At 71.1% G+C, this 115,343-nt stretch carries 98 protein-coding genes (1 of these 98 running past the window's edge); 68 read left to right on the top strand and 30 right to left on the bottom strand.

What is annotated here, in order from left to right; genetic code table 11:
* The 3 genes from ACFVH5_RS08485 to ACFVH5_RS08475 form a co-directional block, all read right to left on the bottom strand.
* Positions 1-54, bottom strand: partial view of a helix-turn-helix transcriptional regulator gene (locus ACFVH5_RS08485; protein ID WP_385832784.1) — the 5' portion only. Its footprint begins 2,766 nt before the window's first position; only the first 54 of its 2,820 coding nucleotides appear in the window; its start codon is at positions 52-54; the stop codon falls past the left edge of the window.
* Positions 55-872: 818 nt separating this feature from the next.
* Positions 873-2,270, bottom strand: a complete 1,398-nt coding sequence (locus tag ACFVH5_RS08480) for a methylmalonyl-CoA mutase family protein (protein ID WP_385832779.1) — start codon at positions 2,268-2,270, stop codon at positions 873-875.
* A gap of 398 nt (positions 2,271-2,668) precedes the next feature.
* Complete coding sequence (locus tag ACFVH5_RS08475; RefSeq protein WP_385832778.1) at positions 2,669-3,388, bottom strand: response regulator transcription factor; 720 nt, start codon at positions 3,386-3,388, stop codon at positions 2,669-2,671.
* A 191-nt stretch (positions 3,389-3,579) separates the two neighbouring features.
* Between ACFVH5_RS08475 and ACFVH5_RS08470 the strand changes: the two genes are divergently transcribed.
* The 9 genes from ACFVH5_RS08470 to ACFVH5_RS08430 all read left to right on the top strand — a co-directional run bounded on the left by ACFVH5_RS08470 (position 3,580) and on the right by ACFVH5_RS08430 (position 12,743).
* Complete coding sequence (locus ACFVH5_RS08470; RefSeq protein WP_385832777.1) at positions 3,580-4,920, top strand: ferric reductase-like transmembrane domain-containing protein; 1,341 nt, start codon at positions 3,580-3,582, stop codon at positions 4,918-4,920.
* Between the two features lie 37 nt (positions 4,921-4,957).
* Positions 4,958-5,665, top strand: coding sequence for an FMN-binding protein (locus ACFVH5_RS08465; RefSeq protein WP_385832776.1), 708 nt, complete (start codon positions 4,958-4,960; stop codon positions 5,663-5,665).
* Positions 5,665-6,435, top strand: a complete 771-nt coding sequence (locus ACFVH5_RS08460) for an FAD:protein FMN transferase (RefSeq protein ID WP_385832775.1) — start codon at positions 5,665-5,667, stop codon at positions 6,433-6,435. The genes ACFVH5_RS08465 and ACFVH5_RS08460 overlap by 1 nt, the downstream gene beginning before the upstream one ends.
* Positions 6,436-6,849: 414 nt before the next feature.
* Entirely contained in the window at positions 6,850-7,500 is a 651-nt protein-coding gene (locus ACFVH5_RS08455; protein WP_385832774.1) for a GntR family transcriptional regulator, read from the top strand.
* 63 nt (positions 7,501-7,563) lie between these two features.
* Complete coding sequence (locus ACFVH5_RS08450; protein WP_385832773.1) at positions 7,564-8,313, top strand: PIG-L deacetylase family protein; 750 nt, start codon at positions 7,564-7,566, stop codon at positions 8,311-8,313.
* Complete coding sequence (locus ACFVH5_RS08445) at positions 8,310-9,062, top strand: 4-carboxy-4-hydroxy-2-oxoadipate aldolase/oxaloacetate decarboxylase (protein ID WP_385832772.1); 753 nt, start codon at positions 8,310-8,312, stop codon at positions 9,060-9,062. Before ACFVH5_RS08450 ends, ACFVH5_RS08445 begins: the two co-directional genes overlap by 4 nt.
* A 62-nt stretch (positions 9,063-9,124) precedes the next feature.
* Complete coding sequence (locus tag ACFVH5_RS08440; RefSeq protein WP_385832783.1) at positions 9,125-10,180, top strand: 4-oxalomesaconate tautomerase; 1,056 nt, start codon at positions 9,125-9,127, stop codon at positions 10,178-10,180.
* Positions 10,181-10,241: 61 nt separating this feature from the next.
* Complete coding sequence (locus ACFVH5_RS08435; protein ID WP_385832771.1) at positions 10,242-11,204, top strand: catechol 2,3-dioxygenase; 963 nt, start codon at positions 10,242-10,244, stop codon at positions 11,202-11,204.
* A gap of 204 nt (positions 11,205-11,408) precedes the next feature.
* Positions 11,409-12,743 carry an MFS transporter gene (locus ACFVH5_RS08430; protein ID WP_385832770.1) on the top strand — a complete coding sequence of 445 codons (1,335 nt, stop codon included), beginning with the start codon at positions 11,409-11,411 and terminating at the stop codon, positions 12,741-12,743.
* 30 nt (positions 12,744-12,773) lie between these two features.
* Here ACFVH5_RS08430 and ACFVH5_RS08425 read toward each other — a convergent pair whose 3' ends face one another.
* The 3 genes from ACFVH5_RS08425 to ACFVH5_RS08415 form a co-directional block, all read right to left on the bottom strand.
* Complete coding sequence (locus ACFVH5_RS08425) at positions 12,774-14,378, bottom strand: FGGY-family carbohydrate kinase (protein WP_385832769.1); 1,605 nt, start codon at positions 14,376-14,378, stop codon at positions 12,774-12,776.
* Positions 14,379-14,426: 48 nt separating this feature from the next.
* Entirely contained in the window at positions 14,427-15,500 is a 1,074-nt protein-coding gene (locus ACFVH5_RS08420; protein ID WP_384811923.1) for a mechanosensitive ion channel family protein, read from the bottom strand.
* A gap of 661 nt (positions 15,501-16,161) precedes the next feature.
* Positions 16,162-17,124: a YbhN family protein gene (locus ACFVH5_RS08415; protein WP_385832768.1), complete on the bottom strand. Its 963-nt coding sequence runs from the start codon at positions 17,122-17,124 to the stop codon at positions 16,162-16,164.
* Between the two features lie 189 nt (positions 17,125-17,313).
* Between ACFVH5_RS08415 and ACFVH5_RS08410 the strand changes: the two genes are divergently transcribed.
* The 22 genes from ACFVH5_RS08410 (at position 17,314) to ACFVH5_RS08305 (ending at position 47,917) form a co-directional block, all read left to right on the top strand.
* On the top strand, positions 17,314-19,263 hold the full coding sequence (locus ACFVH5_RS08410; protein ID WP_385832767.1) for an ABC transporter ATP-binding protein: 1,950 nt from the start codon (positions 17,314-17,316) through the stop codon (positions 19,261-19,263).
* Between the two features lie 895 nt (positions 19,264-20,158).
* Positions 20,159-21,637, top strand: a complete 1,479-nt coding sequence (locus ACFVH5_RS08405) for a sugar transferase (RefSeq protein WP_385832766.1) — start codon at positions 20,159-20,161, stop codon at positions 21,635-21,637.
* An 82-nt stretch (positions 21,638-21,719) separates the two neighbouring features.
* Positions 21,720-23,036, top strand: a complete 1,317-nt coding sequence (locus ACFVH5_RS08400; RefSeq protein WP_384811914.1) for a nucleotide sugar dehydrogenase — start codon at positions 21,720-21,722, stop codon at positions 23,034-23,036.
* Positions 23,026-24,306 carry a glycosyltransferase family 4 protein gene (locus ACFVH5_RS08395; protein WP_385832765.1) on the top strand — a complete coding sequence of 427 codons (1,281 nt, stop codon included), beginning with the start codon at positions 23,026-23,028 and terminating at the stop codon, positions 24,304-24,306. Before ACFVH5_RS08400 ends, ACFVH5_RS08395 begins: the two co-directional genes overlap by 11 nt.
* A complete protein-coding gene (locus ACFVH5_RS08390) occupies positions 24,303-25,670 on the top strand; it encodes a Wzz/FepE/Etk N-terminal domain-containing protein (RefSeq protein WP_385832764.1) in 1,368 nt (455 codons plus the stop codon). Before ACFVH5_RS08395 ends, ACFVH5_RS08390 begins: the two co-directional genes overlap by 4 nt.
* Positions 25,667-27,196, top strand: coding sequence for a Wzz/FepE/Etk N-terminal domain-containing protein (locus tag ACFVH5_RS08385; RefSeq protein WP_385832763.1), 1,530 nt, complete (start codon positions 25,667-25,669; stop codon positions 27,194-27,196). Before ACFVH5_RS08390 ends, ACFVH5_RS08385 begins: the two co-directional genes overlap by 4 nt.
* 3 nt (positions 27,197-27,199) lie before the next feature.
* Complete coding sequence (gene asnB, locus ACFVH5_RS08380; protein WP_385832762.1) at positions 27,200-29,128, top strand: asparagine synthase (glutamine-hydrolyzing); 1,929 nt, start codon at positions 27,200-27,202, stop codon at positions 29,126-29,128.
* A gap of 34 nt (positions 29,129-29,162) precedes the next feature.
* Positions 29,163-31,373: a bi-domain-containing oxidoreductase gene (locus ACFVH5_RS08375; protein WP_385832761.1), complete on the top strand. Its 2,211-nt coding sequence runs from the start codon at positions 29,163-29,165 to the stop codon at positions 31,371-31,373.
* Positions 31,370-33,370, top strand: coding sequence for an alginate lyase family protein (locus ACFVH5_RS08370; RefSeq protein ID WP_385832760.1), 2,001 nt, complete (start codon positions 31,370-31,372; stop codon positions 33,368-33,370). The genes ACFVH5_RS08375 and ACFVH5_RS08370 overlap by 4 nt, the downstream gene beginning before the upstream one ends.
* Positions 33,371-33,384: 14 nt before the next feature.
* The gene (locus ACFVH5_RS08365) at positions 33,385-34,908 is read left to right on the top strand and encodes a right-handed parallel beta-helix repeat-containing protein (protein WP_385832759.1); all 1,524 of its coding nucleotides are present in this window, start codon (positions 33,385-33,387) and stop codon (positions 34,906-34,908) included.
* A 1-nt stretch (position 34,909) separates the two neighbouring features.
* Positions 34,910-36,145 (top strand): O-antigen ligase domain-containing protein, encoded by a 1,236-nt coding sequence (locus tag ACFVH5_RS08360; RefSeq protein ID WP_385832758.1) that lies wholly within the window; start codon positions 34,910-34,912, stop codon positions 36,143-36,145.
* Between the two features lie 8 nt (positions 36,146-36,153).
* Positions 36,154-37,428, top strand: a complete 1,275-nt coding sequence (locus ACFVH5_RS08355) for a glycosyltransferase (protein WP_385832782.1) — start codon at positions 36,154-36,156, stop codon at positions 37,426-37,428.
* Positions 37,425-38,660, top strand: a complete 1,236-nt coding sequence (locus ACFVH5_RS08350; RefSeq protein ID WP_385832757.1) for a class I SAM-dependent methyltransferase — start codon at positions 37,425-37,427, stop codon at positions 38,658-38,660. The genes ACFVH5_RS08355 and ACFVH5_RS08350 overlap by 4 nt, the downstream gene beginning before the upstream one ends.
* A gap of 13 nt (positions 38,661-38,673) precedes the next feature.
* Positions 38,674-39,492 carry a glucose-1-phosphate cytidylyltransferase gene (locus tag ACFVH5_RS08345; RefSeq protein ID WP_385832756.1) on the top strand — a complete coding sequence of 273 codons (819 nt, stop codon included), beginning with the start codon at positions 38,674-38,676 and terminating at the stop codon, positions 39,490-39,492.
* Positions 39,489-40,166, top strand: a complete 678-nt coding sequence (locus tag ACFVH5_RS08340) for a PIG-L deacetylase family protein (RefSeq protein ID WP_385832755.1) — start codon at positions 39,489-39,491, stop codon at positions 40,164-40,166. Before ACFVH5_RS08345 ends, ACFVH5_RS08340 begins: the two co-directional genes overlap by 4 nt.
* Positions 40,167-40,169: 3 nt before the next feature.
* Positions 40,170-41,195 carry an NAD-dependent epimerase/dehydratase family protein gene (locus tag ACFVH5_RS08335; protein ID WP_384811882.1) on the top strand — a complete coding sequence of 342 codons (1,026 nt, stop codon included), beginning with the start codon at positions 40,170-40,172 and terminating at the stop codon, positions 41,193-41,195.
* A complete protein-coding gene (locus ACFVH5_RS08330; RefSeq protein WP_385832754.1) occupies positions 41,192-42,466 on the top strand; it encodes a DUF4910 domain-containing protein in 1,275 nt (424 codons plus the stop codon). The genes ACFVH5_RS08335 and ACFVH5_RS08330 overlap by 4 nt, the downstream gene beginning before the upstream one ends.
* A gap of 5 nt (positions 42,467-42,471) precedes the next feature.
* Positions 42,472-43,800: a hypothetical protein gene (locus tag ACFVH5_RS08325; protein WP_385832781.1), complete on the top strand. Its 1,329-nt coding sequence runs from the start codon at positions 42,472-42,474 to the stop codon at positions 43,798-43,800.
* Positions 43,797-44,744, top strand: coding sequence for a glycosyltransferase family 2 protein (locus tag ACFVH5_RS08320; protein ID WP_385832753.1), 948 nt, complete (start codon positions 43,797-43,799; stop codon positions 44,742-44,744). Before ACFVH5_RS08325 ends, ACFVH5_RS08320 begins: the two co-directional genes overlap by 4 nt.
* A gap of 62 nt (positions 44,745-44,806) precedes the next feature.
* Complete coding sequence (locus tag ACFVH5_RS08315; RefSeq protein WP_385832752.1) at positions 44,807-46,027, top strand: polysaccharide pyruvyl transferase family protein; 1,221 nt, start codon at positions 44,807-44,809, stop codon at positions 46,025-46,027.
* A 5-nt stretch (positions 46,028-46,032) separates the two neighbouring features.
* Positions 46,033-46,584, top strand: a complete 552-nt coding sequence (gene rfbC, locus ACFVH5_RS08310) for a dTDP-4-dehydrorhamnose 3,5-epimerase (RefSeq protein WP_385832751.1) — start codon at positions 46,033-46,035, stop codon at positions 46,582-46,584.
* A gap of 7 nt (positions 46,585-46,591) precedes the next feature.
* On the top strand, positions 46,592-47,917 hold the full coding sequence (locus ACFVH5_RS08305; RefSeq protein WP_385832749.1) for a glutamate-1-semialdehyde 2,1-aminomutase: 1,326 nt from the start codon (positions 46,592-46,594) through the stop codon (positions 47,915-47,917).
* A gap of 12 nt (positions 47,918-47,929) precedes the next feature.
* On the opposite strand, the gene ACFVH5_RS08300 is transcribed toward ACFVH5_RS08305, so the two are convergent.
* Genes ACFVH5_RS08300 through ACFVH5_RS08290 form a run of 3 tightly spaced genes read right to left on the bottom strand, consistent with a single transcriptional unit; the run spans position 47,930 to position 49,696 of the window.
* The gene (locus ACFVH5_RS08300; protein WP_385832748.1) at positions 47,930-48,616 is read right to left on the bottom strand and encodes a phosphatase PAP2 family protein; all 687 of its coding nucleotides are present in this window, start codon (positions 48,614-48,616) and stop codon (positions 47,930-47,932) included.
* A gap of 10 nt (positions 48,617-48,626) precedes the next feature.
* A complete protein-coding gene (locus ACFVH5_RS08295) occupies positions 48,627-48,827 on the bottom strand; it encodes a DUF397 domain-containing protein (RefSeq protein WP_384277955.1) in 201 nt (66 codons plus the stop codon).
* Positions 48,824-49,696, bottom strand: coding sequence for a helix-turn-helix domain-containing protein (locus ACFVH5_RS08290; protein WP_385832747.1), 873 nt, complete (start codon positions 49,694-49,696; stop codon positions 48,824-48,826). The genes ACFVH5_RS08295 and ACFVH5_RS08290 overlap by 4 nt, the downstream gene beginning before the upstream one ends.
* Positions 49,697-49,888: 192 nt before the next feature.
* Between ACFVH5_RS08290 and ACFVH5_RS08285 the strand changes: the two genes are divergently transcribed.
* The 3 genes from ACFVH5_RS08285 (at position 49,889) to ACFVH5_RS08275 (ending at position 52,088) form a co-directional block, all read left to right on the top strand.
* On the top strand, positions 49,889-50,362 hold the full coding sequence (locus ACFVH5_RS08285; protein ID WP_385832745.1) for an ATP-binding protein: 474 nt from the start codon (positions 49,889-49,891) through the stop codon (positions 50,360-50,362).
* 73 nt (positions 50,363-50,435) lie between these two features.
* Positions 50,436-50,783: a deoxyxylulose-5-phosphate synthase gene (locus tag ACFVH5_RS08280; RefSeq protein ID WP_385832744.1), complete on the top strand. Its 348-nt coding sequence runs from the start codon at positions 50,436-50,438 to the stop codon at positions 50,781-50,783.
* A 366-nt stretch (positions 50,784-51,149) separates the two neighbouring features.
* Positions 51,150-52,088, top strand: a complete 939-nt coding sequence (locus ACFVH5_RS08275) for an alpha/beta hydrolase (protein ID WP_385832743.1) — start codon at positions 51,150-51,152, stop codon at positions 52,086-52,088.
* Positions 52,089-52,153: 65 nt separating this feature from the next.
* Here ACFVH5_RS08275 and ACFVH5_RS08270 read toward each other — a convergent pair whose 3' ends face one another.
* The 5 genes from ACFVH5_RS08270 to ACFVH5_RS08250 form a co-directional block, all read right to left on the bottom strand.
* On the bottom strand, positions 52,154-53,269 hold the full coding sequence (locus ACFVH5_RS08270; protein ID WP_385832742.1) for a MerR family transcriptional regulator: 1,116 nt from the start codon (positions 53,267-53,269) through the stop codon (positions 52,154-52,156).
* A gap of 76 nt (positions 53,270-53,345) precedes the next feature.
* Complete coding sequence (locus ACFVH5_RS08265) at positions 53,346-53,738, bottom strand: N-acetyltransferase (protein WP_385832741.1); 393 nt, start codon at positions 53,736-53,738, stop codon at positions 53,346-53,348.
* Positions 53,739-53,770: 32 nt separating this feature from the next.
* Positions 53,771-54,457, bottom strand: a complete 687-nt coding sequence (locus ACFVH5_RS08260; RefSeq protein ID WP_385832740.1) for an NADPH-dependent F420 reductase — start codon at positions 54,455-54,457, stop codon at positions 53,771-53,773.
* The gene (locus ACFVH5_RS08255) at positions 54,454-55,578 is read right to left on the bottom strand and encodes an LLM class flavin-dependent oxidoreductase (RefSeq protein ID WP_385832739.1); all 1,125 of its coding nucleotides are present in this window, start codon (positions 55,576-55,578) and stop codon (positions 54,454-54,456) included. Before ACFVH5_RS08255 ends, ACFVH5_RS08260 begins: the two co-directional genes overlap by 4 nt.
* 153 nt (positions 55,579-55,731) lie before the next feature.
* Positions 55,732-56,199, bottom strand: a complete 468-nt coding sequence (locus ACFVH5_RS08250; protein ID WP_385832738.1) for a MarR family winged helix-turn-helix transcriptional regulator — start codon at positions 56,197-56,199, stop codon at positions 55,732-55,734.
* Positions 56,200-56,376: 177 nt separating this feature from the next.
* Here ACFVH5_RS08250 and ACFVH5_RS08245 point away from each other — a divergent pair, with 177 nt between their 5' ends.
* Both ACFVH5_RS08245 and ACFVH5_RS08240 read left to right on the top strand, forming a co-directional pair.
* A complete protein-coding gene (locus tag ACFVH5_RS08245) occupies positions 56,377-56,685 on the top strand; it encodes a GNAT family N-acetyltransferase (RefSeq protein ID WP_107019354.1) in 309 nt (102 codons plus the stop codon).
* Between the two features lie 31 nt (positions 56,686-56,716).
* Entirely contained in the window at positions 56,717-57,127 is a 411-nt protein-coding gene (locus tag ACFVH5_RS08240; protein ID WP_385832737.1) for a (4Fe-4S)-binding protein, read from the top strand.
* A 130-nt stretch (positions 57,128-57,257) separates the two neighbouring features.
* Here the strand turns inward: ACFVH5_RS08240 and ACFVH5_RS08235 are convergent, their stop codons facing one another.
* A complete protein-coding gene (locus ACFVH5_RS08235) occupies positions 57,258-57,770 on the bottom strand; it encodes a carboxymuconolactone decarboxylase family protein (RefSeq protein WP_385832736.1) in 513 nt (170 codons plus the stop codon).
* A 119-nt stretch (positions 57,771-57,889) separates the two neighbouring features.
* On the opposite strand from ACFVH5_RS08235, the gene ACFVH5_RS08230 reads away from it, so the two are divergent.
* The 3 genes from ACFVH5_RS08230 to ACFVH5_RS08220 all read left to right on the top strand — a co-directional run bounded on the left by ACFVH5_RS08230 (position 57,890) and on the right by ACFVH5_RS08220 (position 59,817).
* The gene (locus ACFVH5_RS08230) at positions 57,890-58,879 is read left to right on the top strand and encodes a pirin family protein (protein ID WP_385832734.1); all 990 of its coding nucleotides are present in this window, start codon (positions 57,890-57,892) and stop codon (positions 58,877-58,879) included.
* Between the two features lie 94 nt (positions 58,880-58,973).
* A complete protein-coding gene (panD, locus tag ACFVH5_RS08225) occupies positions 58,974-59,396 on the top strand; it encodes an aspartate 1-decarboxylase (RefSeq protein ID WP_385832733.1) in 423 nt (140 codons plus the stop codon).
* Positions 59,397-59,472: 76 nt separating this feature from the next.
* Positions 59,473-59,817 carry a GNAT family N-acetyltransferase gene (locus ACFVH5_RS08220; RefSeq protein WP_384811823.1) on the top strand — a complete coding sequence of 115 codons (345 nt, stop codon included), beginning with the start codon at positions 59,473-59,475 and terminating at the stop codon, positions 59,815-59,817.
* A gap of 559 nt (positions 59,818-60,376) precedes the next feature.
* On the opposite strand, the gene gndA is transcribed toward ACFVH5_RS08220, so the two are convergent.
* Complete coding sequence (gndA, locus tag ACFVH5_RS08215; RefSeq protein WP_107019361.1) at positions 60,377-61,816, bottom strand: NADP-dependent phosphogluconate dehydrogenase; 1,440 nt, start codon at positions 61,814-61,816, stop codon at positions 60,377-60,379.
* A gap of 317 nt (positions 61,817-62,133) precedes the next feature.
* Here gndA and ACFVH5_RS08210 point away from each other — a divergent pair, with 317 nt between their 5' ends.
* Complete coding sequence (locus ACFVH5_RS08210; protein ID WP_385832732.1) at positions 62,134-63,324, top strand: transglycosylase family protein; 1,191 nt, start codon at positions 62,134-62,136, stop codon at positions 63,322-63,324.
* Here ACFVH5_RS08210 and ACFVH5_RS08205 read toward each other — a convergent pair.
* Positions 63,314-64,753 carry a DMT family transporter gene (locus ACFVH5_RS08205; protein ID WP_385832731.1) on the bottom strand — a complete coding sequence of 480 codons (1,440 nt, stop codon included), beginning with the start codon at positions 64,751-64,753 and terminating at the stop codon, positions 63,314-63,316. The two genes, ACFVH5_RS08210 and ACFVH5_RS08205, sit on opposite strands and share 11 nt — an antisense overlap.
* A 240-nt stretch (positions 64,754-64,993) precedes the next feature.
* Here ACFVH5_RS08205 and ACFVH5_RS08200 point away from each other — a divergent pair, with 240 nt between their 5' ends.
* The 6 genes from ACFVH5_RS08200 to ACFVH5_RS08175 all read left to right on the top strand — a co-directional run bounded on the left by ACFVH5_RS08200 (position 64,994) and on the right by ACFVH5_RS08175 (position 74,277).
* Positions 64,994-65,803 carry a (2Fe-2S)-binding protein gene (locus ACFVH5_RS08200; protein ID WP_385832730.1) on the top strand — a complete coding sequence of 270 codons (810 nt, stop codon included), beginning with the start codon at positions 64,994-64,996 and terminating at the stop codon, positions 65,801-65,803.
* Between the two features lie 37 nt (positions 65,804-65,840).
* Positions 65,841-66,992, top strand: coding sequence for a glycogen synthase (gene glgA / locus ACFVH5_RS08195; RefSeq protein ID WP_385832729.1), 1,152 nt, complete (start codon positions 65,841-65,843; stop codon positions 66,990-66,992).
* A 51-nt stretch (positions 66,993-67,043) separates the two neighbouring features.
* On the top strand, positions 67,044-68,264 hold the full coding sequence (glgC, locus tag ACFVH5_RS08190; protein ID WP_384805576.1) for a glucose-1-phosphate adenylyltransferase: 1,221 nt from the start codon (positions 67,044-67,046) through the stop codon (positions 68,262-68,264).
* Between the two features lie 164 nt (positions 68,265-68,428).
* Positions 68,429-70,945: a GH92 family glycosyl hydrolase gene (locus ACFVH5_RS08185; RefSeq protein ID WP_385832728.1), complete on the top strand. Its 2,517-nt coding sequence runs from the start codon at positions 68,429-68,431 to the stop codon at positions 70,943-70,945.
* 257 nt (positions 70,946-71,202) lie between these two features.
* Positions 71,203-72,510, top strand: coding sequence for a wax ester/triacylglycerol synthase family O-acyltransferase (locus tag ACFVH5_RS08180; RefSeq protein ID WP_385832727.1), 1,308 nt, complete (start codon positions 71,203-71,205; stop codon positions 72,508-72,510).
* A 270-nt stretch (positions 72,511-72,780) separates the two neighbouring features.
* A complete protein-coding gene (locus ACFVH5_RS08175) occupies positions 72,781-74,277 on the top strand; it encodes an SDR family NAD(P)-dependent oxidoreductase (protein WP_385832726.1) in 1,497 nt (498 codons plus the stop codon).
* Positions 74,278-74,461: 184 nt separating this feature from the next.
* Here ACFVH5_RS08175 and ACFVH5_RS08170 read toward each other — a convergent pair whose 3' ends face one another.
* The 4 genes from ACFVH5_RS08170 to ACFVH5_RS08155 form a co-directional block, all read right to left on the bottom strand.
* Positions 74,462-75,217, bottom strand: a complete 756-nt coding sequence (locus tag ACFVH5_RS08170) for an SDR family oxidoreductase (RefSeq protein ID WP_385832725.1) — start codon at positions 75,215-75,217, stop codon at positions 74,462-74,464.
* 25 nt (positions 75,218-75,242) lie between these two features.
* A complete protein-coding gene (locus ACFVH5_RS08165; protein ID WP_385832724.1) occupies positions 75,243-75,695 on the bottom strand; it encodes a hypothetical protein in 453 nt (150 codons plus the stop codon).
* A gap of 111 nt (positions 75,696-75,806) precedes the next feature.
* The gene (locus tag ACFVH5_RS08160) at positions 75,807-76,439 is read right to left on the bottom strand and encodes an MBL fold metallo-hydrolase (protein ID WP_385832723.1); all 633 of its coding nucleotides are present in this window, start codon (positions 76,437-76,439) and stop codon (positions 75,807-75,809) included.
* The gene (locus ACFVH5_RS08155) at positions 76,436-77,524 is read right to left on the bottom strand and encodes an S-(hydroxymethyl)mycothiol dehydrogenase (RefSeq protein ID WP_385832722.1); all 1,089 of its coding nucleotides are present in this window, start codon (positions 77,522-77,524) and stop codon (positions 76,436-76,438) included. The genes ACFVH5_RS08160 and ACFVH5_RS08155 overlap by 4 nt, the downstream gene beginning before the upstream one ends.
* 357 nt (positions 77,525-77,881) lie before the next feature.
* Between ACFVH5_RS08155 and ACFVH5_RS08150 the strand changes: the two genes are divergently transcribed.
* Together ACFVH5_RS08150 and ACFVH5_RS08145 are read left to right on the top strand one after the other, a co-directional pair.
* Positions 77,882-78,052, top strand: coding sequence for a hypothetical protein (locus ACFVH5_RS08150; protein ID WP_189779098.1), 171 nt, complete (start codon positions 77,882-77,884; stop codon positions 78,050-78,052).
* Positions 78,053-78,317: 265 nt separating this feature from the next.
* Positions 78,318-78,803 (top strand): GNAT family N-acetyltransferase, encoded by a 486-nt coding sequence (locus ACFVH5_RS08145; protein WP_385832720.1) that lies wholly within the window; start codon positions 78,318-78,320, stop codon positions 78,801-78,803.
* Positions 78,804-79,113: 310 nt separating this feature from the next.
* Here ACFVH5_RS08145 and ACFVH5_RS08140 read toward each other — a convergent pair whose 3' ends face one another.
* Positions 79,114-80,484 carry an amidase gene (locus tag ACFVH5_RS08140; protein ID WP_385832719.1) on the bottom strand — a complete coding sequence of 457 codons (1,371 nt, stop codon included), beginning with the start codon at positions 80,482-80,484 and terminating at the stop codon, positions 79,114-79,116.
* A gap of 373 nt (positions 80,485-80,857) precedes the next feature.
* Here ACFVH5_RS08140 and ACFVH5_RS08135 point away from each other — a divergent pair, with 373 nt between their 5' ends.
* Positions 80,858-82,702: a family 20 glycosylhydrolase gene (locus tag ACFVH5_RS08135; protein ID WP_385832718.1), complete on the top strand. Its 1,845-nt coding sequence runs from the start codon at positions 80,858-80,860 to the stop codon at positions 82,700-82,702.
* Positions 82,703-82,756: 54 nt separating this feature from the next.
* Entirely contained in the window at positions 82,757-84,313 is a 1,557-nt protein-coding gene (locus tag ACFVH5_RS08130) for an alpha-L-fucosidase (protein ID WP_385832717.1), read from the top strand.
* A 240-nt stretch (positions 84,314-84,553) separates the two neighbouring features.
* Here the strand turns inward: ACFVH5_RS08130 and ACFVH5_RS08125 are convergent, their stop codons facing one another.
* Positions 84,554-85,612: a LacI family DNA-binding transcriptional regulator gene (locus ACFVH5_RS08125; protein WP_385832716.1), complete on the bottom strand. Its 1,059-nt coding sequence runs from the start codon at positions 85,610-85,612 to the stop codon at positions 84,554-84,556.
* Positions 85,613-85,901: 289 nt separating this feature from the next.
* Between ACFVH5_RS08125 and ACFVH5_RS08120 the strand changes: the two genes are divergently transcribed.
* The 6 genes from ACFVH5_RS08120 to ACFVH5_RS08095 all read left to right on the top strand — a co-directional run bounded on the left by ACFVH5_RS08120 (position 85,902) and on the right by ACFVH5_RS08095 (position 95,896).
* The gene (locus ACFVH5_RS08120; RefSeq protein WP_385832715.1) at positions 85,902-87,185 is read left to right on the top strand and encodes an ABC transporter substrate-binding protein; all 1,284 of its coding nucleotides are present in this window, start codon (positions 85,902-85,904) and stop codon (positions 87,183-87,185) included.
* 5 nt (positions 87,186-87,190) lie between these two features.
* On the top strand, positions 87,191-88,192 hold the full coding sequence (locus tag ACFVH5_RS08115; RefSeq protein ID WP_385832714.1) for a carbohydrate ABC transporter permease: 1,002 nt from the start codon (positions 87,191-87,193) through the stop codon (positions 88,190-88,192).
* Positions 88,189-89,112: a carbohydrate ABC transporter permease gene (locus tag ACFVH5_RS08110; RefSeq protein ID WP_385832713.1), complete on the top strand. Its 924-nt coding sequence runs from the start codon at positions 88,189-88,191 to the stop codon at positions 89,110-89,112. The genes ACFVH5_RS08115 and ACFVH5_RS08110 overlap by 4 nt, the downstream gene beginning before the upstream one ends.
* Positions 89,113-89,466: 354 nt before the next feature.
* Positions 89,467-90,705 carry a glycosyl hydrolase gene (locus tag ACFVH5_RS08105; RefSeq protein WP_385832712.1) on the top strand — a complete coding sequence of 413 codons (1,239 nt, stop codon included), beginning with the start codon at positions 89,467-89,469 and terminating at the stop codon, positions 90,703-90,705.
* A 59-nt stretch (positions 90,706-90,764) separates the two neighbouring features.
* Positions 90,765-92,813, top strand: a complete 2,049-nt coding sequence (locus ACFVH5_RS08100; protein ID WP_385832711.1) for an endo-beta-N-acetylglucosaminidase — start codon at positions 90,765-90,767, stop codon at positions 92,811-92,813.
* A 65-nt stretch (positions 92,814-92,878) separates the two neighbouring features.
* Positions 92,879-95,896, top strand: coding sequence for an alpha-mannosidase (locus ACFVH5_RS08095; protein ID WP_385832710.1), 3,018 nt, complete (start codon positions 92,879-92,881; stop codon positions 95,894-95,896).
* Positions 95,897-96,392: 496 nt separating this feature from the next.
* Here ACFVH5_RS08095 and ACFVH5_RS08090 read toward each other — a convergent pair whose 3' ends face one another.
* Entirely contained in the window at positions 96,393-97,139 is a 747-nt protein-coding gene (locus ACFVH5_RS08090) for a FadR/GntR family transcriptional regulator (protein ID WP_385832709.1), read from the bottom strand.
* Between the two features lie 175 nt (positions 97,140-97,314).
* Between ACFVH5_RS08090 and ACFVH5_RS08085 the strand changes: the two genes are divergently transcribed.
* From ACFVH5_RS08085 to ACFVH5_RS08050, 8 genes are all read left to right on the top strand, one after another.
* Positions 97,315-98,397, top strand: coding sequence for a sugar ABC transporter substrate-binding protein (locus tag ACFVH5_RS08085; protein WP_385832707.1), 1,083 nt, complete (start codon positions 97,315-97,317; stop codon positions 98,395-98,397).
* On the top strand, positions 98,394-99,899 hold the full coding sequence (locus tag ACFVH5_RS08080; protein WP_385832706.1) for a sugar ABC transporter ATP-binding protein: 1,506 nt from the start codon (positions 98,394-98,396) through the stop codon (positions 99,897-99,899). The genes ACFVH5_RS08085 and ACFVH5_RS08080 overlap by 4 nt, the downstream gene beginning before the upstream one ends.
* Complete coding sequence (locus ACFVH5_RS08075; RefSeq protein ID WP_385832705.1) at positions 99,892-100,929, top strand: ABC transporter permease; 1,038 nt, start codon at positions 99,892-99,894, stop codon at positions 100,927-100,929. Before ACFVH5_RS08080 ends, ACFVH5_RS08075 begins: the two co-directional genes overlap by 8 nt.
* 123 nt (positions 100,930-101,052) lie before the next feature.
* The gene (locus ACFVH5_RS08070; protein ID WP_385832704.1) at positions 101,053-102,453 is read left to right on the top strand and encodes an L-fuconate dehydratase; all 1,401 of its coding nucleotides are present in this window, start codon (positions 101,053-101,055) and stop codon (positions 102,451-102,453) included.
* Positions 102,450-103,205 (top strand): SDR family NAD(P)-dependent oxidoreductase, encoded by a 756-nt coding sequence (locus tag ACFVH5_RS08065; protein WP_385832703.1) that lies wholly within the window; start codon positions 102,450-102,452, stop codon positions 103,203-103,205. The genes ACFVH5_RS08070 and ACFVH5_RS08065 overlap by 4 nt, the downstream gene beginning before the upstream one ends.
* A 5-nt stretch (positions 103,206-103,210) precedes the next feature.
* Positions 103,211-104,215, top strand: a complete 1,005-nt coding sequence (locus tag ACFVH5_RS08060; RefSeq protein WP_385832702.1) for an aldo/keto reductase — start codon at positions 103,211-103,213, stop codon at positions 104,213-104,215.
* Positions 104,212-104,526 (top strand): L-rhamnose mutarotase, encoded by a 315-nt coding sequence (locus ACFVH5_RS08055; protein WP_385832701.1) that lies wholly within the window; start codon positions 104,212-104,214, stop codon positions 104,524-104,526. The genes ACFVH5_RS08060 and ACFVH5_RS08055 overlap by 4 nt, the downstream gene beginning before the upstream one ends.
* Positions 104,523-105,377, top strand: coding sequence for an amidohydrolase family protein (locus tag ACFVH5_RS08050; protein WP_385832700.1), 855 nt, complete (start codon positions 104,523-104,525; stop codon positions 105,375-105,377). The genes ACFVH5_RS08055 and ACFVH5_RS08050 overlap by 4 nt, the downstream gene beginning before the upstream one ends.
* Positions 105,378-105,387: 10 nt before the next feature.
* Here ACFVH5_RS08050 and ACFVH5_RS08045 read toward each other — a convergent pair whose 3' ends face one another.
* Positions 105,388-106,794 carry a lipase maturation factor family protein gene (locus ACFVH5_RS08045; RefSeq protein ID WP_385832699.1) on the bottom strand — a complete coding sequence of 469 codons (1,407 nt, stop codon included), beginning with the start codon at positions 106,792-106,794 and terminating at the stop codon, positions 105,388-105,390.
* 107 nt (positions 106,795-106,901) lie between these two features.
* Between ACFVH5_RS08045 and ACFVH5_RS08040 the strand changes: the two genes are divergently transcribed.
* Together ACFVH5_RS08040 and ACFVH5_RS08035 are read left to right on the top strand one after the other, a co-directional pair.
* Positions 106,902-108,980 (top strand): SpoIIE family protein phosphatase, encoded by a 2,079-nt coding sequence (locus ACFVH5_RS08040; RefSeq protein ID WP_385832697.1) that lies wholly within the window; start codon positions 106,902-106,904, stop codon positions 108,978-108,980.
* Positions 108,981-109,077: 97 nt separating this feature from the next.
* Positions 109,078-109,941 (top strand): Fpg/Nei family DNA glycosylase, encoded by an 864-nt coding sequence (locus ACFVH5_RS08035; RefSeq protein WP_385832696.1) that lies wholly within the window; start codon positions 109,078-109,080, stop codon positions 109,939-109,941.
* A 19-nt stretch (positions 109,942-109,960) separates the two neighbouring features.
* On the opposite strand, the gene ACFVH5_RS08030 is transcribed toward ACFVH5_RS08035, so the two are convergent.
* From ACFVH5_RS08030 to ACFVH5_RS08015, 4 genes are all read right to left on the bottom strand, one after another.
* Positions 109,961-110,617, bottom strand: coding sequence for an anti-sigma factor family protein (locus tag ACFVH5_RS08030; protein WP_385832695.1), 657 nt, complete (start codon positions 110,615-110,617; stop codon positions 109,961-109,963).
* 222 nt (positions 110,618-110,839) lie between these two features.
* A complete protein-coding gene (locus ACFVH5_RS08025; protein ID WP_384805632.1) occupies positions 110,840-111,355 on the bottom strand; it encodes a hypothetical protein in 516 nt (171 codons plus the stop codon).
* Positions 111,356-111,490: 135 nt separating this feature from the next.
* Complete coding sequence (locus ACFVH5_RS08020; RefSeq protein ID WP_210887081.1) at positions 111,491-112,036, bottom strand: sigma-70 family RNA polymerase sigma factor; 546 nt, start codon at positions 112,034-112,036, stop codon at positions 111,491-111,493.
* Positions 112,037-112,222: 186 nt separating this feature from the next.
* Positions 112,223-112,684, bottom strand: a complete 462-nt coding sequence (locus ACFVH5_RS08015; RefSeq protein ID WP_385832693.1) for a universal stress protein — start codon at positions 112,682-112,684, stop codon at positions 112,223-112,225.
* A gap of 155 nt (positions 112,685-112,839) precedes the next feature.
* Between ACFVH5_RS08015 and ACFVH5_RS08010 the strand changes: the two genes are divergently transcribed.
* The gene (locus tag ACFVH5_RS08010; protein WP_385832692.1) at positions 112,840-113,688 is read left to right on the top strand and encodes a polysaccharide deacetylase family protein; all 849 of its coding nucleotides are present in this window, start codon (positions 112,840-112,842) and stop codon (positions 113,686-113,688) included.
* A gap of 57 nt (positions 113,689-113,745) precedes the next feature.
* On the opposite strand, the gene ACFVH5_RS08005 is transcribed toward ACFVH5_RS08010, so the two are convergent.
* A complete protein-coding gene (locus ACFVH5_RS08005) occupies positions 113,746-114,408 on the bottom strand; it encodes a class F sortase (protein WP_385832691.1) in 663 nt (220 codons plus the stop codon).
* 333 nt (positions 114,409-114,741) lie between these two features.
* Here ACFVH5_RS08005 and ACFVH5_RS08000 point away from each other — a divergent pair, with 333 nt between their 5' ends.
* Complete coding sequence (locus tag ACFVH5_RS08000; RefSeq protein WP_385832690.1) at positions 114,742-115,230, top strand: hypothetical protein; 489 nt, start codon at positions 114,742-114,744, stop codon at positions 115,228-115,230.
* The last annotated feature ends 113 nt before the right edge of the window (positions 115,231-115,343 follow it).

Raw genomic sequence — 115,343 nt, 5'->3', positions numbered from 1 at the left:
CTGGATCAGCACGTCGTCGAGTTGTTCGAGTAATTTGCTGCGTTCCCGTAACACTGCTTGGAACACCCCTGTCAATCTTTGAGCATGGAGCCGGCCCGCCTCCGACGTGGTATGAGACGGAAGCCCTGCAAGTTTGTGACATTCATTCGGGCAATGTCCAGCAGCCAAATATTTGGCGTGCCGCGACTGGTCGAGTGCTCTCGGGCATGCCCTCATTGCTGCTCTGAACTGTGTTTTTACCGATGGCGAGGCAAAATTACCCGTGAGTCATGCCCGATCGGGTGGCTGGATCACTCCGAGAAGGTGCCCATAGGAGGTGTTGTGTTGTCTTTTTTTTAACCCTGTGAAAGGGAATATTACTGTCCGGTTCTGGTGTGCCGGCGGCTCCACCGGCCGACCGTCGAAGTGATCGTGTTAGCGGTCGCCGCTTCCCGAGGCCGGAGCAAAGTGCGGTTCCCCGGACGAGGTGATACGCGCGTCCGCCATAGGTTTTTTTCCGTACGGAGGCCGCACGGGCCGCATGGCGCGAAAGTGTTGGCGTGATCTACTTTGCATCCGCGTTCTGCGCTCCGGCCCGATGAGGTCAGGTTTCGATCTTGCCGGGGCGCGCGGCGGGAGGTTCCGGAAAAGCAGAGCGTCGCTCAACAAATGCCTGTCGGGCGTGTGCAAGTTCACTTCGCCGCGACGACGAGTGCCTTCGTCCGCTTTGAAGATTGCCCGTTCTTTTGCCCGTCCGGGCAGGGCCCGTGTCATCGGATGCGGCGTTCACGTCGTCCTTACCCGGAGGTAATACAATTGAAGTCCGATGTGACACCGATCGGCGGGTGCGTGCCGTATCGCCGGGCTCGTGGACAATCGGCCGCGGACCGCTGTCAGAAGCCGCGTGGGGTGCAGGTGCCCCACACTTCACTCAAGGCGTCGCAGACTTCGCCGACCGTGGCACCGGCGGCGAGGGCGTCCTTCATCGCATACAGCACGTTGCCGGTGCCCGCGGCGGTCCGCCGCATCCCGGTCAGTGCCGCGCCCACCCGCTCATGGCTGCGCCAGGCCCGTAACTTCGCCATGCGTTCGGCCTGCCGGGCCTCGACGGCCGGGTCGACGAGAAGGAACGCGCAAGGCTCCTCCCCGTCGGGCCGTGCACCGTCGGCGCCGGCCGTGACGCGTTCGCGGGCGTCGGCCCGCCGGGTGGCGTCGCGCGCCGAACGCTCGATCTCGCTCTGCCGGCAACCGTGTTCGACGGCGCTGACCGCGCCGCCCAACTCCTCCATCCTGGCCAGCAGTTCGACGACCGCCACCTCGATGTCGGCGGTCATCCGGTTCCCCTCGGGCGGGTGCGCGGCAGACAGCACTCCGCGTCTCCGCGTACCGGGACGAGGCGTCGACGACGCCGGGTGTTCCGCCCCGAACTCCCCACGCGTCACACGCGCCCAGATCCGTCGTGCCGCCCGGAACCCGGCGACCTCTCCCGACGCGGGGACGCGCGCCGCGAAGGAGAAGGACAGCCACGGAGCGATGTCGCCCACGTCCGTCCCCGCCGCCACCGCGGTCCGCACGTACGCGATGCCGTCGGCCGGCGCGAAGGCGACCTCCTGCGCCGCCGTGGCCCCCGCCGCGGCCATGTGGCAGCCCGAGAAGGACACGGTGTTCCACCGGGGGAGCTGGGTCCGGCAGTACCCGATGGTGTCGGCGACCAGCCGGAGCGACGGCTCGGGCGGGAAGATGCGGCTGCCCCGGGCCATGTACTCCGTGAGCACGTCGTACACGACGGTCCCGGTCAGCCTGTCGGCCGGTACGCCCTGTTCCTCGCCCACCAGTTGGTACATCAGCAGCAACAGCGCGGCCGGGGCCCTGACCGTCATCGACGTGGACACCCTGTCGAGCGGTATGCCGCCGAACAGCACCCGCATGTCGTCGAGGGAGTCGACGGCCACTCCCGACCCGCCGGCCTTGCCCAGGGCGAGCGGCGCGTCGGAGTCGTACCCCATCTGTGTGGGCAGGTCGAGGACGACCGACAGCGCCGTCGTGCCTCTGGAGACGAGCTGCTGATAGCGGGCGTTGGCCGCGGTCGCCGTACCGAAGCCGGTGTACTGAGGCGTCGGGCACGGCCTTTCGGCCTCCAGGGGCCGCCCGGCCTCCAGCGGTCGGTACGCGTCCCGGGCGCAGGGGCACGCGGCCGGCTCCGCCACCCGCCCCGCCGAATCCCGGCCCGTGCGGCGCTCGACCCCGTGGAGCGCCCCGACGGGCAGATCGGACTGTGGTCCACGTGCCACGCGGGGCTCTCCTTCGGTCACGGCCGGACCGCGCGGTCCGGGACCGAACGTGGGATCGGATCCGGTTCCAGGTCTGGGCCCGGGACCGTGCAACAGCGGCGCACGCTTCGTGTTCATCGCCGCGCGTGGGCACAGCGGTGCCGTGCGGTGGGGCGAGGGGGGTGTTCGCGCCGGTGGCCGCCGGGGCGTGATCAGGATGGGGAGGTGGCCGCACCGGTGTCAATGCCTCGCGAGCGACCGTGCGCACGTTCGGGAAGATCTAGGCAACCGGGTCAAATCGGTAGGGGTGAGGAGGGGTTGCCCTTGACGCTCACCACTCCGCCGGTCCCGTCACCGTCGTACCGGGGGCGAGGAGCGGAACAGCCGGTTCCTGACGCGGAGTCGGCCAGGTCGGCCGATCACTCGGTGACCTGCCGGACGACGTAGCCGACGCCCCGTACGGTGTGGATCAGCTGCGGCTCGTCGTCCTTGGCGTCGGCGGTCGTGTCGGGGTCGCCGTCGAGTTTGCGGCGCAGACGGCTGATGACCAGCTCCACCACGTTCGAGCGGCCGCCGAAGCCGTACTCCCAGACGTGGTCGAGGATCTGGGCCTTGGTCAGCACGGTGGGCGACTTGCGCATCAGGTAGCGCAGGACCTCGTACTCGGTCGGGGTGAGCGTCAGCAGTCGCTGACCCCGGCGCACCTCGCGGGTGTCCTCGTCCATCGTGAGGTCCGCGACCGTCAGCACCGACCGCTGGAAGGCGGGTCCCGCGCTGCGGCGCAGCACGGTCCGCAGCCGGGCCATGAGCTCCTCCACCGCGAACGGTTTGACGAGATAGTCGTCACCGCCCCTGGTGAGGCCCGCGACCCGGTCCGCCACGCCGTCCCGGGCGGTCAGGAAGACGACCGGGACCATCGTTCCGGACAGGCGCAGGCGGTCCAGGACGGCGAAACCGTCGAGCCCCGGCAGCATCAGGTCGAGCACCACGATGTCCGGGTGGAACTCGGCGGCGCGGTGCAGCGCCTCCTCGCCGGAGTTCGCGGTGACCGCCTCCCAGCCCTCGTAGCGGGCGACCGTCGCGACCAGGTCGGCGATGGGCGGGTCGTCGTCCACGACGAGAAGTCGTACTTTTTCCACGTGCCCATAGTGCTTCACGTGGCCGGATGCGTCATGGCCGAGGGCCCCCCGGGACCAGATCGATAAACACTTGAAAGTTCATCGACAGGAAAACGACAGGGTTGGCGAGGCAGGCTCGGAGTCCCAGGACCCGAATGAGGATCCAGGGCCCGATTCGAGGGTCCGAGGACCCGATCAAGGAGTTGCCGTCCGTGACGACTGTCCAGACGACCGTTCCGCCGCCGACCGCGGCGGTGCGCCCCAAGACGGTGGCCCGCGCCGGCCTGTACGGCGTGCTGGCCCTGAACGTGGTCGTCGTGACCGTGTTCTTCATCCAGGCAGGGTTCGCCTCGAACGCCCTCATCGTGCTGGGCAGACTCGTCGGCCTGTACGGCGCGCTCCTCATGGCCTTCCAGCTGCTGCTGGTCGCTCGGCTCCCGTGGTTCGACCGCCGTATCGGCATGGACCGGCTGACCTCCTGGCACCGCTGGGTGGGCTTCGGCCTGCTCTTCACCCTGCTCGGGCACGCCGTGTTCATCACCTTCGGCTACGCCCAGTCGTCCTCGATGGACCCGGTGAACCAGCTGATCGACCTCGGTCAGACCGTCGAGGGTGTGTTCCGCGCGATCGTCGCGCTCGGCCTGATCCTTGTGATCGGCGGGGTCTCGGCCCGCTTCGCCCGCCGCAGGCTCGCCTACGAGACCTGGCACTTCATCCACCTGTACACGTACGTCGCGGTGGTGCTGGCGTTCACGCACCAGGTCGCGGCCGGTACGACGTTCACCGCGTCGTCCGCCGCCACGACGTACTGGTACGTGCTGTGGGGCGTCGCCCTCGGCGCGGTGCTCCTGGGCCGGGTCGTGCTGCCGCTGTGGCGGAACATGCGCCACCAGCTGCGGGTCTCCGCCGTGGTGCCCGAGTCCGACACCGTCGTGTCCGTCCACATCACGGGACGCGACCTCGACCGGCTGCCGGCCCGCGCCGGGCAGTTCTTCCTGTGGCGGTTCCTCACCAGGGACCGCTGGTGGCAGGCCAACCCGTTCTCCCTGTCGGCGGCCCCCGACGGCCGCTCGCTGCGGCTCACCGCCAAGACCGCCGGTGACGGCACCGCCGCCCTGCGGCACCTCAAGGTGGGCACGCGGGTCTTCGCCGAAGGCCCGTACGGCGCCTTCACCGCGATGCACCGCACCCGCTCCGAGGCCGTACTCATCGCGGGCGGCGTCGGAGTCACCCCGATCCGGGCCCTGCTGGAGGAACTGCACGGGCACGCCGTGGTCATCTACCGGGTGGGCTCCGACCGGGACGCGGTCCTGTACGAGGAACTGCGCGAACTCGCCCACGCCAAGGGTGCCGAGCTGCACCTGGTGTCCGGCCCCGTCAGCCCCGACAAGCTGGCACCGCACGAGCTCGCGCGGCTCGTGCCGGACATCAACGACCGGGACGTCTTCCTGTGCGGGCCGCCGCCGATGATGAACGCGGTCCTCGGCAGCCTGCGCGAGCTGGGCGTACCCAAGCCGCAGATCCATTTCGAGCGCTTCAGCCTGGCGGGCTGAGAGACACCGTGAGCGGGATGAGGATGAGAGAGACATCGTGAAGCGAGCAATACCTGTCCTGGTCCTGAGCGTCGCGGGCCTGATCCCGGTGTGGCGCTACGCCCCCTCGGACGGCACGACGACGACCACCGAGGCCTCGGCGCCCGCCTCGACGCCCTCCGCGTCCTCCTCCGGGGACGGCTCGTCCCAGGTGGTCAAGGGCACGACGGTGAACACCGAGAAGGGTCCCGTCCAGGTCGAGGTGACCTTCGACGGCGACAAGATCACGGCGGTGAAGCTGCTCCAGCAGCCGAACCATCCGCAGACCGAGGCGGCCGTGCCGAAGCTCATCGCGTCGACGCTCCAGGTACAGAGCGCCGACGTCGACACCGTGTCCGGGGCGACGATCACCAGTGACGGTTACCGGGAGTCGCTGCAGGCCGCCATCGACGCACAGGCCGAGTCCGCCGCGGCGGCCTCCTCCTCACCGTCCGCGTCGGCCGCCGCGTCCCAGGTCGTGGCGGGGTCCGCGGTGAACACCGAGAAGGGCACCGTCCAGGTCGAGGTCACCTTCGACGGCGACACCATCGGTTCGGTACGGATGCTCCAGCAGCCGAACCATCCGCAGACCGAGGCGGCCGTGCCGAAGCTCATCGCGTCGACGCTTGAGGCGCAGAGCGCCGACATCGACGCGGTGTCCGGGGCGACGATCACGAGCGAGGGATACGTCGAGTCGCTGCAGGCGGCGCTCGACGCGAGGGGCTGATGACAGTGGCCGTACCCGGTGTCGAAGCGTCCGTGACCGGCCCGGTCCATCGGGTAGAGCAGATCATGGGGCTGCCGATCTCCCTGCGGATCGAGGACGGCGTCCCGGCCCGGGACACCGTCGACGCCGCGGACCGGGTGTTCGCCTGGCTGCGTGAGGTCGACGCGCGGTTCAGCCCCTTCCTGCCCGACAGCGAGGTGTCCCGGCTGGACCGGGGCGAACTGGCGGACGACGAGCTGAGCCCGGATCTCGTCGAGGTCCTCGACCTGTGCGAGCGGTACCGGGTCGAGAGCGGCGGCGCGTTCCAGGTACGGCTGCCCGGCCGGGGGCTCGATCCCTGCGCCATGGTCAAGGGCTGGGCCGTCCAGCGTGGGGCCGAGCTGCTGCGGGCGTCGGGGGTGACCACGTTCTGCCTCAACGCGGGCGGTGACGTGGTCGCGGCGGGCCGGCCCTGGCGGATCGGGATACGGCATCCCGAGCGGGCCGATCGCGTCTGCGCGGTCGTGGAGGTCACGGAGGGGGCGGTGGCCACGTCAGGGCGGTACGAGCGCGGGGACCACATCTTCGACGGCCGTACGGGTCTGCCGGCGACCGGGCTGCTCAGCCTGACCGTGGTGGCGCCCACCCTGACGGAGGCGGACGCGGTGGCGACGGCGGGGTTCGCGATGGGGGCGGAGGGGGTTGAGTGGGCTGCGGCGCGTGGGGGGTGCGAGGTGTTCGCGGTGGACGCGGGGCGGGGGGTTCTGCGCAGCGCGGGGTTCCCTGTGTGACGACTGGCCGTCGTCGTCTGCGGGCACGCTACGGCTGGCCGCGCCGTTCCCCGCGCCCCTGGGGGCGCCGCGTGGGGACTGGCTGTCGCCGGGTGCGGGTGCGGGTGCGTTGTGGCTGGTCGCGCAGTTCCCCGCGCCCCTGAGGGGCGCCGTTTGGCGACTGGCCGTCGTGGGGTGCGGGCCGGTGGGGGTCGCTCGCGCCGTTCCTCGCGCCCCTGACGGGGCGGGGGTGCGGGGTGTCTTTTGCCTTTTAGGGGCGCGGGGAACTGCGCGAGCAACCCCCACCGGGCCGCAGGTGATGGACAAGCCGCCGTGAGGTGCAGGGGCGTGTCGAGCCAAATCACGAACAAAATTGTTGACAATCTTGTTCGTCTAGATTTAGGTTCGACACGCACTCACTCAGGGAGGGCACACATGCCGAAAGAAGCCCGTCCGAGCACCGGAGAGCAAGCCAGGCAGCACGCGCTCACGCAGCTGCGGCAAGCCATCCTGCGGGGCGACATGGCCCCGGCCCAACGCCTCGTGGAGAACGAACTCGCCGAGCAGTTCGAGGTCACCCGGGCCAGTGTCCGCGCAGCCCTGATCGAGCTGGAGTCGGAAGGACTCGTCGAACGCATCCGCAACCGCGGCTCCCGCGTCCGCGTGGTGACCGTGGAGGAGGCGGTCGCCATCACCGAGTGCCGCATGGTCCTGGAAGGACTGTGCGCGGGCAAGGCGGCCGTCGAGGCCACCGACGAGCAGCTGGACCAGCTGACCGCCCTGGGCGAGGCCATGTCCAAGGCCGTCGCCGACGGCGAACCGGTGACCTACTCCGACCTCAACCACGAACTGCACGCCCACATCAGGCAGTTCAGCGGCCAACAGGTGGCCGTGGGACTCCTGGAACGGCTCAACGCCCAGCTGGTGCGCCACCGTTTCCAGCTCGCGCTGCGCCCGGGGCGCCCCCAGAAGTCCCTGAGTGAGCATCTGGCCATGATCGACGCGATCAGGGCCCGGGACCCGCGGGCGGCCGAAGAGGCCGTCCGCTCCCACCTCGCGGGTGTGATCGACGCGCTGCGTGAATGACGTAACGCGTGCATGACGCCGCGGGGTGGGTCAACCGGCCTGTCCAGCAAGGAGATTGCAGGTATGACCCACGGCAACGCGCCCAACACCCCACGGTCGACGCTCGTCGTCACCGCCCACGCCGGGGACTTCGTGTGGCGGGCGGGAGGAGCCATCGCCCTCGCCGCCGCCCGCGGTGAGAAGGTCACCATCGCCTGCCTGACCTACGGCGAGCGCGGCGAGTCCGCGAAGGCGTGGCGCGCGGGCAGGTCCCTGGAGGAGATCAAGGGGATCCGCCGCGGTGAGGCCGAGGCGGCAGCCGCCGGGCTCGGCGCCGAGGTCGTCTTCTTCGACGCCGGCGACTACCCCCTGACCGTCACCCCGGAACTGACCGACCGTCTGGTGGGCGTCTACCGCGCGGCCCAGCCCGACGTCGTGCTCACGCACCCGCTCGACGACCCCTACAACGGCGACCACCCGGCCGCCGCGCGCATGGCCCTGGACGCCCGCGTCCTCGCGCAGGCCATCGGCTACCCGGCCGAGGGAGAGATCATCGGCGCCCCGCCGGTGTTCTTCTTCGAGCCCCACCAGCCCGAGATGTGCGGCTTCAAGCCGCAGGTGCTCCTGGACATCTCGGAGGTCTGGGAGACCAAGCGCAAGGCGATGGAGTGCCTCGCCGCACAGCAGCACCTGTGGGACTACTACACGGACCTCGCCGTCCGCCGCGGTGTCCAGTTGAAGCGCAACGCCGGACCCAATCTGGGTCTGGCCCACAAGACCATGGCCGAGGCGTACATGCGGCCCTATCCGCAGGTCACAGGGGAGCTGGCATGAGCGGCGTGATCGTCACCGACCCGCCGAAGGCGGAAGCGAAGGACGTCGAGGCGCTCGCCGCCTACGGAGTCGCCACCGTGCACGAGGCGATGGGCCGCACCGGCCTGCTCGGCACCCGTCTGCGCCCCGTCCAGCAGGACACCAGGGTCGCGGGCACCGCGGTCACGGTGCTCTCCTGGCCCGGCGACAACCTCATGATCCACGCGGCCGTCGAGCAGTGCGGCGAGGGCGACATCCTGGTCGTCACGACCACCTCGCCCTCCACCGACGGCATGTTCGGCGAACTGTTCGCCACCGCGCTGCAGCGGCGCGGAGTGCGCGGCCTGGTCATCGACGCGGGCATCCGGGACACCGTGGAGCTGCGCGAGATGGGCTTCCCCGCCTGGTCCGCCGCGGTCAGCCCGCAGGGCACGGTCAAGGCGACCGGCGGCAGCGTGAATGTGCCGATTGTCGTCGGCGGCCAGGTGATCCGTCCCGGCGACGTGATCATCGCCGACGACGACGGGGTGGTGTGCGTGCCGCGTGAGCGGGCCCGCAGGACCGCCGAGGCGTCCGAGGCCCGCGAGGCCAAGGAGGCCGGGGCCCGCGCCGCCTTCCAGGAGGGTCAGCTCGGCCTCGACCGCTACGGCCTGCGCGAGACCCTCGTACGCCTCGGTGTCTCCTACCAGTCGTACGACGAGTACGAGCGGGAGCGTGAGGGGGAGCGGGACGGCGGGCGGCGCGGTGAGCGGGACGGAGGCGGGTCGTGACCGGCGCCGCCGATCCCCGTACGCAGGCCCCCGCGGAAGCCCGTACCGACGAGGTGCGCTGCATGCTCATGCGCGGCGGCACCTCCAAGGGTGCCTACTTCCTCGCCGGGGACCTGCCCGCCGAACCCGCCCCGCGCGACGCCCTGTTGCTGCGGATCATGGGCAGCCCCGACCCGCGGCAGATCGACGGCCTGGGCGGTGCGCATCCCCTGACGAGCAAGGTGGCGGTGGTCTCCGTGTCCGCCGACCCGGAGGCGGACGTCGACTACCTGTTCCTCCAAGTCGGCGTTGAACAACCGGAGGTGAGTGACCGTCAGAACTGTGGCAACCTCCTTGCGGGCGTGGGCCCCTTCGCCGTGGAGCGCGGCCTGGTCCCAACGGACGGCGACCGTACCTCCGTACGGATCCGCATGTTGAACACCGGGGACCTCGCCGTCGCGGAGTTCCCCACGCCGGGCGGGCGCGTCGACTACTCCGGTTCGGCGGAGTCCTCCGCCGAGATCTCCGGTGTACCGGGGTCCGCCGCGCCGGTGGTCATCGAGTTCCCGCCGGGGACCGGCCCGCTGCTGCCGACCGGCCGTGCGCGCGACCTCGTCGCCGGCACCCCGGTGACCTGTGTGAACAACGGCATGCCGACCGTACTGATCGCGGCCTCCTCGCTCGGTGTCACCGGCTGTGAGGAGCCCGCCGACCTGGAGGCGGACCGGCAACTCGCCGCACGGCTGAGGGAGATCAGGCTGGAGGCCGGGAAACTGATGGGCCTGGGCGATGTGGAGAACACCACCGTGCCCAAACTCAGCCTGCTCGCACCCCCGTCGGGCGGCGGCGCGGTCATGACGCGCACCTTCATACCTGTGCGCTGCCACACCTCGATCGGGGTCCTGGGCGCGGCGAGCGTCGCCGCGGGACTGCGTGTCGAGGGCGGGGTCGGGGAGGGCGTGGTGAGCGTGCCGGAGCACGGGGACCGGATGCGCATCGAGCACCCCACCGGCTTCCTCGACATCGAGACGGCCCTCGCCCACGACCTCCCGGGCGGCGCGCCCGTCGCCCGGCGCACCGCCGTCGTCCGTACCGCGCGCAAGATCTTCGACGGCACGGTCTTCCCCCGGCCCGCCTGAGCCGCGCATCACCCTGGCCGCGTACCGCTCCTGAGCCGCACCCCACCCCTGAGGAGGCCTCATGGCCCCGCCGCTCGGCGACATCGCCCACCTCGGGCACGTCGAACTGCTCACCCCCGACCTGGACGCCAGCGTCCGGTTCTTCACCCAGTACCTCGGGCTGACCGAGAACGGCCGCTCGGCGGACGGGACCTCCGTCTACCTGCGGACCTGGGACGACTACGAACACCACAGCCTCGTCCTGACCGCGCACGGGACGTCCGGCATCCGCCGCACCGCCCTGCGCGCCTCCAGCGAGGAGGCGCTCCAGCGCAGGGTCAAGGAGGCCGAGAGCGCCGGCCGCACCGGCCGCTGGGTCGAGGACGAGCCGGGCCTCGGCCCGCTGTACGTCACCACCGACCCCGACGGCCACGAGATCGCCCTCTACTGGGAGAGCGAGTGGTACAGGGCGCCGGACGGTCTGAAGCCGGGCCTGAAGAACCAGCCGCAGGCCAAGCCCGGCCACGGTGTGGGCGTACGCCGTCTGGACCACGTCAACTTCCTCGCCGCCGACGTCGGTTCGAACGGCGGCTTCGTCCACGAGGTGCTCGGCGCCCGCCCCACCGAGCAGATCCAGCTCGACGACGGCAGGATCGCCGCCCAGTGGCTGACCTTCAGCAGCAAGTCGTACGACGTCGTCTACACCGAGGACTGGACCGGCTCGACCGGGCGCCTGCACCACATCGCGTTCGCCACGGACACCCGTGAGGACATCCTGCGCGCCGCCGATCTCGCCCTGGACACCGGTGTGTTCATCGAGACGGGCCCGCACAAGCACGCCATCCAGCAGACGTTCTTCCTGTACGTGTACGAGCCCGGCGGCAACCGGATCGAACTGTGCAACCCGCTCACCAGGCTGGTACTGGCCCCTGACTGGCCACTGGTCACCTGGACGGAGAACGAGCGCAAGAAGGGCCAGGCGTGGGGTCTGAAGACCATCGAGTCCTTCCACACCCACGGCACTCCGCCGGTTTCCGCTCCGTAGGCCGCCCCGCCACCGGTTGCCGTTCCGGCGACCGCGCACCTCGCCGGTTCCTGTGATTGTTGACAAAAACGTTGACAATTATGGGGCGGATTCCTAGCGTCAAGCGCATCACCGGGTCAGCCGTCGGCCGTCAGTCGCACGGATCGCGCGGCCCACCTCCCGAATCCCCTCCAGGAACCCGGCTCCTGGACGAGAGGAACAACGATGTCCCCCTCCTCTTCCTCCTTCGCCCTGTCCTCACGCGGCAGCAGAATGGCCCTCCTGGTCCTGGGCCTGTGCTGGCTGGCCGTGCTCTTCGACGGCCTCGACATGTTCATCTACGGCTCCGTGCTGCCGCACATGCTGGCCGAGAAGTCCCTCGGCCTCACCCCGGACCGGGCGGGCGACCTCGGCAGTTACGCCACCTTCGGCATGCTGATCGGCGCGCTGACCGCGGGGACCGTCGCCGACCGGGTGGGCCGCAAGAAGCTGATGGTCGCCTGCGTCACGCTCTTCTCGCTGGCCTCCGGCCTCTGCGCCCTGTCGGGCGGCGTGGCGGTCTTCGGCCTCGGCCGGACCCTCGCCGGTGTCGGCCTCGGCGGGCTGCTGCCCACCGCGATCAGCATGGTCTCCGACTACGCCCCGCGCACCCGCGCCGCCCTCACCATCGGCCTGCTGATGACCGCCCACCACGCGGGCGGCATCCTCTCCGCCTATGTGGCCCTGTGGATCGTGGAACCCCTAGGCTGGCGTGCCGCGTTCTGGGTCTGCGTGGTCCCGCTGCTCTTCGTCCCGGCGCTCGCGAAGTTCATGCCCGAGTCGCTGAGCTTCCTCGTCGCCAGGGGCCGCACCGAGGAGGCCCGCGCACTGGCCGGCCGCTTCGAGGTCGAACTGCCCGCCGAGACCGGCAAGAAGGCCGCGGGCGACCGCTGGAACGCCCTCGCGAACCTGTTCCGCGGCGGCGAGTGGACCCAGACCCTGCTGTACTGGCTGGCCTCCTTCGGCGGTCTGCTGCTGGTCTACGGAGTCGCCACCTGGCTGCCCACGCTGATGCGCGCCGAGGGGTACGAACTGGGCTCGGCCCTGACCTTCGTCGTCCTCTTCAACCTCGGCGGCATCGTCGGGATGCTGGTCGCCGGACGGGCCGCCGACCGGTTCGGCGCCCCGCGCATCTCGTCGCTCTGGTTCGCGCTGACCGCCGCGGGGGTCTTCCTGCTCAGCGTCCACATGCCGCTGGCGCTCACCTTCCTGGTCGTCTTCCTCACCGGGGTGTTCCTCAACAGCGCCCAGGTCATGATCTACGCGACGGTCTCGATCCGCTCCACCCCCGACAGCCGCGCCACCGCCGTCGGCTGGACCTCGGGCATGGGCCGCTTCGGCGCGGTGTTCGGTCCCTGGCTGGGCGGCCAGTTGCTCGCCGCCGGGAACGGCGACCGGGGCTTCACCGCCTTCGCGATCGCGGGCCTGTCGTCGATGGTCTTCATCGGCATCGCCGCGCTGCGCAGCGCCAAGCGGGCGGCGGGGAGCGACACGCCTCAGGGGCTGGTCAGCGCCCACTGAGCCCACGATGAGGGCCGCCGTGCGGGACGCTCAGCCGTGGGCGTCCCGCCGGCGAGCGGACTGCCCGTCGCGGGACTGCCTGTCGTGGCGCTGCCCGTCACGGGACTGCCTGTCCACGGACGCCCTGTCCACGGACACCCCGTCCGTGGACGACTGGTGTCCGGACAGCTGGTGTCCGGCCAGCGCGTGGGAGATGTCCCGAGTCGCCGGATACAGCCCGAGATACAGGGCGTACAACTCGTCGTAGCGGGCGCGCAGGAGCGGGTCGGGGGCGACCCGCTCGCGTACCGGGTTCCACGCGTCGATGCGCGGGTCGCCGACCGCGCCGGCGGCCAGGAACGCGGCCCCGTAACTCGCGCCGAGCGACACGGTCCTGACCTCCTGCTCCAGGCCGGTCACCGAGGAGACGATCCCGGTCCACAGGCCGCCGCGGACGCCGCCGCCCACGGCGACGACCCGGCGGACGTCCGCCCCGGCCGCACGCATCGCCTCCACGTTGTGCCGGACGCCGAAGGCCGTGGCCTCCAGAGCGGCGCGGTAGAGATCGCCGCGGGTGTGCTCGATCGTCAGCCCGGCGATCACACCCCGGGCGTGCGGATCGGCCACCGGAGTCCGCTCGCCCGCGAAGTACGGGAGCATCAGCAGCCCGCGCGCACCCGGCCCGGACTCTGCGGCCTCGGCGAGCAGGGTCGCGTGGTCGGGCGCCCCGGACAACTCCCGCAGCCAGTCCGTGATCACACCGGACGTGGCCATGCCGCCCGCGAGGCTGCGGGTGCCGGGCAGGGCCCCGACCGTGCTCCACAGCTCGGGCACCAGCAGACGGTCCGCCAGGGTGTGGATCAGGAACATGGTGCTGCCGTACATGAGCATGAGGTCACCCGTGTGTTGGGCCCCCACGCTCAGCGCCTCGGACCAAGCGTCGACCGTGCCGGTGATCACCGGGACTCCGACGGGCAGGCCGGTGGCGTCCGCGGCCTCTGCCGTGACCCGCCCGGCGATGTCCCCGGGCCACAGCAGCCGGGGCGGCTCCAGCCAGGGTGCGATGTGCCGCGTCCACGGTGCGTACCACTCCTGGGCGACGGAGTCGTACAGCGGGACGGCCTGGCTCGCCGAGTGGTGGTCGAGCGTGTAGGCCCCGGTGAGCCGTCGCACCAGGTACGAGCTGGGCATGTAGAGGCGCCGGGCCCGCGCGACCGTCTCCGGTTCGTGCTCCGCCAGCCAGGCGATCTTGGGGCCCACGGCCTGGGTGGAAAGCAGGGAGCCGCAGCGCCGCAGTACGGCGTCACGGCCCAACTCGGCCTCCAGGCGGGCGATCTGCTCGGTGGCGCGGGTGTCGACGCCGTACAGGATCGCCGGACGCAGCGGGGTGTCCGCCGCGTCGGTGAGCGTGACGCACGGGCCCATCCCGCTGACGCCGACCGCGGTGACGGACGCGCCGTCGTGCGGGGACGTCAGCAACTCCCGGGCGAGGGAGGCGAACTCGTCCCACCACACCCGTGCGTCCATCTCGACGTGTCCGGGGCGCGGCCGGTCGACCGTGTGCGGCCGTACGGCCGTCGCGAGGACCGTTCCGTCCTCGTCCACCAGCACGCCCTTGCTGCTGGACGTACCGATGTCGACCCCGAGCACCGTCATGTCCCCGCGCCCCGCCTTCGTCTCGACGTTCTCTCCGTCCTCCCTGTTCTACGGGAGGGAGAGGGAACCGTCGCGCTGCGGGGGAATCGCCACGCCGTTCTGCTGGAGCGCGACCGTGCGCGCGGGGGAGGGGATGCGGATGCCTTCGAGGCGGTACCGCTTGTGCAGCCGCTTGATGAACTCGTGCTTGATCCGGTACTGGTCGCTGAACTCGCCGACGCCCAGGATCACCGTGAAGCTGATCCGCGAGTCCCCGAACGTGTGGAAGCGGATGGCGGGTTCGTGCTCGGGCATCGCGCCGTCGATCTCCGTCATGACCTCGGTCACGACCTCGGAGGTGACGCGCTCCACGTGCTCCAGGTCGCTGTCGTACCCGACGCCGACCTGCACCATCAGGGTCATCTCCTGTTCCGGCCGGCTGTAGTTGGTCATGTTGGTGCTGGACAGCTGGGCGTTCGGGATGATGACCAGGTTGTTGGAGAGGTTGCGTACGACGGTGTTGCGCCAGTTGATGTCGACGACGTACCCCTCCTCCCCGCTGGTGAGACGGATGTAGTCGCCGGGCTGGATCGTCTTCGAGGCGAGGATGTGGATGCCCGCGAAGAGGTTGGCGAGGGTGTCCTGGAGGGCCAGCGCCACCGCGAGACCGCCGACGCCCAGGGCCGTGAGCAGCGGGGCTATCGATATCCCCAGGGTCTGCAGCACGACCAGGCAGCCGATGGCCAGGACGACGACCCGGGTGATGTTGACGAAGATCGAGGCCGAACCGGCGACACCGGAACGGGACTGGGTGACCGCCCGCACCAGACCGGCGAGGACACGGGCCACGGTGATGGTGGCGGCGAGCATGACCAGGACCGTCAGGATCTGGTTGACGGTGTGGTTGACCTTGCCGGACAGCGGCAGTGCCGCCGCCGCGGCGGCCACTCCGCCGGTGATCGCCGCGACGGGTACCAGCGCGCGCAGCGCGTCGACGAGGACGTCGTCGCCGGTCCACCGGGTACGGGTCGCGTGCTTGCCCAGCCAGCGCAGCAGAAAGCGGAGCAGGACCGTCGCCACGAGCCCGGCGATCAGCCAGACGCCTGCCAGGATCCAGTCGTGGGCAGTGAGGTCTCGGTTCACCGACTGCCTCCCGTCGTGCGGGGGACAGGGCGTACGCCCGTCATGTGTGTCGTCACCTGGTAGCCACCTGCTGCTCGATTCCGGGATGTGCCGGCCCGTCGGTCCTGACATGGTGTCGACCGGCGGGACTGGCTCATCTTGCTACATGCGCGCGGATGCTTCGCGGCGCAGCCGCACAGGTCAGGCCATCTCCCACGGACAACGCCGCCAACTCGGTACATCTCCGGGCCTGTTGACGCCCGCTCCGGCCGGTACGGGAACCGAGTCCGCCCTGCCGTCCGCCCCGGCGGGCCGACGGCGAGGCTGTTCCGGGCCAGGTACCAAGTTGGCCTGGATCCATCGACACAGGCACCTCACAAGTCACGAACCGCCCTGACGACAGGGGCGCAGCGTGCGCGGAAGGCAGGGGCGCAGCCCCGCCTTCAGGGGCGCGGGGAACGGCGCGGCCAGCCACACACCCCCCGCAGCCGCGACACTCCCGCAAGCGGCACAGCGCAACCGCAGCCGCGACACTCCCGCAAGCGGCACAGCGCAACCGCAGCCGCGACACTCCGGCAAGCGGCACTTCGGCAAGCGGCCCAGCGCACCCGCAGCCGCCACACTTCAGCAAGCGGCCCAGCGCAACCGCCACGACACTCCACCAAGCGGCCAGCGCACCCGCTCAGATCATCTTCAGCCGCACCAGCGCGCCCAGCGTGAGCGCCCCCGGTAGCAGCGGGAGCCAGACCGTGATGATGCGGTAGGCGAGCACCACCGCCGTCGCCAGGGCGGCGGGCCCGCCCGCCGCGACCAGCGCCACGATCAGCGCGGCCTCCACCGAGCCGATCCCGCCCGGCGTCGGGACCAGCGCGACGGCGACCGTGGCCGCCAGGTAGGCGACCGCGATGTGCAGCGGCGGCACCGGCAGGCCCAGCGCCTGGCCGACCGCGGCCAGCCCCGCCGCCTGGAAGACGGGGAACGAGAACGAGCCGCCCCACAGGGCCAGCGCGCGAACGGGCCGCGTGTGCACCGACCGGGCCTCGCCCAGCGCGGTCCGCAGGAAGGAGAACACGGCGGTACGCACCCGTCGTACGAGCAGCAGGACCGTCACCGCGACGAGCACCACCGCGCCGACGGTCAGCAGCAGCGGCCCCACCGCGCCGTCCGGGAGGAGCCCGCCGACCCGCAGCGCGTCCGGGAAGGCGATCAGCAGGCCCAGCAGCAGCCCGACCCGTGCGACGGACTCCGCCAGCAGATACAGCGCGAGCGCGGACGACGAACGGGTCAGCGGAACCCCGCACACCGTCATGAACCGCAGATTGACGGCGCTCGCGCCGAGGCCGGTCGGCAGGAGGTGGTTGGCCGCGCCCGCCGCGAACTGCGTCGCCAGCAGCCGCCGTTTGGGCAGCTTCTGGACGAGGGCGCCCTGCCGGGTGACGGAGGCCGCCACCCACGTCATACAGGTCGCGGCGGCAGCTGCCAGCAGCCAGGGCCATTTCGCCGAGGCGAGATACCCGAAGCCCTCCGCCAGCACGGACCGGTGCTGCACCGCGACCACGGCCACGAGGGCGAGCGGGAGCAGACAGAGGATCTGCCGGACCGGAAGGCGTCTGGGGAGGCTGTGGGGGAGCCGTTCGACCGTCACATCGCAAGAGGCTTTCCGTGCCGCACCAACGGGGGGTTGCGGACACGGGGACAAGGGCTGACACGCTGCGCACGGCCTCGCGTCGCCCGCCTCGGCGGGGGCCGGGATGCCGGGAAGGTAATTCGTTTCGGTGAGTGTCATCGTCATTCCCTTGACCTCAATAAAACTTGAGGTTCTACGGTCGGTCCCATGAGTATGGAGACGACAGCCTGGACGCAGTTGTACAGCGTCATGAACGCCCAGCGGGAGCGCCGGCCCTTCGCCCGCGCCACCCTCCGACGTATCGCCGGATTCGCCCGCCCGCACCGGCGCCGGATCGCGCAGTTCGTGGTGCTGAGCGTGGCGACGGCCCTGCTCGCCGTGGCCACGCCGGTCCTCGCCGGACGCGTGGTGGACGCGATCGTGGCCGGCGGCGACGAGGCGACGGTCGTCCGGCTCGCCCTGCTCATCGCGGTGATCGCGGTCGCCGAGGCGGCCCTCGGCCTGGTGAGCCGCTGGTTCTCCGCGACGCTGGGCGAGGGACTCATCGTCGATCTGCGGACAGCCGTGTTCGATCATGTGCAGCGCATGCCGGTCGCGTTCTTCACACGCACTCGTACGGGCGCGCTCGTCAGTCGTCTCAACAACGACGTGATCGGTGCCCAGCGCGCCTTCAGCAACACCCTCTCCGGAGTGGTCGGCAATGTCGTGACCCTGCTGCTCACGCTCGCCGTGATGCTCACCCTGTCCTGGCAGATCACCCTGCTGGCGCTCGTCCTGCTCCCGGTGTTCGTGATCCCGGCCCGCCGGGTGGGCAGGCGCATGGCGAAACTCCAGCGCGAGGCCGCCGACCTCAACGCCGCGATGGGCACGCGGATGACCGAACGCTTCTCCGCGCCGGGCGCCACCCTGATCAAACTCTTCGGCCGGCCCGCCGAGGAGTCCGCGGAGTTCGCGGCCCGCGCGCGCCGCGTACGGGACATCGGGGTGCGCACGGCGATGGCGCAGACCGTGTTCATCACGGCCCTCACCCTCGTCTCCGCCCTGGCCCTCGCGCTGGTCTACGGCCTCGGCGGCTGGTACGCCCTGCGCGGCAGCCTGGAACCGGGCGCCGTCGTCTCGCTGGCCCTGCTGCTGACCCGCCTGTACGCGCCCCTCACCTCGCTCGCCGGGGCACGCGTCGAGGTCATGAGCGCCCTGGTCAGCTTCGAGCGCGTCTTCGAGGTGCTCGACCTGAAGCCGCTCATCGAGGAGAAGCCGGACGCCCGCGCGGTGCCCGAGGGGCCGGCCTCCGTCGAGTTCACCGACGTCCGCTTCGCGTACCCGTCCGCCGACAAGGTCTCCCTCGCCTCCCTGGAGGAGGTCGCCGCGCTCGACACCCGGGGCGGCGCCGAGGTCCTGCACGGCATCTCCTTCCGCGCGGAACCCGGCCAGACCGTCGCCCTCGTCGGCTCGTCCGGCGCGGGCAAGTCGACCGTCGCCGCACTGCTGCCCCGGCTGTACGACGCCGACGGGGGCTCCGTACGCATCGGCGGCGTCGACGTCCGCGAACTGAGCGCCGAGTCGATGCGCGCGACCCTCGGCATGGTCACCCAGGACGGCCACCTCTTCCACGAGTCGGTCCGCGCCAACCTCCTCCTCGCCCGGCCGGACGCCGCCGAGGACGACCTGTGGGACGTACTGCGCCGGGCCCGCCTCGAAGACCTCGTGCGCTCCCTGCCCGACGGCCTCGACACGGTGGTCGGCGAGCGCGGCTACCGGCTCTCCGGCGGCGAACGCCAGCGCATGACCATCGCCCGGCTGCTCCTCGCCCGCCAGCGCGTCGTCGTCCTCGACGAGGCCACCGCCCACCTGGACAACACCTCGGAGGCCGCCGTCCAGGCGGCCCTCGCCGAGGCCCTGGAGGGACGCACCGCCGTCGTCATCGCCCACCGGCTGTCGACGGTACGGGCCGCCGACCTGATCCTGGTGGTGGAGGCGGGCCACATCGTCGAACGCGGCACGCACGACGAGCTGCTGGCCGCGGGCGGCCGGTACGCACAGCTGTACCGAACCCAGTTCGACAAGCCGGCCCGTGACGGCCGGGCCCGCACGGACGGGGCCGGCGTGACCGGGATCGCCGGTACGGGAGGGGCGGTTGCGGGAGAAGCGGTCGCGTAGGCCACTTGTGAGGGCTCGGCCGGTTCGTCATTCGGACGCGGGCGGTCATTACAGGCCTTTCATGTGGAACGGACGGCCTCTTGAGGACGGCGTCGGCGACTCGATCGGTAGTGTCGCCGACGCCTCGGAGCGGGTCCTGGCGGAGCCCGGATCGGCTCCCGCGAAAGGGAGTTGATCAAGAACCGCCGGCCCTCGCGCGGTCTCCCCGGCGCCCGTCCCGGCACCGCGAAGCGGATCACCCGGTTCGGCTACCAGCGCTTTCACGGTTCGACCGGGCGCACCCCGTCCCACTAGCGCGTGAACGGCCATCACGCCCACCGCGGGCCCCGGTCGGCGACTGGAGTCAACGCGCATAGCTTCCACGGACCCCGGTGCGGTTCACAGGTCACACGGCACGCGTTTTTCGTCAAGGCACTCTCAAGACTCAAAAGATGAGCGCAAGTTGCACACATCCCCTCTACATACTGGTCTTCATGGTCTAGATTGACCGTGCTTCAGCTGTTCGGACACATGGCGACAAATAATGATCAAAAGGTTTGGCGCCATAGACAGGTAGTAGTCGCGTCCCAGACGCCCGACGCGGCAGTGATCCATTCCCGGAGCCCGGGAGGAGCCATCGAGTGCGGGGAGCACCCGGGGTTCCGAGGGGATTCCGCGCACCTTGAGAGTCCGGCACGACCTTCGAGTCCGCCGTAGCCGGGGTGCGTCGACCAAGTAACGCCCGCACGACGGAATCGTCATGCGCGGGAGGCGGGGGCCTCCCGAGGAGAGGGAACGGCGCGACACGGGGGGCGGTGCCTCCCGGGGGGAGGACCGGTGCGGGAGGCGGGGGCCTCCCGGGGGGAGGGGCGGTGTCGTACGAACACGTCGAACCACTGGGGACCTGGGGGGTTCTGTGCAACGGGGGGATCTAGTCAACCCTTTTCCGTCGGCACGCGGGCGACTGGCGAACGAGACCATCAGCCGGCCCGCGAGCGACTGGGAACAGCGCTACCGCCGTACCGTGATCATCACCGATACGGTGGCGACCGCCGTCGTGGTGGCGGGGATAGGCAACTTCTTCGGGGCCCGGGACGCGGCCAACTGGCACGAGAAATGGGTGATTCTCGCCTTCGGCACCGAACTGCTGGTGCTGGGAGCCCTCGCGGTGAGCCGGTCGTGGGCTCCGGCCGTGCTCGGCCAGGGGGCCGAGGAATTCCGCCGGCTCGGACGCTCGCTGTTCACGGCGGCCGTCGTACTGGCACTCGGCGGAATCGCCCTGACCTCGCGCAACATCAAACTCTGGATCTTCGTCGCGATTCCCGCGATCGCGATCGTCACCATGACCGCGCGGTATCTGCTGCGCCTTCGGCTCCACAAACAGCGTAAGGAAGGACGGTGCCTGAGACCGGTGCTCGCCGCCGGGAGCCCGGCCACCGTGCGCGACCTGATCAACCGCACCCGCAAGTTCCCGCACCTCGGCTGGCAGGTGGACGGGGTGTGCACGACGGACGGTCTCGGGCCGGACGGTGACCAACTGGACGGAGTGCCGGTCGTCGGCCGGCTGGCGGATGTCGCCAACCACGTCCGGCGCGACGGCTACCGGGTCGTCGCCGTCACACCGGACCCGCACTGGTCACCGGACCGGCTGCAGCGGCTGGCCTGGAACCTCGAAGGCAGCGAAGCCGAGATGGTCGTGGCCCCCGTACTGATGGAGGTGGCCGGCCCGCGGCTGCACGTCGACGCGGTGCTCGGGATTCCGCTGCTGCGAGTCAGCATGCCCACTTTCACCGGGGGCCGCCGGGCCGTCAAAGGGGTCGTCGACCGGATGGGCGCGGCCGTCCTGCTGCTGCTCTTCGCACCGCTGATGGTGCTCGTCGGGCTGCTCGTGCTGATGGACAGCAGAGGCGCGGCGCTCTACCGCCAGCGAAGAGTCGGCAAGGACGGCCGCGAGTTCACCATCTTCAAGTTCCGCACCATGGTCGTCGGGGCGGACCGGGCACGAACCGAACTGGCCGACCTCAACGAGGGCGCCGGCCTGCTGTTCAAGCTCCGCCGGGACCCGCGCGTGACCCGGCTGGGGGCGGTACTGCGCCGGTACTCGATCGACGAACTCCCGCAGCTGTTCAACGTACTCACCGGATCGATGTCGCTCGTCGGCCCGAGACCCCCGCTGCCGGAGGAGTCCGCGGCGTACGGCCCGGACATCCGGCGGCGGCTGCTGGTGAAACCCGGACTCACCGGTCTGTGGCAGATCAGCGGGCGCAGCGACCTCCCGTGGGACGAGGCGGTCCGCCTCGATCTGCGGTACGTGGAGGACTGGTCGCTCGCCCTGGACACGGTGATCTTGTGGAAGACGCTACGCGCGGTGCTCTACGGACACGGGGCGTACTGATGCGCGGGGGACTGCGGCTCAGGAAGCCGGTAGGCGCACGGACCGCAGGCCGGGAGGGTCTGCATGGGGGGAGAAACGGATCATGAAGGTCAGCGTTTTCGGGCTCGGCTACGTGGGCTGCGTATCAGCCGCGTGCCTGGCCAGCATGGGGCACGAGGTCATCGGGGTGGACGTCAACCAGGTCAAGGTCGACCTGGTCAACGACGGCAAGGCCCCGGTGGTGGAGGAACGTATCGGCGAACTCATCGCCGACGTCGTACGGACCGGCGCCCTGAGAGCCACGGACGACGTCCGTGAGGCGATCATGGGCAGCGAGATCTCGCTGGTCTGCGTGGGCACACCCTCGGAGGCCAACGGCAGCCTGTGCACCACCTATTTGGAGCGCGTCACCGAGGAGATCGGCGCCGCGCTCGCCGAGCGGGGCGGGCGGCACACCGTCGTGTTCCGCAGCACCATGCTCCCGGGCACCTGCCTGAACCTGCTCCTGCCGATCCTGGAGAAGTACGTCGGCGGCACGGCCGGGGTGGACGTCGGGGTCGCGGTCAACCCGGAGTTCCTGCGCGAGGGCACCAGCGTGCGGGACTTCTTCGACCCGCCCAAGACCGTCATCGGCGAACTCGACCGGGCGAGCGGCGACGCGGTACGGGCGCTGTACGACGGCCTGCCCGGCGAGGTGTTCCGGGTACCGGTCCCGACGGCCGAGGCGATCAAGTACGCCGACAACGCCTTCCACGGCCTCAAGATCGGCTTCGCGAACGAACTGGGCGCCGTCTGCCAGGCGCTCGGCGTGGACTCGCACCAGGTCATCGACGTGTTCCTGGCCGACCGCAAGCTGAACATCAGCCCCGCCTACCTGCGGCCCGGCTTCGCCTTCGGCGGCTCCTGCCTGCCCAAGGACCTGCGCAGTCTGGTCCACGCGGCACAGCGGGCCGACGTCTCGGTGCCCATCCTGTCCCACGTCCTGCCCTCCAACTCCGCCCATCTGCAACGCGCGGTGGAGATGGTCGAGCGCACCGGAAAACGCCGGGCCGGACTGTTCGGGCTGTCCTTCAAACCCGGCACCGACGACCTCCGCGAGAGCCCGCTCGTCGAACTGGCGGAACGTCTCTTCGGCAAGGGGTACGACCTGAAGATCTACGACGCCAACGTCAGCCTCTCCAGGCTGCTCGGCGCGAACCGCGAGTACATCGAAACCCGGCTGCCCCACCTCGCACACCTCCTCGCGGACTCCGTCGAAGAGGTGCTCGACCACGCCGAGGTCTGCCTGGTCGGCACCAGGGACCCGGCCGTCCTGTCGGCACTGCCCCACGGCGAGGGCCCCGTGCTCATCGATCTCATCCACCTTCCCGACGCCGACGCGCGCCGGACCGAACCGGGGTACATGGGCCTTGCTTGGTAACACATCGTCCGACGAGACGACCGGCACCGACAGGACCGGCCGGCGCGCGCTGATCCTCGTGGAGAACCTGTCGGTGCCCTTCGACCGGCGGGTCTGGCAGGAGTGCACGACGCTGCGCGACGCGGGCTGGGAGGTCCACGTCATCTGCCCGCGGGGAACCAGACGGGACACCGAGCCGGAGGCGGTGATCGACGGGGTGCGGATCCACCGCTACCCGTTGCGCGCCGCCACCGGCGGACCCGCCGGCTATCTGCGGGAGTACGGATCCGCGCTGTGGCACACGCTCCGGCTGGCCCGCAGGGTCGGCCCGGTCGACGTGGTCCACGCCTGCAACCCGCCCGACCTGCTGTTCCTGCCCGCGCTGTGGATGAAGCGGCGCGGCGCCCGGTTCGTCTTCGACCAGCACGACCTGGTGCCCGAGCTGTACCTCTCCCGGTTCGACCGCGGCGAGGACCTGCTCTATCGCGGCGTGTGCGCACTGGAACGGATGACCTACCGGGCCGCGGACGTCGTGCTCGCCACCAACGAGAGCTACCGGGACGTCGCGGTCGGCCGTGGCGGGCAGCGGCCGCAGGACGTCTTCGTGGTGCGCAGCGCGCCGCAGACCGACCGGTTCCAGCCGGTACCGCCCGAGCCGGAACTCAAGCGCGGCAAGCCCCATCTGCTGTGCTACCTCGGCGTCATGGGCCCGCAGGACGGGGTCGACTACGCCCTGCGGGCGCTCGCGAAACTGCGCGACGACCTCGGCCGGACCGACTGGCACGCGGTGTTCGTCGGCTCCGGCGACGCCTTCGACGCCATGGTGGAGCTGTCCCGGCAGCTCGGCCTCTCCGAACAGGTGCAGTTCACCGGACGCATCCCGGACGCCGACCTGGTGCGCTATCTGTCCACCGCGGACGTGTGCCTCTCACCCGACCCGCGCAATCCGCTCAACGACGTGTCGACCATGAACAAGGTCCTGGAGTACATGGCCATGGGCCGGCCGATCGTCTCGTTCGACCTCCGCGAGGCACGCGTCTCCGCCGGCGACGCCGCCGTCTACGCGCCCGCCAACGACGAGGCCGAATTCGCGAAGCTCGTCGCGCTGCTGCTGGACGATCCGGCGAAGCGCGCCGAGATGGGCAAGATCGGCCAGGAGCGGATCAGCGGACAGCTCTCCTGGCGGAACTCGCAAGCGGCGCTGCTCGCCGCCTACACCGCTGCCTGCCGCGACCGCACTCCGGTGTCGGCGGGCGGCCCCACCCGCACAGGGAGGAGGCCGCTCCGTTGAGCGACGACACCATACGCCTGGTCACGATCGGGCGTATTCTCCGCCGGCGCCGGCGGCTCCTCGCCCTCCTCGTCGTGGTGGGCGCGCTCGTCGGCTACGGCACCTCGATGCTGTTCCCACCCGCGTACACGGCCTCGGCATCGGTCCTGCTGCCGGGGCAGTGGGAGGAGCGCGAACTGCTCACCCAGGCGGAGATCGCGACCAGTTCGGTCGTGATCGACCGCGTGGCCGCCACGCTCCACTGGGAGGGCGTCAGCGGCAGCGACCTGCGGAAGAAGGTGAGCGCCGCCGCCGCCAACGGGAACATCATCAAGATCTCGGGCACGGCCGACACCCCGGAGCGCGCCCAGCGGCTCGCCGACCGGTCGGCCCAGCAGTTCGTCGCCTTCGCCGCGCGCGTCGCGGGCGACAGCACCGACTCCGACGCGGCCACGGGCCCCGAGGCCCTGCGCCAGCAGGTGGAGGAGACCAACCGCCGGATCACCGACCTGTCCAAGGCCTCGGATCCGGGACAGACAGTGGAGAGCGTGCAGGCCCGCACCGCGCTCGCGAATCTGCGCACAGCGCTGGAAGAGGCCATGCAGAAACTGGACGAGGCCGACCCGGCGACCAGCAAGGCCGGCATGGTGGTCATGGGACCGGCGGCCAGGCCGACCGGCGAGGCGCCACCGACAAGGGTGCAGCTCATCGTCGGCGGGGCGTTGCTGGCGTTCCTGCTCACCGTCGTCGCCCATCTCGCCGCCGCCCGGATGAACCGCCGGCTGCGCACCGAACCGGAGATCGCCGCGGCACTGGGCTCCACACTCCTCGGCACCGTCGACGTACCCGAGGAACACCCCGCGCACGGGCGGCGGGACACCGGCCGGGCGGCCCGGATCCGCCGACTGCTCGGCGTCGACACCCGGTGGGACGCCCCGGACCCGCAGACGTACGGCGACGAGGCCGGCCGGCGCATCCGCTACCGGCGGGTCTGCGTACGCCTGCGCAACCAGCTGCCGGCCCCCCGGCGGCTGCTCGTCGTCGTACCGGACGGCGACGGGACCGCCCGCCGGGCCGCCGACCAGCTCGTCACCGAGGCCAAGAGCGATCCGGTGCTGCGTGTGGTGGACGTCCAGGTGGCCCAGCCGATGGTGCCCGACCGCGACACCGAGTCCGGTGTCCTGGTCGTGCTCAGCGCGGGCAGCTGGACCGCCGGAGACCTCTCCGCCGTCGCCGAGGCCTGCGCGGACGCCGGACACGAGGTCGTCGGCGTCGTCGTCGCCGGCACGGTCCGGGCCCGGCCGACCCGGTCCGCCGACCGGCCCGCGGACAACACCCCGCTGGCGCTCGCGGTTCCCGGCACCACCACGGGAGGTCCGGCATGACGACGAGTACGACCGCGGAGTCGTCGGCCGCCACTCCGCTGCTCGATCTGCACGCGCTGGTCGTGGCGGTGCGCAGGCGCCGCCGCCTCTGGAGTTCCGTGGCACTGCTGGGGCTGCTCCTCGGCGCGGCCGTGGCCGTCCTGCTGCCGCCACCGCCGAGCGCCACGGCCAAGGTGCTGGTCGTGCATCAGGACGACCAGCCGAACGACACCGGGACGCTGATCCGTACCGACGTCGCGCTGCTGGGCACCACACGGATCGCCGACAAGGCCCTGCAGGCCCTCAAGTCCCCGGAGAAACCCGAGGACTTCATGAAGGACTACCGGGGCACCGGCCTGACCAACAACCTGCTGCAGATCGATGTGACGGGCAAGACCGACGAGGAGGCCGTGGCCCGCGCCAAGGCGCTGGCCGAAGCCTTCGTCGCGGACCATGTGCGCAGGATGCGGGAAGCCGCGCAGGCCGAGGCCAAGGCCCTGCTCGACCAGCGCGACCGCATGCGGGACGAACTCACCGAGGTCAACAACGCGATCGGCGACCGCTCACCGGAGAGCGACCCGCAGGCGTCGGCCGGCCTGGAGTCCCTCTTCGCCCGCCGGGCCCTGCTCAACTCACGGATCGCCGACTTCGACCAGCGCGCCGCGGACGCGCGCACCGGCACACCCAAGGTCATCGCGGGCACCCAGATCGTGGACGCCCCGCGCGCGGTCGAGCAGTCCCTGCCCCGGTCGGTCGCCACCAACGCCGTGATCGGGCTCGTCCTCGGGCTCGTCCTCGGCCTCGGCCTCGCCGCGGTCGGCACGGTGGTGGCGGACCGGCCCGTACTGCGCAAGGAGATCGCGGCGAACCTGGGCGCCTCGGTCCTCGCGGAACTGCGCGCCGTGCCCCGCTGGTCGGCCGGGCTGTGGCGGCCCCGGCGGACCCGCGCGGCCCGCGAACGCCTCACCGCGACCCTGGTCCGCGCCGTACGAGGCTCCGCGGAACCCGTGTCGCTGCTGGAACTGGGCTGTGCGCGCAGCACGAGCGTGATCGCCCTGAACGTCGCCCGAGCACTGGCGACGGAGGGCCCGGTCGTCGTCATCGACGGACTGCCCGGACGCGAACTCGCCAACAGCCGCCAGGAGCCCGGCGGCCCCACCGTCGTCAGGGGCGAGGACGCCGCGGCCGTGCCGAAACAGGCACGCCGGCTCGGCGTCGGCTCGGTCGCCCCCGGCACCGCCTGGACCGATCTGCAGTACCTCGGCGGCCAGACCGTGCTCGTCGTGCGCGCCGGACACGGCAGCGCCGCCTGGCTGCACACCGTGGCACGGCAACTCGCCGACCAGCGCATCCCGGTGATCGGCGTGGTGCTCATCGACCCCGATCCGCGCGACCGGACCGACGGCACGCTGTGGGACGGGCTGCAGACCGCGCTGCGCGGCGCCCATGAGCGGCCCGCCCGGCAGCACGGGACCGGCCAGCCGCGGACGGAACGGCCCTCCATGACGGCCGCACGCATCCCGTACAGCGACCAGGAGGCCAGGTAGATCATGTGTGGCATCGCAGGCACTTACCTGTGGCCGGACGGCAAGGCCGTGACCGACCGGCTCACCGATGTCCTCGCCCACCGCGGCCCGGACGGCGCGGGCCGCTACAGCCACTTCGCCGGTGACGGCGAAGTGCACCTCGGGCACCGCCGGCTGGCCATCATCGACCTGTCCGAGACCGGCGCTCAGCCGATGGTCTCCGACGGCCTCTCCCTCACGTACAACGGCGAGCTGTACAACGCGCCGCAACTGCGCGCCGAACTGGCCGCCGCCGGGGTGCGGTTCCGCGGTACCTCCGACACCGAGGTGCTCCTTGAGGCCTGGCGGCGCTGGGGCACCGACTGCCTGCCCCGGCTGCGCGGCATGTTCGCGTTCGCCGTCTTCGACGAGCGGACCGGGGAACTGGTGCTCGCCCGCGACCAGCTCGGCGTCAAGCCGCTGTTCCTGCTCCGGCGCGGCAAGGGCCTGATGTTCGCCTCCGAACTCAAGGCGCTCGCCGCCGTGACCGGCGGAACGCTGGAGGTGGACCGGGCCGCGCTGGTGGCCTCGCTCCTCTACTACTGGGTGCCGGACTCGCGCTGCGCGTTCAGCGAGGCGGAGAAACTCCCGCCGGGCAGCTGGCTGCGGTGCCGGCCCGACGGCCGGATCGAGCGCGGCCGGTACTGGAACCTCAGGGACGTCGCCGCCGAGGGCCAGGAGCGCGCCCGAAGCGGCGAACTGCCCGACCTTGCCGCCGTCGTCGAGGAGTCGACCCGGCAGCACCTGCTCTCCGACGTGCCCGTGGCGACCTTCCTCTCCGGCGGTCTCGACTCCAGCTATCTGACCGCGCTGGCGGCCCGCGACCGGCCCGGGATCTCCGCCTACACGATCGGATTCCGCCCCGAGGACGCCAAGTTCGAGGCGATGCCGGACGACCTGCGCTACGCCCGGCAGGTCGCCGAGCAGTTCGGCGTCGACCTCCACGAGATCGAGATCGCCCCGGACGTGCTCGACCTGCTGCCGCGGATGACGCACCACCTGGACGAGCCGATCGGCGACCCCGCCGCGATCAACACCTTCCTGATCTGCTCGGCCGCCCGCGAGGCCGGGGTCAAGGTGATGCTCTCGGGCATGGGCGCGGACGAACTGTTCGCCGGCTACCGCAAGCACCTCGCCAACCTGCTCGCGCTGCGCTACCAGCGCATCCCGCGGCCCCTGCGGCGCGGCCTGTCCGCGACGGTGGACCGGCTGCCGGTCGCCACCTCGCGCCGCGGCTTCCGGTCGGTGCGCTTCGCGAAGCGGTTCCTCTCCTTCGCCGACCTGCCGGAGGAGACCGCGTTCCGGCGCAGCTACACCATGTACGACCAGGACGAACTGCTCGCCCTGGTCAATCCGGACCTGGCCGGGACGGTCGACGACGTGCTGACCGAGCACGCGGACGTCTACGAGGACAACGACCTCGACGACTTCGTCAACCGCATGTGCCTGGGCGACGCCCGGATGTTCCTGCCGGGCCTGAACCTCGCCTACACCGACCGCTCCAGCATGGCCGCCTCGACCGAGGTACGGGTGCCGTACGTGGACGTCGAGGTGGTCAAGGCGGCGTTCGCCTTCCCCGGCGATCGCAAGATCGCCGGACGGCAGAGCAAGGCGGTCCTCAAGGAGGCGGCCGCCTCGGTCCTGCCCCGGGAGATCGTCTACCGGCCCAAGGGCCTGTTCAGCGCCCCGCTGCGGGCCTGGATGAGCCGGGACCTGGCACCGCTGGTGCGCGAGGTGGTGAACGACGGTGTGCTCGTCAGCTCCGGGATCCTGCGCCGCGACGCGCTGGCCCGCATGGTCGCCGAGGACGCTGCCGGACAGCGGGACTTCTCCAAGCACCTGTGGCATGTGCTGACCCTTGAGTACTGGTACCGCGACGCGACTTCCGGCTCCGACCGGAGCCAGGCGGCATGACGGCACGACGGCGTAGAAATCAAGAGGAGCTCGGGTGAAACAGGTTGTGCAGAACTACAAGAGCGGCGAACTGGCGCTGCTCGACGTGCCCGTGCCGGGGTGCAAGCCCGGCGGGGTGCTGGTCCGCAGCGCCTTCTCGCTGATCTCCACCGGCACCGAGCTCATGAAGGTGTCCGAGGCCGGTATGTCGATGGTGGGCAAGGCCCGCTCCCGGCCGGACCAGGTGGCCAAGGTCATGCAGAGCGTGGCCACCAACGGCGTGCCCGCCACCTACCGCAAGGTGATGGGCAAGCTCGACTCGTACACCCCGCTCGGCTACTCGCTGTGCGGGGTGGTCGAGCAGGTCGGCCCCGGGACCGACGATGTGAAGGTCGGCGACCTCGTGGCCTGCGCGGGCAACGAGCACGCGCTGCACGCCGAACTGAACTGGGTGCCGAAGAACCTCTACACCCCGGTCCCGGACGGTCTCGCGCCCCGGCACGCGGCCTTCGGCACCGTCGGCTCGATCGCGATGCAGGGCGTCCGGCAGGGCGAGCCGCAGCTCGGCGAGGTGGCGCTGGTCATCGGCCTCGGCCTGATCGGGCAGCTCGTGGCCCAGCTCCTCACCGCCTCGGGAGTACGCGTCGTCGGGGCCGACCCCGACCCGGCGCGCTGCGCACTCGCCGAACGCCTGGGCGCCGCGGCCTGCGGGGACCCCGCGTCCGCGGCCGTGGAGGCGGCCGTCGCCGAACTCACCGACGGCCACGGCGTGGACCAGGTGTATCTGGCGGCGGGCGGCGGCAGCAACCAGCCCGTCGAGCTGGCCGCCCGGCTCTGCAGGGACCGCGGCCGGGTCGTCGACATCGGCAAGTGCCGGCTGGACCTGCCCTGGAACGCGTACTACGAGAAGGAACTCGACGTCCGCTTCTCCCGCAGCTACGGCCCCGGGCGCTACGACCCGTCGTACGAGCTGGAGGGACGGGACTACCCGATCGGCTATGTGCGCTGGACCGAGCGCCGCAACCTGGCGTGCTTCCTCGATCTCGCCGCCCGTGGCCGCGTCGACGTGGAGCCCCTGATCTCGCACGTCGCCGACTTCGACGACGCCGTCGAGACGTACCAGCGCCTCAAGGACGGCGAGTTGAAGGCCGTCGCCGTGCTGTTCCGCTACCCCGGCCGCGCCGACGACCCGGCCGGGGCGGATACCCCCGCGCCCACGGTGACCGTGCCCGAGGTGCGACGCGGTGGGAAACCGTCCGCCCCGGCCCGGTCGGCCGACGCGCCGGTGCGGGTGGCGTTCGCCGGCGCGGGGAACTACGCGACGTCGATGCTGCTGCCGCACCTGGCCCAGCGCGACGGCGTCGAGCTGACCACGGTCGTCACCACGACGGCCCTCTCGGCGGCCAACGCGAAGCGGAAGTTCGGTTTCAAGGAGGCGAGCACCGACCTCGACGCCATGCTCGACGACAAGTCCGTCGACGCGGTGTTCGTCGTCACCCGGCACAGCTCGCACGCCGAACTGACCCGCCGGGCACTGCTCGCGGGCAAGGCGGTCTTCGTGGAGAAGCCCCTCGCGCTCTCCGAGGACGAGCTGGCCGGTGTGCTCGCTGCCGTGGAGGAATCCGGCAACGACCGGCTGCAGGTGGGCTTCAACCGCCGCTTCGCGCCCCTGCTCACGGAGGCCAGGAAGAAGTTCGGCGCCCGGACAGGACCGGCGAGCCTGCGCTACCTGGTCAACGCGGGCCGCCTGCAGGGCGGCAGCTGGTACCTCCAGCAGGGCACCGAGGGATCCCGGTTCGCCGGCGAGGGCGGCCACTTCATCGACACCGCGAGCTGGCTCCTCGACGCGGACCCGGAATCGGTGTACGCCACCGCCGCGCCCGGCAACGAGGACCTGAACGTGGTGCTGCGCTACCCCGACGGGTCCACCGCCACCATCAGTTACGTCACCACGGGCGCGGCCGGCTTCCCCAAGGAGACCCTGGACCTCGTCGCCGACGGCAAGGTGCTGCGGCTCGACGACTTCGTCCGTGCCTCGGTGTATTCCGACGGCGGGTCCGGACGGAAGCGGTGGGTCAGTTCACGGCTGCCCAAGGCCCGGGACAAGGGCCAGAACGCCGAACTCGCCGCGTTCATCAGGGCCGTGCGGACCGGCGGGCCCATGCCGGTGCCGCTGGAGTCGCTGGTCGCCACCACGGCGGCCACCCTCGCCGTGCCGTCCGGCCTGGCCGGCGGCGTGCCGGTGACGTTGACGGGGGCGCGATGACCGTGAGCACCACCGCGGGCTGGTACCTGCGGCGACTGTCCCGGATGGGACCGCTGGAGGTCGCAGGCCGGGCGGGCGACACGGTGCGCAGACGGCGGTGGCGGGCGCAGCCGCCCGACGCGCCGAGCGTGACCGGCGCCCGGTTCACCGCGGCACTGCCCGCGGGAACGATCGCCGCGATACCTCCGGACGCCGCGAAACGGCTCGTCGCCGAGGCGGACCGGCTGATGGACGGCCACGCCGAGTTCTTCGGCGTGGTCCGGGACGACCTGGCCGACCCGGACTGGTGGTACGACCCGAAGACCGGGCGCCGGGCCCCGGGGGGCTACGCCTTCGACGTGCCGTACCGCAGCGAGGACGCGGCCGGGGACATCAAGCAGATCTGGGAGCCGTCCCGGCACCAGTACCTCACCGTGCTCGCCGCCGCCTACGCGATCACCGGGAACGAGCGGTACGCCGAGCGCGTGGCCGCACATCTGCGCTCGTGGTGGACGGTCAACCCGCCGCTGCAGGGCGTGCACTGGATCAGCGGTATCGAGCTGGGCATCCGGCTGCTGTCCTGGGTGTGGATCCGCCGGCTCCTCGACGGCTGGCAGGGCGCGGCCGGGCTGTTCGAGGACAACGCGGTGGCGCGGAACCAGATCTGGCACCACCAGCGCTGGCTGGCCGCCTTCCCCAGCCGGGGTTCGTCGGCGAACAACCACATCATCGCCGAGACCGCCGGACAGTTCGCCGCGGCCTGCGCGTTCGACTGGTTCCCCGCCTCCACCCGGTGGCGCACGGACGCGCTGCGGTCCCTCGACCGGCACCTGCGCGCCAACACCTTCCTCTCCGGCCTCAACCGCGAGCTGGCCGGTGAGTACCACGGACTCGTCCTGGAACTCGGCCTGGCCGCGCTGGCCGAGGCGGACGCCGCCGACGTACCCGTCCCCGCGACGGTGCGCCTGGTGCTGCTGCGGATGACCGACGCGCTCGCCGCCGTCGTGGACGACCGGCTGCGGCCACCGCGCCAGGGGGACGCGGACGACGGGCACGGTCTGATCGTGGACGGCACGGGCACCGACCGCTGGGCCTCGCTGCTGGCCACCGGGGACGCCGTGTTCGGCCGGCTCGACTGGTGGCCGGAGGTGACCGGCACCGACGTACGCACCCCGCTGCTGGCCGCGCTCATCCACCCGTACGCGAAGGCACGGCCGAACGCGGAGAACGAGCCGTCCCCGCACCACGGGACCACGGCGGCGGTGACCCGTCCGGCATCGCGTCCGGCCCACTTCGCCGACGCCGGGCTCACCGTCCTGCGGGGCCCGGACGGGATCTGGTGCCGCTGCGACGGCGGTCCGCACGGCTTCCTGTCCATCGCCGCGCACGCCCACGCGGACGCGCTGTCCGTGGAGGTCAGACACGACGGGGTCGACGTCCTCGCCGACCCGGGGACGTTCTGCTACCACGGGCAGCCCGAGTGGCGGCAGTACTTCCGCTCCACCCTCGGCCACAACACTCTGCAGCTGGACGGCACCGACCAGTCCGTCTCCGGCGGGCCGTTCCTGTGGACCCGGCACGCCCGCACCCGCGTCCTCGACGCGCGCACCTCCGACGAGGGTGTCTCCCGCTGGTGCGCCGAACACGACGGCTACCAGGGCTCGGTGCACCGCCGCCGGGTGGAACTGACGCCAGACACAGCGGAGTTGCGCGTGGTCGACGAGGTACGGGGCCCGCGCCGGGCCGCGCGCCTGGCCTTCCACCTCGGGCCCGCGATCACCGCGGACCTGACGGGGGACCGGGCCGAACTCAGTTGGACGCGCGACGGCGAGACCCGCTCCGCCGTCCTCGATCTGCCCGGGGAGCTGAACTGGCGGGCGCACCGAGGCGAGAGCGACCCGCCGCTCGGCTGGTACTCCGCGGGCTTCGGACGCAAGGAGCCCGCCACCACGCTCGTCGGCACCGGATTCGCCGACAGCGCCCGGCAGTTCACGACCGTACTCAGGTTCCGGGACTAGAAAGGGGAGGAAGCGTGCGATTCAAGTGGCGGAGGCGGGCGTTGCCGGTGGCGGCGCTGGCCGTCCTGGCGACCGGCTGTGTGAGCACGCCGGACGCCCCGTCGGAGCCGACCGCCGCGCCGTCCACGTCCGGCGCCCGGTCCGTGGCGGGCGTGTGCGCCAAGCCCGCGGCCGGACCGGCGAAGGCACCGGCGGGAGCGGTGACGGTCGACCCCGCGAAGACCGGTGATCTGGCCGCCAAGACCAAGAGCAGCCCACCGGACACCACGTTCTGGCTCAAGCCGGGCACGCACCGGCTCGAAGCGGACCGTTACGCGCAGGTCATCCCCAAGAAGGGGGACCGCTACCTCGGCGCGCCGGGCGCGGTCCTCGACGGCCACAAGACCAACCAGTACGCGTTCGGCGGCACCGCCCGTGACGTCACCATCCGCCATCTGACCGTGCAGAACTTCGTCGCGCCGCACGACGAGGGCGTGGTCAACCACGACTCGGCCGACGGATGGGTGATCGAGCACGCCACGATCCAGCGCAACTCCGGCGCCGGGCTGATGGCCGGAGCCCGCCAGCGGGTCCGCGCCAACTGCCTGCGGGACAACGGCCAGTACGGCATGAACGCGTACAAGTCCGGCGACCCCCTCAAGGACCTGGTGGTCGAGGGCAACGAGATCACGGGCAACAACACCGGCGACTGGGAGCGTCGGCGGGAGGGCTGCGGCTGCACCGGAGGCATCAAGTTCTGGGCCGTCGACGGCGCCGACATCCGCGGCAACTGGGTGCACGACAACCGCGGCGCCGGGCTGTGGGCGGACACCAACAACAACGACTTCCGCATCGAGGACAACGTCCTCGAGGACAACGACGGCGCCGCGCTGATGTACGAGACCAGCTACAACGCGGTCATCCGGAAGAACACGATCCGGCGGAACAACTGGGTCGAGGGCCGCAAGTACGCCGAGCGCGGCGACAGCTTCCCCTTCGCGACCGTCTACCTGTCCGAGTCCGGCGGCGAACCCCGGGTCCGCGCCCGCACGGACAAGATCGAGATCTACGGGAACGTACTGGAGAACAACTGGTCCGGCATCACCCTGTGGGAGAACGCCGACCGGTTCTGCAACAGCCCCGCCAACACCTCGTCCGGGGACTGCACCCTGCTGATGCGGGACACCGACCGCTGCAAGCGACCCGCGATCGCCAGCGCACCGCTGTACGGCGACTGCCGGTGGAAGACCCAGCGCGTGGACATCCACGACAACCGCTTCACGCTGGACAAGTCCGTCGTCGAGTGCACGGCCAAGTGCGACCGCATGGCGGTGCTGTCCAACTACGGCACCTACCCCAAGTGGTCGCCGTACAAGGGCGAGAAGGTGGCCGAGGCGATCACCCGCAGGCAGCACAACCGCTGGCACGACAACGTGTACGTCGGACCCTGGCAGTTCGTCGCCCACGACCCCAGCCGGGTGCTCGACTTCGGCCAGTGGCAGGGCACGCCCTACCAGCAGGACACCGGCAGCACCCTCGACCCGCAGGCCGGTGGTTGAGATGACCGAGGACCTGCGCAGCGGCACACCCAAGCTCGTCGGCGTCGTCTGGGGCCTGCTGATCCTCAACACGCTGGGTTCCGCCGGGGCGAAGACCATCGTCCCGCTGCCGCGCTCGCTCATCCAGCTGGTCACCATGGGCGCGCTGGTCGCCGCGTTCACGCTGGCGCTCGCGCTCAATCTCCGACTGCGCATCCGGGCCAGCGCCTTCGTGCTCCTGCTCACCCTGCTGCTGGTGCCGAGCCTGATCTCCAGCCTCCAACTGGAGTCGGGGCTCGGCGCGTTGTTCCGCTGCACCCGGCTGGCCCTCTTCGTCGGCACGCTGTGGCTGCTCAGCCGCTGGTGGGACGGCGACCTGACCTTCGTACGGCACCACATCCGGATGTACTTCGCGGTCCTCGGGTCGGTCGCCGCGGGCCTGGTCGTCTCCCCGGGCGCGGCCATGCCCGAGCTGTACGGCGGGCGGCTGGTCGGCGCCCTGTGGCCGCTCACCCCGCCGCAGATCGGACAGTACGCGGCGGTGATCATCGGGCTCACCGTGCTGCTCGTGCTGGGCCGCCGGGCCGACCGCACCAGCGCGACGGTCGTCATCGTGCCCTCACTGGTCCTGCTCGCGCTGACCCACACCCGCACGGCCACCATCGGCATGCTCATCGGGCTGGTGCTGGCGATCGGCTCGCTCGTCCTGACCAGCGCCGCCGCCCGCCGCTTCTTCACCTGGGCGGTCCTCGTCGCCGTGGTGGCCGCGGTGGGGTTCGCCTCCGCGCTGCGGACCTGGTTCCTGCGCGGCCAGAGCCAGGAGAACCTCACCAGCCTCACCGGCCGGGCCAAGGTCTGGGACGCCCTGCTGGCGGAGCCCCGGACGACCGGGGAGAAGCTGTTCGGGATGGGCCTGGGCGACAAGTCGTTCGGCGGGCTGCCGATCGACAACAGCTGGCTGGCCGTCTACCACGAGCAGGGCTGGATCGGCGTCGTCCTCGTGGCGGCCGTCTTCGCCGTGCTGGGCGGGGTCGCGCTGCTCCGGCCGCCCTCGCTGCCGAGGGCCTGCGCGATCTTCCTGATCAGCTACTGCGCGATCGCGTCGTACACCGAGGCGGGCCTCGGCGACGCCTCACCGTATCTGCTCCATCTGGCCCTCGCCGCCTCGCTGTTGGCAGTGCCCGCCCCACCCGCGCCTCCGCTTAGGCCGGTGGTCCCCAGACGACATGTCCCGCGCTGGGCCAAGGAAGGGAGGTGACCTCGAACATGCATGTCCTCGTGGTGCACAACCGCTACAACTCGGCACAGCCGAGCGGGGAGAACAACGTCGTGGACCAGGAGGCCGAGCTGCTGCGCGCGGCCGGCCACCGGGTCGGCCTGTTCGAGCGGCGCAGCGACGACATCGCCGGCCGGTCCCTGCTGAGCAAGGCCGCGCTGCCGCTCCTGGTGCCGTGGAACCCGGCGGTCCGCTCGGAGCTCGCCGACCGGCTCCGGGCCGAGCGGCCGGACGTGGTGCACATCCACAACGTCTTCCCGCTCCTGTCGCCCGCGGTGCTCGCCGCCTGCGCCGACGCGGGCGTGCCCGCCGTGGCCACACTGCACAACTACACCCAGGTCTGCCCGCCCGGCACGCTCCAGCGGGACGGCCGGCCGTGCACCGAGTGCGTCGGCTCGTCGCCGCTGCCCGCCGTCCGGCACGGCTGCTACCGCGGCTCCCGGCTGGCGACGGTACCGCTCGCGGTCAGCCTGTCGGTCAACCGGCGGCGCTGGTGGTCGGGCGTGGAGCGGTTCTTCTGCATCTCCGCCGCCCAGCGCGACGTCCTGGTGCGGTCCGGGATGCCCGCCGAACGCCTCGCGGTGAAGCACAACTTCGTGCCCGAACCGGACGTCCGCCGCACGGGCCCCGGCGAGCACCTGCTCTACCTCGGCCGCCTCGCGGAGGCCAAGGGCGTACGGCTGCTGATGGCCGCGTGGGACGAGCTCGCGGCGGACGGCGGGGTGGGCGTACCGCTGATGATCGCCGGTACGGGACCGCTGGAGGCCGAGGTGACCGCCTGGGCGGCGGACCGGGACGACGTGCGCTACGTCGGCCTGTACGACCCCGCCCAGTGCCGGCAGGCCATCGCGCGGTCGGTCGCCGTGGTGGCCCCCTCGACCTGGCTGGAGGCGTTCGGCCTGGTGGTCGTGGAGGCCATGGCGGCCGGGGTCCCGACCGTGGCCGCCGCGCACGGAGCGTTCGTCGAACTCGTCGAGGACGGGGTGAGCGGGCTGCTGCACCGGCCGGGCGACCCCGCCTCGCTCGCCGCCTGCCTGCGCCGGATCACGGCCGGTCAGGAGGCCGACCAGGAGATGGGCCGGGCGGCCCGGCGCCGGTACGAGCAGGGCTTCAGCCCGGCCGTCGGTCTGGAACGCCTGGTGGAGGGGTACCGCTCCGCGATCGCGGGGCGGTCGGGCGGCGGGGACGGCCCGCCGCCGCTACGTGACGGAAACACTGGCTCGCGCCGGGGGCACCTGCGCGAGCGGGATGGGGGCAGTAGATGACACGATGCCGACTCTGCGGCTCGGCGGCGCTCGAAAGCGTCGTCGACCTGGGAGCGACCCCGCCGTGCGAGAGCTTCCTCGCCGCGGAACAACTGGACGAAGCCGAACCGGCGTACCCGCTGCACCTGCGGGTCTGCACCGACTGCTGGCTCGCGCAGATCCCTCCGCTGATCACCCCGGAGGACACGTTCAAGGAGTACGCGTACTTCTCCTCCTTCTCGACCTCCTGGGTGGAGCACGCGCGGACGTTCGTCGCCGACGCCGTGGAGCGGGTGGGCCTCGGCCCCGACGCCTTCGTGGTCGAGGTCGCGAGCAACGACGGATATCTGCTGAAGCACGTGGTGGACCGGGGGATCCGCTGCCTGGGCATCGAGCCGTCGGTGAACGTCGGTGCCGCCGCACGCGACGCGGGCGTGCCCACGCTCACGGAGTTCCTGTCCCCGGAGACCGGCGCCGCCGTCCGCGCCGAACACGGCCCGGCGGACCTGGTCGTCGCCAACAACGTGTACGCGCACATCCCCGACGTGGTCGGCTTCACCCAGGGACTGCGCGCCCTGGTCGCCGACGACGGCTGGGTCTCCATCGAGGTGCAGCACCTGCTGACCCTCATCGAGGACAACCAGTACGACACGATCTACCACGAGCACTTCCAGTACTACACGGTCGCGTCCGCGATCCGGGCCCTCGCCAGCGGCGGACTCGCCCTCGTGGACGTCGAGTTGCTGCCCACCCACGGCGGCTCCATCCGGCTCCATGCCCGTCCCGCCGAGGTGGCGGGCGAACCGTCGCAGCGGGTGGCCGACGTACTGGCCAGGGAGAAGGCCGCCGGGCTCCAGGAGCTGTCCGGCTACACCGAGTTCTCCGACCGGGTCGCCAAGGTGCGCAGGGACCTGTTGAAGTTCCTCATCGAGGCGGCCGAGCGCGGCGAGACCGTCGTCGGCTACGGCGCCCCCGGCAAGGGCAACACCCTGCTCAACCACTGCGGCATCCGGCCCGACCTGCTCGCGTACACCGTCGACCGCAACCCGTACAAGCACGGCAGGTTCACCCCGGGCACCCGCATCCCGATCCTGGCACCCGAGCAGATCGCCGCCGACAAGCCGGACTACGTGCTCGTCCTGCCGTGGAACCTGCGGACCGAACTGGTCGAGCAACTGTCCTTCGTGCACGAGTGGGGCGGCCGGCTGGTCTTTCCCATACCGGAACTCAGCATCGTCGAGGACGCGTCGTGAAGGAGATTGCAGCATGAAGGTCGTTCTGTTCTGCGGCGGTTACGGGCTGCGCATGCGCAACGGGGCCTCCGACGACACGCCCAAGCCGATGGCCATGGTCGGCCCCCGGCCGCTGATCTGGCACGTCATGCGCTACTACGCGTACTTCGGGCACACCGAGTTCATCCTGTGCCTCGGCTACGGGGCACACCACATCAAGGACTTCTTCCTCAACTACGAGGAGACGACCTCCAACGACTTCGTACTGCGCCAGGGACAGACCGAGTTGCTGTCCACCGACATAGCCGACTGGACGATCACGTTCGCGCAGACCGGCATCGAGTCACCGATCGGGGAGCGGCTGCGCCGGGTACGGCACCACCTCGACGGCGACGAGATGTTCCTCGCCAACTACGCCGACGTGCTCACCGACGCCCCGCTGCCCACGATGATCGACCAGTTCGCCCGCCGTGACGCGGGCGCGTCGATGATGGTGGTGCCGCCGCAGTCCTCGTTCCACTGCGTCGACCTCGGCGAGGACGGCCTGGTGGGAGGCATCACCGCGGTCAGCGACATGCCGTTGTGGGAGAACGGCGGCTACTTCGTGCTCCGCCAGGAGATCTTCGACCACATCCCGGAGGGCGGCGACCTGGTCGCCGACGGCTGCGGCCAACTGGCCAAGCAGGGAAGGCTGGTGGCGCACCAGCACCGCGGCTTCTGGAAGCCGACCGACACCGTCAAGGAGAAGGCCGCGCTCGACGAGGCCTACGCCCGGGGCGACCGCCCGTGGGCCGTCTGGGAGCGGGACGGCGTGAGCGGGCACAGAGCCGGCGTCTCGGCGGGGACGGCGTGATCGGGCTCGGGTCCGGACGCCTGGACCGGATCGTCGCGGTGGGCGCGCACTGCGACGACATCGCCATCGGTGCCGGCGGCACCCTGCTGACGATGTGCCTGGCCCGGCCCGGCCTGCGCGTCGACGCCCTGGTCCTCACCGGCGGCGGCAGCGAGCGCGAGCAGGAGGAGCGGGCCGCGCTCGAAGCCTTCTGCCCCGGCGCCGACCTGCGGCTGACCGTGCTCAAACTGGCGGACGGCCGGCTGCCCGCGCAGTGGGAGGAGGCCAAGGCCGCAGTCGAGGAACTGCGCGCGCGCACCGACCCGGACCTGGTCCTCGCACCGCGGACCGACGACGCGCACCAGGACCACCGCGGCCTGGCGCGACTGCTGCCCACCGCCTTCCGCGACCACCTCGTACTGGGCTACGAGATCGTCAAATGGGACGGCGACCTCGGCCGGATGGCGGCGTACCAGCCGCTGACGCCGGACACCGCCGAACAGAAGGTGCGGCTGCTGCAGGAGCACTACGCCTCTCAGCGGCACCGGCCCTGGTACGACCGGGAGGCCTTCCTCGGCCTCGCACGCATCCGCGGCATCGAATGCCACGCCCGCTACGCCGAGGCGTTCGCCGTCCACAAACTCACGCTCGACCTGGGCACTTGTGACCCGGGCACTTCATCACTGGGGGAATGAACCGTGCGCGTACTGCTGACCGGCCACCAGGGCTACCTGGGCACCGTGATGGCCCCGGTCCTCGCCGCCGCCGGGCACGAGGTCGTCGGTCTCGACGCCGGCCTGTTCGCCGACTGCGTCCTCGGCCCGCAGCCCGACGACCCGCGGGGGCACCGGGTGGACCTGCGCGACGTCACGGCCGAGCACGTGGCCGGGGTGGACGCCGTGATCCACCTGGCCGCGCTCTCCAACGACCCGCTGGGAGCGCTGGCACCGGACCTCACCTACGACATCAACCACCACGCCTCCGTACGACTGGCCCGGCTGGCCCGCGAGGCCGGGGTGCGGCGCTTCCTGTACGCGTCCACCTGCTCGGTCTACGGCGCCGCCGGCGGCGACGAACTCGTGGCCGAGGACGCCCCGTTGCGCCCCGTGACGCCGTACGCGGAGTCCAAGGTGCGGGTCGAGGACGACCTGCACGCGCTCGCCGACGACGACTTCAGCCCCGTGTTCATGCGCAACGCCACCGCCTTCGGCTACTCGCCCCGGCTGCGCGCCGACATCGTGCTGAACAACCTCGTGGGCCACGCGCTCCTGTCCGGCGAGGTGCTGGTGCTCTCCGACGGCACGCCCTGGCGCCCGCTGGTGCACGCCGCCGACATCGCCCGCGCCTTCACGGCCGCGCTGACCGCGCCCCGGGAGGCCGTGCACGACCGCGCGTTCAACATCGGCAGCGAGGTCAACAACGTCACGGTCGCCGAGATCGCCGAACAGGTCGCCGAGGCGGTATCCGGCTCGAAGGTGCGGATCACCGGCGAGAACGGCGCCGACCCGCGCTCGTACCGCGTGGACTTCGCCCGCTTCCGCGCCGCGATCCCCGGCTTCGACTGCGAGTGGACGGTGAAGCAGGGCGCCCACGAACTCGCCGACGCCTACCGCAAACACGGGCTGACCAAGGAGGACTTCGAGCGGCGCTTCACCCGCCTCGCCGTGCTGCGCGCGGCCTCCGAGGCGGGCTCCGTCGACGACACCCTGCGGTGGCGCCGATGAGCACGCCCGGCGAGGAGATGCACGCGCTGGTGGAGCGGCTGTACCCGCTCTGCCGGAGCATCACCGGCGACGGGGTGCGCGCCACCCTGGAGATCGTCGACGAGTACGTTCCGCTGCAGGTGCACGAGGTGCCGACCGGGACGCAGGTGCTCGACTGGACGGTCCCGCAGGAGTGGAACATCCGGGACGCCTACATCGCCGACAGTGCGGGCAACCGGGTCGTCGACTTCGCCGCGTCCAGCCTGCACGTGCTCGGCTACAGCGTCCCGGTGTCCGCCACCATGCCGCTGTCCGAGCTGCGCGAGCACCTGTACACCCTGCCGGACCAGCCGGCCCTGGTCCCGTACCGCACGAGTTACTACGAGCCGAAGTGGGGCTTCTGCCTGTCCCAGGAGACCCTGGACGGGCTGCCGGACGGCGACTACGAGGTGCGCATCGACTCGACGCTCGCCGACGGACACCTCACCTACGCCGAGCACGTCGTGCCGGGGCAGGTCCCCGACGAGGTGATCGTCTCCTGCCACGTCTGCCACCCGTCGCTCGCCAATGACAACCTGGCGGGCGTCGCGGTGGCGACCTACCTGGCCCGGACACTGGCGGGGACGACCCCGTACTACACCTACCGGTTCATCTTCGCGCCCGGCACGGTCGGGGCGATCACCTGGCTGGCCCGCAACGCGGAGCGGATCGAGCGCGTCAAGCACGGGCTCGTACTGGCCTGCGCGGGGGACTCGGGCCAGTTGAACTACAAGCGGAGCAGGCGCGGCGACGCGGAGATCGACCGCGTGCTGCAACATGTGCTGACCGCGTCCCAACGCCCGCACCTGATCCACGAGTTCACCCCGTACGGCTACGACGAGCGGCAGTACTGCTCACCCGGGTTCAACCTCGGCGTGGGCTCGCTCAGCCGGACCCCGTACGCCGGCTACCCCGAGTACCACACCTCGGGGGACAACCCGGACTTCGTCTCCCCGGAGGCGCTGGAGGACACCCTCGCCGTCTGCCGCGAGGCCTTCGCCGTGCTCGACCGCAACCGCAGTTACGTCAACCTCAGCCCCTACGGCGAACCGCAGCTGGGAAGGCGCGGGTTGTACGACTCGCTCGGCGGGCGCAGCGACGCCAAGCAGGCCCAGATGGCCATGCTGTGGGTGCTCAGCCTCTCCGACGGCGAACACAGTCTGCTGGACGTCGCCGAACGGGCGGAGCTGCCGTTCGACACCGTCGCCGTCGCGGCCGACGCCCTGCACGGCGCCGGGCTGATCAAGGCATGACGCCGATGGCCACCGAGGGGGAGAAGCCACCGACACCGGCGGACGGCGACGGGGCCGCCGAAGCCCGCCGGTCCGCCGACCGGTCCGCCAGGAAGGGCATCGTCGGCCGGCTGTCCTGGGGACTGGCCGACCAGGCGGCCTCCAGCATGACCAACTTCGCGGTGGGCATCTACGTGGCACGCTCGCTGGGACTGACCGCGTTCGGCGTGTTCAGCCTGGCCTGGCTGACCTACGGCGTGGTGCTCAACGTCGCCCGCGGGCTCGCCACCGACCCGCTCGTCGTGCGCTTCAGCGGCGTACCGGAGGCGTCCTGGCGGGCGGCGGCGGCCCGCTCCTCGGGCGCCGCGCTCGGCGTGGGCGCGGCCCTCGGCGCAGTGTGCCTGCTGGTCGGCCTGGGCCTCGGCGGACGGGTGGGACCGGCGTTCATCGCCCTCGGCGTCGTCCTGCCCGCACTGCTCCTCCAGGACGCCTGGCGGTTCGCGTTCTTCGCCGCGGGCGCCGGCCGGAAGGCGTTCGTCAACGACCTCGTGTGGGGCGTCGCGCTCGTCCCGGCCATGGTGATCGCGGCCCGCGTGGACACCGTCGCCGCCTTCGTCCTCGCCTGGGGTGTGTCCGCCGCGGTCGCCGCCGGGTACGGCTGCCTCCAGTCCGGCATCCGGCCCCGGCTGACCCGGGCACACGGCTGGCTGCGCGAGCAACGCGACCTCGGCTACCGGTACTTGGTGGAGAACGTCAGCCTCAGCGGCGCGAGCCAACTGCGCGCGTACGGGCTCGGCGTGATCGTCGGTGTCGGCGCGGTGGGCGCGGTCCGGGGCGCGGAACTGCTCCTCGGCCCGTTCCTCGCCCTCCTCATGGGCCTTTCCCTGGTCACCGTCGCGGAGGCGGCCCGCGTACTGCGGCGGGCCCCGCACCGGCTGGCCACGTTCTGCCTCCTCCTCGGCGGCGGACAGGCCGCCGCCGCGCTGCTCTGGGGCGCGGCCCTGCTGCTGATGCCCGACCGGGCGGGCGAGTTCGTGCTCGGCGACGTCTGGAACTCCGCCTCGCAGCTCATCGTGCCCGCCACGCTCGGCGTCGCGGGCGCCGGACTCGGCAGCGGCGCGGCGGCCGGGCTGCGCGCCCTCGCCGCCGCCCGCCGCAGCCTGCGCTGCCAGCTCTTCGCCTCCGCCTGCTATGTCGGCGGCGGTCTCGGCGGAGCCGCCCTGGCCGGCACGGTCGGCTCGGCCTGGGGTGTCGCCGCCGCGACCGTCTGCGCCTCGGCCGTCTGGTGGCTCCAACTGCGGTCCGCTCTGCGCGAGCGCGCCCACCATCCCATTCCCGAAGTGAGGACCTCATGACCGCCCACCCCAGGCTGAGCGTCGGCCTGCCCGTCTACAACGGCGAGGAGTACCTCGCCGAGTCGCTCGACGCCCTGCTCGGCCAGACGTACGAGGACTTCGAGCTGGTCATCTCCGACAACGCCTCGGCCGACGGGACCCAGGACATCTGCCGCGAGTACGCCGCACGGGACGCGCGCATCCGGTACATCCGGCTGCCCCGGAACATCGGCGCCGCGCCGAACCACAACTACGTGTTCACCGAGTGCCGCGGCGAACTGTTCAAGTGGGCCTCGCACGACGACCTGTACGCCCGCGACCTGCTGCGGGCCTGTGTCGAGACCCTGGACGAGCGCCCCGACGTGGTCCTCGCGCACAGCGGCCAGGCCGTCATCGACGGCGACGGCAAGGTCAAGGTCCCCTACGAGTACAGGCTGGCCACCGACTCGCCGCACGCGCCCGAGCGCTTCCGCAGCCTGCTGTTCGAGCCGGGCGGCGACGACTTCTACGGCGTGATGCGGGCCGACATGCTGCGCCGGGTGAAGCCGCACGACAGCTACCACCACGCGGACCGTACGTTCGTCGCCGAGATCACCCTGCACGGCCCCTTCCACCAGGTGCCGGAGCTGCTGTACTTCCGCCGCGACCACCCCACCCGCGCCGAGCGGGCGAACCCCTCCAAGCGCTCCCGCTGCGTCAACCTGGACCCGCGCCGGGCAGGCCTCCTGCACCCGACGCCCCGGCTGCTCGCCGAGTACGTCTGGGGCTTCGCCTCGGCGATCCGGCGGGCGCCGCTGTCCCCGGCCGACCGGCGCGCCTGCCACCGCCATCTGGCCTCCTGGATGACCAGCCGGGCCCGGCCCGGCGCGGGCGAGCGGGTCGAGGACCGTGCCCCGGTCGACCCGGCCCGGTACGCCGTCTCCGTGGACGCCGTCGTCGCCGGCCGTGAGGGCAGGCAGGCGTGAAGCCCGGAACCGGGGCGCCCGGCGGGTCTGGGGCGGCCGGGGTGCCTGAGGGGGAAACCCCGGTGCGCGTAGGGGTGTTCGGCCTGCTCGGCTCCGGGAACCTCGGCAACGACGGATCGCTGGAGGCCGTACTCGGATACCTCCGCGCCCAGCATCCGGACGCGGCCGTGGACGCGCTGTGCGGGGGACCGGACGTCGTCACGGCCCGCTACCGGATTCCCGCGACCCGGCTGCACTGGTACCGGGGGGAGTACCGGACCGCGTCACGCCTGGGCTCGATGGTGGGCAAGGGCCTCGGCAAGTTCGTCGACGTCTTCCGCACCGCGGCCTGGGTACGCAAGCACGACGTGGTGATCGTGCCGGGCATGGGCGTCCTGGAGGCCACGCTGCCCCTGCGGCCCTGGGGCTTCCCTTACTCCCTCTTCCTGCTCTGCGCGAGCGGCCGGCTGTTCGGCACCCGCGTCGCGCTCGTCGGCGTCGGCGCCGCCGCGATCGGCAACCGGCCGACCCGGGCCCTGGTGCGCTGGTCGGCGCGGCTGGCCGCGTACCGGTCGTACCGGGACGCCCTCTCGCGGGACGCGCTGCGGGACATGGGTGTGGACACCGCACACGACGAGGTCTACCCGGACCTGGCGTTCGCCCTGCCGACACCGCGGGCGAGCACGTCCTCCGAACGGCCTGCGGGCTCCCCGGGCCCGGTCTGCGTCGGCGTCATGGACTTCCACGGCGGCAACGACGACCGCGCCCGCGCCGAGGAGATCCACCGCCGCTACCTCGACGGGACGACCCGGTTCGTCCGCGCGCTCGTCGAGGACGGCAGACCGGTCCGGCTGCTCACCGGCGACGAGTGCGACGCGTCGGTGGTCGCCGCGATCCTCGCCGCGGTGGACTCACCCCTGGTCACCGCCTCCGAAGCGTCCTCGCTGGCCGACCTGATGAAGGAGATGGCGGCGGCCGACACCGTCGTGGCGACCCGCTACCACAACCTGATCTGCGCGCTGAAGGCCGGCACACCGACGCTCGCCCTCAGCTACGCGGCGAAGAGCGACGCGCTCATGGCCCGGATGGGTCTCGACGCGTACTGCCACCCGGCCCGCGAGGTCGACGCGGACCGACTGCTGGAGCAGTTCCGCGCATTGGAACGGCGAGCGCCGGAGGTCCGGCGGACCCTCACCGAGCGGAACCAGCTCGCCACCCGCCAACTCGACGACCAGTTCACCGCGTTGACCTCGGCCCTGTTCCCGGCCGCCCACCCCGAACACGCCCTGCGGAAGGCCTCGTGAACCTCATGAAAGCGACCGAAGTCCCGGCGATCGCCGGCGCGTACCTGTTCGAACCGACGCCGTACGCCGACGAGCGCGGCTTCTTCTGCCGCACCTTCGACGCCGACGTGGTCCGCTCGGTGGGCCTGGACCCGAACGCCTTCATCCAGGACAGTGTGTCCCGCTCGGTCCGGGGTGTCCTGCGCGGCCTGCACCTGCGCTCCGGAGCGGGCGAGGCCAAGCTCGTGCGCTGCTCGTACGGGAAGATCTTCGACGTCGTCGTGGACCTGCGGCCGGACTCGCCGACGTACCGCAACGTGGCCTCGTTCGAGCTGTCGGGCGAGACGCAGAAGACCCTCTACATCCCGGCGGGCTGCGCGCACGGCTTCCAGGCGCTGACCGAGACCACCGACACCTCCTACCGCATCGACCGCCCGCACGATCCGGCCGAGGACGTGACGATCGCCTTCGACGACCCGGAACTCGGCATCCCCTGGCCGCTGCCCGCCACCTCGATGTCCCAGCGGGACCGGGAGGCGCCCAGCCTCGCCGAGGTCCTGAAGCAGAGAGAGAGCTGAAGTCACCGTGGACACCGAAGAGTTCACCCTGCCCCGGTCGACGCTGGCCAACGAGCGGCTGCACGCCCTGATCCCCGGGGGCGCGCACACGTACGCCAAGGGCGACGACCAGTACCCCGAGCACCTGGCGCCGGTCATCGACCACGGCCGCGGCGCCCACGTCTGGGACGTCGACGGCAACCGCTACATCGAGTACGGCTCCGGCCTGCGGTCGGTCAGCCTCGGCCACGCCCACCCGCGCGTCATCGAGGCGGTACGCCGCGAACTGGACCGCGGCAGCAACTTCGTCCGGCCGTCCGTCGTGGAGGTCGAGGCGGCGGAACGCTTCCTGGCCACCGTGCCGACCGCCGAGATGGTGAAGTTCGCGAAGAACGGCTCGGACGCCACCACCGCCGCGATACGCCTGGCCCGCGCGGTGACGAGCCGCCAGCGGGTGGCCATCTGCGGCGACCACCCCTTCTTCTCCACGGACGACTGGTTCATCGGCACCACACCCATGGCGGCCGGCATCCCGGCGGCGACCACCGACCTCACGGTGGCGTTCCCGTACGGGGACCTGGCCGCCACGGAGGAACTGCTCACCCGGCACCAGGACGAGATCGCCTGTCTCATCCTCGAACCCGCCACCCACACCGAGCCGCCGCCCGGCTACCTCGCCGGCCTGCGCGAACTGGCCGACCGGCACGGCTGCGTACTGATCTTCGACGAGATGATCACCGGCCTGCGCTGGTCCGAGGCGGGCGCCCAGGGCCTGTACGGAGTCGTCCCCGACCTCTCCACGTTCGGCAAGGCGCTCGGCAACGGGTTCGCGGTCTCCGCGCTGGCCGGGCGCCGCGACCTCATGGAGCGGGGCGGACTGCGCCACTCCGGCGAGCGGGTGTTCCTGCTGTCCACCACGCACGGCGCGGAGACGCACTCCCTGGCCGCGGCCATGGCGGTACTCACCACCTACGTCGAAGAGGGCATCACCGCGCGGCTGCACGCCCTCGGCGAGCGGCTGGCCGCCGGTGTCCGCGAGGCCGCCGCCGGTATGGGCGTCGGCGACCACGTCGTCGTACGGGGCCGGGCCAGCAACCTGGTCTTCGCGACCCTCGACGAGAAGGGGCAGCCGTCGCAGGAATACCGCACCCTGTTCCTGCACCGGCTCCTGGCGGGCGGGGTGCTCGCCCCGTCGTTCGTGGTGAGCAGCGCGCTCAGTGACGCCGACATCGAACACACCGTGGACGTGGTGGCCCAGGCGTGCGCGGTGTACCGGAAGGCGCTGGACGCGGGTGACCCCACCCCTTGGCTGACCGGCCGCCCGGTGAAACCGGTGTTCCGCCGCCTGGCGTGACAGGACACGACGTCAGCGGTGCCATGACTGACCGGGCGGGCGACGGCGGTCGCCCGCCCGGTCGATCAGCCACGCGGTGGCGGGTACCAGCGCCAGCGCCGTGCACCAGCCGCCGAGGACGTCGGTCGGATAGTGCGCGCCCAGGGCGACCTGCGCCCAGCCCATGGTGGCGCCCGCCACCAGGCCCGCGCCGAGCACGACCAGCGTGCCGGCCGTCCGGCCCGGACCGGACCGGCCAACCGCGAGCAGCGCCACGATGAGCGCGAGCGCGGTGAGGAACGCGGTGTGCCCGCTCGGGTAGGACAGGTTGTCGGGGCCGTGGATGGTCCGCCCCACCAGGGACTTGAAGAGGGTCGCCACCACGACGGTGACGCCGACCCCGGCCACGACGAGGACGGCGGCGCGCGTTCGCCGACGCAGCAGGCAGCCCGCCACGGCGACCAGGATGAGCGCCGCCGCTCCGACGGGCTCGCCGAGGAAGTCGATGGCGAGCGCGATGTTCCGCCACGGCGACCGCACGCTGTCGTCCGTCGGCTCGACGAACCACCTGTCCACGGTGCCGGGTCGGGTGTGCCCGGCGTACATGACGCCGAGGGCGACGACAACGGCGGCGGCGAGAACCGCGATCACCCCGAGCCCCGCGCGCGACGACTGGGGCAACACCGGGGATGTCGGGCGGGTATCAGTCTCTGAGGCCACCCTTGTCACCCTAGCCAACGAGGGGTTGCGCCAAACCGCCTATGAACGCGGCCCATTCGCCGCGACCGACCCGCAGGACGGGCGCGTCACTCACGACTTTCGAGTCCCGAACGTACACAGCCTCCGGCCCGGCAGCCACTTCTACGCAGTTGCCGCCGTCCGAACCGCTGTAGCTGCTCTTGATCCAGGCCAGACGCTCGCTGCTGCTCATGTCGCTGTCTCTCCTGCCAGACGTTCGATGAGGCGTGCAGACTGCTCGGTGTTGAGGGCCTGCGACCGCAGCATCCCATAGCGCAGGCCGAGGTGGCTGGCCGCGCCCACCTGGGCCACCACGACACCGACGCCCTGTGACTCCACGTATCCGAACCGCTGGTTCTCTCCTGTCTCCAGCACGACGAACGATCCGTTGAGGCCCAGGTGGAAGTCGCGTGCCGGGGGCATGACCTGGAGCTGTACGTTCTCCAACTCGCCCACTGCCAGCAGGTGATGCAGTTGTCTGCGCATCACCTCGGCGCCGCCGACCGAGTTGGTCAGTGCCGTCTCGGCGATGACGAACGACAGGTCCACCGCAGGGGCCCTCGTGAGGATCTTCTGCCGGTTGAGGCGTGCCTCGGTGTGGTTGTCGACGACATCCGACTCCAGCTTCGGCCGATGCCCCGCGTACACGGCGCGTACGTACTCCTCCGTCTGCAACAAGCCCGGAATCAGCAGCGGCTCGTACTCGAACCTGCTTACGGCGCCCGCCTCGATCAACGCGAAATTGCGGAAGAATCTCGGCAGCTTCGCTCGGTCGACCTCGTCCTGCAACACCTCCAGGACGCCGCCCGCTTCCAACGCTCGGTCCGCCGCCGAGGTGAACGCGACCTTCGCCGGGCGCCGCCCCTGCTCGACCGACGCCACCTGCTCCAGCGAGTAACCGATCGCCTCGCCGAGCTGCTGCTGGTTCAAACCGGCCCGTTTGCGCAGATGCCGGAGCAGCACGCCGTACGCCGACCACGCCCCCGGCAGATCGGGCCCCTCCTCCTTCGGCTTCGCCGTACGCCCCGCCCGCGTGTCCCCGACATCCCGTACCGTTCCCACAGCCCACGCCCTTCCATCCGCTCCGCACCTCACCGTTCGATGTCCAACGCGGATCGCGGAAACAGGGACACGCGCCGAACCCGTACAACGCCCGTACAACTCCCGTACAAACAAAGGGCGTGCCGTACGAGAGGGACGAAGTACGGCCGTCATCCCTGTTCAGGGGGCCGTTCGCCGCCCCACGCTGGAACCGTGACCCAAGATCAGCTCACCGACGGGGCGAAGCCACCGCACACGCCCGCCCGCCGACTGGCCCTGTGCCTCAGCGGCACGAGACGCGGCGCCCGCCTCGCCCGGCAACTCACCGTCCAGCAGTTCACCGAGTGGACGGGCCTCGCGTACGACTCCGACCCGGCCAGGGCCGTCGCCCTCGTCACGGCCGAGCTGGCGTCGAACGCGGTGCGCCACGGCAGCCTCCCCGGCCGGGACTTCCGCCTGGCACTGCACCTGCTGCCCGCCCACTTCCGCATCGAGGTGACGGACACCCGCCCCGAACGCGTACCCGCGGCCACGACACCACAGCCCGAGGACGAGACCTCGGGCCGCGGCCTGCTCCTCGTCCAGACCTACGCGGCCCGCTGGGGCCACACGGTCCACGACACATACACGAAAACGGTGTGGGCGGAGGTCCGCACCGGCCGTGGCAGCGATACGCGAAAGGGCTAGGTGCTCCGGTGTTCAATCGGCTTCAGGTCGTCATTCCTTCGATTCCCGGCCTGGCGATGCATACCCTGACCTCATGTCCCACGCGAAGACCTCGTACGTCTGCCTGCCCTGCAGGGCCTCGTACAAGCAGCCCTACGACAGGGAACGGGAGCGGGTCTGCCCCCGCTGTGCGCAGTCGCTGATTCACGTGGGGTCCGCCTTTGCCGTGCCGCGGCGTCGGGACGTCGCGGCCTGGCGGACGCTGGCCGTGTTGCTGCACGCCGGTGTCCGTTTTCACAAGAGCTGCTGCGGTGGGCCCGGTTACCGGCCCCGGACCCTGAGCGAGGTCCGTGAGCGGATGGTGTACGCGCGGCGCAGTGGCGAACCGTTCGCGAGGGCGCTCGTGCGGTGCGAGGTGCCGTCCGCCCCGTCGCGCGGTTGAGCGAGCGCCCGTAATACGCCGTAGTACGCCGGAGCCGTCGATGACACCGGCGATATCACCGATGGCGTGGAGCCGGAGCGGCCCTATGGTGATGCTGCTTCAGGCGGCACGGGCCCCCACGGCCCGGTCGCAGGTCGTCCTTCGGATTCATTTCGCACGCAGGACCGTGCACCGCCCCAACGCGCCATCCGAGACAACCTCGTTGCTTCCGTGACGTGACACCGCGTCCTCCGACTCGCGTCGGACACGGCCGGGCAAGCCGGGGCTCGACCAGCCACGGGTACGCCCGACCAGCCATGAGCAGGGCACGCACCACCGGAGTCACCGCTCCCGTGTCACCCACGGAACCTGGTGAAAGGACCGATCGTGCAAGCATCCCCCACACCCAGATCCACCACCACTCACTCCGCGCGGGCGGAGCGCGCGCCCCGCCGCCGACTGCGCGGCCGACTCGCCGCGCTGTCGGCCACGGCCGCACTGCTCGCCGGTCTGACCACCTCCCTCACCGGTGTCGCCGACGCCGCGGACAACCCCTACGAGCGCGGCCCGGCGCCGACCAACGCCAGCATCGAGGCCGCCCGGGGCTCGTACGCCGTCTCGCAGACGACCGTGTCCCGGACCAGCGGTTTCGGCGGCGGGACCGTCTACTACCCGACCAGCACCAGCGACGGCACGTTCGGCGCGGTGGCCATCTCGCCCGGGTTCACCGCCTCCCAGTCGTCGGTGTCGTGGCTGGGTCCCAGGCTGGCCTCCCAGGGCTTCGTCGTGATCACCATCGACACCCTCAGCACCCTCGACCAGCCGGCCGCCCGCGGTGACCAACTGCTCGCAGCACTCGACTACTTGACGCAGAGCAGCAGCGTCCGTACCCGGATCGACAGCACCCGGCTCGGCGTCATGGGGCATTCCATGGGCGGCGGCGGCTCGCTCGAAGCGTCCAAGGACCGGCCGTCGTTGCAGGCCTCGGTCCCGCTCACACCGTGGAACACGGACAAGACCTGGCCCGAGGTCCAGACGCCCACCCTGATCGTCGGAGCGGACGGTGACACGGTCGCCCCGGTGTCGTCGCACGCCGAGCCCTTCTACACCAGCCTGCCGTCAGCGCTGAACCGCGCGTACCTGGAGCTGAACGGCGCCACGCACTCCGCCCCGACTTCGTCCAACACCACGGTCGCGAAGTACAGCATTTCCTGGCTGAAGCGGTTCATCGACAACGACACCCGCTACGAACAGTTCCTGTGCCCGCTGCCCGTGGCGAGTACGACCATCGAGGAGTACCGCGGCAACTGCCCGCACACCGGCTGAGTCGAAGCCGAACCCGACCACGGCCGTGTCCGCCGATCTGCTCAGCAGGTCGGCGGACACGGGGCCTAGTTCTCCAGGCGGACCGGCATCAGGAGCGAGAAGGCGTCCTCGTCGTCGGGCCTGCGGATCACGAGCGGTGCCGTGGGCGCACCGAGTTCCAATACCAGTTCGTCCCGGGCCCCGGCGGTGAGCGCGTGCAGCAGGTACTCGCGATCGACACCGACGTTGTCCCGCTCGTCGTCACCGTCGCCACCGTCGTCGCACACGACCACGGTCCCGTCCTCCGCCACCCTGAGCACGCTGAGGTCGCGGGGCGCGCCGTCCGGCTCCCCGGCCTCGCCCGTGCGGACAGGACCGTTCTCCAGCGCCGTGCGGAAGACCGCCGTATCGACGCGGACCCGGCGGCCGGCGGGGAGATGGACGAGGCGGCGGTAGTCCGGGAACTCATGGCCGATGACCTGCCCGGCCGTCTGCCGTTCCCCGGCCTCCAACGTGACGCGGTCACCGTCCACCACGAGGTCGACGGGCTCGCCGCCGGTCAGCAGCGCCCGCATCGCGTCGGCGAGCGGAAGAGGCACGAGCACCTGGGTCCGGGCCCCGTCGTGCCCGGTGGCGTGTGCTCGCGCGACGGCCATCCGGTAGCGGTCGGTGGCCACCAGACGGAGTTCGTCACCTTCGACGTCGAAAAGGATGCCGGCGAGCATCGGCAGCTCCGGGTCGGAGCCGGCCGCGAAACGGACCGTGTCCAGCGCGGCGGCCAGCTCCAGCGGCGACGTGGACACCCGGGTGGCGGCGGCAGCGGTAGTGGCCGCGGCGGTGGTGCGGAGCGAAGTCATGGGGTTCTCCCTGCGGTCGAGTAGAGCTCGGAGCGTGGAGAACTCACTGCGGGCATCGGACAGCCCCAGTTCGAGGCGGCGCAGGTGAGCGTCGAGGAGCCCGCGCACCAGCTCGGTGTCCGCGCCCGCCCACCCGGCCAGCACGAGCCGGATGTCCGCCAACGGCATGCCCGCCCGGCGCAACCGGGCCAACAGCCTGGCCTCCTCCAACTGCTCGGTCTCGTACCAGCGATAGCCGCTGACAGGGTCCACCCAGGCCGGAACCAGCACCCCGGCACGGTCGTAGAACCGCAGCGCACTCACGCTCAGCCCACCGTCCCGGGCCATCTCCCCGATACTGCGCATCTCGTTCTCCACACCCGGAACCCTGAGCCCTCGACAAGGTCGAGGGTCAACCGAGGGGCAACCTGCTCCGAACGCCTCACACTTCGCCGAGCGTGGCGCGCGTGACGACTCCTATGTCGTCGGCGACCGGGCGACGGAACACGCCACCCCTCGCGATGAACGTGTCGCCGTGCACCCGCAGATGGCGGGCGAACATCGGACACAGGGGCACGACCGTGGCGTTGTCGCGCATGCTGTCGGTGAGTGCCGTGCTCACCAGAAGCTCCACCAGTTCACGGCCACCGAAGTCCTGGCACACCTCGGTATGGAAAAAGATTCGCTCTTCGCGCACACCGGGAAGTGCGTCCGGAATTACGCCGGGAAGTGCGCCGGGAACGACGACGAAGTCGGCCGTGCCGAGGGGTGTCCGGTCGGCACGTCTTACGCTGTAGGAGCTGATCGGGTCGGCGGGATCGAGCTCGACCGTCATGGACGTACCGAAGCTGCCGGCTAATTCCTGAGTCATCCGGCCAGCCTCGTCGGAGCGGGAGCGGGAGCGGGAGCGGGAGCGGGAGCGGCGGTGAGCGCGCGAAGCCGCTCGGCGTCGACATTGGCTCCGAAGGCGGGGGTCCCGGGTTCGAGCCGGACACCCGCTGCGAGGTCGCCGATGGCGAGTGGGTCGAACCCGAGGGTGTCGATCAACGCGGACACGACGGCGAGGTCCTCGGACGAGTCGCCGGCGAGCGCGATGGCCTTGCGTCCGGTGACTGAGGCTGGACGAGCCCCGTCTTCGAGGTCGTGGTAGCCCATGTGGTTGAGGGCCTTCACGACACGCGAGCCCGGCAGGAACCGCTGAACGGCCTCGCTCGACGAGGTGTCGGCCGGGAGGATCGTGGCACGCGGGCCATCGACCTCCCACCAGTGGTTCATCGCGTCGACGACGAGCTTTCCTTCCAGCTGCGGAACCGGCAGGTCGAGGTATGTGCCGAGCGGGAGAGCCAGGACCACCACGTCGGCGGCACCCGCGGCCTGGGCCGGCCACACGGCGGTCGCTCCCGGGGTGAGGATCTTGGTGGTGAGCGCGATCCTGGACGGGTCACCGGACCCGGAGATCAGGACGCGATGGCTGGAGGCGACCGCCAATCGCGCCAGAACGGTGCCGAGCTTCCCGGCTCCCAGAATCCCGATGGTGGTCACGGGGTCGGTCATCGTGTCGCCCCCGCCGCCCCCGCCGCGCCAGCCGCCCCTGCCGTCCCCCCAGTGCCCGCCGTGCCCGCGGGCTGCTCGGCCAGCAGCTCGCGCACCCTGGGGATGACCTGGGTGCCGTACAACTCGACCGACCGGAGACGTGCGGAGGCCGAAACGGTGCCGGCGGCGGAGTAGATCATGTCGAATCGGCCCGCGTTCAGGACCCGTACCGCATGGGCGATCTTGTTCGCCACCGTCTCGACCGAGCCGACGTACAGCGAACCGCGGTCCACCTCGGTGTCGAACTCCTCCCGGCGGAGCGGCGGCCAGCCGCGCTGCGCGCCGATCCGGTCGCGGATCTCCTTGAACCCGGGGTGGAAAAGCTCCTTGGCTTCTTCGTCGGTGGCCGCGACGAAGCCCGGCGAGTGCATTCCGACCGGCTGCGGGGTCGTGCCGAACTCGGCACTGGCACTGCGGTAGAGATCCACGTAGGGCGCGAACCGGTCGGGCGCGCCGCCGATGATGGCGAGCATGAGCCCGAAGCCGTACTGGGCGGTGCGGAGCACGGACTGCGGTGTCCCGCCCACTCCCACCCAGGTCTTGATGCGTCCCGAATCGGTCTTCGGGTGCACGTCCGCGTCGTGCAGGGCGGCGCGCGTGGTGCCTTCCCAGGTGACCGGCTTCTCGTCCAGGAGCCGGTGGAACAGCTCGATCTTCTCCTCGAACAGCACCTCGTAGTCCTTCAGGTCGTACCCGAACAGGGGGAACGACTCGGTGAAGGAACCGCGTCCGAGAATCACCTCGGCACGGCCGTTGGAGAGCGCGTCGACCGTGGCGAATCGCTGGAACACCCGCACCGGATCGTCCGAGGACAGTACGGTCACGCCCGAGGCGAGCCGGATGCGCTTCGTGGCCGTCGCGATGCCCGCCAGTACCGTCTCGGGGCTGGAGATCGCGTACTCGGGTCGGTGGTGCTCGCCCAACGCCACGACGTCGATGCCGACCTGGTCGGCCAGAACCGCCTCCGTCACCGCGGCGCGGATCGCCTGCGCGGGCGAGAGGATCATGCCCCGGTCGTTGCGGGGCCGGTCCCCGAAGCTGTCGATCCCGAACTCGATCTGCGAGACATCCGTCGTGTTCACTCGTCCAACGCTTTCGTCGTGTCGAGGTGCGGCGGTCACCCGCGCCACCTCCGCCGATCCGGTTGATGCGTCAACATGACATTCGATTGGTTGTCGTGTCAACCACATGGTGATGCGGCGAGTACGACTGCACGTGAGTGAACTGCCGCCCGGTCAGTCCGGCTGCCGCTCCATGTGGTCCAGGACGCGCTCGCTGAGCCGGCCGAGGGTGCTGAGCTGGTTCGGGGTCAGGGCGTCGATGAACAGGCGGCGGACGTGCTCGACGTGCTGCGGCGCGGCCTCTTCGATCGCCTGGTAGCCGGCCGGGGTGGCGACGATGAACGCGCCGCGCCCGTCGTCGGGGCATTCCTCCCTGGACACGAGCCCGCGTTTCGCCATCCGCGTGACCTGGTGGGACATGCGGCTCTTCTCCCACTCCACGAGCTTCGCCAGATCCAGGAAGCGCATCCGCCCGCCGCCCCTCTCGGTGAGGCTGACGAGGACGACGTAGTCCGAGGCGGACATCCCGGAGTCGGCCTGGATGCGGCGGGCCAGCCGTCCGATGAGTTTCTCGTGCATGCGGATGAAGCTGTCCCAGGCGTCCTTCTCTTCCGGGTCGAGCCAGCGCGGCGGTGCGTCCATGGCCGGAGTCTAGCGAGATCGTTGACACCTCATCCAGTCGTGGTGGCGGTGCCGTCACGCGGCGAGGCCGCCGTGGTTAAGTTGATACATCAACCTGAGGGAGCTAGGTTGATGCCCCGGCCGACGGGATTTCGCAGCGTCCGAGTCGAGCGAGATCGGGCCCCACGAGGAGGACACATGACGGTCGAAGTGATCGACGCACCCGAGGCGAAGCGCTACGAGGCCCGCGTCGACGGCGAGTCCAAGGTGGCGGGCATCGCGCAGTACATCCGTACGACGGAGCTGGTCGCGTTCGTGCACACCGAGGTCGAGGCGGCGTACGAGGGTGCGGGAGTCGGCTCCGCGCTGGCCCGCACGGCCCTCGACGAGGCGCGCGCCGCGAATCTGCGGGTGCTGGCCACCTGTCCCTTCTTCGCGGGCTGGATCAACCGGCACCCCGAGTACCAGGACCTGCTGTACCAGTCCCGCAGCAGGGTCAGTGACTGAAAAGGCGGGCGCGGCGGCAGGGGAGGCGGGTATGGGCGGCGAACCCGAGCGGAAGACGTACCGGGCGGAGTCGATCACGGTGACCTTCGAGGCCGGGCGCTGCCTCCATGCGGCGGAATGCGTCCACGGCCTGCCCGAGGTGTTCGACACGACGAAGCGGCCGTGGATCCGGCCGGACGCCTCCGCGGCCGAGCGCGTGGCGGACGTCGTGCGGCGCTGCCCGTCGGGCGCGCTCCGGTACGAACTCGTGGACGGCGGAACGGAAACCCCCGACCGGCCCACCACGATCACCCGCAGTGCCACCGGGCAGCTGACCGTGCGCGGGGAGCTGAGCGTGGACACGCCGCAGGGCGCACGCGCCGAGACCAGGGTCATCCTGTGCGGCTGCGGACAGGCCCGCCTCCAGCCCTACTGCGACCACGCGGGACCCTGCGGCCGGTGACGAGGCCGCGCTCCTCGATGCCATGCCGGTCGAGGAGCTGCCTGAGCCCCCGAGTCCCCGAGTCCCCGAGCCTGAGACCGGCCATGGGTCGAGGGTGTCCGCCCACGGCGAGGGGGCGGGCCTGCCGCCTCTACGCGCTGGGAAGCCTGTCGTGAGGCTTGTCGTGGACGGGCGGCACGGGGTGCTTGCTCAGGATCGACACGCGGTTGAACGCGTTGATGGTGACCGCCACCCAGATCGCGGCCGAGATCTGGTCCTCGGAGAGAACCTGTCGGGCGGCCTCGTAGGCGGAGGTCTGGGCCGTGGCGTCCGTCGGATCCGTCGTGGCCTCGGCCAACGCCAGGGCGGCGCGCTCCAGGGGAGAGAACAGGCCGGTGTCCCGCCAGGCGCTCAGGACTCCGAGTCTCTGCGCTGATTCACCGGCACGCAGGGCCGCCCTGGTGTGCCTGTCCAGGCAGTAGGCGCAGCCGTTGAGCTGGGACACGCGAAGGTTGATCAGTTCCACGGTGGTCCGGTCGAGCCCGGCCTCGGCGGCGGTCGCCCGGACCGTCTCCGCGACCTGCACCAGGGCATGGAAGGCCTTGGGGCTCTGTTTGTCGATGAAGATCCGGCGGGGCTCGGAGTCCTGGGTGCGGTCGCTCACGTCGGGGCTTCCTTCCGGCCACGCTCGAAGTGGCCTGTGTGGTGCGGTGCTTGGGCGGTCGTCCCGCCCTGTGCCATCCTAGTTGATGTAACAACCAAATCCTGTGGGAGGTGCTCTCGATGAGCAACGCGGAAACCGACGGCGCGGCTCTGCACGGCGGTGCGGTCGTCGAGGGCGACCGGCCGACAGGGGCCCGCGGGGTCGATGTCCTGTCGGCGCGTGACGTCCCGCTCGGGGGTCCGCGTGCGATGCGCGTGCGGCGCACCCTGCCCCAGCGGGCGCGCACACTCATCGGTGCCTGGTGCTTCGCCGATCACTACGGCCCGCACGAGGTCGCGGTCTCGGGGGGTATGAACATGCCCCCGCATCCCCACACCGGACTGCAGACGGTGAGCTGGCTGTTCAGCGGCGAGATCGAACACCGCGACACCCTCGGCACCCACGCCCTGATCCGGCCCGGTGAGATGAACCTGATGACCGGCGGACACGGCATCGCCCACTCGGAGGTCTCCACCCCGGACACCACCGTCCTCCACGGCGTCCAGCTGTGGGTCGCGCTGCCCGAGGAACACCGCCGCGCCGCCCGGGACTTCCAGCACCACGTGCCCGGACCCGTGCAGGTCGACGGGGCCGTGATCAGGGTCTTCCTCGGTTCGCTCGCCGGCCGGACCTCCCCGGCCCGGACCTTCACGCCGCTGCTCGGCGCCGAGATCGTCGTCGAACCCGGCGCGACGCTCACCCTCGCCGTGGACGCGGCCTTCGAGCACGGCCTCCTCGTGGACAGCGGGGACATCCGCCTGATCGACACCGTGCTGCGCCCCGCCGAACTCGGCTACGTGCCTCCCGGCGCAGACACCCTGACGATGGTGAACGAGACCGACGCCCCGGCGCGGGCCGTCCTCATCGGTGGACCTCCCTTCGGAGAGGAGATCGTCATGTGGTGGAACTTCGTCGGCCGCAGTCACGAGGACGTGGTGAAAGCCCGCGAGGACTGGGAAGCGTCCTCCGACCGCTTCGGCGTCATCGAGGACTTTCCCGGCGGCCCCCTGCCCGCACCGGCCCTGCCGAACGCCGTCCTCACACCGCGCCGCAACCCGCCCTCTCGCTGATCTGGGCCTTTGAGCCGAAGACCCGCCGCTGTACAGTGACGTACGCCCCTGACCTGCAGAAAGCTAGCGGGGAGCTGTCTTCTGGGAGTCCGAAATGCTGCGTACTCTGTTCAAGTCCAAGATCCACCGTGCCACCGTCACCCAGGCCGACCTGCACTACGTCGGCTCCGTGACCGTCGACGCCGATCTCCTCGACGCCGCCGACCTGCTGCCCGGCGAACTGGTCCACATCGTCGACATCACCAACGGCGCCCGTCTGGAGACGTACGTCATCGAGGGCGAGCGCGGATCGGGGGTCATCGGCATCAACGGCGCCGCGGCCCACCTCGTGCACCCCGGCGATCTGGTGATCCTCATCAGTTACGCGCAGGTCACCGACGCCGAGGCCCGTGCGCTGAAGCCGCGGGTCGTGCACGTGGACGGCGACAACCGGATCGTGACGCTCGGATCGGACCCCTCCGAGCCGGTACCGGGCTCGGACCAGCGGCGGAGCCCGCAGGCCGTCCCGGCGGCCTGACCTGCATCCACACGCGCACGCGCATCCACACCCGCACTCGTACCGGCATCGCAACCCGTACCCACGAGGAGAATCCATGAGCGACATCACCATCCGTGACGACCGGGACCACGGTCGCCTGGAGGCGTACTCCGGTGACGAAGTGGCGGGCCGCATCGCGTACTTCGTCCTCGAAAGCCCCGGCCGCGCCCTCGTCCCGGTGCACACCACCGTGGAGCCCGCCCACGAGGGCAAGGGCATCGCAGGCTCCCTCGCCCGTGAGCTGTACGCGATCTCCGAGCGCGAGGGCGTGCCGGTCGCGCCGCTCTGCCCGTACGTCGTGAAGTGGGCCGAGCGGCACCCGGACGTGGCGCCGGTGGCGGACCCCGCGTTGCTGAGTGCGGCGAAGGGGTGGCTCGAGGCGCACCCCGGTCTGTTCTGAGCGAACCCCTTGCCGGGGCCGGGTCGCCGGGGTCGGGTTTCACAGTGCGGGGCGGTGGGGGCTCGTCGCGCAGTTCCCCGCGCCCCTTACGGGGGCCCGGCCCCGCTCAAGGGGCCACATGGGCCCCGTTCCGTTCGCTACGGAGTGAGTGGGTGCGCGGGAGTCGGGTACGCGGGGGAGAAGTCCAGAGCCGACGTTCCCTCTGGCTGGAGGACATGATGACGCAACCGTTCCCCGATCCCGTACATCCGGATCCCACGCCCGGCCCGGACCGGCCGCAGCCCTTCCCGGACCCGGTGCCGACCCCGAAGCCCCGCCCGGTCCCGGGACCGCCGCCGCGCCCCGCGCCCGGCCCGGACCCGACACCGGCCCCGGAGCCCCAGCCGGACCCATTGGGCTGACAGCGCCCTGAAACAGGTGGCCCGGCGTGGACGAGTCCACGCCGGGCCACCTGTTTGTTCTTAGGGGCGCGGGGTCGTGACATCGTGCGGCTCCGCCGCGGGGCGCGGCCAGCCCTCACCGACCCGCGCCCCGCAACGAACCCTCAGTTCCTCAGCCGTCAGCCGGAGACCTCGGACCGGTCCCCGCCCCACAGCGTGTGGAACGACCCCTCCCGGTCGGTCCGCCGATACGTGTGCGCCCCGAAGAAGTCCCGCTGCCCCTGCGTGAGCGCGGCGGGCAGCCGCTCCGCGCGCAGCGCGTCGTAGTACGCGAGCGCCGCCGCGAACCCGGGCGTGGGCACCCCCTGCTGGACGGCGGAGACGAGCACCGCGCGCCAGTCGTCCTGCGCCGCGGCGATCTCCTGCGCGAACGTGTCGTCGGAGAGCAGGCTCGGCAGATCCGCGCGCGCGTCGTACGCGGCCCGGATCCGGTCCAGGAACGCCGCCCGGATGATGCAGCCCCCGCGCCAGATCGAGGCGACCGCGCCCAGGTCGATGTTCCAGTCGTACTCGGCGCTGCCGGCCGAGACCTCGTGGAAGCCCTGCGTGTAGGACACGATCTTCGACGCGTACAGCGCCTGCTCCACCTGGTCCGCGAAGGCCGACGCCTCGGACTCGCTCAGCGCCGTCGCCGAGGGACCGGCGAGCCCGCGGGAGGCTTCGCGCAGCGCGCTGTGGCCCGACAGCGACCGGGCGAAGACCGCCTCGGCGATACCCGACACGGGAACGCCCAGGTCGAGGGCGATCTGCACGGTCCAGCGGCCCGTGCCCTTCTGCTCGGCCTGGTCCTGGACCACGTCCACGAACGGCTTGCCCGTCGCCGCGTCCACGTGCGACAGGACCTCGGCGGTGATCTCGATCAGGTACGAGTCGAGCCGCCCGGTGTTCCAGGTGCGGAAGATGTCGGCGATCTGCGCGGGGGAGTAGCCCGCCACGTCACGCAGCAACTGGTACGCCTCGCCGATCAGCTGCATGTCGGCGTACTCGATGCCGTTGTGCACCATCTTCACGAAGTGCCCGGCGCCGTCGGGGCCGACGTGCGTGACACACGGAGAGCCGTCCTCGGCCTTCGCGGAGATCTTCTCCAGCATCGGGCCCAGCGACTCGTACGACTCGACCGGGCCGCCCGGCATGATGCTGGGGCCGTTGAGCGCGCCCTCCTCGCCGCCGGAGATGCCCGCGCCGACGAAGTGGATGCCCTGCTCGCGCAGCTCGCGCTCCCGGCGCCGGGTGTCCGCGAAGTGCGCGTTGCCGCCATCGATGATCATGTCGCCGGGCTCCAGGAGCGGGGCGAACTCCTGGATCACCGCGTCGGTCGGCTCACCGGCCTTCACCATGATCACCAGGCGGCGGGGCCGCTCAAGGGCCGCCACGAACTCCTTGGCGGTCTCCGTCGCGATGAAGTCGCCCTCACTGCCGAACTCCTCCACCAGCGCGTGCGTGCGCGCCGCCGTCCGGTTGTGCAGGGCGACGGCGTATCCGTTCCGCGCGAAGTTACGGGCGAGATTGCGCCCCATCACCGCGAGTCCCGTGACGCCGATCTGCGCTGAGTTGCTCATACGGTTTGGCTCCTAAGATCCTGAATCAGTGGTGCCGGTCCTGCCCGCCAGTATTGCCCCACTGACCATCCTGACTTGCCGGTTCTCCGACCGCACATCCTGCCTTGCCGACGTTGTGTACGCAGAAGAGGCGTCCTCGCCTCAGCCTCCCGGCGAACTTCACCCTCGTGTCTGCCACCGGTATGGGCACCGGCCGTCGCGAACGAAGGGGCATTCCTGGTCACTTGGCGGGATAGGGAGGCTGATTGCCCTCTTGTCATGGCCTGTTAGCAGCGTTTACTTTTGCCGCTCCTGACGCTTGTTTAGGGGGCACCTTCATGGCCGTACGCGGCCGGCACCGCCGGTATCAGCCCAACAGGATCAACCGCGCGTCACTCACTGTCACGGTGGGCGGTGCCGGAATGGCGATACCGCTCATCGGGACCGGCGTCGCGAACGCGGCCGATGTGGACACCTGGAACAAGGTCGCCGCCTGCGAGTCCACCAGCAACTGGAACATCAACACGGGCAACGGCTACTACGGCGGGCTCCAGTTCACCCAGTCCACCTGGGAGGCCTACGGCGGCCGGGCCTACGCGGCCCGCGCCGACCTCGCCACCAAGGACCAGCAGATAGCCGTCGCCGAGAAGGTCCTGGACGGTCAGGGGCCGGGCGCCTGGCCCACCTGCTCGCAGCGGGCGGGGCTCACGCGCGGTGGTGACAGTCCCGACATCAGCACCGCGGGCACCTCCACGCAGACCACCAAGCGCAAGGTCGACGTACAGCCGCAGACCACGCCCCAGTCCCGGGCCGGGACCGCCGAGATGTACACGGTCGTGCACGGCGACACCCTCTCCGAGATCGCGGGCACCCGGAAGATACCCGGCGGCTGGCGGCAGTTGTACGAAGCCAACCGCAGGACCGTCGGCGCCGACCCCGATCTGATCGTTCCCGGCCAGCGGCTGAGCCTGCACGGCAAGGCGCCCGGTTCGAACGGCACCTCCACGTCGTCGTCCGGCAAGGCCCAGACGAAGGACAAGAAGGAGAAGAAGGACAAGGGGGTCAAGAGGGAGAAGGTGGAGAAGGCCGAGGAGAAGTCGGAGAAGAAGACCCACTCGGCCACCCACACCCTCGTCGCCCCGGTGAGCGCCGGCACCGGCACTCCGTACCACGCCGCGGGTTCCTCCTGGTCGAAGGGCTACCACACGGGCGTCGACTTCCCGGTGGCGACGGGTACGTCCGTCAAGTCGGTCGGGGCGGGCAGCGTCGTGACCGCGGGCTGGGGCGGATCCTTCGGCTACCAGGTGGTGATCCGGCACGGCGACGGCCGCTACACCCAGTACGCCCATCTGTCCGCGATCTCCGTGAAGGCCGGGCAGAGCGTGGGGGCCGGCCAGCGCATCGGCCGGTCCGGGTCCACGGGCAACAGCTCGGGCCCGCATCTGCACTTCGAGGTGCGGACGGGGCCCGGTTTCGGCAGCGACGTCGATCCGGTCGCGTACCTGCGCGCCGGTGGCGTCAGGATCTGACGCAGGAGCGCAGCACCATCGGGGCGGGCAGCAGGGGCAGGCACGGAAGGCCGTAGTAGAGGCCTTCCGGCCACGCCGGCCCGCCCGGGCCGTCCGGCACGTCGCCGGGCGGCGGGGGCCCGTTGGACCCGGGCGGCGGCACCAGGGCCGCCTCGCGTGCGGCGGCGAGCATTCCCCCGGCCGCCACCGGCGACCCCTCCCGGCCGCCGGGCACTCCGGCCCCGGACGGGCGCGAGAGGTCACGTACGCCGCCATGGCCCGTGCGCGCGGCCGGTGCGACAGGCTCGCTCCGCACCGCAGGCACCGTGAACGATTCTTCTCGTGCACCCGTCGGCGTATACGCCTTGTCCCGCACGCCAGAGGAGATCCGCCGCTCGGCGGAGCCGGAACCGGAACCGGAGGCTGAGGCGGAGACCGCGGGCCGCGCGGGAGGAAAAAGCGCGGTGGCCTGCTCGATGGGGCTCGGCACGGCCTCCGGAGCCGCGGCCCGGGACGGGTCCTGGGGCACGCCCTGGGCCGTTTCCTGGGACTCCGCGGCCACGGACGCCACTCCGGTAGCCGACGGAGTCGTGGCGGGCGCGACCGGCTGCGGACGCTCCGAGCCGCTGATCCGCTCCGTGGTGAGCAGGATCAGACCGCCCGCGGCGACGACCCCGCAGCCGAGGGCGAGCATGGTGCCCGTCTCGCCGTAGCGGAACGTCTCGCCGAACATCGTGAGACCCACCGCGGCGGCCACGATCGGGTTCACGACGGTCAGCGTGGCCAGCGGGGCCGCGAGTCCGGCGCCCCGGTAGGAGGCCTGCGACAGCAGCATTCCGGCGGTCGCCAGAACGCCGATCACGGCGAGGCTCGGCAGGTCGGCGACCGCGACGCCACCGGTCCAGTCCACCGCGACGGTCTTCGTGAACACCGACGACATACCGAAGGCGACACCGGCCGCGATCGCCAGCAGCACACTGCGCACGGCCGGGTGCCGGTGCGCGGCGCGCGCCGCCGTCATCAGCGCCACCACCGCACCGCCGGTGACCAGGGCCACCACGACGCGCTGGGTGCTGTTCAGGGACTGAGAGTCCGCGGTGCCGACCAGGGCCAGGATTCCGGCCAGACCGACCGTCGCCATGATCGCGCCCCGCCAGGCGGCGGCCCCGGCCCTGCGGCGGACGAAGACGGCGGCCATGGGCAGCGCGAACACGATGGTCAGCGCGCCCAGCGGCTGGACCAGGCTGAGCGGCCCGTAGGCCAGCGCCACGACGTGCAGCAGTCCGCCGAGCGCGTTGAGGCCGACCGCGGCCCACCAGGCGAGCTGGCGCATGGGTGCGTACGTACGGTCGGGCGTGTTCGCCGCGACGCGTTCCTGCACGATGGCCCCGCCCGCGTAGGCGACGGCGGAGACGAGGGAGAGAACGACAGAAAGCACTAGTGCGCTCATGTGTCTCTCCTCTGCGTGTGGCGGACGCGCTCCGGAGGGTGCAGAGTCCGGTGCGGCGAACGGTCGGCTTCCATGGTTATGACGATCCCTTGTGAAAGGTCCCGTGTCGTCGTACCTGAGCAGTCATTGGGTCCTACTGCCGATGGAGTACGTCTTGGGCCGAGTCCTCCCCAGGTCGGGTGACACGAAGTACAACCCGCCCTCCGGCGCCGTTATGCCCCCTTGGTGTACTTGTTCTTCGTGAATCTCGATCCGGACCTCAAGCGGCTGGCCGCTCTCGAAGGTTTCTTCGCCCTGCGCACAGGACGGCCCCGCCCGCGCACGGGACGACCCCCGCTGCCGACACTCGCCGAGGTCTACGCGACACCGGGCGTCACCGCCGTGCCGGATCGTGCCGCGCCGGATCGCGCCGCGTCGGATCGGATCACGTCGGGTCACGAGGAGATCGATCCGCTCACCTTCCGTGTCCGCAAGGTCGTCCGGCTGCTGGCCGCTCCGGAGACGCGCGTCGGGGTGTCCGTGGCGCAGCAGGGGTTCGCCGCCCGGCTGTGGTCCGTGGCCCTGGGGTCGGCCGTGCTCTACGGCCGGGTGCCGGACCTCGACCCCCGCCTGCTGCACTGGGACGCCGACGGCAGCGCCCCCGACGATCTGTGGCTGTCGGAGGTGCGCGCGCTGCCCGGCGACGCCGCGACGATCCGGCGGCTCGTGCACCACGGCCACCTGGCACCCCTCTCGGCGGCGCTGCGGGCCCGGCACCCGGTGGCCGCGGGGCTGCTGTGGGGCAACGCGGCCTCCGCCCTCGCGAGCACCGCCCGCCTGCTCGACGGCCGGGCCGCCGCCCACGGCCGTACCGACGTACGCGATCACGTGCGCGCGCTCACCGCCGAACTCCTCGACCACCCCGACCTGAGGGACACCGGGAACTGGGACGGAACTGCCTTCCGGCGGCGCAGTTGCTGCCTCTATTACCGGGTACCCGGCGGCGGGGTGTGCGGTGACTGCTGCTTCACGCAGGCACCGCGCTCTTCCCTGACCGACCCATCTGGGTGACCATGTGGGAACCAGCCGCAGAGACAGGAGGTTCCGGGTGCGAGTGGGACTGCTGACCCGCGAATATCCGCCGGATGTGTACGGCGGGGCGGGAGTCCATGTCGAGTTCCTCGCCCGGGAGCTGAGGCCCCTCACGGACCTGGGCGTGCACTGCTGGGGAGAGGGCGCCGGCGGCGGAGTGGTCCGGCACCGGTCCTGGCCCGTGCTCGACGGCGCCAACGACGCGTTGCGCACCTTCTCCGTGGACCTCTCCATGGCGGCCGCGCTGGAGGACCGCGACCTCGTGCATTCGCACACCTGGTACGCCAACCTCGCCGGCCACCTCGCCAAGCTGCAGTACGGCATCCCGCACATCATGACCGCCCACTCGCTGGAGCCGCTGCGCCCCTGGAAGGCCGAGCAGCTGGGCGGCGGTTACGCGCTCTCCAGCTGGGCCGAGCGCACCGCGATCGAGTCGGCCGACGGCGTGGTCGCCGTCTCCGGGGCCATGCGCGAGGACATCCTGGGCTGCTATCCGTCCCTGGACCCGGCGAAGGTGCACATCGTGCACAACGGCATCGACACGAGCCTCTACCGCCCGGACCACGGCACGGACGTCCTGGAACGGCTCGGCATCGACACCGCGCGGCCCTACGTGCTGTTCGTGGGCCGTATCACCCGGCAGAAGGGTGTGCCGCATCTGCTGCGCGCGGTGCGCGACATCGACCCCGCCGCACAGGTCGTGCTCTGCGCGGGCGCGCCGGACACTCCCGAGATCGACCAGGAGTTCCGTGTCCTCTTCGAGGAACTGAGCCGGGTCCGCGAGGGAGTGCACTGGATCCCGCAGATGCTGCCCCGCCCCGAAGTCATCCAACTCCTCACCCACGCAGCCGTGTTCGTCTGTCCCTCGGTCTACGAGCCGCTCGGCATCGTCAACCTTGAGGCGATGGCCTGCGGAACCCCGGTGGTCGCCTCCCGGGTCGGCGGCATTCCGGAGGTCGTTGAGGACGGCGAAACCGGGGTACTGGTGTCCGTGGACGAGGACTTCGAGACAGGACTCGCACAGGCGCTGGACTCGGTCCTCGGAGATGCCGGGGCCGCCCGGCGGATGGGCGAGGCCGGACGGCAGCGCGCGGTGGGGGAGTTCGGCTGGGACGCCGTCGCCCGGCGGACGGTCCGGCTCTACGAGGAGATCCTCAAACAGGCGTAGTCCGGCCTGCCGGCAGGCAGGCCCGGACCAATGAGGGTTAGGGGAGCGGCCATGCGTCGTGGTGGACCTTCGGTGCTCGGGATCGTACTGGCGGGCGGGGAAGGCAAACGCCTGATGCCCCTCACCGCGGACCGTGCCAAACCAGCGGTCACGTTCGGAGGCACGTACCGCCTCGTCGACTTCGTGCTGTCGAACCTCGTCAACGCGGACATCCTGCGCATCTGCGTGCTGACGCAGTACAAGTCGCACTCGCTCGACCGGCACGTCACCACGACCTGGCGGATGTCCAGCCTGCTGGGCAACTACGTGACGCCGGTCCCGGCCCAGCAACGCCTCGGCCCGCGCTGGTACCTGGGCAGCGCCGACGCCATCCTGCAGTCCCTGAACCTCGTGTACGACGAACAGCCCGAGTACGTGGCGGTGTTCGGCGCCGACCACGTCTACCGCATGGACCCGCGCCAGATGCTCGCCCAGCACATCGACAGCGGGGCGGGCGTGACCGTGGCCGGCATCCGCGTCCCGCGGACCGAGTCGTCGTCCTTCGGGGTGATCACGCCGGGCACGGACGGGCAGACGGTCGAGCGTTTCCTGGAGAAGCCCACGGACCCGCCCGGTCTGCACGACGACCCCGAGTGCGTCTTCGCCTCCATGGGCAACTACATCTTCACCACCAAGGCGCTGATAGAGGCGCTGCAGCGGGACGCCGAGGACGCGAACTCCGTGCACGACATGGGCGGTTCGATCCTCCCCCAGCTGACCGACCGCGGCGAGGCCGGGCTCTACGACTTCAGCGACAACCATGTGCCCGGCGAGACCACCCGCGACCAGGGCTACTGGCGTGACGTGGGCTCCCTGGACGCGTACTACGACGCCCATATGGACCTGATCGCCGAGCGGCCCGCCTTCAACCTCTTCAACCGCAGCTGGCCGATCTACACCAGCTCCGGGCAGCTGTCACCGGCCCGGTTCAACGCGGGCGGCATCGCGAGCGAGTCGATCATCAGCGCGGGCTGCCTCATCCGGGGCCAGGTCACGCGCTCGGTGCTCTCCCCGGGCGTCCTCGTCGACCCCGGAGCCGTCGTCCAGGGGTCGATCCTCCACGACAACGTGCACATCGGGCGGGGCGCGGTCGTGCGCGGCGCGGTCCTCGACAAGAACGTGCAGGTACCGCCGGGCGCGACCATCGGCGTCAATCCGGAACGGGACCGGGAGCTCTACACGGTCTCCAAGGACGGCGTGATAGCCCTCGGCAAGGGCCAGATAGTGCCGTAGCGCCGTAGGGCCGTAAAGGCGATCCGGGCAGGGGCGCGCGTTGGGCTGCCGGGGTGGCAGCGGCGCGGCCCGCCCACGGAGGTCCGGTGTGCCGGGCGAACCGGGCGGTCTCATGACGTACGAGACCGCGCGGTGACCAGCCCGACACGATGGAGGACCTCCGTATGAGACGGACCGGACGCCCCGCCCTGCGTACAGCCGTGCTGCGTACAGCCGTGGTGGTGACCGCCGCTCTGCTGGGGCCGGGCGGCGCCCTCACGGCTCCCGCCCACTCGGCTCCCGCCGCCCCGGTGGGGGCGGCCGGGCCGGGCGGGGACCGGCTCACCGATCTGGTCAACCCCTTCATCGGCACGGAGAGCGAGGGCAACACCTTCCCGGGCGCCGCCGTGCCCTTCGGCATGGTGCAGTTCTCCCCGGACACCGGCCACAACACCGGCTACGACCACTCCGACACCCGTATCCGCGGTTTCTCGCTCGTGCACCTCTCCGGTGTCGGCTGCCGCCTCGGGGGAGACCTGCCGGCCCTGCCCACCACGGGCGAGGTCACCGTCACCGACCACGCGAAGTACGCCGCCCGGTTCGACCACGCCACCGAGCGGGCGAGCCCCGGCTACTACAAGGTCGGCCTGGAGAACGTCCCCGGCAGCGAGACGAGCGGCGGCGGTACGAGCGGCAGGCGTGCGAGCGGCAGGAGCGCGAGCGGCAGGAGCGCGAGCGGCGCGGACACGGGGCGCATCGACGCCGAGCTGACCGCGACCGGCCGCACCGGGGTGCAGCGCTACACCTTCCCGGCCACCGACAGGGCGAACGTCCTGCTGAACGCGGGCCAGGCGCTGCACAGGACGGTGTCCACCACCGTGGAGATCCTGGACGACCGCACGGTCCGCACCGCGATCACCGGCAGCGGTTTCTGCCAGGCCGCCACCCGCCCGTACACGGTCCACACGCTCACCCGCTTCGACCGGCCGTTCACGACGTCCGGCACCTGGCGGGGCGACACCGTCACCGAGGGCTCCACCCGGTCGAGCGGCACGGGACGGGGCGGCGCCTACGTCCGCTTCGACACCACGAAGGACCGCACGGTGGAGGCGACCACCGCGGTGTCGTACGTGGACGCGCGCGGCGCCGCCGTCAACCTCCGCGCCGAGGGCGGCCGTTCCTTCGACCGCGTCCACGACGACGCCCGGCGGGCCTGGGAGGAGCGGCTCGACGACGTACGGGTGAAGGGCGGGAGCGAGACGCTGCGCCGCACCTTCTACTCCTCGCTCTACCGGTCCTTCCTCGCCCCCAACCTCGGCGGTGACGCCGACGGCCGCCACCGGGGCTGGGACCTGAAGGTCCACCGCGCGAAGGGCTTCACCTACTACCAGAACTGGTCCCTGTGGGACACGTACCGCACCCAGGCGCAGCTCCTCGCCCTGCTCGCGCCGCGCGAGTCGCGGGACATGGCCCTGTCCGTGCTCGCCGTGGGGGAGGAGGGCGGCTGGCTGCCCAAGTGGGGGTACGGGCCGGTCGAGACGAACATCATGACCGGCGACCCCGTCACCCCGTTCCTCACCAACGCCTACCAGCAGGGGCTGCTGAAGGGGCACGAGGAGCGGGCCTACCGGGCGCTCAGGAGGAACGCCGACGGCGTGCCGCCCGCCGACTCGCCCGCGGCGGGACGGGACGCCAACAAGGAGTACATCGCGGGCGGATACGTGCCCATGGCCAAAGGGCGCCCGCACACCAAGAACGGCCACTCGGACTTCGACCACGGGGCGTCCGCGACGCTGGAGTACGCCCTGTCCGACGCGATGCTCGCCCAGATGGCCCGCGACCTCGGACACGGGGCGGACGCCGAGCGCTATGCCGCCCGCGCCCAGAACTACCGGCGGATCCTCGACCCCTCGACCGGCTTCTTCCGGGCACGGGACGCCTCGGGAGCCTTCACGGGCGACCCCGATCCGGCCAGGAGCGAGGGATTCCACGAGGGCACGTCCTGGCAGTACCAGTGGCTCGTCCCGCAGGACCTGCCCGGACTGATCGGCCTGCTCGGCGGCCGGCGCGCGGTGAACGACCGGCTCGACACGTTCTTCGCGTACGAGCGACTCCTCAAGGACCCCGCGCGCACCGCACGCGAGGTGTGGGTCAACGGGCCGTACGCCTACTACGACGCGGCGCACTACAACCCGCAGAACGAACCCGACCTGATCGCCCCCTACACCTACCTCTCCACCGGTCAGCCGTGGAAGACCACCGACGTGGTGCATGCCGCCCTGACCCTCTTCACCGACGCGCCCACGGGCATGACCGGCAACGACGACCTCGGGACCATGTCCGCCTGGCACGTCCTGTCGTCGATCGGGCTCTTCCCGGTGCAGCCCGGCTTCGACACCTGGGGTCTGTCGACGCCGGTCTTCGAGCGGACCGACCTCGTGCTCGACCGCCGTCACCACCCGCTCGGCGCGCTGACCGTGACGGCTCCGGGCACCTCGGACGCCGGACGCACGCCGGTCTCCGGGCGTGCGCCGGACTCCGGCCGCTACATCCGGTCGGTACGCGCCGACGGCACCGCCCACGCCCGTACGTATCTGACGACCGGCGAGCTGCGGGGCATCCGGGAGCTGGCCTTCACGGTGGGCCGGGAGCCCTCCCGCTGGGGCACGGGCGCGGACGCGGCGCCGCCGAAGCTGGGGTGACACCGGCCACTCGGGGGGTGCCTCATGGGCCACACGGGTCCCGCTCTTGTCGCCCGTAGCGGTGGGAGCGGGACTTAATCTGCTGTTAACTGAGCGTAGCTTGATCGTACTTGACCGTAATCGTCCAGCCGGGATTGACTGCTGGCTCACCCGTCGTCGACGCGAGAGCCAAGCCATTGAATGTAAGGCCCTCTGACTCCGACCTTCTCGCACCACTCGACCTGGCGTTCTGGAACATCGAATCGCGCGAGCACCCCATGCACCTCGGGGCGCTGGGGATCTTCGAGGCCAACTCGCCCGCCGCGGGCCGGCAGGCGGCCGATCTGCTCGCCGCCCGCGCGGCCGGCGTACCCGGGCTGCGCATGCGCATCCGCGACATCTGGCAGCCGCTCGACCTCCGGCGGGCGTCGGGGTTCGACCTGCGCCGGCCGCTCGCCTTCGGCGGCGCCGCCCGTGAGGCCGCCACCGACTTCGAACCGCTCGACCACGTCCGTCTGCACGCCCCCGCCGCCGACTTCCACGCCGTCGCCGGCGCGCTCATGCAGCGGCCTCTGGAGCGCGGCAGACCTCCGTGGGAGGCCCACGTCGTGCCCGGCGTGGACGGCACCTCCTTCGCCGTGCTGTTCAAGTTCCACCACGCGCTGGCCGACGGGCTGCGGGCGCTGGCGCTCGCGGCGGCCGTCCTCGACCCCATGGACATGCCGGCGCCCCGGCCACGCCCCGCGGAACCGGCGCGCGACCCCCTCGCCGCTCTCCTCCCCGATGTGACGAAGCTGCCGGGACTGGTCCGCGGCGCGCTCTCCGACGTCGGCCGGGCCCTCGACATCGGCGCCTCCGTCGCCCGCGCCACCTGGGACGTACGGTCCTCCGCCGCCCTGGTCTCGAAGCCCACCGGCACCCGCCGGGTCGCGGGCGTCGCCCTGGAACTCGACGAGATCCACACGATCCGCAAGAGCGTGGGCGGCACCGTCAACGACGTCCTCATCGCCGTCGTCGCGGGCGCCCTGCGCCGCTGGCTCGACGAGCGCGGCGACGGCAGCGAAGGGGTGGCGCCCCGGGCCCTGATCCCCGTCTCCCGCAGGCGCCCGCGCACCGCGCACCCGCAGGGGAACCGGCTCTCCGGGTACCTGATACGGCTTCCCGTCGACGACCCGGACCCCCTCGCGCGCCTCGCCACCGTGCGGACGGCCATGAACCACAACAAGGACGCGGGCCCCAACCGGGGCGCGGGCGCCGTCGCCCTGCTCGCCGACCACGTCCCGGCGATCGGCCACCGGCTCGGCATGCCCGTCGTCGGCCAGGCGGCCCGGCTCCTCTTCGACATCCTGGTCACCAGCGTGCCCCTGCCCAGCCTCGGCATGACCCTCGGCGGCTGCCCGCTGACCGAGGTGTACCCGCTCGCCCCGCTGGCCCGCGGCCAGGCCCTCGCGGTCGCCGTGTCGACGTTCCGCGGACGCGTCCACTACGGGCTCGTCGCCGACGCGGAGGCCGTCCCGGACCTCGACCTGCTGGCCAAGTCGCTCACGGTGGAGGTGGCGGAACTGAACGCCGCCTGCGTGTCCTGAGACACATCTCGCGGGCCCGGCGGATATCCGCCGGATGTCCGGCCGATATTCGGAGGGTCGTCTTCGGAGTTATCCTCTGCGGGCCCGCGGGGGGCCGGATACAGGTCCGCGGGAGGCCGGGCCCAGGTTCGCGAGAGGCCCGGTACAGGTCCGTGAGGGGCCGGTGATCATCGCGGGTTTGGTGCCTTTGCCCTGTGCTCCGTAAAATTCCGCCTTCGTGAGCGTGCGCGGTTCGAGCGCCGCGCGAGAACCCTAGGAACGGCAACGGCGATGACGGTGACAGACGACAGCCCGGCGACACCCGCCGTGGACACGGCACAGGCCCCGGACGGTTCGTACGGTCCCGGTATCGACCCCGAGCGGCTGGCCGTCTGCCTCGCCGTGCTCGACGAGCTGGAGAAGATCGACGTCGACCACCCCGACGCGATCCGCGTACGCCGCGCCACCGCGGGGATCTACCGCTCGGTCAAGCAGCGCCGCCGCCAGGACCGCAGGGCCGCCAAGACCGCCCACGACAAGGCGGTCACCGAGGCCACCGCCACCGGCTCCGCCCAGCGCATCGACGACGAGACCGAGGGCGTCCTGCCGTCGTCCGTCACCGAGGCCGGCGCCATCGCGGGGATACTCCAGCGCCCGCGCTCCTGCTACACCTGCAAGGTCCGCTACACCGAGGTCGACTACTTCTACCACCAGCTCTGCCAGAAGTGCGCCGCCGAGAACCGTGCCCGCCGTGACGCCCGCACCGACCTCACCGGCAAGCGCGCGCTGCTCACCGGCGGACGCGCCAAGATCGGCATGTACATCGCGCTGCGGCTGCTGCGCGACGGCGCGCACACCACGATCACCACGCGCTTCCCGAACGACGCGATCCGCCGCTTCAAGGCCATGCCCGACAGCGACGAGTGGATCGGCCGGCTGAAGATCGTCGGGATCGACCTGCGCGACCCCGCCCAGGTCGTCGCGCTCGCCGACTCGGTCGCCGCCGCGGGACCGCTCGACATCCTGATCAACAACGCCGCGCAGACGGTACGGCGCTCGCCGGGCGCCTACAGCGAGCTGCTCGCCGCCGAGGCGGGGCCGCTGCCCGCCGGTGAACTGCCGCCGGCCGAGGTCATCGGCACGTTCGGCTCCGGGGCCGTGTCCGCGCTCCCCGTGGCCGGGGGCGGTGCGCTGACCGCGCAGGACGTCACCGACCTCGCGCTCGTCTCCGGTTCCGCCTCGCTGGAACGGATCGCCGCCGGTACCGCCATCGACGCCGGTGGGCTCGTGCCCGATCTGCACGACACCAACAGCTGGATCCAGGCGGTCGAGGAGGTCACGCCGATCGAGCTGCTGGAGGTCCAGCTCTGCAACTCCACCGCGCCCTTCATCCTCATCAGCCGGTTGCGGGGGGCGATGGCGGCGGCCGAGGCCGGGCGGACGTACATCGTGAACGTGTCCGCCATGGAGGGCGTCTTCAACCGCGGTTACAAGGGCGCCGGGCATCCGCACACCAATATGGCCAAGGCCGCGCTGAACATGCTCACGCGCACCAGTGCGCAGGAGATGTTCGAGAAGGACGGCATTCTGATGACCGCCGTCGACACGGGGTGGATCACGGACGAGCGGCCGCATCCGGACAAGATGCGGCTGGCCGACGCGGGGTTCCACGCGCCGCTCGATCTCATCGACGGGGCGGCGCGCGTGTACGACCCGATCGTGCGGGGGCAGCTGGGGGAGGACCTGTTCGGGGTCTTCTTGAAGGACTACGCGCCTGGTAAGTGGTAGCTCGCGGCGTTGCGCTGCGCTGGGCGTGAACGGGGGTGGGGTGTTTGGGGCGACTGGGGTGTCTGGGGCGTGTGCGGGCCCAGTGGGGGCTGGTCGCGCCGTTCCCCGCGCCCCTTTGGGGGGTCGGCCTGGGATTTGCGGGTGCGGGTGCGTGGGGGGCTTGTCGCGCTGTTCCCCGCGCCCCTTACGGGGCTGCTCGGCGGACTCTTGTTCCGCCGTCCACCAGGAGGTCCGTGCCTGTGATCCATTTGGCTTTGTCCGAGGTCAGCCACAGGACGGCCTCGGCTATGTCCTGAGGTTCGCCCATGCGGCCCAGGGGGAGTGCGGTGGCCGGCTCCTGGTCCGGTCGGTCCCAGACGAAGCGGGCCATCTCGGTGCGTACGAGGCCGGGGGAGACCGAGTTGACCCTGACCCCCGGGGCCAGTTCGCCGGCCAGTTGCTGCGTCAGGTGGAGCAGGGCCGCCTTGCTCGTGCCGTACGCGCCGAGGCGGGGGCCCACGTGCGTCGCGCCCTCGGTGCAGATGTTGACGACCGAGCCGCCGTGCGCGCGCATCCAGGCCCGCCACGCGTGCTGCGTCAGCCGCAGCGCCGCCTCGACGTTGATCGTGAACGCCTCGCGCCACCGGTCCGGGTCGGCGTCCATGAGCGGGCCGTAGGGCTGGTTGGTCGCCGCGTTGTTCACCACCACGTCGATACGGCCGTACTCGTCCATCGCCAGCTCGGCCAGGCGGCTCAGGTGCGCCGGGTCGGCGACCGTGCCCGCCAGGCCCACGGCGGCGCCCAGGCGCGCGGTGGCCCGGGCCAGCCCGTCGGCGTCCCGTGCCGTGACGCACACCCGCGCGCCCGCCGCCACGAACGCCTCGGCGACGGCCAGCCCGATCCCGCGCGAGGCCCCGGTGACGATGGCGACCCTGCCCTCGAACCCGTACGACGACGTCATCCGCGTACCGTCTCATGACGGTCCGTCAGTCGACCGCGCCCAGGCGGCTGTTCCGGGCCGATACGAGTTCCAGTACCGTGCGCCAGTCCTCCAGCACCCCGGCGTCCAGGCCGGCGGTGCGGGCGGCCTCGTCGGCCTGGCGCAGGGTCAGTACGTCCTCACCGATCCGGCTGTCCGGATCCTCCCGCTGGAGGCGTACCAGGCCGGAGACCCGCTCGCCCAGCAGAGGCCGGACCGCGTCGGCCGTGACGGCCGCGTGAACCGTGGGATCACCCGGCCTCAGCAGGTGGCCGACCACGTGCACCAGCCCGGCCACCTGGAGTTCCTTGTCGGCCGGGCGGCTCCGGCGCAGCAGCGCGGCGGTCTGCAGGGCGTGGTCGTGCAGATCGACCGGGGCGCCGCCGAGGCAGGCGGTGCCCCGGGCTCCTCGGCAGGCGTGCAGCAGATCCATCAGCTCTTCGACTCTGCGCAGCTCCATGCGTCAGTCCTCCCTGCGGGCGAGAAAGGCCGTCGTCTCGCGCCAGCAGATCATGGCCAGATTTCAATCGGGCCAACGGGAACTGAACTGCACACCTGTCCGAGAACTCGTTCAGTGCCCCCTGTCGATCCACTCCTGGAGGTTCGGCGCCTCGGCGCCGACCGTCGTCGAGTCGCCGTGGCCGGTGCGGACCACCGTCTCTGCGGGCAGGTCGAGCAGGCGGGTCCTGATCGACTCCACGATCGTCGGGAAGTGGGAGAAGGACCGGCCCGTCGCGCCGGGGCCGCCCTGGAAGAGGGTGTCGCCGGTGAAGACGCTGCCCAGCTCCGGGGCGTACAGGCACACGGCCCCCGGCGCGTGACCCGGCGTGTGCAGGACGGTCAGCTCCACGCCCGCCACGGTCAGCTTCTCGCCGTCGGACAACTCGCCGTCCGGAAGGCGGTCCGGGTGGGTCTGCTTCCAGAGCGGCAGATCGTCCGGGTGGAGCAGGATCGGGGCGCCGGTGCGGGCCGCCAGGGCCGGGGCCGCGTCGATGTGGTCGTTGTGCGCGTGGGTGCAGACGATCGCGCGCAGGGTGCGGTCGCCCAGTGCCTCGGCGATCGCGTCCGCGTCGTGCGCCGCGTCGATGACGACGGCCTCGGTGTCGTCGCCCACGATCCATACGTTGTTGTCGACGTCCCAGGTGCCGCCGTCCAGGCTGAACGTGCCCGAGGTGACCAGGTGCTCGATGCGGGCCGTGGTCACAGCTCCACCACCGATCGCAGGACGTCGCCCTGGTGCATGCGGTCGAAGGCCTGCTCGATGCCGTCGAGCGTGATGGTCTCCGTCACGAACGCGGCCAGGTCCAGCCTGCCCTGCTGATGGAGGTCGATCAGCATCGGGAAGTCCCGCGACGGCAGGCAGTCGCCGTACCAGGAGGACTTCAGGCTGCCGCCGCGGCCGAAGACGTCCAGCAGGGGCAGTTCGAGCTTCATCTCCGGTGTGGGGACGCCGACCAGGACGACCGTGCCCGCGAGGTCGCGGGCGTAGAACGCCTGCTTGTACGTCTCCGGGCGGCCGACCGCCTCGATGACGACGTCCGCCCCGAACCCGCCGGTCAGCTCGCGGATCGCCTCGACGGCGTCCGTCTCCTTGGAGTTGACGGTGTGGGTGGCGCCCATCGTGCGGGCCTTCTCCAGCTTCCGGTCGTCGATGTCGACGGCGATGATCCTCGCGGCGCCCGCGAGGTTCGCCCCGGCGATCGCCGCGTCGCCCACGCCGCCGCAGCCGATGACGGCGACGGAGTCGCCGCGGCCCACGTTGCCGGTGTTGATGGCCGCTCCGATGCCGGCCATCACGCCGCAGCCGAGGAGGCCCGCGACCGCCGGGGACACGGACGGGTCGACCTTGGTGCACTGGCCGGCCGCGACGAGGGTCTTCTCGGCGAACGCGCCGATGCCCAGGGCGGGGGAGAGTTCGGTGCCGTCCTCCAGGGTCATCTTCTGCTTGGCGTTGTGCGTGTTGAAGCAGTACCAGGGGCGACCGCGGAGACAGGCCCGGCACTGGCCGCAGACCGCTCGCCAGTTGAGGACCACGAAGTCGCCGGGGGCGACGTCGGTGACGCCCTCGCCGACGGATTCGACGACGCCCGCCGCCTCGTGGCCGAGGAGGAAGGGGTAGTCGTCGCTGATGCCGCCCTGCTTGTAGTGCAGGTCGGTGTGGCAGACCCCACAGGCCTGGATCTTCACCACGGCCTCGCCGGGACCCGGGTCGGGGACGATGATCGTCCGGATCTGCACCGGCTCGTTCTTGCCGGGGGCGATGACACCGCGTACCTGCTGGGCGGCCATGTCGGGCTCCTTCACATGGACAGTGGGGCGCTGATCATGTTGGCACAGGGCCGGACGAGTGCGACATCGCCTGTGGACAAACAGGGATGACTTCAGATGGTTACACCTTGTTTTCAGCCCCATCGAGCGGCGGCCCGCTCATTTGGTTACTCTGTGCGGGACGGACAGCTTATCTGGGTCCCACCCACACCCACGGTCCGTCCCGGGACAAGCCAGTCACCACGGCCTGCTCTCATGCGAGTTGACCGGCGCCACCGCGTCCGAAGTGCCCTTGTTCAGACCCGAGCGGACGCAGGCGACCGGCAGCAGAGTGGTCCTGTGCGCCCCGAGGGTGACCCGACACATAAGGAGTGCGCGGTGACACCGGAGACGACGAATCTCGATCAAGGCCTCAAGGAACGGACAGAGGTCACGGACCGGGCGGAGAAGCTCGGCAGCCTGGACGTGTGGGCCAGGTCCGCCCCCATTCGGCTGGCGGGCTACGAGGACGATCTGGCCGAGCCCCACATCCTGCCCAGCGTGGACTGATCGCGTGGACTGACCGCGGGGTCGTACTGCGGGGTCGGACCGCCGGACTGCCGGGCCGGACCGCCGGGTGTCCGTGCTGGGCGCCTGGCGGCGGTGGGTGGGTCGGGGACGTGCCGGTACGTCGAGCCCGTCGCCTTCCGGGTGTACTGCTCCAAGAATCGAAGAGCTCGGTCGATTGCAGGAGCCCTATGCGACGGGCTGCGACGTACCGGCACGGCCCGCTCCCGTGCTTTCGCGGGTGGCGGGTCGTGCCAAACTCGTATCCATGCTGATCAGAGACGCCGTGGCCGACGACTGGACGCGGATCTGGCCTTTCTGGCACCGGATCGTGGCCGCCGGGGAGACCTACGCCTGGGACCCGGACACCTCCGAGGGGGATGCCCGCGCCCTGTGGATGGCGCCGGGCAAGCGGGTGTTCGTCGCCGAGGACGAGGTGGCGGGTGTGGTCCTGGGCTCCGCCTACGTCACGCCGAACTACGGCGGCCCCGCGGCCGATGTCGCCAACGCCGCTTTCATGGTCGACCCGGACCGGACGGGTCGGGGTGTGGGCCGGGCCCTGGCGGAACACGTCCTGCGAACGGCCGAGGCCGACGGCTACCGGGCGATGGTCTTCAACGCCGTGGTCGAGACCAACCCGGCTGTAAAACTGTGGACATCCCTCGGCTTCAAGATCGTAGGCACGATCCCAGCCGCCTTCACCCACCCGACCGAAGGCAGAGTCGGATTGCACGTCATGCACCGAGAACTCTGAAGGCTCCGAAAAGCCCCGGACGAGCGTCCTCATGGGGCGCAGCAACGGGGCCGCCCATTCGCTTTTCTAGGGCCGCAGCAACCGGGCCACCCACCTGCCTTTTTGGGGACCACAGGAGCCGGGCCACCCACCTGCCTTTTTTAGGGCCACAGGAGCCGGGGCGCCCACCCGCCTTTTTTAGGGGCGCGGGGAACTGCGCGGCCAGCCCCCACCGGCCCGCACTCGACATGCAACCCCCTAGCCCCAGCTTTTTAGGGGCGCGGGGAACTGCGCGATCAGCCCCCACCGGCCCGCACCCGACCTGCGACCCCTACCCCCCGACCCCCACCCCCAGCGGAGCAACACGCGGAGCAACCCGCGTCCAGGGCCGCAACCCCTCCAACTCCCCCGCGACCCGCAGAAGAACCCCCTCACTACCCACCCGCCCCACCAGCTGGACAGCACCCGGCAACCCCGACGGCAGCACCCCGAACGGCACCACCATCGCTGGCCACCCCGTCAGATTCCACGGCGGAGTCAAGGGGGAGTAGGCGGTGTTGACCAGAACGTTCCGCACCCACCCCCGCTTGTGCCACTCCGCCGCAGCCGGCCCCCGCCGCGCCAGCGCGGGCGTGAGCAGCACGTCGTGCTCCGCGAAGAACGGCGCGAGCCGCTCCCGCAGCTGCTGCCGGCGCACACCGGTCCGTACCGAGTCCACGAACCGCCGCCCCACCCCCGCGTGCACCCGCGTCCGCGGTGCCAGCCGTTTCGGGTCGAGCCCCTCCGCGTCCACCGCCGTCCCGGCCGTCCAGTGCGCCAGTGAGGTCGTGCCCAGCCACACCGGATACGGAGGGTCCGCGCGCCGCACCCGGTGTCCCGCCCCGGCGAGCAATCGGGCCGCCTCTCGCGCTCCGGCCGCGTACGGTCGGGTGACGGCGACGCCCGCCAGCGGGCTGCGCACCGAGACGGCGACCGAGAGCGCGGCGGGCTCCTCGGTGCGTACGGCGTCCGCGGCGGCCAGTACCGAGAACATCAGCCCGGCGTCCTCGACGGTCGTCGCCAGCGGCCCGTTCTCGGACATTCCGAACCAGTCGCCGTGGCCGATGCCCGCCGGGATCGTGCCGTGGCCCGGCTTGAGGCCGATCAGGCCGCAGTTGGCGGCGGGTATCCGCAGCGAGCCCATCCCGTCGTTGCCGAGGGCGAGGGGGACCATCCCCGAGGCCACCGCCGCCGCGCTGCCGCCGGAGGAGCCGCCCGCCGTGCGTGTGGTGTCCCACGGGTTGCGCGCCGTGCCGTACACGCCTTCCGTGGTGCCGAAGACGCAGAGTTCGGGGACGTTCGTCACGCCCACCACGACGGCTCCCGCCGCCCGCAGCCTGGCCACCGTGACGTGGTCCTCCGTCGCCGGGGTGTCCGGGCTCGCCGCGCTGCCGTTGCGGGTGGACTCGCCGCGTACGGCCAGGTTGTCCTTGACCGCCACCGGTACGCCCGCCAGGGGGAGGTCGGCCAGGTCCGTCCGGGACGCCACCTCGTCCGCCTCGGTGAGTGCGGCCGTCGCGCGTACGTGGCGGAAGGCGCCCACGCGCGCGTCGAGCAGTTCGATGCGCGCGAGGTGCTCGGCCACCACCTCGCGCGGCGTGACCCGCTTCTCGCGGACGGCGGCGGCGATCTCGGCGGCGGTCCGGCCTACCCAGCTGGTCACGGTGGCTCCTCGGGGCGTGGTCCTGCTGATGAGCACCACTGGTGGGTACTGGTGAGTCCGAGAAGTACTGTGCCTCGGCCCCGGGGCTCCCGTCGAGAGTCGTCTCGGCTGCGGTCTTCGTGCCTGGACGCGCTTGGACATTCGCTGCGGTCCTCTTGGACTTTTGGTGGTGTGTCCGGCCGACCGTTTGCGCGGAGTGGCAGGTCATCCGACCACTGCGCCAACTCGGCTCTCTTCCCACCCCATTGACATGCTCTGAAGGCGGCCCAATCATCACACCTCCGATGAATGGGAGGTGCCCGTGAGTACGGACGTCAAGAGTGCGTATCCAGGCAGGAGTGCGTCCCCGGGACGTTCCCGGCTGGTCGGTGTCATGACGGCACTCCTGCTGCTCGCGGCACCGGTCCCGCTTGCAGGCGCGGAGGAGATGTCCCAGGCGGCCGATCCCGCTCCTCCTGTCACCGTTCCCGCCCTGACCGACTGGACCCCGGAGGGCGGGCACTACGCGTATGAGGGGGGTGGCGGCCGTGATGGCCGTGGGACACGCCTTGTTGCCGGGGGTGCGGCGGAGCGCCGTGTCGCCGACACCCTTGCCGGCGACCTGCGTGCGGGTGGGCACGGGACCGTTCCGGTCGTGGGTGGGGGAGCGCGTACGGGTGACATCGTTGTCGACGTCGTGCCCGGCAAGGCCGCCTTGGGGGAGGAGGGGTACGAACTCCGCGTGGGCAAGCGCCTGTCGGTGACCGCTGCCACCGAGGCGGGTGCCTTCTACGGCACCCGGACCGTTCTTCAACTGCTGGCGCAGGGTGACCGGGTGCCCGCCGGACGCACCGTCGACGTGCCCCAGTACGAGGAGCGGGGCGTCGGCGTCTGCGCCTGCTACGTCCACATCACCCCCGAGTGGCTGGAGAACCTCGTACGCGACATGGCGTACCACAAGCTCAACCAGCTGCTGCTCGAACTCAAGGTGAAGAGCGACGCGCACCCCGAGGCCAACACCTGGGGCTACTACACCAAGGACGAGATACGACGGCTCGTCGCCCTCGGCGAGAAGTACCACGTCAGCATCGTCCCGGAGATCAACTCGCCGGGGCACATGGACCCCTGGATCGAGAACCGGCCCGATCTCCAGCTCACCGACTCCGACGGCAACAAGCAGCCCTCCCGGCTCGACATCACGCGCCCCGAGGCCTTCGCCTACTACACGAGCCTGATGGACGAGTACGCGCAGGTGTTCACGGCCGGCTCCTGGCACATGGGCGCCGACGAGTACATGCTCGGCTCCGACTTCGCCAAGTATCCGCAGGTCCTGGCATACGCACGGGCCAAGTACGGCGCGGACGCCACCCCGCAGGACGCCTTCATCGACTTCGTCAACCGGGTCCACTCCTACGCGGCGGGCAAGGGGAAGGAGCTGCGGATCTGGAACGACGGTCTCACCGGCGCCAACACCGTGCCCGTCACGGCCGGTACGACGGTCGAGCACTGGCTGAACGTGGCGACGAAGCCCAGCCAACTGCGGGCGCAGGGGTACCCGTTGATGAACGCGGCCTACGCCCTCTATCTCGTGCGGGGCGGCTTCCACTCGGACACCAAGGGTCTGTACGACCAGAGTTGGGACCCGCGCAGCTTCGAGGGCGAGAAGCTCGCCTCCCGTGCGGGGATCACCGGAGCGAAGATCAGCCTCTGGCCCGACAACGGCCGCGGCGAGACCGAGAACGAGGTCGCGGAGGACACCGATCCGGCTCTGCGCCACCTCGCCCAGGCCACCTGGGGCACTCCCCACCCGGACGCCACGTACGCACAGTTCACCGCTCGCGCGGCGGCCGTGGGCCATGCGCCGGGTTGGCGCGACCTCACCCGCGTACCGGTCGCGGACGGCACGTACACCTTCCGCTCGGGGGTCAGGAGCGTCACCGCCGAAGTCGAGCGCACCCCGGACGGCTATACGACCTTGCGCGCCGCGAACGGTTGCCTGGAGGTGCGGGGCGGCAAGCTCACGCTCAATGTGCCGCTCCAGCCGGGAGTTGAAGTGTCCGAGCAGGCGTGCGATGGCGGGAACACCGTGCAGCGCTGGCAGTTGGCGCCGGTGCGGGGTGGCTATCAACTCGTCAACGCGATCACGCAGATGGCTGTCCACGTGAGCGACGACGGACGGCTGGTGCAGTATCCGCCGGACCAGCGGGGCGCCGCCGTATGGCAGTTGACGGCCGCGTGACCCTGTGCCCGGCTGTCCTTCGTCCCTGTCCCCTGACCCGAGGAGTGCGATCACATGGCAGTCTCCAGACGTCTCTTCGTCACGGCCGCCGCGGCACTCGTGGCGTCCAGCGGCACGTCACTGGCCCTGGCGCCCGCTGCCTCCGCGGTCCCTGTCTCGCCGGATGAGCCCTGGTACCGGATACCCGTCGGGCCCGCCGACTCCCCGGACGAGCTGGTCCGCAAGGCGTCCCAAGTCCGGCCCACGGAACGGCAGATCGCCTGGCAGGCCCTCGAACGCACCACCTTCCTGCACTTCGGGGTGAACACCTTCACCGGGCTCGAATGGGGCACCGGGGACGAGGATCCGGACGTGTTCCAGCCGGTCGGCCTCGACACCGACCAGTGGGCCCGCGCCCTGCGTGACGGCGGTTTCAAGCTGGCCATCCTCACCGTCAAGCACCACGACGGGTTCGTGCTCTACCCGTCCCGTTACACCAACCACTCGGTGGCATCGAGCAGTTGGCAGGGCGGGCGAGGGGATGTCCTGCGGTCGTTCGCCGACTCCATGCGGCGTTACGGGCTCAAGGTCGGCGTCTACATCTCACCGGCCGACGAGAACCAGTACCTGCACGGCGTGTACGCCAACGGCAGCGCCCGCTCCGAGCGGACCATCCCCACCCCGGTCCCCGGGGACGACCGCCCGGACGGGCCGACCTTCACCCTCCCGGCCACCGACTACGGCGCCCACATGCTCGACCAGCTCCACGAGGTCCTCACCGAGTACGGGCCGGTCGACGAGGTCTGGTTCGACGGCGCCCAGGGCCGTATTCCGCCGGACAAGGTCGAGACGTACGACTGGGACAGCTGGTACACGCTCATCCGGACCCTCGCGCCGGACGCCGCGGTCGCCGTGTCCGGACCCGATGTGCGCTGGGTCGGCAACGAGGGCGGGATCGCCCGCGAGAACGAGTGGAGCGTCGTACCCGTCCAGGAGAAGGCCAACGGGCGCATGGACTTCGCGCTCTCGTACGACGCGCCGGACATGGGCGGCCGGGACGCCCTGGTCGCCGCCCAGCCCGTGGCCGACTACCTCCAGTGGTGGCCGGCGGAGGCCGATGTCTCCATCCGGGACGGCTGGTTCTACCACGCCGACCAACAGCCCAAGTCCGTGCAGCAGTTGACGGACATCTACTTCGGCTCGGTGGGCCGCAACGCGGTCCTGCTGCTCAACGTCCCGCCGGACGACGAGGGCCGACTTCCGGCAGCGGACGTCGCCCGTCTGCGGGAGTTCCGCGAGCGCATCGACAGGGAACTCCCGGAGGATCTGGCCCACGGGGCGCGCACCAGCCGCTCCCCGGGCACGATCACGGTGGACCTGGGCCGCTCCCGCGAGATCGACCGCATCCGCCTCGCGGAGGACACCCGCCATGGCCAGCAGGTGGAGTCGTTCGTGATCGAGGCCCACACCGACGGCGCCTGGAAGCACGTCACGGAGGCCGGCACGATCGGCGCCAGCCGCATCCTGCTCCTACCGACCCCGATCCGGGCCCGCCGCTGGAGAGTACGGGTGACAGCCGCCCGGCACACCCCCCACCTGGCCGGTTTCGAACTACACCGCTCCCACCTCTGAGAGCAAGCCCCCCGCCTCCTAAGGGGCGCGAGGAACGGCGCGAGCAACCACGACGAACCCGCACTCAACGACCAACCCCCGCCCCCGCCTCCTAAGGGGCGCGGGGAACGGCGCGAGCAACCACGACGGACCTGCACCCGACAACGAACCCTCGCCCCCGCCTCCTAAGGGGCGCGGGGAACGGCGCGAGCAACCACAGCGGACCTGCACTCAACGACCAACCCCCGCCCCCGGCCCCGCTCAAGCGCCGCAGGCCCCCGTGCTGGCGCGTTCGATCAGCCCCGGCACCGGCACCCCCACGGCCCGCGCAGGCCCCCCGTCCAGCAACGACGTCAATTCCGCGGCAGCGACCCGTCCGAACTCCACCGTGTCCCGGGACAGCGCCGACAACCACGGCTTGACCATGCGGCACAGCGCCGAGTCCTCCCAGGCCACGACCGACACGTCACCCGGCACCGAGAAGCCCAGCTCCGTCGCGGCGGCGACCCCGGCGACGGCCATCACGTCGTTGTCGTAGACCAGCGCGGTCGGCGGCGCCCCGCCCCCCAGCACGCCACCCTCCAGGACGCGGCGCGTCACCGCCGCACCCTCCGCGTCGGAGTAGTCCGTGGTCACCGAGCACACCTCGGCGAGCCCGCGCCGGTCCGCCTCGGCGCGCAGCGTGCGGATCCGCCGCTCCGTGTGCGCGAGGCCGGGCAAGCCCGCGATGTGCACGATCCGCCGGTGGCCGAGTTCGTACAGCCGTCCCACCACGGACGCCATCGCCCCCGCGTCGTCCGCCCAGACCGTGGACAGCCCCGGGTGCCGCGCGTCCGGCGCCCCGCCGATGACCACCGCGGGCAGTCCCAGCTCGTCGAGCAGGTCGGGGCGTGCGTCGTCGGTCCGTGGGTCGACGACCAGTACCCCGTCCACGCGGTGCTCGGCCCACCAGCGCCGGTACACCGCGCACTCGTCGTCGACGTCCTCGACCACCTGGAAGAGCAGCCCGAGGTGACGTTCGGCCAGAACCTCCTGTATGCCCGAGATGAGCTGCAGGAAGAACGAGTCCACGCCGAGCGTGTCCGCGGGCCTCGCCAGGACGAGTCCGACCGTCGCCGTGCCCTCCCCGGACAGCTGACGCGCCGCCGTGCTGGGCCGCCAGCCCAGTTGTTCGGCGACCCTGCGCACCCGGTCCCGGGTGATCTCGGAGACTCCGGGCCGGTCGTTGAGCGCGAACGAGACCGCGCTCTCGGAGACCCCGGCGCGCTGCGCGATGTCCTTCATCGTCGGTCGGCGCGCGGGAGACCGCTTGGCTGGCAACTGCTCCCCATTCCACTGAAGGCATGCTCGGTGATGCCCTGTTTGCTGCCGACCTGCGTGCCGTCGGCCCGTTCAATGGCACTTCGTACTAAAGCGCTTGAGTCAGGTCACTCTAAAGCGCATTAGTGATCCGCTGCAAGCAGGCTGTCACAACGGCTCTGAGCTGGTCATATGTCGAACTAATGAATTTAGCGAGGCGGAATCCATTGACTTCCCCGCCGCGCAGGATGCAAGGTCTGCCCGTCACCCCAGACCCACACCGTCGCAAAGGAGCCCGGTCACCGTGCGCATGCCTCGCAGAGCACTCGCCGCCGCTGTCGTCGCCCTGGTCCTGCCGCTCAGCGCCTGCGGCTCCGGGGGTGACGACAGCGGTTCCACGGACGCCTCCGGCAAGGTCGAGGGCGACATCACCTTCCAGACCTGGAACCTGCGGGCCAACTTCAAGCCGTACTTCGAGGGTCTGGTCGCCGACTTCGAGAAGAAGTACCCCGGCACGAACGTGAAGTGGGTCGACCAGCCCGCCGAGGGCTACGCCGACAAGATCAGCGCCGACGCGGCCGGCGGCACCCTGCCCGACGTCGTGAACGTCTCGCCCGACCTGGTCGCCCCGCTCGCCAAGGCGGGCCTCGCGCTCGACCTCGACAAGGCCGCCGCGAAGTACAAGAAGGAGTACCTGCCGGGTGCGTGGGCCAGCCACGAGATACCGGGCATGGAGGGCACGTACGCCTTCCCGTGGTACTTGAACACCGGCCCGCTCTTCTACAACAAGTCGCTGTTCGAGGAGGCCGGCCTGGACGCCGCGAAGCCTCCGAAGACGTACGACGAACTCTTCGACGACGCGCTGGAGCTGGCCGACAAGAGTGACGGCAAGGTCGCGACCCTGGCGAACGTGCCCACCATCGAGGACTTCGGCCGGTACGGCGTCGAGCTGATGAACAATGAGGGCACGGCCTTCGCCTTCAACGACGTCAAGGGCGTGGAACTCCTCACCGAGTACAAGAAGTTGTACGACGCCAAGGCCCTCGACTCGCAGGCGCTGACCGCCACTCCCGAGTCGTCCGGCAAGAAGTTCCTCACCGGGGCCGTCGCCATGAACCCGGGCAGCGCCCTGGACCTCGGCAACTTCAAGAAGCAGGCGCCGAACCTCTACAAGAACATCGGCATCACCGACCAGATCACCAGCACCGGCAAGGTCAACATGTATGTGATGGGCGTGATGGTGAACGCGCGGACCAAGCAGAAGCCCGCCGCCGTCGCCTTCGCGCACTTCGTCACCGACGCGCAGAACCAGATGTCGTTCGCCAAGAAGGTCGCGATCTTCCCGAGCACCGCTGGTTCGCTCGACGACCCGTACTTCACCGAGGAGGACGGCACCGATGAGACCCGGGTGCGGATCGCCGCCGCCAAGTCCCTGAAGAACGCCGTCAACTACACGCCGGTGCTGTTCAGCGAGCAGATGAAGACCGAACTGCGCAACTCCGTCGCCAAGGCGCTGCAGGGCAAGGTGAGCCCGAAGGAAGCCCTCGACAACGCTGTCAAGGCGTGTGACCGCCTGCTCCAGCAGCAGGGCTGATCGACATGGCGAGTTCCTCCGGTACGGCCTCCTCCAGTACGGCTTCACCCGGCACGGTCTCCGCGGGTGGGGCGGCCGTCGGCAGCGCTCCCGTTGGTGGCGGCCGTGGCGGGCGTTCCGCCGGGGCCGTCGCCCGGGTGCGGCGGCAACTGCCCACCAGTCCCTGGCTGTTCGCCGCCCCGGGGCTGCTGGTCGTGGCCATTTTCATCCTCTATCCGTTCGTCTCGACCGTGGTCAACGCCTTCACCGACCGCCGGACCCTGATCCCCGGCGAGTTCGTGGGCCTGGCCAACTTCCGGGAGCTGCTGCACGACGAGATGTTCTGGATCGGCCTGCGCAACAGCACGCTGTACGTCCTCGGGGTCGTCCCCGCGCTCGTCCTGCTGCCCCTGCTGCTCGCGCTCCTGGTCCAGAAGAACATCCCCGGCATCGCCTTCTTCCGGTCGGCCTTCTACACCCCGGTCGTCGCCTCCATCGTCGTGGTGGGACTCATCTGGGTGTGGCTGCTCGACGAACGCGGCCTGGTGAACTCGCTGCTGGAGGCGATCGGGGTCGGCAGGGTCGGCTTCCTGAGCGACCAGTGGCTGCTCCTGCTGAGCGCCATGACGGTCACGGTCTGGAAGGGCCTCGGCTACTACATGATCATTTATCTGGCCGCGCTCGCCAACGTACCGCGCGAGCTGCACGAGGCCGCGGCCGTGGACGGCGCAGGCGCGGTCCGCCGCTTCCTCACGGTCACCGTGCCCGCCGTCCGCTCCACGATGGTGCTGGTCGGCGCGCTCTCCTCGGTCGCCGCCTTCAAGGTGTTCTCCGAGGTGTACCTGATGGCGGGGCCCGGCGGCGGTCCCGCGGGCGAGGACACCACGCTCGTGATGCTCGTCCAGCGCACCGGCACCGGCCTGACCGGCCGGGTCGGCTACGCCTCCGCCATCTCCGTCGTCGTCTTCGTCGTCACCGTCGCGCTGATGCTGCTCGTGCTGCGCGCCGACCGGAAGGAGGACGCGTGAGTGCCGCCGAGAAGGTGCGGGAGGTGCCGGCCGGCGCGGAGGCGCGCCGCCGTGGCGGTCGCCGTCGTACGCGCGTCACCGATGAGAACGGGAAGCATGTACGGGTGTGGGAACTCGCCCTCCGCTACGTGCTGTTGCTCGCCGTGCTGGCGCTGACCGTCGGGCCGTTCCTGTGGCAGCTGTCCACCTCGCTGAAGGGGCCGACCGAGGACATCTTCAGCTCGCCGCCGAAGTTCCTGCCCGGTGAACCGACCCTGCACAACTACGAGCGGGTCGCCGACACCATCCCCGTGTGGGACTACGCCCTCAACTCGCTGAAGGTCGCCACCGCCAACGTCGTCACGAACTGCGTCGGCGCGGCGCTCGCGGGCTATGCGCTGGCCCGGCTGCGCTATCGCGGACGCAAGGTGGCCACGCTCGTGTTCATCCTCGCGATGCTCGTGCCCGTGGAGGGGATCATCATCGCCCAGTTCACGACCATGCGTGAGCTGGGTCTGAACAACACGCTCATCGGGGTCGTCCTGCCCGGGTGCATCGGCGCGATGAACGTCCTGCTGATGCGCAACGCGTTCCTCAATCTGCCGTACGAGATCGAGGAGGCGGCCTTCGTCGACGGCGCGAACACGTGGCAGCGGTTTCTGCGGATCGCGTTGCCCTCGGTGAAGGGGACGCTCGCTGTTGTGGCGATCTTCGCGTTCATGGGGGCGTGGGACGACTTCCTGTGGCCGTTGATCGTGCTCAGCGATCCGGACAAGTTCACCCTGACCATCGGGCTCAACTATCTGCACGGCACGTTCGCCAACGATGAGCGGCTGGTCGCCGCGGGCACGATCATCGCCGTGGCGCCGTTGATCGCGCTCTTCGCCTGCCTTCAGCGGTACTTCTTCCGTGGGGGGGGGGAGGGGGCGGTGAAGGGGTGAGCTCTGCGGTGACCTCGCCCTTCTTCGCGGCTTCCGCCCATGGATGTCGGGTGCGGGTGGGTGGGGGCGGAGGTTGGTTGCGCAGTTCCCCGCGCCCCTGAAAGAGCGACGGTCGGTTGTCGGGTGCGGGCCGAAGAGGGCTGGTCGCGCAGTTCCCCGCGCCCCTGAATGGGGCGGCCGGTCGTCGGGTGATCCTCCGCGCCCCCTGTCGGGGCGCAGCCCCGCCTCGAAGGGGCGCGGGGAACCGCGCGACCAGCCCCCACCGGGTCGCACGGTGCGCCCCGTGCCGGTAGCAGCCTGCGCACCGCCCATCCCCCCACATCCGCACCACAGAAACAGGACTAGGAACCCCGGATGTCTTCTGCTGTGCGCTTCGGCGTCAACTACACCCCTAGTGAAGGGTGGTTCCATCACTGGCTCGACTTCGATCTCGACTCCGTGCGGGCCGACCTCGACTCGATCGCCGCACTCGGGCTCGACCACATACGCGTCTTCCCGATCTGGCCCTACTTCCAGCCGAACCGCTCGCTGATCCGCCCGCGTGCCGTGGAACAGCTCGTCGCTCTCGCGGATGCGGCGGCCGAGCGGGGCATGGACGTCAACGTGGACGGCCTGCAGGGTCACTTGTCGAGTTTCGACTTCCTGCCCGCCTGGACGCAGACCTGGCACCGGCGGAATCTCTTCACCGACCCGGAGGTCGTCGAGGGGCAGGCCGAGTATCTGCGGACCCTCGCCGCCGCCCTCGCCGACCGGCCCAACTTCATCGGCATGACCGTGGGCAACGAGGTCAACCAGTTCTCGGCGGGTCCCCACCCGGATCCCGACCGGACGACGGCCGACCTGGTCGACGCCTGGCTGGAGCGGATGCTCGCGGCCTGCGAGAAGGGCGCCCCCGGCAAGCTGCATCTGCACGCGGAGTACGACGCCGCCTGGTACCAGGACGACATGCCGTTCACCCCGGCCCAGGCCGCGCGGCGCGGAGCCGTCACCGCCGTGCACTCGTGGGTCTTCAACGGCACGGCCCAGCGGCACGGGCGTACCGGCGTCGCGACCGAACACCACGCCGCCTATCTGATCGAGCTGAGCAAGGCCTGGGCCGACGACCCCTCGCGCCCGGTCTGGCTCCAGGAGGTCGGCGCACCGGCGCCGCTGGTCCCCGCCGAGCACGCCGCCGCCTTCACCGAGGCGACCGTCGCGAACGCCCTGGACTGCCCGGACCTCTGGGGCGTCACCTGGTGGTGCTCCCACGACGTGTCCCGCGACCTCGCCGACTTTCCCGAACTGGAGTACGGGCTCGGGTTGTTGAGCAACGACCGCCGGGCCAAGGACAGTGCGCGGGTGCTGGCCCGCGCCGCCCGCTCGGCCCGCGAGCACCCGTACATCCCCAAGGTCCGCACCACCGCGCTCGTCGTCCCCGACGACCCCACCGGCCGTTCCGTCTGCGCGCCGGGCGGCCCGGTTTTCGAGGCGTTCTTCCGGCTCACCGCCGACGGCGCCCGACCGACCACCGTCCTCGCGTCCCGCGCGAACGACGTGGAGCACCTCACCGCACGGAACATCACCGAAGTTGTCACACCCGATCAGGTTCCGTAGTCCGTCAGGTTCCGTAACCCCCACAGGAAACAAGAACTCCCACAAGGAGGCACTTGCTCGTGAACCCCACCAGACGCACCGTCCTGCTCGTCGCCGGCACCGGGACGGCCGCCGCCCTGCTCCCGGCAGGACCGGCCGCCGCCGGTCAGGAGGCCGCGGCCGGCCCCGCCGCCGAGGCCGCCCCCGAGGCGCCCCGGCCGTACGCCTCCTACTGGTACCCGGACTCGTTCCCCTCCGGCTCACCGGGCGCGGGCATCACCTGGCGCAGTCTGAAGGCGTGGAGCGCCGCCACCGACGCCGATCTGGCCTTCAACACGGCGTCCGTGCCGCTCGCCGAGCGCTTCACCCCGACCCCGGTGAACTCGACGGCCCGCGCCGGACAGGCCCGTATCCAGTCGCTGGTCTCCTTCGGCCCCACCGCGAGCAACCCCTCGCAGGGCGCGGCCACCGCCGACTACTACGCGCTCACCCACTGGAGTTACGTCGACGAGCTGGTCTTCTGGGGCGGTTCGTCCGGTGAAGGGCTGATCCTCGCGCCGAACGCGCCGATCGTGGACGCGGCCCACCGGCACGGCGTACCCGTCCTCGGCAACGTGTTCCTGCCGCCCGCCGCGTACGGCGGCCAGCTGCAGTGGACGCGTGACCTGGTGCAGAAGGACGCGGCCGGGCACTATCCGCTGGCCGCCCAGCTCGTCGCGGTCGCCGAGGCCCACGGCTTCGACGGCTGGTTCATCAACGCCGAGACGAGCGGCGGGAACGCGGCGCTCGCCACCGACATGCTCGGCTTCCTCACCGAGCTGAAGACGCTCAGCGCGGCGAAGGGACAGCGCGTCACCTGGTACGACTCGATGACCGTCAGCGGCTCGGTGAGCTGGCAGGGCGCCCTCAACAACCAGAACCGGGTGTTCTACCAGGCCGCCGACACGATGTTCATCGACTTCCGCTGGTCGGCGAGCAGTCTTGTCTCCTCCGGTGCCGCCGCTCAGCAACTCGGACGCAGCAAGTACGAGTTGTGGGCCGGCGTCGATGTCGAGGCCAACGGCTGGAACCGGTCCGTGAACTGGGACGCCATGGTCCCCAGCGGTTCGGCGCACGTCGTCTCGGTGGGCTTCTACCGGCCCGAGTGGACCCGCAACCACCTGCCCGCCACCCGTACGCCCGGCGACTTCCACGCCGCCGACGACCGCTTCTGGAGCGGCCGTTCCCTCGATCCGGCCCGCCCCGACACCACCGACACCTGGCGGGCGCCCGCCGTCTCCGTCGCCGACCGCTCGACCGTCACCGCACTGCCGTTCGCGAGCACGTTCAACACCGGGCACGGACTGCGCTGGTACGAGGACGGCGAGGTGACGTCGACGGCCCAGTGGAACCACCTCGGCCTTCAGGACCGGCTGCCGTCCCGGCGCTGGGTGACCCGTACGACGGGCCCGCATCCGGCGGTCACGTTCGACTTCGCGGACGCGTGGTGCGGCGGCAGCAGCGTCCTGGTCGACGGCACCCTGACCGCGCCCACCACGCTCGACCTCTACGGGACCCGCCTGCCGCTCGGCGCGGACACGGTCGTCGAGCTGACCCACCGGGCCGACTCGGGGGACGTGGGCGTAGAACTGGCCGTCGCCACCGCCGAACCGTCGGGCCCCGGGCAGCCCTACGCGTACACGTACTTCCCGGTCACCGTCGGCGACGACTGGGAGACCTCGACGGTACGGCTGACCGGGCTGCCCGCGGACGGCACGGTGCACGCCCTCGGGGTCCGGCTCACCGGGGCCGGGGACGGTGCCGTGAAGTGGCGGCTCGGCGGCCTCTCCGTACGCGATCAGGACGCCCAGGCGCCCGGCACGCCCGTCGACGCCGGCATCACGGGCGCCTCGGGAGGCGATCTGCGCCTCGCCTGGCGCGCGCCCACCGGCGGCGGCGTACGCCATTACACGCTGCACCGGGTACTGCTCGACGGCACCCGGCGCTTCCTCGGCGGAACCGCTCAGCAGGCCTTCTTCGTTGGAGGACTGACAGCCGAAGGAGGCGAGACGGCGGCGAGGTTCGAATTGCGGGCCGTTGGGGAGCTTTACACCGCGTCGGCCCCCGCGACCCTGACCCACACCTGGTGACCGCCGACCACCGGTACCACCGGTAACAGCAACAACCCGCACAACGGAGTTACGGAGCACCCCACATGCATGACGACCGCGGCCTGGTCGAAGCCCGCCTCAAGCGCGTGCTCGACGAGCGCATACGACCCGCCGTGTACCCCGAGTCCGTACCGCTGGAAGTGGCGGTGTGGAACGCGCCCGGCGAGCCGGTGCCCGTCGAGGAGGGGCTGGCGGCCACGCCGTCCCCGGTGGCGGTCGGCGACAGGTGGGGTGCTCCCTGGGGCACCAGCTGGTTCCGGGTGACGGGGACCGTGCCCGAGGAGTGGGCGGGGAAGACCGTCGAGGCCCTGCTCGACCTCGGCTTCGACGAGAACATGCCCGGCTTCCAGTGCGAGGGACTCGTCTACCGGCCCGACGGGACCCCCGTGAAGGGCCTCAACCCGCGCAACCAGTGGGTACGGATCGGGGCGCCCGTCGCGGGCGGCGAGGAGGTGCGCCTGCACATCGAGGCCGCCTCCAACCCCGTCATCCTCGACTACCACCCCTTCCTGCCGACCCGGCTCGGCGACAAGGAGACGGCCGGCAGCGAACCGCAGTACAAACTGGAGCGGATGGACCTCGCCGTCCTCGACGAGACGGTGTGGCAGCTCGTCATCGACCTGGAGGTCCTCGGCGAGCTGATGGCCGAACTGCCCGTGGAGTCCGCCCGCCGCTGGGACATCCTGCGCGCGGTGGAGAAGGCCCTCGACGCCGTCGACCTGCAGAACGTCGGCGCCACCGCCGCCGCGGCCCGCTCCCAGCTGGAAGCGGTGCTGGCGGCTCCGGCCGTGCCCTCCGCCCACCGCATCAGCGCCGTCGGCCACGCGCACATCGACTCGGCGTGGCTGTGGCCGCTGCGCGAGACCGTCCGCAAGGTCGCCAGGACCACGTCGAACATGACCGCGCTCCTGGAGGACGAGCCCGACTTCGTCTTCGCCATGTCGCAGGCCCAGCAGTGGGCCTGGGTGAAGGAGCACCGGCCCGAGGTGTGGACCCGGGTGAAGAAGGCCGTCGCCGACGGGCGGTTCGTGCCCACCGGCGGCATGTGGGTCGAGTCCGACACCAACATGCCCGGCTCGGAGGCCATGGCCCGCCAGTTCGTGCACGGCAAGCGGTTCTTCATCGACGAGTTCGGTGTCGACAACGACGAGGCCTGGCTGCCCGACACCTTCGGCTTCGCCGCCGGACTGCCCCAGATCATCAAGGCGGCCGGCTCCAAGTGGCTGCTCACACAGAAGATCTCCTGGTCGCAGACCAACAAGTTCCCGCACCACACCTTCCAGTGGGAGGGCATCGACGGGACGCGGATCTTCACGCACTTCCCGCCCGTCGACACGTACAACTGCTCGATGAAGGGCAGCGAGATCGCCCACGCGGCGAACAACTTCAAGGACAAGGGTGTCGCCCGGCACTCCCTCGCCCCGACCGGCTGGGGTGACGGAGGCGGCGGCACGACCCGCGAGATGGTCGCCAAGGCGGCCCGCCTGAGGGACCTCGAAGGCTCGGCGACCGTGGTCTGGGAGGCCCCGGAGAAGTTCTTCGAGAAGGCGGAGGCCGAGTACCCGAACGCCCCGGTGTGGGTCGGCGAGCTGTATCTGGAGCTGCACCGCGCCACCCTCACCAGCCAGGCCAAGACCAAGCAGGGCAACCGCCGCAGCGAGCACCTGCTGCGCGAGGCCGAACTGTGGGCGGCGACCGCGGCGGTCCGGACCGAGTTCACCTACCCGCACGAGAAGCTGGACCGGCTCTGGAAGACGGTCCTGCTCCACCAGTTCCACGACATCCTGCCCGGCTCGTCCATCGCCTGGGTGCACCGCGAGGCCCGCAAGACCTATGAGGCGGTGGCCGAGGAACTGAACGGGATCATCGGCGCGGCCCAGCGCGCGCTGGTCGGCGAGGGCACGACCACCCTCGCCTTCAACTCCGCGCCGCACACCCGCGACGGAGTGCCCGCCGGTGGTGCGCGCACCCCGGCCGTCGGCGGCGAGTGCACGCTCGTGCCGCGCACGGACGGCGGCTTCGTCCTCGACAACGGATGTCTGCGCATCGAGATCGACGAGCGCGGACTCGTGGTCTCCGCGTTCGACCTCGCCGCGGACCGCGAGACCCTCGCCCCCGGCGAGGCGGCCAACCTGCTGCAGATCCACCCCGACTTCCCGAACATGTGGGACGCCTGGGACGTCGACGAGTTCTACCGGAACACGGTCACCGACCTGGTCGAGGCCGACGAGGTCGTCCCCGGCGACGACGGGGTCTCGATCCGGATCGTACGGAGCTTCGGCGCGTCCAAGGTCACGCAGGTGCTGTCGCTCGCACCGGGGGAGTGGCGGCTCGACATCGACACCGAGGTCGACTGGCACGAGACGGAGAAGTTCCTGAAGATGGCCTTCCCGCTCGACGTGCACGCCGAGCGGTACGCGTCCGAGACGCAGTTCGGGCACTTCTTCCGGCCGACGCACACCAACACGTCGTGGGAGGCCGCCAAGTTCGAGGCCTGCAACCACCGGTTCGTCCACATGGAGGAGCCCGGCTGGGGCGTCGCCGTCGTCAACGACTCGACGTACGGCCACGACGTGACGCGTACGGTCCGTGAGGACGGCGGTACGACCACCACGGTCCGCGTCTCGCTGCTGCGCGCCCCGCGCTTCCCCGACCCGGAGACCGACCAGGGCGTGCACCGCTTCCGGCACGCGCTGGTGCCCGGTGCGGCGATCGGTGACGCGGTGCGGGAGGGCTGGCGGATCAACCTTCCCCAGCGGAAGGTGGCCGGCGGGGCCTCGGAGGTCGCGCCCCTGGTGACCGTCGCGCAGGACGCGGTCGTGGTCACGGCGCTGAAGCTGGCCGACGACGACAGCGGCGATGTCGTGGTCCGCTTCCACGAGTCGAGGGGCGGGCGCAGTCAGGCGACGCTCACGGCGGGCTTCGACGTCGAGTCGGTCACGGTGACGGACCTCCTGGAACGCCCGATCGCCGAGGCCACCGAGCCGGAGCGCGACGGCAACAGGATGACCCTGAAACTCCGCCCGTTCGAACTGGTGACGCTCCGCCTCAGGCGCGCCTGAGGTCTTTCGGCCGACTGAGGCCGCGCCGGGCTTCCACCGCGCCCCGTAACCTGCGGGCCCGGTGGGGGCCGATCGCGCGCTTCCCCGCGCCCCTGGAGACGGGCCGGTGATCGGGTGCGGGTCCGGTGGGGGTTGCTCGCGCAGTTCCCCGCGCCCCTGAAAGCGGGGCTGCGCCCCAGCTTTCATGCCTTGAGGAGCGCGGGGAACCACGCGCTCAGCCCCCTCCGCGCCGCAGGGTGCCCACCGGACCTCAGGTCCCGCCCCCAAGGGGCGCGGGGAACTGCGCGCCCAGCCCCCTCCGGGCCACAGGGTGCCCACCGGACCCCAGGCTGTGCCTTTGAGGGGCGCGGGGAACTGCGCGCCCAGCCCCCACCGGGCCGCAGGGTGCCCACCGGGCCCCGGGTCCCGCCCTCTAGGGGCGCGGGGAACTGCGCGAGCAACCCCCACCGGCCCGCGGGCGAAGCGCGGCCCCGGGCTCGGGCGCAGGTTCAGCCTGCTAAGGCTGGAGCTGGGCCCGAAGCCACTCCTCCACCTCGCCCACATGCGCCGCCGCAGCGGCCCGAGCCGCCTCCGGATCATGGGCGACCAGCGCCCGGTGAATCGCGGCATGCTCCCGCCGGGTCCGCTCGAACGCCCCCTCCTCCTGATACCCCCGCCACACCCGCGCCCGGAACGTCCGCGAGGACAGTCCGTCCAGGATGGCCGCCATCGTCTCGTTGCCCGCGGCGCCCGCGATGACCCGGTGGAACGCCAGGTCGTGGGAGAGGATCTCCTCCGGGTCGTCCGTGGCGTTCATCGCCGTCAGATGCTTCTCCACCTCGGCGAGCTGGTCGGCGGTGATCCGCGCGGCGGCCAGCGCCGTCGCCGTCGACTCCAGGATCCGCCGCACTTCGAGGAGTTCGACCAGTTGCGGACCGCGGGAGAGATCCGCGACGACCCCGAAGGTCTCCAGCAGATCCCCGGCCTCCAGCTGCGTGACGTAGATCCCGGACCCGTGCCGGGCCTCCAGTACGCCCAGCACCGTGAGCGCCCGGATCGCCTCGCGCATGGAGCTGCGCGAGATGCCGAGCTGCGCGGCCAGATCGCGTTCGGTCGGCAGCCGTGCGCCCGGCTCGAGACGGCCCTCGCCGATCATCGCCTTGAGCTGGTCGATGGCGCGCTGGGTCACGGTCCCCTTCTGGGGGGCCGGAGAGGGGGCCGCAGCCGGGGCCGCCGTCGCCGCCTCGGGCAGGCTCTCGTCCACGCCATGTCCTCCTGTCGCCGGGTGCGCCGCAGTCTAACCACTCAGGTGGTCGGACCACTACGCGCGAAAACAGTGAAAATCACGGCCCAGGGGTGTTGTGGGAGCGAAGTGGTCTGATAAATATTCCTGGCACCTGCTCGATCGCACTCGATCACGCTCAATGAGGAGCCGATAGATGGCCGGCAGAACTGTGCGGTACAGGAACGGGCGAAACGCCTCGCGAGCGATCTGTGCGACGGCCGCGGCCGTCTGCGCCGCCCTCGCGCTCACGGCATGCGGCAGCACCAAGGACACCGTCGACTCCGGCGGCGGCAAGGGCGACGGCAGCGGCAAGGTCGGAGTGATCCTGCCCCTGCTGACCTCGCCGTTCTGGCAGTCGTACAACGACTACGTGCCCAAGATGGCGAAGTCCGAGGACGTCGACGCCCTCAAGACCGTCAACTCCAACAGTGACCCCTCGCAGCAGATCACGGACATCAACAACCAGCTGAACCAGGGCGTGAAGGGCCTCGTCGTGGCCCCCCTGGACAGTGCCGCGATCTCCGCGGGCCTCGACCAGGCCGAACGCAAGGGCGTGCCCGTGGTCGCCGTCGACGTGGCGCCCGAGAAGGGCAAGGTCGCGATGGTCGTCCGCGCCGACAACGTGGCGTACGGGGAGAAGGCCTGCGAGTACCTCGGCAAGGAGATCCCCTCGGGCAAGGTCGTGCAGATCATGGGCGACCTCGCCTCGGTCAACGGCCGCGACCGCTCGGAGGCCTTCCGTACCTGCGTCAAGGAGAAGTTCCCGAAGCTGAAGGTCCTGGAGATCCCCGCCAAGTGGGAGTCCGACACCGCCGCCTCGAAGCTGGACACGCTCCTCAACGCCAACCCCGACATCAAGGGCATCTACATGCAGGCGGGCGGCGTCTATCTCGCGCCCACGCTGCAGACCCTCAAGTCCAAGGGACTGCTGAAGAAGGCCGGCGAGAAGGGCCACATAGCGATCGTCTCGAACGACGGCATCCCGCAGGAGTTCGACGCGATCCGCAAGGGCCAGATCGACGCCACGGTCTCACAGCCCGCCGACCTCTACGCCAAGTACGGCATGTACTACATCAAGGCCGCGATGGCGGGGAAGACCTTCGAGCCGGGTCCCACGGACCACGGTTCGGAGATCGTCAAGCTGCCCAGCGGCAGCCTTGAGGACCAGCTGCCCGCGCCGCTGGTGACCAAGGACAACGTCGACGACCCCGAGCTGTGGGGCAACACGGTCACATGAGTACACCACCACTCGTCGAGGCGCGGGACATCGCCAAGCGGTACGGCCCCACCGTCGCCCTCGCCGACGGACGACTGACCGTGCGCGCGGGCGAGTCCCACGCACTCGTCGGCCGCAACGGCGCGGGCAAGTCCACCCTCGTCACCGTCCTGACCGGCCTCCAGGCACCCGACGAGGGCACGGTCCGCTTCGACGGCGAGCCCGCGCCCGCGCTGACCGACCGGGACGCCTGGCGGCGCAAGGTGGCCTGCGTCTACCAGAAGCCCACCGTCGTACCGGAGCTGACGGTCGCCGAGAACCTCTTCATCAACCGGCAGCCCCGGGGCCGCGGCGGCTTCATCAGCTGGCGCCGGCTGAAGAGCGAGGCCGCCGAGGTGCTCGACACCTGGGACGTGCGCGTCGACCCCGAGGCGCGGACCGCCGACCTCAAGGTCGAGGACCGTCAAATGGTCGAGATCGCAAGGGCGTTGAGCTTCGGCGCGCGGTTCATCGTCCTCGACGAGCCGACCGCCCAGCTCGACAACCGCGAGATCGAGCGCCTCTTCACCCGGATGCGCGCACTCCAGGAGTCCGGCGTCACCTTCCTGTTCATCTCGCACCACCTCCAGGAGGTGTACGAGGTCTGCCAGACCGTGACGGTCCTGCGGGACGCCCGCTGGATCACCACCGCACCGGTCGCGGACCTGCCGCGGGCCGCCCTGGTCGAGGCCATGGCGGGGGAGTCCATCGCCGCCGTGGAGGAGAAGGCCGCCCGCGGGGACGTGGCCGCCGACGCGCCCGTCGTCCTCGAAGCGCACGGGCTGACCTCGGACGCGTACGAGAGCGTCGATCTGAGCGTGCGCGGCGGCGAGGTCGTCGGTCTCGCCGGGTCCAGCGGCAGCGGCAAGATCGAGCTGGCCGAGTCCTTCACGGGACTGCACTCACCGACCGCGGGCACGGCCCGGCTGGACGGCAGGCGGCTGCCGTTCGGCGATGTGACGGCCGCCCTGCGGGCCGGTGTCGGCTGCGTGCCGCGCGACCGGCACGGCCAGGGTCTCGTCTTCGGGATGACCGTCGGCGACAACGCCACCCTGACCGTCCTGGACCGGCTCGGCCGGTACGGATTCGTCGGCACCGACCGGCGGCGCGGCGTCGCCGGTGAGCTGATCGAACGCCTCGACATCCACACCGAGGGACCCGACCAGCCCGTGTCCGACCTCTCCGGCGGCAACGCCCAGAAGGTCGTCATGGCGCGGGCGCTCGCCTCCGACCCCAGACTGCTGGTCCTGATCAACCCCACCGCGGGCGTCGACGTGAAGTCCAAGGAGTCCCTGCTCTCCCGCATGGACTCGGCCCGTGACGACGGCACCGCCGTCCTCGTCGTCTCCGACGAACTCGACGACCTGCGCCGCTGCGACCGCGTCCTCGTCCTCTTCCACGGCCGCGTCGTCGCCGAGCACCCGGCGGGCTGGCGCGACCACGAGCTGATCGCCTCCATCGAAGGAGTGGACCACCATGGCTGACACGAAGGCCCCGTCGGCCTCGGCCCCCACCCCTCTGCGCCCCCTGCGGAGCAAGGCCGACGCCAAGGCCGTCCTCCTGCGCCGGGCACGCGAACTCGCCCTCGTACCGGCCCTGTTGCTGCTGCTGGTGCTCGGCGCGTTCGTCAACGACGCCTTTCTCACCGAGCAGAACCTGATCTCCGTCCTGGGTGCCTCGGCGGCCCTCGCGATGGTCGTGCTCGCCGAGTCGCTCGTCCTCATCACCGGCAAGTTCGACCTCTCCCTGGAGTCGGTCGTCGGCATCGCGCCCGCCGTCGGCGCGCTGTTGCTGCTGCCCGCCTCGCAGTCCGGCTGGGGCACGGAGCTGCCCGCCGGACTCGCCCTGCTCGCGATCCTCGTCGTCGGCGCGGTCATCGGCGGGTTCAACGGCTTCCTCGTCGTGAAACTCAAGCTCAACGCGTTCATCGTGACCCTCGCGATGCTCATCATCCTGCGCGGTCTGCTCGTCGGCGCGACCGAGGGCAAGACGCTGTTCGGGATGCCCGACGCGTTCTACACCCTGGCCACCACCACCTTCCTGACCGTGCCGATCTCGGTGTGGCTGGCTGCGGCGGCGTTCGCCGTGGCCGGATTCGTCCTCAAGTACCACCGCTGGGGACGGGCCCTGTACGCGATCGGCGGCAACCCGGACGCGGCGCGCGCGGCCGGCATCCGGGTCGAGCGGGTCATGCTCGGCGTGTTCGTCGTCGCGGGGACCCTCGCCGCGGTCGGTGGGCTGATGCAGACCGGGTATGTCGGTGCGATCAACGCCAACCAGGGGCAGAACATGATCTTCACGGTGTTCGCCGCCGCGGTGATCGGGGGGATCAGCCTCGACGGGGGCAAGGGCACGATGTTCGGCGCCCTGACGGGCGTTCTCCTTCTTGGGGTGGTTCAGAACCTGCTGACCCTTGCGCAGGTGCCGTCCTTCTGGATCCAGGCCATTTACGGGGGGATCATCCTCGTCGCCTTGATGATCGCTCGGGTGACCACCGGCCGGGCGCAGGACTGAGCGTGGTGTGCACCCTGCGGGTCCGTCGTGGCTGAGCGCGCAGTTCCCCGCGCCCCTTGAGGGGCCCATGGCGCACCGGGCTTCAGAAGTCCGCCCCCTTGTCCCTGAACGAAAGGCACCTTCGTGTCCTCATCCGCTGCCTTCCGCGTCACCGCGGTCGACACCTATGACATCCGTTTCCCCACCTCGCGTGAGCTCGACGGGTCCGACGCGATGAATCCCGACCCCGACTACTCGGCCGCGTACGTCGTGCTGCGTACCGACGACGACACGGCCGGCGGCCCGGAGGGGCACGGGTTCACCTTCACCATCGGGCGGGGCAACGACGTCCAGGTCGCCGCGATCGAGGCGCTGCGCCCGCACGTCCTGGGGCGGTCGGTCGACGAGCTGTGCGCGGACCCGGGATCACTCGCCCGCGACCTCACGGGCGACAGCCAACTGCGCTGGCTCGGGCCCGAGAAGGGCGTGATGCACATGGCGATCGGCGCCGTCGTCAACGCCGTCTGGGACCTCGCCGCCAAGCGTGCCCGCAAGCCCCTGTGGCAGCTCCTCGCCGACGCCACCCCCGAGTGGCTCGTCGCCCAGGTGGACTTCCGGTACATCGCGGACGTCCTCACCCCCGAGGACGCGCTCCGGCTGCTGCGGCAGGGCCGGGAGGGGGCGGCGGAACGCACCGCGCTGCTGAAGGAGCGCGGCTTCCCCGGCTACACCACCTCGCCCGGCTGGCTCGGCTACTCCGACGAGAAGCTCACCCGGCTGGCCCGCCAGGCCGTCGCCGACGGCTTCACCCAGATCAAACTGAAGGTCGGCGCGGACCTCGCCGACGACGTACGCCGCTGCCGGGTGGCCCGGGCCGTCGTCGGGCCCGACATCCGGATCGCCATCGACGCCAACCAGCGGTGGAACGTCGACGAGGCCATCGAGTGGACCATGGCACTGGCCGAGTTCGACCCGTACTGGATCGAGGAGCCCACCAGCCCCGACGACATCCTCGGCCATGCGGCCGTCCGCAGGGCCGTCGCACCGGTCAAGGTCGCCACCGGGGAGCACGTACAGAACCGGATCGTCTTCAAGCAGCTGCTCCAGGCGGGCGCGATCGACGTCCTGCAGATCGACGCGGCCCGCGTCGGCGGTGTCAACGAGAACCTCGCGATCCTGCTGCTGGCGGCCGAGTTCGGCGTCCCCGTCTGCCCGCACGCGGGCGGTGTCGGACTGTGCGAACTCGTCCAGCACCTCTCGATGTTCGACTACGTGGCGCTGTCCGGCACGACCGAGAACCGGGTGATCGAGTACGTCGACCATCTGCACGACCACTTCCTCGATCCGGTGGTGATCGGAGAAGGTCGGTACATGGCACCCACCCTGCCGGGATTCTCGGCGACCATGCGGCCGGAGTCCATCGCCGAGTTCACCTTCCCCGGCGGCACGTTCTGGGCCGCCGACCTCGAACGGCAGCAGACCGAGCAGCAGACCGAGCAGCAGCGACAGCGGACGCCCAAGCAGCAGAAGGAGCAGGCGGCATGAGTGACTTCGAGGGACTCAAGGCGCTGGTGACGGGCGGTGCCTCCGGTATCGGCCGGGCCACCGCGGAACTCCTCGCCGCCCGCGGCGCGCAGGTCGCCGTGCTCGACCTGGACCCGGAGAGCGTGCGGAAACCCCTGCTCGGCTACCGGGCCGACGTCACCGACGACGAGTCCGTACGCCTCGCCGTCGCCGCCGCGGTCGCCGACCTCGGCGGCCTGGACGTGCTGATCAACAACGCGGGCATCGGCGCCCAGGGCACCGTCGAGGACAACGACGACGAGGCCTGGCACCGCGTCATGGACGTCAACGTCGTCGGTATGGTCCGCACGGCCAGGGCCGCCCTGCCCCACCTGCGGAAGTCGTCGCACGCGGCCGTCGTCAACACCTGCTCCATCGCCGCCACCGCGGGCCTCCCGCAGCGCGCCCTGTACTCCGCGTCCAAGGGCGCGGTCCTGTCGCTGACCCTCGCCATGGCCGCCGACCACGTCCGGGAGGGTATCCGCGTCAACTGCGTGAACCCCGGCACGGTCGACACCCCGTGGGTCGGCCGTCTCCTGGACGCCGCGCCCGACCCGGCCGCCGAGCGGGCCGCCCTGGAGGCCCGCCAGCCCACCGGCCGCCTCGTCTCGGCCGGCGAAGTCGCGGGCGCCATCGCCTACTTGGCGAGCCCGCTGTCGGGCTCCACCACCGGTACGGCCCTCGCGGTCGACGGCGGCATGCAGGGGCTGCGGCTGCGCCCGGCGGGCCGGTGACCGGCATGCGGACGCCTGTCGCCACCCATGCGCTCGGCCGCGGCTCCGTCGACGTCACCGCGCTGGCCCTGGGCGCCGCCGGTATCGCCGGCCTCTACAGCGCGGTCCCCGAGGAGCAGGCGTACGCGACCGTGGACGCCGCCTGGGACGCGGGCATCCGCTACTTCGACACCGCGCCGCACTACGGCATAGGCCACTCCGAACGACGTCTCGGCGCGGCCCTGCGCGGGCGGCCCCGGGCGGAGTACACCGTCTCGACCAAGGTGGGCCGCCGTCTGGAGCCCACCGACGCGGGCGGTGACGACCTGGCCAACGGGTTCGCGGTGCCCGCCACACACCGCCGGGTGTGGGACTTCAGCGCGGACGGCGTACGCCGTACCCTCGACGCCAGCCTGGAGCGGCTGGGCCTCGACCGGGTGGACGTCGTCTACCTCCACGACCCGGACGACCACGGCGAGGAGGCCTTCCGTGAGGGATATCCGGCGCTGGAGAAGTTGCGTTCGGAGGGGGTGGTGGGCGCGATAGGCGCGGGCATGAACCAGGCCGAGATGCTCACCCGCTTCGTCCGCGACACGGATGTCGACGTGGTGCTCTGCGCCGGCCGCTACACGCTGCTCGACCAGGGGGCGCTCACCGACCTGCTCCCGGCCGCCCGGGAACGCGGCACGTCCGTCGTCATCGGCGGCGCCTTCAACTCCGGCCTGCTGGCCGACCCGAAGCCCGGGGCCAGGTACGACTACCGGGCCGCGCCGACCGAGTTGCTGGACCGGGCGCTGGCCCTGAAGGCGGCGGCGGACCGGCACGGCACGACGCTGCGGGCGGCGGCCCTCGCCTTCTGCGCCGCCCACCCGGCGGTCGCGGCCGTCCTCGTCGGCGCCCGCTCACCCCACGAAGTACGCGACTGCGCCGCACAGTTCACGGCGGACGTGCCCGCGAGTCTCTGGCAGGAGCTGCGGGAGACGGGCCTCCTGTCCGCCGAAGCTCCCGTCCCGTCCGAGGAGCCGTCATGAGGATCGCCCTGCACACCAAGGTCCGCGCCGACCGCATCGACGCGTACGAGGCCGCACACCGCCAGGTGCCCACGGAACTCACGGACGCGATCCGCGCCGCCGGAGCCACGTCCTGGACCATCTGGCGCAGCGGCCCCGACCTCTTCCACCTCCTGGAGTGCGAGGACTACACGCGGCTGCTCGCCGAACTGGAGGAACTGCCCGTCAACATCGCCTGGCAGTCCCGGATGGCCCAGCTCCTCGACGTGGTGCACGACTACTCGACCGAGGGCACGGAGGCCGGACTGCCGGTCGTCTGGGAGCTGCCGTGACGGTCCGCACGGGCATCGTGGACGCCCACCACCACGTCTGGGACCTGTCCGTACGCGACCAGGACTGGATCGTGGGCCCCGAACTCACGCCACTGCGAAGGAACTTCACAATCGAGGAGCTGGCTCCGGAAGCCCGCGCCGCCGGAGTCGCCCGGACCGTCCTCGTGCAGACGGTCCCGGTGGCCGAGGAGACCCCCGAGTTCCTGGCGCTCGCGGAGAGCAGCGAACTGATCGGCGCGGTCGTCGGCTGGACCGACCTCACCCGTCCCGGCGTCGCGGACGAACTGGCCCGGCTGCGGGAGCTGCCGGGCGGCCGTCACCTCAAGGGCGTCCGTCACCAGGTCCAGGGCGAACCGGACCCGGAATGGCTGCTGCGCGAGGACGTACGCCGAGGACTGGCGGCGGTCGCGGAAGCAGGCCTCGCCTACGACCTGGTCGTCCTGCCGCACCAACTGCCCGCCTGCGCACGGGCGGCGGAACGGCACCCCGGTCTCACCTTCGTGCTCGACCACGTGGGCAAGCCACCCATCGGCGCGGGTGGGACGGAGCCCTGGGCCACCGAGGTGCGGGCCCTCGCCGCCCTGCCCAACACCGTCTGCAAGCTCTCCGGAATGGTCACGGAGGCGGACCGGCGGAGCTGGGCGGTGGGCGACCTGGCTCCCTACGCGGACACGGTGCTCGAAGCCTTCGGCCCGGGCCGGCTCATGTTCGGCTCCGACTGGCCGGTGTGCACGCTCGTGGCCTCGTACGCCGAAGTCGTGCACATCGCCGATCAGTTGACCGGGAAGCTGGACGAGAGGGAGCGGGAGGAGATCTTCTCGGGCACGGCCACCCGCGTCTACCGCCTCTGAGGCGGGAGGGCTACGCGTCCAGCCGCGTCGGCGGGAAGAACTCCCGCACATGGGTCCGCTCCCAGCACGCGCCCGTCGTCCGCAGCTCCTCCCAGGTCGTGTACCGGTAGCGGTAGAGGCGCGCCCGGACATGGTGGGGCGGCGCGTCCGGGGGGAACGGGGAGTGACGCAGGAGGCGGAGCGTGTCGCGGTCGTTCGCCAGGAGGCGTTCCACGAAGCCGCCGAACCAGGGCTCGGCGTAGGCGGGGGAGAGCGCGGCGAACCACATCATCCAGTCCAGCCGCAGATGGTAGGGGGCGAACTGGCGGGGCCAGTGCCGGGGATCGCCGGGCTTGCCCCGGAACCCGTACTCCAGCCAGCCCGCGTCCTCGCGGGGCACCGGGTCGGCCGTGCCCTCGACCACCACCTCGTACCGGATCCGGCTGACGCTGCCGAACGCCCCGTACGTGTTCACCAGATGCAGCGGGTCGAAGGAGCGGTTCATCGTCTGGCGGCGGGAGACCATGTTGCGGACCGGGCCGTGGCTGAGGAACACGAGCAGCGCCGCGGCCGACAGGACCACGATCTCGTACCAGAGCGGGGCGCCCGGGACCTCCGGGGCCGTGCCGGGCAGAGTCAGGGCCGGCACGGCGAGCACGATCGTGATCCAGTTCAGCCAGGAGAAGTTGCCGGACAGGACCAGCCACAGCTGGGTGACGATCATCAGGGCGGCTGCCGCCGCAGCGACGGGCTGCGGGGCGAACAGCAGGAACGGCACGACGAGTTGGGTGACGTGGTTGGCGGCCACCTCGGCCCGGTGGAACGGCTTCGGGAGGTGGTGGAAGAACCAGCTCAGCGGACCCGGCATCGGCTGGGTCTCATGGTGGAAGTCGAGGCAGGTCAGCTTCCGCCAGCACGCGTCGCCGCGCAGCTTGATCAGACCGGCCCCGAACTCCACCCGGAACAGGATCCAGCGCAGCAGGAGGAGCACCACGACGGGCGGCGCGATCTCGTCGTTGCCCAGGAACACCGCGAGGAAGCCGGTCTCCAGGAGCAGGGACTCCCAGCCGAAGCCGTACCAGGTCTGGCCGACGTTCACGATCGACAGGTAGAGCACCCAGGGGACGAGCCAGAGCAGCATGGCGCCCCACAGCGGGAGACGGCCGTCCAGCCCCGCGACGAGGGCCAGCGACACCGCGCAGCCCGTCCAGGACCAGGCCGCGAAGAAGCGGTCCGAGAAGTGGACGTGGAACACGCTCGGCGCCCGCCGGAACGGCACCCGGGCCACGAACCGGGACACCGGCAGCATGCCGCGCTCGCCGATCAGCGCACGGAACTGGAGAGCCGCGCCCAGGAAAGCGACGAGATAGACCACCGCCAGCGCCCGCTGGAAGACCAGCCGGCCGGTCCAGTACTCGGGGGCGGTGAACCACTCCACGCCGGCCGCTCCCTTCTCTCTCTTTCCTCTTGCCCCTGCTCGCGGAGCGCCCAGATTACGTCCCGGGCCGAGTCGATAATTCGGGTAAACCCTGACAAGGTGAACACATGGTTGATCGGGGTGAGAGCGCTCTGTCACTCCCGGACGACTGGCCCGCCCAACCGGATCCGATCCTGGCGCTCAACCGCATGGGCAGCTTCGACTGGGACCTGGACACCGGTCTCATGCGGATGGACGCCCTGGCCCACGAGATCTTCGACGTGCTTCCCGAGGAATACGCCGACCGTCCGCAGAACCTGGCCCCGCGCGTGCCGCCGGACGAGGCCCACCGCCTCGACACGCACGTCTCCCAGTCCCTCAAGGACGGCAGCGAGAACTACGGCGCGTACTTCCGCGTCCGCCGCCGGGACGGCACCCTGCGCTGGACCCACACCCAGGGCTACATCCAGCGCGACGCGACCGGCCGGCCGCGCCGCATCATCGGCATCATCCGTGACGCCACCCGGGAACTGAGCGAGGCCCAGGACCGGCGCGAGAGGGCCGCCCTGGACATCGAGGCCCGCCGCCGGCAGACGAACGTCGTACAGATCACCGCGGCGGCGCTCGCCCACGCCCGCACGGTCCAGGACGTCATCGACGTCCTGAAGAACAACCAGGGCGTCACCCACCTGGGCGCGACCAGCCTCGTCATGGGCCTCGTCGAGGCGGGCCGCATCCGGCTGGTCGCGGAGGGCCCCAGGGGCAGCTTCGTGCCCGGCACCCTGGTCACCGGCATCGACGAGCAGTACCCGATGAGCGAGGTCGTGCGCACGCTGACCCCGCGCTACATCGAGTCGCCGGAGGAGTTCGCCCGGCTCTACCCGCTGCTGTGGCCGCACATCACCGCCCTCGACATCACCTCGGCGGCCTATCTGCCCCTCATCGCACAGGCCAGACCCATCGGCGCCATGGGACTGCTCTACAGCGACCGGCGCGGCTTCTCCGCCCAGGACCGCAACGTCCTCGTCGCCCTCGGCAGCAGCATCGCGCAGAGCCTCCAGCGCGCCATGTTCTACGAGCAGGAGAAAGACCTCGCCCAGGGCCTGCAGCAGGCCATGCTGCCGCGCACGATCCCGCGCGTCCCCGGCGCCGACGTCGCCGTGCGCTACCGCTCGGGCTCCCTCGGCCGTGAGATCGGCGGCGACTGGTACGACGTGATCCCGCTGCCCGGCGGCCGGGTCGGCGCCGTCATCGGAGACGTCCAGGGACACGACACGCACGCGGCGGCCGTCATGGGCCAGCTGCGGATCGTCCTGCGCGCCTACGCGGCCGAGGGCCACACCCCGGCGACCGTCATGGCCCGCGCCTCCGTCTTCCTCCACGAACTCGACACCGAACGCTTCGCGACCTGCCTGTACGCGGAGGCCGACCTGGACACCGGAGTGGTCCAGGTCGTCCGGGCCGGCCACATCGATCCGCTGGTCCGCGACACGGACGGCGGCTGCCACCGGCTCGCCGTGGCGGGTGGCCTGCCGCTCGGCCTGTCCGCCGAGTTCGGGCGCCTCGAATACCCGGTCGACACCCTGGAACTCGACCCCGGCCAGACACTGATCCTGTGCACCGACGGCCTGGTCGAACAGCCGGGAATCGACCTCGACGACGGCATGCGGACCCTGCGCGCGCTCGTCTCCACGGGCCCCGACGACGTCCGCGACCTCGCCGACCGCCTCATCGACGTCGCGGAGGAACGCGGCGGCGAGGACGACGTGGCGCTGCTCCTGCTCCGCCGGGTGGGCAGGGACGCGCAGCGCTCCGGCGGGCGGGTCCAGCAGCACGTGGGGCCCGGGGACCCGGAGGCGCTCACCGAGGCCCGGCACATGGTCCGCGCGGCCGTACGGGCCTGGGGCGCCCGCGAGCGCGCCGACGAGATCGAGCTGATCGCCGACGAGCTGATCACCAACGCCCTCATGCACACGGAGGGCGCCGCCGTCGTCACCCTGCGCGCCCTCACCGGCCCGGACCGCCGGATCCGCGTCGAGGTCGAGGACGCGTCCAGCGCGCTTCCCCGGCGCAGGGAGGCGGGCGAGTCCGGGGTCTCCGGCCGGGGCCTCCTGCTGGTGGACCGCCTCGCGGACGTGTGGGGCGTGGAGGCCCGGGGCGGCGGCAAGTGCGTCTGGTGCGAGTTCCTCGTGCCGGAACGGGAGTGACGGGACCGGGTTCGCGTGGATGTGACGTGCGGCTCGGTGGGGGCTGGTCGCGCCGTTCCCCGCGCCCCTTTCGGGGCGCGGGTGGCACCCTGGATCCATGCCGGAGCTGCCCGAGGTCGAAGCGCTGAAGGACTTTCTCGTCGGACATCTGGTCGGCCGCGAGATCGTCCGCGTGCTGCCCGTCGCGATCAGTGTGCTCAAGACGTACGATCCGCCGCTCGGCGCTCTGGAGGGCCGCGAGGTCACGGCCGTGCACCGGCACGGCAAGTTCCTGGACCTGGAGACCGCCGGCGGCCCGCACCTCGTCACGCATCTGGCCCGCGCGGGCTGGCTCCACTGGAAGGACCGGCTGCCCGACGGGCCGCCCCGCCCCGGCAAGGGCCCCCTGGCCATGCGCGTCGCCCTGGAGACCGGCGAGGGCTTCGACCTCACCGAGGCCGGCACCCAGAAACGGCTGGCGGTGTACGTCGTACAGGACCCCGGTGAGGTGCCCGGGGTGGCCCGGCTCGGCCCGGACCCGCTGGCCGACGACTTCGACGAGGCCCGCTTCGCCGCGCTCCTGGAGGGCGAGCGCAGACAGCTGAAGGGCGCCCTGCGCGACCAGAGCCTGATCGCGGGGGTGGGCAACGCCTACAGCGACGAGATCCTGCACGCCGCGAAGATGTCGCCCTTCAAGCTGGCCTCCACGCTGACCCCGCAAGAGACCCGACGCCTGTACGAGGCGCTGCGGGCCACCCTCGTGGAAGCCGTCGAGCGGTCCCGCGGAGTCGCCGCGGGCCGGCTCAAGGCCGAGAAGAAGAGCGGCCTGCGCGTCCACGGCCGGACGGGCGAGCCCTGTCCGGTCTGCGGAGACACCGTCCGCGAGGTCTCCTTCAGCGACTCGTCGCTCCAGTACTGCCCCACCTGCCAGACGGGCGGCAAGCCCCTCGCGGACCGCAGGACGAGCAAGTTCCTCAAATGACCGGTGGAACGACCGGGGTTCAGGGTGCCTCGATCGTCACGAGATGCTTCCCGTCCGCCGTGCGCACCTCGTACCGGGCGATGTCCGCGGTGTGCATCGCGGCAGCGCCCTGCATGCCCGCGGAGGGTGCCGAGGCGCCCTTGGGCACGGTCCAGCTCAGGACGACCTGTTCCGAGTCGTCGTAACCGATGGCGACGAGTTCGCAGGCCTGGTCCGCGGAGGCGTTCTTGACCTTCGCGTCCACCTCGCTGCCGTAGGCCCGGTCGAGGGTGGTGACCTCGGCCCATACGCCGGTTCCCGGATCGGTCGCGGCGACCGTCCTGGCCTCGGAGCCCTCGTCGCCGGTGAAGACCGCGACCGCGGGCCCGCCGACGGCGAAGACCACGGCGGCGGCGACCGCGAACAGCCAGCGCCTGCGCCCGCTCCTGCGCGCCGTGACGACATCGTCCAGGAGCCGGTCCAGCAGGCCCGGCCCTGCCTGGGTCATGGGGTTGACCGAGCGTGGCGTCGCTTCCGCGTACGCCCGCAACGACCGTGTCGTCGCGGACAGTTCATGTATCTGAACCGCACACTGGGGACACTCCATGAGGTGGTCCTCGAAGCGGAAGGCGTCCGCCTCGTCCAGCACGCCTAGCGCGTATGCGCCGACGTCGCGGTGGCGTTCCAGCGACCTCATACCAAATCCTCATGCCGTGCCGATGGGTGGGGGTGTGCGGGGAGTAGCTACTTGCCCACCGGTACGCAGGGGACCGCCGAATCACTCAAGCCCCGTCCGGAATGCAACCTGGAGATTCGGAGCGGTCGGGCCCACGGATTGGTCGAGGTTCGAAAAAAAACTGGTCAGGGGAGCCCACCGGGGGCTCCGTCGGGGGATCGGTCGGGGGAGTGGTCGGAAAAATCAGAAAAGATGGATCGCCAGATGTCCCAGCGGCAGCCCCAGCTGCCAGGCCGGGGTCCACACCTTGGGGCCGTCGTCCTCGCCGATGACGGGGCCGCCGCCCGGCACCGCGTCCAGGTCGGGCGCGAGCAGTTCGGTCTCCTCCAGCCAGCGCCAGGCCGCCGTCGCCAGATCCAGATCGGGGGACGGACCGCCCGAGTCGGCGGCCTCGGCGGCGAGCCCGGCCATGCGCTCACCCACCCAGTCCTGCCACGGCTGGTCGTACGCCGTCAGCGACAGCCAGGTCTCCAGCTGCGTGACCACCCGGATGCCGGAGAGCTCGCCGCTGGTGTCGGACAGGAAGATGGTGAGAGCCAGCGCGTCACGCCCGGCTCTGAACTCGAAGGACGTGGGCGGCATCAGGTCGCCCGTCCGGAGCAGTTCGTCCGCGATGTACTCCGCGTACAACCAGGCCATGGGGACGGTGAGTTCTCCGCCGCCGGTGCCGTCCGTGCTCTCTTGACCTCTGTGCAGCATCCCTTCCTGCCTTCCTCCGGTGCGTGCGCGTCGCCCGAACCCGGGCCCCATCGGGGAACACGGATGAGGACAGCTGATTGCTCAACCATGATCCTCAGCAAGGCGCTTTACGGAGGCTTGACCTAACCCGCGGTTTCACCGCAGGTCGGCCGCGTATCCCGGAAGAACCCGGCGCAGGGCGCGCAGCGCGTAGTACGCGCGGGACTTCACGGTACCGGCCGGAATACCCAGGGCGGCCGCGGCCTCCGCCACGCTGGCCCCGCGGAAATACACCTGCACCAGGACTTCACGGTGTTCGGGAGTGAGAGTCTTCACAGCCTCCCGCACATCGAGGGTCGCGACCGAGCGTTCCGCGTGATCCGCCGCGACCCGCGCGCTCTCCAGCACGGCGTCCCCGACCTCCGCGGGCCGCGCCTGCCGGGCCCGCCGCGCGTCGATGGCCAGGCGCCGCCCCACGGTCAGCAGCCAGGGCCGTACGGAATCGAAGTCGTCGGCGCGCAGGGCCTCGGGATGCTGCCAGGCGCGTACGAATGTCTCCTGCACCAGATCCTCGGCGCGCTGGCGGTCTCCGTCGGAGAGCCTCAGCATCAGGGCGAAGAGCGGTGCTCCGTGCTCCCGCTGCAATTCGGCCAGCTCGTGCTCGGCGGTCGTCCTGCTGGTCATGGTGATGGCGGCCGTCATGGCCGTATGCCAGCGCAGGGCGTCCCGCCGGGACAGGGCCAGGACACGGCTCGTCGGCAGACGGTCGAACCCGTCGACGAACGGTACGACGAACGGTCAACCGGGACGGAAGGCTCCGCCTCCGCATCTGTCCGGACCTCGACGGTCCGGTCGGCCGGCCGGACGAAACTCCGGCCGGCGGCCCGGCTACGGCACCACCGTCACCGGCCAGCGGCCCGCCTTCACCAGCCGGATGGCGACGGAACCGACGATCCGGTGTCCCGCCTGCTCCGACGCGCCCACCACGACGGCGTCCGCCTTCAGCTGCTCGGCCGCCGAGACGAGCCCGTTGTACGGGTCGCCGCGGAACGTGTGGAACTCCCAGCGCACATCGAATATGCCCTTGACCTGCTCGGCCGCCTCCTGGATGTCCCGGACCAGCTCCTCGGCGATCTGGTCGGTCGTGTCGGCGACCGGTACCCCGAGCGCCGCACCCGCCGCCATCACCGGCTGTACGTACACCAGTGTGAGCAGAGCCCGCTGCCGCCGGGCCAGCCCCGCGGCGTAGGAGGCCGCCCGCAGCGAGGACTCGGAGCCGTCCACGCCGGTCAGGATGACCTTGGGGCCGTCGGTGCCACGTTCGAACTGGTGGGAGTGCTGTTCCGTCACGGCCCGAGGCTATCGGAACAGGCGGAACAGGCCGCCGTCCGGGACCCCGGGCGCCGGTGCCGGGCCACCCGGAAGCTGCTCCCAACGGGTGTTTTCATACGACCGCACCGGTGGCAGGGTGCTGGGGCGCACCACCAGCGGGCGACTGATTAGTCATGAATAAGGATCAGTTCCTCTCGCGGCGCCGGGCCTTGCTCGCCGGTGCCGCCGCCCTGGGAGCGGCGGGTGCGGCCGGCGCGGTACAGCTGCTCGGCGCCGAACCCGGCCCCCCGCCCCGGTCCGCCGCCGCGCCCGCCGCCGGGGCCCAGGCGAACAGAGCGGTCCGCAGGCCCTCCGCCTACCGGCTGCAGCCCATCGCCGGATACGGTCCGGCCCGCGGCACACCCGCACGCACCCTCGTACGGCACGAGCCGTTCCTGCGGATGTCGGACCGGGAGCACAGCATGGTGCTGAGCTTCGACGACGGCCCCGACCCCCGCTACACCCCCGGCATCCTGCGGACCCTCAAGGCCCACGACGTGCGCGCCATGTTCTTCGTGTGCGGCGAGATGGCCGCCGACAACAAGGACATGCTGCGCCGGATGTCGGACGAGGGGCACATCGTCGGCAACCACACCTGGTCCCACCCGCTCCTGACCCGGCTCAGCAGATCCGCGATCCGCTCCCAGATGGAACGCACCTCCGAGGTCGTCGAGGAGGCGTACGGCGAGCGGCCCGGCTGGTTCCGCGCGCCGTACGGGGCCTGGAACCGGGCCGTCTTCGAGGTCGGCGCCGACCTCGGCATGGAGCCGCTCGCCTGGACCGTCGACACCCTGGACTGGACCACACCGGGTGCCGGGACCATCGAGCGCCGGGTCATGAAGGGGGCCGGGCCGGGGGTCGTGGTCCTCTCGCACGACGCGGGCGGCAACCGCTCACAGAGCGTGCGGGCCCTGCGCGACTATCTCCCGCGGCTGCTGGACTCCGGATACCACCTCACCGTGCCCCGGCGGCAGCTCACCTAGGCCTTAGACGGACGGACTCCGGCCGGGCGGGCTTCTCGCCCACCCGGCCGGCGGTGCTCAGCGGACCTCCACCAGCCGGGCGAACGCGACGACATTCCCGTCGTAGCCGTTCTGCTTGGAGAAACCGCCTCCGCAGGTGATGACACGCAATTCGGGATTACCGGTGTTCCCGTAGACGCGGTCGCCCGGGAAATTGTTCTTCTCGAAGACCTCGATGCCGTAGATCTCGAACACGGCGGTCTTTCCGTCCCGGCGCGTCACCTCCACGCGGTTTCCCTTTTTCAGGGACCCCAGACCGTAGAAGACGGCGGGCCCCTGCCGGTTGTCGACATGGCCGACGACGACGGCCGTGCCCTTCTCGCCGGGGGAGACCGCACCCGAGAACCATCCCGCGAGATTCGGGTCCTCCGGCGGCGGCGCGTCCACCCAGCCCTCCATGTCGAGGCCCACCGGAACAGTGGGGGCGTCGACCTGGATCGCCGGGATCCTGACACGGTCCGCCACGGAGAACGACAGGGGAGCCGGAGCGCCCGGCCGCGACCTGTCCGTGCCGGCACTGTCCGCGGCGGCGGCCGTCGCGGGCTGCGGGGGCCCCACGTCGAACTCTCCCGAGCCATTGCGGATGAGAGCGAGGCCGGTCAGCAGGACAAGCGCTATGACACCCCAGGGAGCGCGCTTCCTCGGGCGCTCCTCCTCTTCGTCGAGCTCGGACACGGACATTCGCAAACCCCTCTCGACGCGGCCGTCGCCAACGTCCGTCGCGCATACGAGAACGCTAAGCGCAGCCCGCGGGCGGGGCGACGGGAGAAAGGCGAACGGGTGGTGGACCGGGCCGCCGTGCGCCATACGAGTCGCGGCCCCGAGGAAATTTCTGACGGTCCGTGACCTGCGGCAATATCCGATTGTGTTCCTTTTCGTCGGCGTGTCCTCTCACCAGGACGGACCATTCTCGAAATGCGGCCCTGTGCACGACAACTGAGTGTCTGTCTGGGAGGCGTTCTCTCGCCGATCGACCCGGGGACGTTCCCCGGGGCGCCTTCCGCGGAGGATCACATGCGTAGCACTCGTGCCCTGGCGGTCTCTGCGACAGCAATCGCCGCCCTCGGACTCACCGCTTCCCAGGCCGTCGCCTGGGACACCTCTAGCAACATCGTCGCCATGCCCAGCGCCATCGCCCGGGGCGGACAGCTCACCGTGACCGTCGACGGGTGCCCGAACGGCGGCAGCATGACGTCCAGGGCGTTCCCCCGGGCCGATCTCTCGCCGATCAGGAACCACAGCGAGACGTCGAAGGGAACCGCGACCGTCAACAGCTCTGCCTCGCCCGGCGCGTACGACATCAGGGTCCACTGCGAAGGCAAGCCCGCGCTGACGAAGTCCGCCGCCTTCACCGTCATCGGCGGTGTCCGCGGTGGTCTCGGCGGCAGCAGCACCGACGGCGCCACACCGACCGACATGGCGATCGGCGGCTCCCTGGTCGGCCTCGCGCTCGTCGGCGGCGGGGTGTTCTGGATGCGCCGCCGCGCCGAGAGCAGGATCTGACCCCCACCCCCTCGCCGGACGGACTCCTCCCCTCGGAGACCGGAACGCACGTGGACGCGCCCTCGCCCCCGCCCCCCAAAACACCCCGGGCGCAGGGGGCGGGTGGTCAAAAC

The organism is Streptomyces sp. NPDC127119 (assembly GCF_042677425.1).
Taxonomy (GTDB): domain Bacteria; phylum Actinomycetota; class Actinomycetes; order Streptomycetales; family Streptomycetaceae; genus Streptomyces.
The sequence above is the reverse complement of the archived record's forward strand: the minus strand, read 5'-3'. Positions and strand labels throughout refer to the sequence as shown.

What these genes read in the sequence shown, in the direction of transcription:
- ACFVH5_RS08460 (WP_385832775.1), top strand. Translation starts at nt 5,665, where the DNA reads ATGACAGTGGCCGTACCCGGTGTCGAAGCGTCCGTGACCGGCCCGGTC.
- ACFVH5_RS08455 (WP_385832774.1), top strand. Translation starts at nt 6,850, where the DNA reads ATGCCGAAAGAAGCCCGTCCGAGCACCGGAGAGCAAGCCAGGCAGCAC.
- ACFVH5_RS08450 (WP_385832773.1), top strand. Translation starts at nt 7,564, where the DNA reads ATGACCCACGGCAACGCGCCCAACACCCCACGGTCGACGCTCGTCGTC.
- ACFVH5_RS08445 (WP_385832772.1), top strand. Translation starts at nt 8,310, where the DNA reads ATGAGCGGCGTGATCGTCACCGACCCGCCGAAGGCGGAAGCGAAGGAC.
- ACFVH5_RS08440 (WP_385832783.1), top strand. Translation starts at nt 9,125, where the DNA reads ATGCTCATGCGCGGCGGCACCTCCAAGGGTGCCTACTTCCTCGCCGGG.
- ACFVH5_RS08435 (WP_385832771.1), top strand. Translation starts at nt 10,242, where the DNA reads ATGGCCCCGCCGCTCGGCGACATCGCCCACCTCGGGCACGTCGAACTG.
- ACFVH5_RS08430 (WP_385832770.1), top strand. Translation starts at nt 11,409, where the DNA reads ATGTCCCCCTCCTCTTCCTCCTTCGCCCTGTCCTCACGCGGCAGCAGA.
- ACFVH5_RS08425 (WP_385832769.1), bottom strand. Translation starts at nt 14,378, where the DNA reads ATGACGGTGCTCGGGGTCGACATCGGTACGTCCAGCAGCAAGGGCGTG.
- ACFVH5_RS08410 (WP_385832767.1), top strand. Translation starts at nt 17,314, where the DNA reads ATGAGTATGGAGACGACAGCCTGGACGCAGTTGTACAGCGTCATGAAC.
- ACFVH5_RS08400 (WP_384811914.1), top strand. Translation starts at nt 21,720, where the DNA reads ATGAAGGTCAGCGTTTTCGGGCTCGGCTACGTGGGCTGCGTATCAGCC.
- ACFVH5_RS08385 (WP_385832763.1), top strand. Translation starts at nt 25,667, where the DNA reads ATGACGACGAGTACGACCGCGGAGTCGTCGGCCGCCACTCCGCTGCTC.
- asnB (WP_385832762.1), top strand. Translation starts at nt 27,200, where the DNA reads ATGTGTGGCATCGCAGGCACTTACCTGTGGCCGGACGGCAAGGCCGTG.
- ACFVH5_RS08370 (WP_385832760.1), top strand. Translation starts at nt 31,370, where the DNA reads ATGACCGTGAGCACCACCGCGGGCTGGTACCTGCGGCGACTGTCCCGG.
- ACFVH5_RS08360 (WP_385832758.1), top strand. Translation starts at nt 34,910, where the DNA reads ATGACCGAGGACCTGCGCAGCGGCACACCCAAGCTCGTCGGCGTCGTC.
- ACFVH5_RS08355 (WP_385832782.1), top strand. Translation starts at nt 36,154, where the DNA reads ATGCATGTCCTCGTGGTGCACAACCGCTACAACTCGGCACAGCCGAGC.
- ACFVH5_RS08350 (WP_385832757.1), top strand. Translation starts at nt 37,425, where the DNA reads ATGACACGATGCCGACTCTGCGGCTCGGCGGCGCTCGAAAGCGTCGTC.
- ACFVH5_RS08345 (WP_385832756.1), top strand. Translation starts at nt 38,674, where the DNA reads ATGAAGGTCGTTCTGTTCTGCGGCGGTTACGGGCTGCGCATGCGCAAC.
- ACFVH5_RS08330 (WP_385832754.1), top strand. Translation starts at nt 41,192, where the DNA reads ATGAGCACGCCCGGCGAGGAGATGCACGCGCTGGTGGAGCGGCTGTAC.
- ACFVH5_RS08325 (WP_385832781.1), top strand. Translation starts at nt 42,472, where the DNA reads ATGGCCACCGAGGGGGAGAAGCCACCGACACCGGCGGACGGCGACGGG.
- ACFVH5_RS08320 (WP_385832753.1), top strand. Translation starts at nt 43,797, where the DNA reads ATGACCGCCCACCCCAGGCTGAGCGTCGGCCTGCCCGTCTACAACGGC.
- rfbC (WP_385832751.1), top strand. Translation starts at nt 46,033, where the DNA reads ATGAAAGCGACCGAAGTCCCGGCGATCGCCGGCGCGTACCTGTTCGAA.
- ACFVH5_RS08295 (WP_384277955.1), bottom strand. Translation starts at nt 48,827, where the DNA reads ATGAGCAGCAGCGAGCGTCTGGCCTGGATCAAGAGCAGCTACAGCGGT.
- ACFVH5_RS08280 (WP_385832744.1), top strand. Translation starts at nt 50,436, where the DNA reads ATGTCCCACGCGAAGACCTCGTACGTCTGCCTGCCCTGCAGGGCCTCG.
- ACFVH5_RS08270 (WP_385832742.1), bottom strand. Translation starts at nt 53,269, where the DNA reads ATGCGCAGTATCGGGGAGATGGCCCGGGACGGTGGGCTGAGCGTGAGT.
- ACFVH5_RS08265 (WP_385832741.1), bottom strand. Translation starts at nt 53,738, where the DNA reads ATGACGGTCGAGCTCGATCCCGCCGACCCGATCAGCTCCTACAGCGTA.
- ACFVH5_RS08260 (WP_385832740.1), bottom strand. Translation starts at nt 54,457, where the DNA reads ATGACCGACCCCGTGACCACCATCGGGATTCTGGGAGCCGGGAAGCTC.
- ACFVH5_RS08250 (WP_385832738.1), bottom strand. Translation starts at nt 56,199, where the DNA reads ATGGACGCACCGCCGCGCTGGCTCGACCCGGAAGAGAAGGACGCCTGG.
- ACFVH5_RS08245 (WP_107019354.1), top strand. Translation starts at nt 56,377, where the DNA reads ATGACGGTCGAAGTGATCGACGCACCCGAGGCGAAGCGCTACGAGGCC.
- ACFVH5_RS08240 (WP_385832737.1), top strand. Translation starts at nt 56,717, where the DNA reads ATGGGCGGCGAACCCGAGCGGAAGACGTACCGGGCGGAGTCGATCACG.
- ACFVH5_RS08230 (WP_385832734.1), top strand. Translation starts at nt 57,890, where the DNA reads ATGAGCAACGCGGAAACCGACGGCGCGGCTCTGCACGGCGGTGCGGTC.
- panD (WP_385832733.1), top strand. Translation starts at nt 58,974, where the DNA reads ATGCTGCGTACTCTGTTCAAGTCCAAGATCCACCGTGCCACCGTCACC.
- ACFVH5_RS08220 (WP_384811823.1), top strand. Translation starts at nt 59,473, where the DNA reads ATGAGCGACATCACCATCCGTGACGACCGGGACCACGGTCGCCTGGAG.
- gndA (WP_107019361.1), bottom strand. Translation starts at nt 61,816, where the DNA reads ATGAGCAACTCAGCGCAGATCGGCGTCACGGGACTCGCGGTGATGGGG.
- ACFVH5_RS08210 (WP_385832732.1), top strand. Translation starts at nt 62,134, where the DNA reads ATGGCCGTACGCGGCCGGCACCGCCGGTATCAGCCCAACAGGATCAAC.
- ACFVH5_RS08205 (WP_385832731.1), bottom strand. Translation starts at nt 64,753, where the DNA reads ATGAGCGCACTAGTGCTTTCTGTCGTTCTCTCCCTCGTCTCCGCCGTC.
- glgC (WP_384805576.1), top strand. Translation starts at nt 67,044, where the DNA reads ATGCGTCGTGGTGGACCTTCGGTGCTCGGGATCGTACTGGCGGGCGGG.
- ACFVH5_RS08185 (WP_385832728.1), top strand. Translation starts at nt 68,429, where the DNA reads ATGAGACGGACCGGACGCCCCGCCCTGCGTACAGCCGTGCTGCGTACA.
- ACFVH5_RS08180 (WP_385832727.1), top strand. Translation starts at nt 71,203, where the DNA reads ATGCACCTCGGGGCGCTGGGGATCTTCGAGGCCAACTCGCCCGCCGCG.
- ACFVH5_RS08175 (WP_385832726.1), top strand. Translation starts at nt 72,781, where the DNA reads ATGACGGTGACAGACGACAGCCCGGCGACACCCGCCGTGGACACGGCA.
- ACFVH5_RS08170 (WP_385832725.1), bottom strand. Translation starts at nt 75,217, where the DNA reads ATGACGTCGTCGTACGGGTTCGAGGGCAGGGTCGCCATCGTCACCGGG.
- ACFVH5_RS08165 (WP_385832724.1), bottom strand. Translation starts at nt 75,695, where the DNA reads ATGGAGCTGCGCAGAGTCGAAGAGCTGATGGATCTGCTGCACGCCTGC.
- ACFVH5_RS08155 (WP_385832722.1), bottom strand. Translation starts at nt 77,524, where the DNA reads ATGGCCGCCCAGCAGGTACGCGGTGTCATCGCCCCCGGCAAGAACGAG.
- ACFVH5_RS08145 (WP_385832720.1), top strand. Translation starts at nt 78,318, where the DNA reads ATGCTGATCAGAGACGCCGTGGCCGACGACTGGACGCGGATCTGGCCT.
- ACFVH5_RS08135 (WP_385832718.1), top strand. Translation starts at nt 80,858, where the DNA reads ATGACGGCACTCCTGCTGCTCGCGGCACCGGTCCCGCTTGCAGGCGCG.
- ACFVH5_RS08130 (WP_385832717.1), top strand. Translation starts at nt 82,757, where the DNA reads ATGGCAGTCTCCAGACGTCTCTTCGTCACGGCCGCCGCGGCACTCGTG.
- ACFVH5_RS08120 (WP_385832715.1), top strand. Translation starts at nt 85,902, where the DNA reads ATGCCTCGCAGAGCACTCGCCGCCGCTGTCGTCGCCCTGGTCCTGCCG.
- ACFVH5_RS08115 (WP_385832714.1), top strand. Translation starts at nt 87,191, where the DNA reads ATGGCGAGTTCCTCCGGTACGGCCTCCTCCAGTACGGCTTCACCCGGC.
- ACFVH5_RS08105 (WP_385832712.1), top strand. Translation starts at nt 89,467, where the DNA reads ATGTCTTCTGCTGTGCGCTTCGGCGTCAACTACACCCCTAGTGAAGGG.
- ACFVH5_RS08095 (WP_385832710.1), top strand. Translation starts at nt 92,879, where the DNA reads ATGCATGACGACCGCGGCCTGGTCGAAGCCCGCCTCAAGCGCGTGCTC.
- ACFVH5_RS08085 (WP_385832707.1), top strand. Translation starts at nt 97,315, where the DNA reads ATGGCCGGCAGAACTGTGCGGTACAGGAACGGGCGAAACGCCTCGCGA.
- ACFVH5_RS08080 (WP_385832706.1), top strand. Translation starts at nt 98,394, where the DNA reads ATGAGTACACCACCACTCGTCGAGGCGCGGGACATCGCCAAGCGGTAC.
- ACFVH5_RS08075 (WP_385832705.1), top strand. Translation starts at nt 99,892, where the DNA reads ATGGCTGACACGAAGGCCCCGTCGGCCTCGGCCCCCACCCCTCTGCGC.
- ACFVH5_RS08065 (WP_385832703.1), top strand. Translation starts at nt 102,450, where the DNA reads ATGAGTGACTTCGAGGGACTCAAGGCGCTGGTGACGGGCGGTGCCTCC.
- ACFVH5_RS08060 (WP_385832702.1), top strand. Translation starts at nt 103,211, where the DNA reads ATGCGGACGCCTGTCGCCACCCATGCGCTCGGCCGCGGCTCCGTCGAC.
- ACFVH5_RS08055 (WP_385832701.1), top strand. Translation starts at nt 104,212, where the DNA reads ATGAGGATCGCCCTGCACACCAAGGTCCGCGCCGACCGCATCGACGCG.
- ACFVH5_RS08040 (WP_385832697.1), top strand. Translation starts at nt 106,902, where the DNA reads ATGGTTGATCGGGGTGAGAGCGCTCTGTCACTCCCGGACGACTGGCCC.
- ACFVH5_RS08035 (WP_385832696.1), top strand. Translation starts at nt 109,078, where the DNA reads ATGCCGGAGCTGCCCGAGGTCGAAGCGCTGAAGGACTTTCTCGTCGGA.
- ACFVH5_RS08030 (WP_385832695.1), bottom strand. Translation starts at nt 110,617, where the DNA reads ATGAGGTCGCTGGAACGCCACCGCGACGTCGGCGCATACGCGCTAGGC.
- ACFVH5_RS08025 (WP_384805632.1), bottom strand. Translation starts at nt 111,355, where the DNA reads ATGCTGCACAGAGGTCAAGAGAGCACGGACGGCACCGGCGGCGGAGAA.
- ACFVH5_RS08020 (WP_210887081.1), bottom strand. Translation starts at nt 112,036, where the DNA reads ATGACGGCCGCCATCACCATGACCAGCAGGACGACCGCCGAGCACGAG.
- ACFVH5_RS08010 (WP_385832692.1), top strand. Translation starts at nt 112,840, where the DNA reads ATGAATAAGGATCAGTTCCTCTCGCGGCGCCGGGCCTTGCTCGCCGGT.
- ACFVH5_RS08005 (WP_385832691.1), bottom strand. Translation starts at nt 114,408, where the DNA reads ATGTCCGTGTCCGAGCTCGACGAAGAGGAGGAGCGCCCGAGGAAGCGC.
- ACFVH5_RS08000 (WP_385832690.1), top strand. Translation starts at nt 114,742, where the DNA reads ATGCGTAGCACTCGTGCCCTGGCGGTCTCTGCGACAGCAATCGCCGCC.